This is a genomic window from Ruegeria sp. Ofav3-42, from assembly GCF_022347725.1.
GTDB lineage: Bacteria > Pseudomonadota > Alphaproteobacteria > Rhodobacterales > Rhodobacteraceae > Ruegeria.
In genome coordinates this window covers 56445-149656 of sequence record NZ_JAKRGB010000013.1, presented here as the reverse complement: position 1 = coordinate 149656, position 93212 = coordinate 56445, and the positions used below count along the sequence as shown (strand labels likewise).

General features: G+C 55.3%; 75 protein-coding genes, 1 tRNA gene, 3 pseudogenes and 1 riboswitch (1 of these 80 only partly in view). Of the genes and pseudogenes, 56 read left to right on the top strand and 23 right to left on the bottom strand.

The window, feature by feature from the left end; all coding sequences use genetic code 11:
• The 5 genes from MHN28_RS18385 to MHN28_RS18365 form a co-directional block, all read left to right on the top strand.
• On the top strand, positions 1–198 hold a 198-nt coding region (locus MHN28_RS18385; RefSeq protein ID WP_239344028.1), incomplete at its 5' end, for a hypothetical protein.
• Positions 199–252: 54 nt separating this feature from the next.
• The gene (locus tag MHN28_RS18380) at positions 253–615 is read left to right on the top strand and encodes a hypothetical protein (RefSeq protein WP_239344027.1); all 363 of its coding nucleotides are present in this window, start codon (positions 253–255) and stop codon (positions 613–615) included.
• On the top strand, positions 615–1160 hold the full coding sequence (locus MHN28_RS18375; protein WP_239344026.1) for a hypothetical protein: 546 nt from the start codon (positions 615–617) through the stop codon (positions 1158–1160). The genes MHN28_RS18380 and MHN28_RS18375 overlap by 1 nt, the downstream gene beginning before the upstream one ends.
• 56 nt (positions 1161–1216) lie before the next feature.
• A complete protein-coding gene (locus MHN28_RS18370; RefSeq protein ID WP_239344025.1) occupies positions 1217–2209 on the top strand; it encodes a DNA/RNA non-specific endonuclease in 993 nt (330 codons plus the stop codon).
• A 993-nt stretch (positions 2210–3202) separates the two neighbouring features.
• A complete protein-coding gene (locus MHN28_RS18365) occupies positions 3203–4303 on the top strand; it encodes a pentapeptide repeat-containing protein (RefSeq protein ID WP_239344024.1) in 1101 nt (366 codons plus the stop codon).
• A gap of 149 nt (positions 4304–4452) precedes the next feature.
• Here the strand turns inward: MHN28_RS18365 and MHN28_RS18360 are convergent, their stop codons facing one another.
• A complete protein-coding gene (locus MHN28_RS18360; RefSeq protein ID WP_239344023.1) occupies positions 4453–5472 on the bottom strand; it encodes a hypothetical protein in 1020 nt (339 codons plus the stop codon).
• Positions 5473–5744: 272 nt separating this feature from the next.
• On the opposite strand from MHN28_RS18360, the gene MHN28_RS18355 reads away from it, so the two are divergent.
• The 3 genes from MHN28_RS18355 to MHN28_RS18345 all read left to right on the top strand — a co-directional run bounded on the left by MHN28_RS18355 (position 5745) and on the right by MHN28_RS18345 (position 9807).
• Entirely contained in the window at positions 5745–7469 is a 1725-nt protein-coding gene (locus MHN28_RS18355; protein ID WP_239344022.1) for a caspase family protein, read from the top strand.
• Between the two features lie 303 nt (positions 7470–7772).
• A protein-coding gene (locus MHN28_RS18350) for an IS3 family transposase (protein ID WP_239344021.1) occupies positions 7773–8902 on the top strand; the annotation gives its coding sequence in 2 pieces (ribosomal slippage) (positions 7773–8013 and positions 8013–8902; 1131 coding nt in all).
• A 38-nt stretch (positions 8903–8940) separates the two neighbouring features.
• Positions 8941–9807, top strand: a complete 867-nt coding sequence (locus MHN28_RS18345) for a serine hydrolase (protein WP_239344020.1) — start codon at positions 8941–8943, stop codon at positions 9805–9807.
• 405 nt (positions 9808–10212) lie between these two features.
• Here the strand turns inward: MHN28_RS18345 and MHN28_RS18340 are convergent, their stop codons facing one another.
• Entirely contained in the window at positions 10213–11691 is a 1479-nt protein-coding gene (locus MHN28_RS18340) for a DUF6880 family protein (RefSeq protein WP_239344019.1), read from the bottom strand.
• A 1948-nt stretch (positions 11692–13639) separates the two neighbouring features.
• Between MHN28_RS18340 and MHN28_RS18335 the strand changes: the two genes are divergently transcribed.
• The 7 genes from MHN28_RS18335 to MHN28_RS18305 all read left to right on the top strand — a co-directional run bounded on the left by MHN28_RS18335 (position 13640) and on the right by MHN28_RS18305 (position 23764).
• Positions 13640–14452: a tetratricopeptide repeat protein gene (locus MHN28_RS18335; protein ID WP_239344018.1), complete on the top strand. Its 813-nt coding sequence runs from the start codon at positions 13640–13642 to the stop codon at positions 14450–14452.
• Between the two features lie 411 nt (positions 14453–14863).
• Complete coding sequence (locus MHN28_RS18330; protein ID WP_239344017.1) at positions 14864–15385, top strand: invasion associated locus B family protein; 522 nt, start codon at positions 14864–14866, stop codon at positions 15383–15385.
• Positions 15385–16173 carry a POTRA domain-containing protein gene (locus MHN28_RS18325; protein WP_239344016.1) on the top strand — a complete coding sequence of 263 codons (789 nt, stop codon included), beginning with the start codon at positions 15385–15387 and terminating at the stop codon, positions 16171–16173. The genes MHN28_RS18330 and MHN28_RS18325 overlap by 1 nt, the downstream gene beginning before the upstream one ends.
• Positions 16170–22094: a DUF637 domain-containing protein gene (locus MHN28_RS18320; protein ID WP_239344015.1), complete on the top strand. Its 5925-nt coding sequence runs from the start codon at positions 16170–16172 to the stop codon at positions 22092–22094. Before MHN28_RS18325 ends, MHN28_RS18320 begins: the two co-directional genes overlap by 4 nt.
• On the top strand, positions 22094–22564 hold the full coding sequence (locus tag MHN28_RS18315; RefSeq protein ID WP_239344014.1) for an SMI1/KNR4 family protein: 471 nt from the start codon (positions 22094–22096) through the stop codon (positions 22562–22564). The genes MHN28_RS18320 and MHN28_RS18315 overlap by 1 nt, the downstream gene beginning before the upstream one ends.
• Complete coding sequence (locus MHN28_RS18310; RefSeq protein ID WP_239344013.1) at positions 22561–23310, top strand: HNH endonuclease; 750 nt, start codon at positions 22561–22563, stop codon at positions 23308–23310. The genes MHN28_RS18315 and MHN28_RS18310 overlap by 4 nt, the downstream gene beginning before the upstream one ends.
• A gap of 4 nt (positions 23311–23314) precedes the next feature.
• Complete coding sequence (locus MHN28_RS18305) at positions 23315–23764, top strand: SMI1/KNR4 family protein (protein ID WP_239344012.1); 450 nt, start codon at positions 23315–23317, stop codon at positions 23762–23764.
• A 349-nt stretch (positions 23765–24113) separates the two neighbouring features.
• Here MHN28_RS18305 and MHN28_RS18300 read toward each other — a convergent pair whose 3' ends face one another.
• The 3 genes from MHN28_RS18300 to MHN28_RS18290 form a co-directional block, all read right to left on the bottom strand.
• The gene (locus MHN28_RS18300) at positions 24114–24764 is read right to left on the bottom strand and encodes a hypothetical protein (protein ID WP_239344011.1); all 651 of its coding nucleotides are present in this window, start codon (positions 24762–24764) and stop codon (positions 24114–24116) included.
• 455 nt (positions 24765–25219) lie between these two features.
• Complete coding sequence (locus MHN28_RS18295; protein WP_239344010.1) at positions 25220–25756, bottom strand: GNAT family N-acetyltransferase; 537 nt, start codon at positions 25754–25756, stop codon at positions 25220–25222.
• Between the two features lie 342 nt (positions 25757–26098).
• Positions 26099–27262, bottom strand: coding sequence for a TniQ family protein (locus MHN28_RS18290; RefSeq protein WP_239344009.1), 1164 nt, complete (start codon positions 27260–27262; stop codon positions 26099–26101).
• Here MHN28_RS18290 and MHN28_RS18285 point away from each other — a divergent pair.
• The 9 genes from MHN28_RS18285 (at position 27245) to MHN28_RS18245 (ending at position 35577) form a co-directional block, all read left to right on the top strand.
• Positions 27245–27547: a hypothetical protein gene (locus MHN28_RS18285; RefSeq protein ID WP_239344008.1), complete on the top strand. Its 303-nt coding sequence runs from the start codon at positions 27245–27247 to the stop codon at positions 27545–27547. The two genes, MHN28_RS18290 and MHN28_RS18285, sit on opposite strands and share 18 nt — an antisense overlap.
• Positions 27534–27980: a hypothetical protein gene (locus MHN28_RS18280; RefSeq protein ID WP_239344007.1), complete on the top strand. Its 447-nt coding sequence runs from the start codon at positions 27534–27536 to the stop codon at positions 27978–27980. Before MHN28_RS18285 ends, MHN28_RS18280 begins: the two co-directional genes overlap by 14 nt.
• Positions 27958–28335: a hypothetical protein gene (locus MHN28_RS18275; RefSeq protein WP_239344006.1), complete on the top strand. Its 378-nt coding sequence runs from the start codon at positions 27958–27960 to the stop codon at positions 28333–28335. Before MHN28_RS18280 ends, MHN28_RS18275 begins: the two co-directional genes overlap by 23 nt.
• Entirely contained in the window at positions 28328–28516 is a 189-nt protein-coding gene (locus MHN28_RS18270) for a hypothetical protein (RefSeq protein WP_239344005.1), read from the top strand. Before MHN28_RS18275 ends, MHN28_RS18270 begins: the two co-directional genes overlap by 8 nt.
• Positions 28513–29121, top strand: coding sequence for a hypothetical protein (locus MHN28_RS18265; protein ID WP_239344004.1), 609 nt, complete (start codon positions 28513–28515; stop codon positions 29119–29121). The genes MHN28_RS18270 and MHN28_RS18265 overlap by 4 nt, the downstream gene beginning before the upstream one ends.
• Positions 29122–29590: 469 nt before the next feature.
• Positions 29591–32137 carry a DEAD/DEAH box helicase family protein gene (locus MHN28_RS18260; RefSeq protein WP_239344003.1) on the top strand — a complete coding sequence of 849 codons (2547 nt, stop codon included), beginning with the start codon at positions 29591–29593 and terminating at the stop codon, positions 32135–32137.
• 12 nt (positions 32138–32149) lie between these two features.
• Positions 32150–34198: an N-6 DNA methylase gene (locus MHN28_RS18255; RefSeq protein WP_239344002.1), complete on the top strand. Its 2049-nt coding sequence runs from the start codon at positions 32150–32152 to the stop codon at positions 34196–34198.
• 286 nt (positions 34199–34484) lie between these two features.
• Positions 34485–34594: riboswitch (SAM-I-IV-variant riboswitch) on the top strand.
• A complete protein-coding gene (locus MHN28_RS18250) occupies positions 34592–34984 on the top strand; it encodes a hypothetical protein (protein WP_239344001.1) in 393 nt (130 codons plus the stop codon). (Overlaps the previous riboswitch by 3 nt.)
• On the top strand, positions 34981–35577 hold the full coding sequence (locus tag MHN28_RS18245; protein WP_239344000.1) for a hypothetical protein: 597 nt from the start codon (positions 34981–34983) through the stop codon (positions 35575–35577). The genes MHN28_RS18250 and MHN28_RS18245 overlap by 4 nt, the downstream gene beginning before the upstream one ends.
• A gap of 90 nt (positions 35578–35667) precedes the next feature.
• Here MHN28_RS18245 and MHN28_RS18240 read toward each other — a convergent pair.
• Together MHN28_RS18240 and MHN28_RS18235 are read right to left on the bottom strand one after the other, a co-directional pair.
• Positions 35668–35744, bottom strand: a tRNA-Pro gene (locus MHN28_RS18240).
• Positions 35745–35843: 99 nt separating this feature from the next.
• Positions 35844–36959 (bottom strand): class I SAM-dependent RNA methyltransferase, encoded by a 1116-nt coding sequence (locus MHN28_RS18235; RefSeq protein WP_239343999.1) that lies wholly within the window; start codon positions 36957–36959, stop codon positions 35844–35846.
• Between the two features lie 288 nt (positions 36960–37247).
• Here MHN28_RS18235 and MHN28_RS18230 point away from each other — a divergent pair, with 288 nt between their 5' ends.
• The 6 genes from MHN28_RS18230 to nqrF are packed head-to-tail and all read left to right on the top strand — an operon-like array spanning position 37248 to position 43108.
• Entirely contained in the window at positions 37248–38591 is a 1344-nt protein-coding gene (locus MHN28_RS18230) for a Na(+)-translocating NADH-quinone reductase subunit A (RefSeq protein ID WP_239344033.1), read from the top strand.
• 5 nt (positions 38592–38596) lie between these two features.
• Entirely contained in the window at positions 38597–39805 is a 1209-nt protein-coding gene (locus MHN28_RS18225; RefSeq protein ID WP_239343998.1) for an NADH:ubiquinone reductase (Na(+)-transporting) subunit B, read from the top strand.
• Positions 39798–40613, top strand: coding sequence for a Na(+)-translocating NADH-quinone reductase subunit C (locus MHN28_RS18220; protein ID WP_239343997.1), 816 nt, complete (start codon positions 39798–39800; stop codon positions 40611–40613). The genes MHN28_RS18225 and MHN28_RS18220 overlap by 8 nt, the downstream gene beginning before the upstream one ends.
• Positions 40613–41266: an NADH:ubiquinone reductase (Na(+)-transporting) subunit D gene (locus MHN28_RS18215; RefSeq protein ID WP_170614094.1), complete on the top strand. Its 654-nt coding sequence runs from the start codon at positions 40613–40615 to the stop codon at positions 41264–41266. The genes MHN28_RS18220 and MHN28_RS18215 overlap by 1 nt, the downstream gene beginning before the upstream one ends.
• Positions 41266–41874 carry an NADH:ubiquinone reductase (Na(+)-transporting) subunit E gene (nqrE, locus tag MHN28_RS18210; RefSeq protein WP_010441340.1) on the top strand — a complete coding sequence of 203 codons (609 nt, stop codon included), beginning with the start codon at positions 41266–41268 and terminating at the stop codon, positions 41872–41874. Before MHN28_RS18215 ends, nqrE begins: the two co-directional genes overlap by 1 nt.
• A gap of 10 nt (positions 41875–41884) precedes the next feature.
• The gene (gene nqrF, locus MHN28_RS18205; RefSeq protein ID WP_239343996.1) at positions 41885–43108 is read left to right on the top strand and encodes an NADH:ubiquinone reductase (Na(+)-transporting) subunit F; all 1224 of its coding nucleotides are present in this window, start codon (positions 41885–41887) and stop codon (positions 43106–43108) included.
• Between the two features lie 56 nt (positions 43109–43164).
• On the opposite strand, the pseudogene MHN28_RS18200 reads toward nqrF, so the two are convergent.
• The 3 genes and pseudogenes from MHN28_RS18200 to MHN28_RS18190 form a co-directional block, all read right to left on the bottom strand.
• Positions 43165–44447, bottom strand: a pseudogene (locus MHN28_RS18200) (nucleotide sugar dehydrogenase).
• Positions 44448–44460: 13 nt separating this feature from the next.
• Positions 44461–45459 (bottom strand): annotated as a pseudogene (locus tag MHN28_RS18195) (GDP-mannose 4,6-dehydratase).
• Positions 45460–45557: 98 nt separating this feature from the next.
• Positions 45558–46082, bottom strand: a complete 525-nt coding sequence (locus MHN28_RS18190; RefSeq protein ID WP_239343995.1) for a CBS domain-containing protein — start codon at positions 46080–46082, stop codon at positions 45558–45560.
• Positions 46083–46203: 121 nt separating this feature from the next.
• Here MHN28_RS18190 and MHN28_RS18185 point away from each other — a divergent pair, with 121 nt between their 5' ends.
• The 7 genes from MHN28_RS18185 to MHN28_RS18155 all read left to right on the top strand — a co-directional run bounded on the left by MHN28_RS18185 (position 46204) and on the right by MHN28_RS18155 (position 53580).
• On the top strand, positions 46204–46389 hold the full coding sequence (locus MHN28_RS18185) for a hypothetical protein (RefSeq protein WP_239343994.1): 186 nt from the start codon (positions 46204–46206) through the stop codon (positions 46387–46389).
• 67 nt (positions 46390–46456) lie between these two features.
• A complete protein-coding gene (locus MHN28_RS18180) occupies positions 46457–47482 on the top strand; it encodes an FAD:protein FMN transferase (protein WP_239343993.1) in 1026 nt (341 codons plus the stop codon).
• Positions 47483–47497: 15 nt separating this feature from the next.
• Positions 47498–47734 (top strand): (Na+)-NQR maturation NqrM, encoded by a 237-nt coding sequence (gene nqrM / locus MHN28_RS18175; RefSeq protein ID WP_239343992.1) that lies wholly within the window; start codon positions 47498–47500, stop codon positions 47732–47734.
• A gap of 73 nt (positions 47735–47807) precedes the next feature.
• Positions 47808–49481 carry a sulfatase-like hydrolase/transferase gene (locus MHN28_RS18170; protein ID WP_239343991.1) on the top strand — a complete coding sequence of 558 codons (1674 nt, stop codon included), beginning with the start codon at positions 47808–47810 and terminating at the stop codon, positions 49479–49481.
• A 104-nt stretch (positions 49482–49585) separates the two neighbouring features.
• Positions 49586–51103 carry a 2,3-bisphosphoglycerate-independent phosphoglycerate mutase gene (gene gpmI, locus MHN28_RS18165; protein WP_239343990.1) on the top strand — a complete coding sequence of 506 codons (1518 nt, stop codon included), beginning with the start codon at positions 49586–49588 and terminating at the stop codon, positions 51101–51103.
• The gene (locus MHN28_RS18160; RefSeq protein WP_239343989.1) at positions 51100–52230 is read left to right on the top strand and encodes a murein hydrolase activator EnvC; all 1131 of its coding nucleotides are present in this window, start codon (positions 51100–51102) and stop codon (positions 52228–52230) included. Before gpmI ends, MHN28_RS18160 begins: the two co-directional genes overlap by 4 nt.
• Positions 52231–52236: 6 nt before the next feature.
• Positions 52237–53580 (top strand): S41 family peptidase, encoded by a 1344-nt coding sequence (locus tag MHN28_RS18155; protein ID WP_239343988.1) that lies wholly within the window; start codon positions 52237–52239, stop codon positions 53578–53580.
• A gap of 51 nt (positions 53581–53631) precedes the next feature.
• On the opposite strand, the gene MHN28_RS18150 is transcribed toward MHN28_RS18155, so the two are convergent.
• The 3 genes from MHN28_RS18150 to MHN28_RS18140 form a co-directional block, all read right to left on the bottom strand.
• Entirely contained in the window at positions 53632–55158 is a 1527-nt protein-coding gene (locus MHN28_RS18150; protein WP_239343987.1) for an MFS transporter, read from the bottom strand.
• 90 nt (positions 55159–55248) lie between these two features.
• Entirely contained in the window at positions 55249–55608 is a 360-nt protein-coding gene (locus MHN28_RS18145; protein WP_239343986.1) for a hypothetical protein, read from the bottom strand.
• A gap of 11 nt (positions 55609–55619) precedes the next feature.
• Entirely contained in the window at positions 55620–56381 is a 762-nt protein-coding gene (locus MHN28_RS18140; protein ID WP_239343985.1) for a DUF6478 family protein, read from the bottom strand.
• A gap of 243 nt (positions 56382–56624) precedes the next feature.
• On the opposite strand from MHN28_RS18140, the gene MHN28_RS18135 reads away from it, so the two are divergent.
• The 4 genes from MHN28_RS18135 to MHN28_RS18120 are packed head-to-tail and all read left to right on the top strand — an operon-like array spanning position 56625 to position 62872.
• The gene (locus MHN28_RS18135; RefSeq protein WP_239343984.1) at positions 56625–59723 is read left to right on the top strand and encodes an ABC transporter transmembrane domain-containing protein; all 3099 of its coding nucleotides are present in this window, start codon (positions 56625–56627) and stop codon (positions 59721–59723) included.
• A complete protein-coding gene (locus MHN28_RS18130; RefSeq protein ID WP_239343983.1) occupies positions 59716–60612 on the top strand; it encodes a CPBP family intramembrane glutamic endopeptidase in 897 nt (298 codons plus the stop codon). The genes MHN28_RS18135 and MHN28_RS18130 overlap by 8 nt, the downstream gene beginning before the upstream one ends.
• Before the next feature lie 59 nt (positions 60613–60671).
• Complete coding sequence (gene accD / locus MHN28_RS18125; RefSeq protein WP_239343982.1) at positions 60672–61601, top strand: acetyl-CoA carboxylase, carboxyltransferase subunit beta; 930 nt, start codon at positions 60672–60674, stop codon at positions 61599–61601.
• A complete protein-coding gene (locus MHN28_RS18120; protein ID WP_239343981.1) occupies positions 61598–62872 on the top strand; it encodes a folylpolyglutamate synthase/dihydrofolate synthase family protein in 1275 nt (424 codons plus the stop codon). The genes accD and MHN28_RS18120 overlap by 4 nt, the downstream gene beginning before the upstream one ends.
• 9 nt (positions 62873–62881) lie before the next feature.
• On the opposite strand, the gene zapE is transcribed toward MHN28_RS18120, so the two are convergent.
• Positions 62882–63940, bottom strand: coding sequence for a cell division protein ZapE (gene zapE, locus MHN28_RS18115; RefSeq protein WP_239343980.1), 1059 nt, complete (start codon positions 63938–63940; stop codon positions 62882–62884).
• Positions 63941–64086: 146 nt separating this feature from the next.
• Between zapE and MHN28_RS18110 the strand changes: the two genes are divergently transcribed.
• Positions 64087–65325 carry an MFS transporter gene (locus MHN28_RS18110; RefSeq protein ID WP_239343979.1) on the top strand — a complete coding sequence of 413 codons (1239 nt, stop codon included), beginning with the start codon at positions 64087–64089 and terminating at the stop codon, positions 65323–65325.
• 1 nt (position 65326) lies between these two features.
• On the opposite strand, the gene MHN28_RS18105 is transcribed toward MHN28_RS18110, so the two are convergent.
• The 5 genes from MHN28_RS18105 to MHN28_RS18085 all read right to left on the bottom strand — a co-directional run bounded on the left by MHN28_RS18105 (position 65327) and on the right by MHN28_RS18085 (position 69869).
• Positions 65327–65947, bottom strand: a complete 621-nt coding sequence (locus tag MHN28_RS18105) for an HAD family phosphatase (protein WP_239344032.1) — start codon at positions 65945–65947, stop codon at positions 65327–65329.
• Between the two features lie 143 nt (positions 65948–66090).
• Positions 66091–66546 (bottom strand): YaiI/YqxD family protein, encoded by a 456-nt coding sequence (locus tag MHN28_RS18100; RefSeq protein WP_239343978.1) that lies wholly within the window; start codon positions 66544–66546, stop codon positions 66091–66093.
• A complete protein-coding gene (sthA, locus tag MHN28_RS18095) occupies positions 66543–68000 on the bottom strand; it encodes a Si-specific NAD(P)(+) transhydrogenase (RefSeq protein WP_239343977.1) in 1458 nt (485 codons plus the stop codon). The genes MHN28_RS18100 and sthA overlap by 4 nt, the downstream gene beginning before the upstream one ends.
• A gap of 3 nt (positions 68001–68003) precedes the next feature.
• The gene (gene fghA / locus MHN28_RS18090; RefSeq protein ID WP_239343976.1) at positions 68004–68837 is read right to left on the bottom strand and encodes an S-formylglutathione hydrolase; all 834 of its coding nucleotides are present in this window, start codon (positions 68835–68837) and stop codon (positions 68004–68006) included.
• 102 nt (positions 68838–68939) lie between these two features.
• A complete protein-coding gene (locus tag MHN28_RS18085) occupies positions 68940–69869 on the bottom strand; it encodes an AEC family transporter (RefSeq protein ID WP_239343975.1) in 930 nt (309 codons plus the stop codon).
• A gap of 207 nt (positions 69870–70076) precedes the next feature.
• On the opposite strand from MHN28_RS18085, the gene MHN28_RS18080 reads away from it, so the two are divergent.
• The gene (locus tag MHN28_RS18080; protein ID WP_239343974.1) at positions 70077–70694 is read left to right on the top strand and encodes a TetR/AcrR family transcriptional regulator; all 618 of its coding nucleotides are present in this window, start codon (positions 70077–70079) and stop codon (positions 70692–70694) included.
• Positions 70695–70775: 81 nt separating this feature from the next.
• Here the strand turns inward: MHN28_RS18080 and MHN28_RS18075 are convergent, their stop codons facing one another.
• The 3 genes from MHN28_RS18075 to MHN28_RS18065 are packed head-to-tail and all read right to left on the bottom strand — an operon-like array spanning position 70776 to position 77691.
• Entirely contained in the window at positions 70776–72146 is a 1371-nt protein-coding gene (locus tag MHN28_RS18075) for an HlyD family type I secretion periplasmic adaptor subunit (RefSeq protein ID WP_239343973.1), read from the bottom strand.
• A complete protein-coding gene (locus tag MHN28_RS18070; RefSeq protein ID WP_239343972.1) occupies positions 72143–73900 on the bottom strand; it encodes a type I secretion system permease/ATPase in 1758 nt (585 codons plus the stop codon). Before MHN28_RS18070 ends, MHN28_RS18075 begins: the two co-directional genes overlap by 4 nt.
• Positions 73901–73959: 59 nt before the next feature.
• A complete protein-coding gene (locus MHN28_RS18065; protein WP_239343971.1) occupies positions 73960–77691 on the bottom strand; it encodes a CHRD domain-containing protein in 3732 nt (1243 codons plus the stop codon).
• A gap of 305 nt (positions 77692–77996) precedes the next feature.
• On the opposite strand from MHN28_RS18065, the gene MHN28_RS18060 reads away from it, so the two are divergent.
• The 7 genes from MHN28_RS18060 to MHN28_RS18030 all read left to right on the top strand — a co-directional run bounded on the left by MHN28_RS18060 (position 77997) and on the right by MHN28_RS18030 (position 85775).
• Positions 77997–78956, top strand: coding sequence for a LysR family transcriptional regulator (locus MHN28_RS18060; protein WP_239343970.1), 960 nt, complete (start codon positions 77997–77999; stop codon positions 78954–78956).
• Positions 78957–79185: 229 nt separating this feature from the next.
• Positions 79186–80769 carry an ABC transporter substrate-binding protein gene (locus MHN28_RS18055; protein ID WP_239343969.1) on the top strand — a complete coding sequence of 528 codons (1584 nt, stop codon included), beginning with the start codon at positions 79186–79188 and terminating at the stop codon, positions 80767–80769.
• 67 nt (positions 80770–80836) lie between these two features.
• Complete coding sequence (locus tag MHN28_RS18050; protein WP_239343968.1) at positions 80837–81931, top strand: Xaa-Pro peptidase family protein; 1095 nt, start codon at positions 80837–80839, stop codon at positions 81929–81931.
• On the top strand, positions 81931–82938 hold the full coding sequence (locus MHN28_RS18045; protein ID WP_239343967.1) for an ABC transporter permease subunit: 1008 nt from the start codon (positions 81931–81933) through the stop codon (positions 82936–82938). The genes MHN28_RS18050 and MHN28_RS18045 overlap by 1 nt, the downstream gene beginning before the upstream one ends.
• Positions 82938–83840, top strand: coding sequence for an ABC transporter permease subunit (locus tag MHN28_RS18040; protein ID WP_239343966.1), 903 nt, complete (start codon positions 82938–82940; stop codon positions 83838–83840). The genes MHN28_RS18045 and MHN28_RS18040 overlap by 1 nt, the downstream gene beginning before the upstream one ends.
• Positions 83841–83844: 4 nt before the next feature.
• Complete coding sequence (locus MHN28_RS18035) at positions 83845–84822, top strand: ABC transporter ATP-binding protein (RefSeq protein WP_239343965.1); 978 nt, start codon at positions 83845–83847, stop codon at positions 84820–84822.
• Positions 84819–85775, top strand: coding sequence for an ABC transporter ATP-binding protein (locus MHN28_RS18030; RefSeq protein ID WP_239343964.1), 957 nt, complete (start codon positions 84819–84821; stop codon positions 85773–85775). The genes MHN28_RS18035 and MHN28_RS18030 overlap by 4 nt, the downstream gene beginning before the upstream one ends.
• 12 nt (positions 85776–85787) lie before the next feature.
• Here MHN28_RS18030 and MHN28_RS18025 read toward each other — a convergent pair whose 3' ends face one another.
• Positions 85788–86468 (bottom strand): GntR family transcriptional regulator, encoded by a 681-nt coding sequence (locus tag MHN28_RS18025; RefSeq protein ID WP_239343963.1) that lies wholly within the window; start codon positions 86466–86468, stop codon positions 85788–85790.
• 311 nt (positions 86469–86779) lie between these two features.
• Here MHN28_RS18025 and MHN28_RS18020 point away from each other — a divergent pair, with 311 nt between their 5' ends.
• The 6 genes and pseudogenes from MHN28_RS18020 to MHN28_RS18000 all read left to right on the top strand — a co-directional run.
• Complete coding sequence (locus MHN28_RS18020; protein WP_239343962.1) at positions 86780–87145, top strand: putative quinol monooxygenase; 366 nt, start codon at positions 86780–86782, stop codon at positions 87143–87145.
• Positions 87146–87335: 190 nt separating this feature from the next.
• Positions 87336–87527: pseudogene (locus tag MHN28_RS25095) on the top strand (zinc ribbon domain-containing protein); the annotation flags it as partial.
• Positions 87528–87545: 18 nt separating this feature from the next.
• Positions 87546–90752 carry an adenylate/guanylate cyclase domain-containing protein gene (locus MHN28_RS18015; RefSeq protein ID WP_239343961.1) on the top strand — a complete coding sequence of 1069 codons (3207 nt, stop codon included), beginning with the start codon at positions 87546–87548 and terminating at the stop codon, positions 90750–90752.
• 42 nt (positions 90753–90794) lie between these two features.
• Entirely contained in the window at positions 90795–91736 is a 942-nt protein-coding gene (locus tag MHN28_RS18010) for a hypothetical protein (protein ID WP_239343960.1), read from the top strand.
• Positions 91723–92199, top strand: coding sequence for a hypothetical protein (locus MHN28_RS18005; protein ID WP_239343959.1), 477 nt, complete (start codon positions 91723–91725; stop codon positions 92197–92199). Before MHN28_RS18010 ends, MHN28_RS18005 begins: the two co-directional genes overlap by 14 nt.
• A protein-coding gene (locus tag MHN28_RS18000) for a GMC family oxidoreductase (RefSeq protein WP_239343958.1) crosses the window boundary here: on the top strand, positions 92196–93212 show its 5' portion. It continues 888 nt past the right edge of the window; only the first 1017 of its 1905 coding nucleotides appear in the window; its start codon is at positions 92196–92198; its stop codon lies beyond the right edge, outside the window. The genes MHN28_RS18005 and MHN28_RS18000 overlap by 4 nt, the downstream gene beginning before the upstream one ends.

Genomic DNA, 93212 nt, shown 5'->3' with positions numbered 1-93212 from the left:
CTCGCCTGCTTCCTGTTCCTTGATCATCTGGATGATCTGTTCGTCGGTGAATCTCGTCTTCATTTGTCCGTCCTTAAGTTGGGCGGACTCTACACAAAACTGGAGGAGATTCAGGGGCTCAGGTCACCAACCATAAATGTGAAATGGCATCCTGCGTGTGAGCAATCTTGGAGGGATTTGATCGGGGTCTTGCAATGAGATAGGGGTTTTCTTAGAATCCTCACCATTCGTTGGCTAATCAATTGTACTCCCATGATCGGTTATGTGGTCCATTGGTTCGAATGGTTTTTGATCATCTGGCTTGGTTTATTGAGCTTTTTGGTCGCCAAAAGTTTGTTCAAACCAACCGCGCCTCGAAAGGGCCTGCTCTACTGCAATGGCGCTGATTTTATCAATGCTGAACGTGTCCCGCTATTTCTAGTGACAATTGGTTTTGCGTTTTACTACACAATTCAGACCTTAACTTTGCCCCTATCGGAACTGAAGCACCCAGACAACGGCTATTGGATGCCCGAGGTTCCGGAGGAATTTTTATATATTTTTTTTGGAGCCCAAGCCAGTTTCATAACGGGGAAGATCTTTCGCGTATTTCAACCAAATGGGGGACGACAGTAATGACTGGACTAAGAGGTATTATTGTAAGCGTTTTGGTCATGTTTGCCGTCTTTGCGCTCGCAGCTTATGCAGTTTTATCCGGCATAAGAGCGGTCGATATCGCTCTGATAGGATTTATCATTTTCGGCACCATCATTGTTTTGTTCGCCGCTGGCGTGCTCTACCAGATAGGCACCGGGCAAATCTCCCTCTCCGGGATCATTTCTGAGCCCAGAGAGGGGCCTTCAGATGCAGAAGGAAATCCCAAAGCATCTCTGTCGCGGTTTCAGTTTCTGGTGTTTACCTTCGTCGTTGCCGGTCTTTTCTTGATGCTTTCGATTGAGGCCGGACAATTCGTGAAAATTCCTGACAGTGTGCTTGTTTTGATTGGTTTAAGCGGCACGGGCTTCCTGGTGGGCAAGGCCACGAGCACCATCCGGGAACCTGAAACGCCGGAAGATGCATCCAAACGCAAAGTGGCCGAAGCAAAGGAACTCAGACGCAAAGCGGAAGAGTTGGAAGCTGAAGCCGAAGACCTAATTGAGCCAGTCAAAAACGGGGAATGATATTGCATCAGGTCGCACCCCATTCGTCTAAAGAGATGAGGTCTCGCAAGTGTTTGTTGGGAGCCTATCGCCCCCTAATCCTTGCCATCTGTACTTTACCATTTGCGCCACAATTGGCGGCTAAGACAGATAATAGCCCCTGCCCTCCGCAAGAAACATTCGACATAGCAGAGGAAATTGACCAAACAGTGGGTTTCCCCGATCTGTCTCACCTAGATCCGCCTTTTGATGAAGGCACGTTCGAGCGCGTGTGCTCAGACCGGTTGTGCCTGGACCATGACCCCAGGACCAAGTCCGCTATCTATGTCGCGGCCAAGTTGAACCGATCCGTCGTCTGCGGGGATAATAATCGACCGAAGAATTGGAAAGTTGAAAACCGAGTAAAAACGGATCGTGTGGCACAGAATGCAGAGTACACCAGCTCAGGATTTGCGCGTGGTCATCTGGCGGCATCAGCAGATTTTCAAGCAAAATTCGAACATATGGAAGACACTTTCTATTTCTCCAATGCGGTGCCGCAAATTCAGGACGGCTTTAATGGCAGCTACTGGCGATACCTAGAAGATTACATCCAAGATCTGGCGATGAATGGGCACGAGATGATCGTTATCACAGGCCCCGTTCCAATGCCGCCTGATGGCAAGGAGACGGTGGTCACCGAAAATCAGAACGCCTGCGGAATCGAAATTCGTCTGCCGGGCTTTCAGAAACATGGCAAGGCCAAAATCTGTGATGAAAATGACAGTGACAACAATGTCGCAAAAGAATGCATTCCACCGACCGGTGTCACGATCCCCGCAGGTATGTTCAAGATAGTCTACCAGATTGATCAAGATGAAGCGTTTGCATTCTTAATGGGAAACTACGACCATCGAGAGACGCACAAGGATAAGCCTCTGAAGGATCTGGACAATAACCAGTACCTTGAGCTACATAGGGTTTCTATTGATGTCATCGAAAAGCTTACAAACATCGACTTTCTGACCCGTCAGTATTCAAGACGCGAAGACATAATTGAAGAAAGTTGTATTGCGACACCTTGGCATTGAAGCACATTATCGCGGTGCGAACGATTAAGTGAGTCTTCATTTGTATCTGTAGTGCGATATCCCTCTTGGAAGGCGCAATTTATGCCAGCGCAATCACTCCGGAAAACTATGCCATTGCAATCCTACAGGCGGTCTGATCCGATAAAGTATCAAAAGTAATTTTGAGGCCCAATGTCTAATCTTTTGAGTACCGAGAGTGCGCTTTCGGCTGTCAACGAAGCAAGCTCACGTGCCAGGTCGGCGTGGCTCGTATTGTTGTCTCTAGGCACATTCCTTGCGGTTACCTTGGCTTCAATTACGCATCATGACTTGTTATTCGATAAAGCCATCGCGCTTCCGGTATTGGACGTTAGCCTACCGCTATTTTCTTTTTTCGTTATCGCACCAACCCTATTTCTGACACTGCATATTTATTTTCTCGTTGTATTGTACCTCCTTAGTAGGCGTGTGTCAGTTTTTAGAGATACTCTGACGAGAGAGTACCGAGTAGAAGCGGATCGCAGGCGGGTCCGAGCGAAACTCGATCCCTTTATTGTGCTTCAGCAGATCACCGGTGACGTAGCGAGTGTCGTGCCGCGATTTCTTCTAAGTGCGGCAGTTTTGGTAACGGTGATCGCGGCACCCGCTCTAATCCTGCTCATATTCCAGCTTAAATTCTTACCGTACCACAGCCAGTGGGTGACTTGGTGGCACCGCACCTTGATACTTGCTGACGTTGCCTTCCTTTGGTTGCTATGGCCAGCTACGCTGCATCCCAGCGGTAAGTTTTTTCCGGCATTTTTCTCTCCATTCGTAGAGGTTAAAAGGGTGTCATCAATGATGGTCACTGCACTCTACGGGCAATACTCCCGAGAGTTGCAGGCCCCCAAAAAGACGTTGTTAGAATTGCTTCGTTTGGTGTGGGCGGAGTATTCCCGACTACGTGATGTCGCGACACCGATACAGTCAATTGCCTAGGCCATAGTTTTTAGCTTAATTCTCGTTGGTTTCTCAATGTTCGTAGTAACAATCCCAAATGGTGTATTGGAAAACTGGATGAGGTCGACAGGCCGCTTCGACTTCCAGACCCAAGAGCGCGGTGATAGTGTTTGGACGGTAACGCAGAACTTTTTCAACAGCGACATTAATTCAAATACTGGTGCATTCTTATTCGCCCGGAATCTCAGAATTGAAGGGAGCGCGGCTTTTGCTTCCAAGCCCGCCACGGTGAGGCTTGTCGGCCGCGACCTGCGGAAGGCGGCATTTTGGAACGTGGAGCTCCAAAATGTGGACTTCTCAGGCGCGCAGCTCCAAGGGGCAGTTTTCTGGAGCGCAACACTGGACCAAAGTCAATTTAACTGCGTGGATAATGAGAATAAAAAACACTGCTCTAACCTTACCGGCGCCGAGTTTAGAGGAAGCTCGCTCAACAGGGCCAGTTTTAAGTCAGCACACTTGAATGATACCCGCTTTATCGACGTCACGGCAAATGGCGTGAACTTCGAAGGTGTCGAGATTCGTCAGGCGCATTTCGTAGGAACCCGTTTAGCTGGCTCGAACTTTCATGGATCAATGCTTGCTGAGACTTCCTTCTTGAGAAACGGCAGCTATCCAGAGGACATTACAGATATTCGAGGTGCCGACTTCACCAATGCACATCTTATACGAGTTGATTTCTCTGGAGCAGATCTGTCAGGCGTTGACATGCGTGGCGCGGAAATTGACCAAGTATTGCCCCCGGAGGAAAAGCCGAGAAATTTTGACCAGAGATACATCACAATCACAAATTCCGACAATCCAAACAGTTTCTGGAATGCGCGTGCTGACCAAAGACCAGACCCAGACGAATTGAGCAAGTTCCTTGCAGAGCTTGGGTGCTACAACGATCAGCACGGCGGTACCGCACTTGGCATCATTAGGCGAGCTTCCCGCAGAGATGTGATAGCATTCAATGGAGATTTGGGAAAACTGACGGAGATGCTGTTGGTGCAACCTTGCCGCGGCACCGCTGCGCTAAGCATCCAAACCAAAATAGAGATGTGTAGCTCAGCCAATCTATGGATAGAAGAGTTTGATCTTTCCGCATGCCCCGCCGAAGCGCTGTCTCAGCAATAGGGTTTAGCGGAGTTCAAATAATTTGGTTATGCAATTGATGCATCTCGCACCCTGGCACTGAACTTTATCCTAAGGAATATTCTGGGCGGCAGACCAACACCGGCGAAAGGGCTTCAGTCTGAGGACATGATCGGTAAAAAGAACGAGCTTCAATGCGTGAATGGTGTGATGCCACCGGCAAAGGACGCTAGTATTGGTGCCGCCAAAGCAATGCCTGCCCGCAGGACCTCGCCTGCGCCTTCCTTCAGACCGTGGGATTTCTTCCAGTCTTCGACGTCGAAGATGGCTTCGGTCGCCCCGCTCTGCCCGGCCAAGCGGGCCAGCCGTTTGATCCGGCTGTCTAGGATCAGAGCGACCGGAATGTAAAAACTGAGCATCAACAGACAAAAATAGGTTCCGGTGAACAGCGCCGAGGCGGTGATCAATGAGCTGTAGGTGGCCTTGGCGGAATCCAGAATCAGAGGCATAGGCCAGTACATCCAGCTTGTAGCGAAAAACATGCCGAAGGTCAGAATGACGCTGGACAGGTACAGTTGCTGTCGCATCTGGTGCATGTTCCGTGCCAGTTCCTCGGCATTTTCTTCGACGTCGTCACTGTCTTTGGAGGCCAGACACAGGATCATTCCCGCAATCAGCGCACCAACGGCAAGCCCGGCCAGCGCGTTGATGATGTCCAGAACCCGTCTGAACATCGAAAACACTGGAATATCCCCGCACCTGCCCAGCAGCCACAAGCCATCAGGTTCCAAACACCCCGGCAAGGAACCCCGTGACAAGGCCGTTTCAAACACAGCCTTGCCGACCTGATGGTAAATCCGGGGGTTGGTTGATGCCATAGCCTGCTGGATCGTGGGTGTCAGCGCTAGCATGAAGATGATCAGCGCGGTAAAGCAGGCGCCAATTCTGGTACCCCGCGCGGTGGGTTGCACCAAGTTGCGGATTAACAACGCCACCGGTAGCAAGGCAAGGGCGGCAAAGAACCAGGAGGCCGCAAGAAACCGGAAACGGCCAACCGCCTCAAGCCAGGTGTTGTCATCATTCAGTATCTCTAGCGGCACATCCAGGTCCGAAGCGATCAGATGGCCAAGGATCAGCTCATGAATTCCAAAAACGCCCACCGGCAGCAACGCGATGGCAAAATAACGCAGTTTTACTCGACGGTTAGACACGTCCGACCTCTTGCGTTGCCGAAATCTATACTAAAATTCGTAACACAATTCAGGGCGATCGGCACCGGTTTAGAAAGGCGTAAGCGAGGCTTAATATGGCGGTGGAAGTCTGCTACGGGCTTCAACTGCCCCAGTGGCATTGCCAACTTGTTTGCTGTGACGGGAATTTTGTACGCAGTCGCCATTTGGACACTTAACAAGATTTCTGCTATCGTTACTTTGTCTGTTACGGCAATCGTATTCAATTTTTTTGCTGTGTCGGGTAAGATATCATGGCTATTAGGTTGGATATTCAATCGTCTGATCTAGACGATGAAGCGCTGTCGACATTTGTAGCGCAGCTTGATCGTGAATTGAACAACGCGGCCGGGGTCAGGTCTGCTCGCGCAAAGCGCAAACCCGCACCTGGAGAGCGCGCCTTTGAGTTATTGCTTGATCCCCAGCTCTGGATTGAAGTTGGACAATCAGCCGCTGTGTCGTCGTTAATCCAAGTTTTGAAAGCTTACGTTATTCGAGAAAAATCCGTCAAATTCGCATTGCGTACAGAAGGCGGCGCAGAGATCGCATTTGACGCTAAAAACTTCAGTGAGGAGCAGGTATTCAACGTCCTATCAAAGCTTGCCCCGGATGCCTCGCAAACTTCGTCTCAATCTGTTGCTGAAACTGATCAATTAGACGTTACAATCGAGCTTTTCGATCCCCCTCAGAAGCAAACTGAACACAGTCAAACAAAGCGGAAGATTGCAATTGTCGTCGGAATGGACAATTTCGAAGACCCTGAATTGGACGATCTGAGCTATGCACGTAACGACGCTACAGCGCTTCACAACCTGCTGCAGGGTGAGACTGGCGAACAATTTGATCATGTCGAATTGATAACCCAAGGAAACCATTCCGATGCGCTGACAACGATTGAACGGATAACCACCGAGACACAGCGCAGCGATCTATTACTGATCTATTACGCGGGTCACGGTTTAGTGCGAAACCAGAAGTTACACTTGGCATTTACCAACACGCGCTCAGATCTCGTCCATTCAACAGCTTTGAAATACGGCAACCTGCTCGATGTTGTTGAGCAAGCAGCGGCGCGCTTCCGATTGGTCATACTCGATTGCTGCTACGCGGGTGCAGCTGGGGAGGATGCCTCTCGTTCGGCGCTGAGCGAGCAACTCAAAATGGAGCTTGGGGCGAACAGCCGCACGTTGGTGATGACTTCGGCCACCAGCACACAAGTCGCTCGGGAAGCAAAAAGCTATCGACACGGCGTGTTCACCAAGTACCTCTTGGATGGATTGAAGGGTGAGGCTGACAGAAATGGTGATGGTTCAGTCGATACTCGCGAGCTTTTTGATTACCTCGAAGAGATGATGCAGGTTGAACACCTTCAGCGCCCGCAAAAATTCAACTTTTCAGGCAGTGGTGCCGTCACCCTACGTAAAACCGGTTTGCAACCACATCGAGACCTCGCTCGGCGTTTACGAAAGCAGGTCAACGACTTGCAGCATGAGGGCCTCCTTTCGGAGAGTCAGTCGGACCGGATAACCGGATTGTTAAAACTGAATCTCGACCAAATGGACCCGGTGCAGCGTCGCCGTTTTCGACTTTTAGAAGCTCATTTAATTGACGATTTCAAACCAGGATTGTTTTTCGATGAATGGGAACGGTTGAGTGTAAGCAAAACTTCTACGCCGCGAAAGCAGTCGAAGCAGCCACCGCCTGAAACTTCAAATGCAGTGAAATTCGGCGAGAAATGGGCTCATCTAATGTCTGGTGCAAACGAGGCAATTACCTCGGCCAAGCAGCGCGCGCGTGAAACAAAGGACACCTTGCAAAACAAAATGTCTGATTCAGAAACTCAAACCTCCGCGACACCGAAAAAAAGGCCATGGAAGTCACTAACTGCGTGGGACAAGTTCATGCGTGTCTGCAGTTATATTGGTCTATTGTTTGTAGTTTTATTTGTGTTTTTGTTCATCGTAGCGTCAGGCATGTGAAGATACCAATTCGTATAGGTCGGAAAGTTCTGCGATTCAGTCACCTGACGAATCGAAATGCGTACACAGAATGAATGTCCGGTTCAGGAAAGCTGCAGTGCAGCGTTCTTGCCAGCGCTCAAGTTCCGGTATGGGCCGCCCGCGAAGACGGCCCGCTCTCTCAGATTTCAACAGCTTCAGAGATCGCCAATGCATCTTCAAGCTCAACGCCCAGATACCGGACGGTGCTGTCCATCTTGGTGGACCTGTCGCGGTTTGATGCCGCTCCTTTGATAGCATTTATTGCAGCAAAGGAGACGAACTATGGGACTGAAACGAACAGACGAATTCCGTGCTGATGCGGTGCGGATCGCGCTAAAGAGTGGACTTACACGCAAGCAGGTGGCATCTGATTTGGGCGTTGGCCTATCGACTTTGAATAAGTGGATTTTAGCGCATCGCGACACGGATGTTGTGTCCGATAAGGACCTTGATCTTGTCCGTGAGAATGAACGGCTTCGACTGGAGAACCGCATTCTCAAGGAGGAGAGGGAGATCTTAAAATAGGCAACACAGTTCTTCGCGAGCCAAAAGCCATGAGATTCAGGTTCATCGAAGAACATCGTGACGCTTTTTGCGCTCATCGGATGTGCGCAGTTTTGGATGTCAGTTCTCGCGGCCTGCGGGCCTATCGCAGCCGACCTGCCAGCCAAAGGCAGAGAAGCGATATGGTTGTTCTGGCCCATATCAAGGAACAATCCCGGCTCAGCCTGGGCAGCTATGGGCGGCCGAGAATGACGGAAGAGTTGAAAGAACTGGGCCTGAATGTTGGGCACCGCCGTGTCGGTCGGCTGATGCGAGAGAATGGCATCCGCGTCGAACGATCCAAGAGATACAAGGTGACGACCGACAGCAACCACGCTTTCAATATTGCGCCCAACCTGTTGAACCGGGACTTCCGCGCAGATCGCCCCAACCAGAAATGGGTCGGCGATATCAGCTATGTCTGGACCCGCGAAGGCTGGCTCTACCTCGCCGTGATCCTTGACCTACATTCACGCCGGGTGATCGGCTGGGCGGTCAGCAACAGGATGAAGCGTGATCTGGCAATCCGGGCATTGAAGATGGCCGTGGCACTGCGGCAACCGCCCAAAGGATGTATTCATCACACGGATCGCGGCAGCCAATACTGTTCTCACGATTATCAAAAGCTCCTGCGACAGCATGGGTTCCAGGTATCGATGAGCGGCAAAGGCAATTGTTATGACAACGCCGCAGTTGAAACATTCTTCAAAACCATCAAGGCTGAGCTGATCTGGCGGCAGTCCTGGCCAACGCGACGGGCCGCCGAGCTGGCCATCTTCGAATACATCAACGGGTTCTACAATCCGCGACGAAGGCATTCAGCATTGGGCTGGAAAAGCCCTGTCGCCTTCGAACGGAAAGTCGCTTAAACGAGCACAGGGGGCGGCACTAAAATGCGACAGGTCCAGTGACGAAATCCTTCGCCGGGATGTTCGGTCTGATGGCTGTTGCCAACGGGTACCTGAGCGAGGACGACCCGGTTACAAAGTTTGTGCCGGAATTGGAGAGTTCAGGTGCATTTGGAGACGCGACCTTTGGGCAGGTTGAGGATATGACGGCATCGCTTGACTTTTCTGAAGACTATGCTGACCCCAATTCCGGCATCACCCAGTACTCTAAAGTCCTTGGGTTGAGAGAAGCCCCAGCGGATGAGATTCCTGCTGACAGCGTCTACACTTACCTGGCCACACTTCCAAAAGACGAAGCCCATGAGCAGGGAGACATTTTCCACTATCAGACGCCAAAAACCGATGTTGTGAACTGGGTCACAAATCGAGCCACAGGACGGTCTTTCCAGGATGAATTAACGAACCTCTGGTCGAAAATCGGAGCGGAAGGCGAAACCTATGTTCTTCTGGACAAAAACGGCACGCTATTTGCTGGCGGCGGCCTGAACGCAACTCCACGCAATCTTGCCCGCTTCGCAATAATGATGCTCAACGACGGCATGGTTGGAGCCGAGCAAGTCGTACCAAAAGAGGTTATCCAGAAGCTTTCGAATGGTGCGGATACTGAGAAATTCTCGAATGGCCCAGACGCAGGCGGCGTGATGGGCGGTGGCGATTGGAACTACCGCGCTCAGTTTTGGGTTCGTCATACGCCCGGCAAAGAGTCTTTCAACGCAATTGGTGTAAACGGGCAGTGGATCTACATCGACATTGACCGAGACGTAGCAATTGTCAAACAGAGCTCTCAGCCGGAATCGTCAACAAACTACTATGACGAGTACAATATCAACGCTTATGACGCGATTATCGCTTACCTGACCCAATAACCGCTTCTCGGCGAAAGCTAAAGAAAGGGCGCGCTCAACTTGTCTGCGGTACAGGTCGCCGCCTAGGCAACGCAAAAAAACATATCAATCACTTTTTCACAGCAATTGAACTACCACTTGGTCCGCAAGTGAGACATAGAACGGAAGCGCAGCGAACGGCCGGATTGGGTTTTGGCCATTTTCACGATTTGAATGTCCGGTTTCGGGAAATCGTGCTGCGCCGCCGCCGGCATTGCCGAGCTACGGTCGAGCAATCAAGGTTATTTTCTCTGCGCCAGCATCAGGCGGGTTCGTCCGCGATGTGTGAGTTTGACGAAGCCCGGAGCTCGCACTTGCAGCGAATGGCCGCAAAGCGGGCTGCTGCCGCAGCAATGATGGGTGTCAGTCAACGGCAGGAAAGGGCCGTTACCCATCATCTTTGATCCACACAGGGCGACGGGCCCCACTTGCTTGTGTTTTTTTCGGTTCACCATCTCCGACACGTGCCCAGAATCCTGATTTGCGGGGATGTGCTGTTTTGAGCTTAGCAAGATAGATTGCATGGTTGACCATTCCGCTTGGGCGGATTGCGTCCGCTTCGCCCGCCAGCAGGCCGAGTTTTCCGAGGTATTTTGCGCCGTGCCCATAGGCCTTGGAGCGTGCGCGGTCGAGGATGTTGTCCAGAAGGGCACGGTAGAGGATCGTCGCCGCCAGCGGATGATCGTGTTCCAGAAGGCCCGCAACTTTAGGCAGGGTGTGCCAGTCACCTCCATCCCAGCGGTGTGGGTGCGTCGTGATCAGTTTTGCCGCCAACTCAAGTCGTGGCCAGTCCAGGAAGAATCGCAGTGCCACTTCGGGGTCTGCCTTTTCCAACGCGAAGGCATGGGCGCGTTCTTCGACCTCGATATCCTCGAAGTCCGGCAGCTGTTTGAGGTGTTCCCGAAGAATGTCGGCGGACAACCGCGCCTCGAAACAGCGCCAACGCAGGGCCTGTGCGGCCGACCTGTCGCCGGTGGCGTCCAAGATGCGCGCCTCCAGACTGACCCGTTCTGGCGACAGGCCATCATCAGCTTCCCCAAAGGTGCGCCGCCCGGGCTTGCGCGCCCACTCCAGCGCCTCGGCGCTGCGACCGATCTCCAGAAGCTGTGCAGCGATCCCCAGCGTATCCTGCATATGCGGCGGCTTCTTGAACTCCAGTGCGATGAGCAGATCGAGATCCCCCCGCGCCGAGGCGAGGGTCTGACGCATCGCAGCCCATTGCGAGGTCATGGAGTAGAACCAGCCATCCGAATTGCGCGCCGCGTCCTCTACTTGCCGCTCGGCGATGGTGTCTTTCAGATCGCCGTCCCATCGCGCCAAGCTGTCTTGCGGCAGATGCGCCGCCACAGCCTCGGTCACGTCAGAGAGATAGCCATGCGTGCTTTCGCCAAGGGCGATCATAATCTTCTCGGGCAGCAGATCCGCTTCGGGTGCAGTCAGGCAATGCGCCAGATCACCGGTCGCATGGATCGCTTGATAATAGACGTCCTGCACGCGGCCCGAGGAATCGTCGACGCGTTCGAACACCTGTTCATGGGTAGCGATGAAGCGCAGCAGCCGGTCTATGGCCAAAGCCGGGGCGGCAGGGCCAAGCTCAGACGTGATCGTATCGGTCAGGCTACGCAGATCCTCGGCAAAGGCGCGGGCCTTGTCCCATTCGATGAAGCTCTTTGCCCGCGCCAGCCCGGACAGCCGCCGGTCGATCAGCTTAGCGATGGCGTCGGGGCCGGATTTCCCGGCCAGCGCCGCCTTGACCTGCCGCCGGAATCCAGCGTTGCGCTCGGCTTCTTCCATAACCAGTTGCGCGAGCTTGTCGGCACCAAGGTCTTTCAGCTTGTCAGTGGTCAGGGCAAGTTTGCGCGCCATGAGCAGGTCTCGTTAGTGAACTCTTTCCCCAATAAGTGCCCCGACCAGATCCTGGGGGCAAGTATTGGGTGTCCGACTAGTGAAATGCGGCAAGAAGACCCAATGGCCGCAATGCGAAAGCTGCGATGCAGCATGCGAATGCCGGGACAACGTCCGGACGGGGCCGTTCGTTCAAAATTAAGACTTGAACTAGCGACACTTCAGGCAGCCGGAGGTAACTTTAGTTGGCGGAAAGGTAAGTTAGTTGGTCAAAAGGCAAAATATCTCTGCATTTGACACCTTGTGTCAGATGCAGAGATATTTTGCCTTTTCGGAGTGTTAACTCTTTGTAGTTACAACCAATTGTTTTGGCTGCCGCGGCAATCCTGCCTTCGCCGCCAAGAAAAGTTTCCTTTTTTGTGATTAGACACAGGGAACAGGCTCACCCTTCTTTGAAGTCGAACATCGAGTTCTGCGTTCAAACCGCTGGAAACTTGCCTTTACTTCGGCGTCAAACGGCTGCCGGATATCAAAAGCAATTAAGCAATGAGATCTCGCTGAGATCTGCCGTCAGAAGGCAGCGGTTTACCTTCTCAAATTGACTCAGCTGACAGCTTGGAAATACACATATTAAATGTTCGACAGGGGTTCGGGAGACGATACTGATGACGATATCCAAAGGTCCTTCAGACGCAGAGCTCTCCGTTATGGTTCGTAAAATCCTGGTTCAATCGATAGAGCAAGCGAAAGTACCCACCTGGCGTGTGGCGCTACTGCCAATGTTGCTGGGGTCAGTATCCACCTTGGCTGTTATGGCTTTTGTAAAATGGCTCGTAGATTTCGGCTTGCTATGATGGCTTCCACTGAATGAGTGGTCACTACAGATACGATATAGTCACCTGTTGCAGGCTATTTCGGTTTTTGTAGGTAGAACCATCGCAACGAGGAATGGTTGGATACCGCGGCAAACATCTTTGCCTGAGTCCTCGAGTGTGAACAAAGCCCTAGATAATCCTTGGATGTACTCTGGTGTCGCCAAGTTCGAGCGGGCGTAACTGTCCATATGATAAGCCAATACATACCGTCAAATGCACATTCCAGACATTCAGAACTAGATTGCAAAGAGCGGATGAGCGTGGTTCGCGACGTACCGCGCCTGCATAGGCGCGCGGCTTGATCGATGGTGGCTTAGGGCTCGAAAGCACCTGTTTGAACCCACTGCAGAGATTGTCCGCGATGAGCCCAAACTGCGCCTCCAAGAAGTGAGCTATTCAGACGCTGTGTGAATATAGACTTGCGCGTTGCTGCGTCCCTGTATCCTGTTGTAGGCACTCTGTCCGTCGTCAGGGATTTTGGGACATATGGCCGCCTGATCGAAGATAGGATCTGGCTCAACTGGTTGTTGTGATTATGCGGCGGACTTGCGGTGAAGCAAGCGCCTGGTTTCGATTGTTTTCCGTTTAATCCTTTCGCGTTGTTTCAAAATGGTCTACCTGTTGCGATTTGGGGCCATCGAATTAGGTTTTCCGTTTGGTACATCCGCAGGACCTATTGATTGGACTCTCATCATTTCCTTTTGCACAATGGCTTTGCTGCTACCTTTTCAGGTTATTGATGCCGCAAAATTCTACCTTTGGTATCGAAAAGAACATCGGTGAACAGACGCTCGCAGTTTTGGGCATCATGGTTTGAACTGGATACGAACAAGAAAGGATGATTCGAATTGAGCCTGAGATTTGCGCATAGCTTCGCAATCGGCTTAGTTGAATAGCTCAGACATTTTGTTTTCATGGCTGCAAATGTGGCGCCAAACAGGCCGGGCACCTCTCCAATCGACGCGAGTTGCCACATTGCGGCCACAGACTAAAGGTGCATAACTTTTTAGTGAAGTTTGATCTGATTTTCCCCCTTAACGTGTGCTGTGACCTTTGTTAGCGAGAAGCTAATAAAATAAACAAAAGGTTACGGAATGCGTATTTTGAAGACCGCTTTTGGCGGAGTAGTTTTTGCATCTATCGCGTGTGCTGCATTTGCTGACGTTCCCGCGGGCATTGCCGCCCTTGAAGCTGGTAATGTTTCGGGCGCAGTCGAGGAGTTTCAGGCTGGTTTTGACGGCGGTGACGCAGATGGTGCGTTCTTCATCGGGCGCTTGTTTGAGATGGGTCTGGGAACTGAGCGCGACATGCGCCGCGCTGTCGAACTCTATAGCGCGGCCGCTGATCAGGGTAGTGCGCTGGCGCAGAACCGGCTTGGTTTGATGTACCTGAATGGTGAGTTGGTCTTGCAGGATTATCGGCGCGCCGCAGATCTGATTTGTGCAGCTGCGGAGTCCGGCGATGCCAATAGCGCGTTCAATTGCGGATTACTATTCGCGGATGGGCAAGGTGTCGACCAGGACGCAGACAAGGCGGTGAGCTACTGGCGGCAAGCCGCAGAGCAGAACCACGTGGCCGCAATCAATTATCTGGGTCAGGCCTACCGCGATGGCACAGGTGCAACGCAGAATTATGAGACCGCTTTTGAGAATTTCTCGCGCACCGGAGGAGCTGGCAATCCTTTGGGGCTCTTTGAACTGGCCAAAGCCTATCAGTCAGGCAACGGCGTGGATCAGAATCTCATCAAAGCGCATGGCTATGCCAATTTGGCGTCTGCGCGTGGCATGGACGAGGCTCGCGCTCTCCGAGATACACTAAATGCACAGCTGGATCGTGATGATCTGGAGGCAGCACAGAGCTTTGCCCGCGAATGGGAAGCAACGCCGCTGGGTCAGGCTGCGCAGTAGCGCGCTTTCAGGCTTTGAGTTCTCGTTGGTTCAGATTGGTTTAGCTGTTATGAAAACCCCCCTTTTATTCACGATATCTGTTCTGTGTCTCCTGAGTGGGTGTTCCAGTACGTCGCCTGAGCGCCTGAAAGAGATCTACGCTGTCGCTCCGTCGAGCGACGGCGGTTATACGGCCTCCATAGAAGTGCGCGCAAACCATGCCGATCAGCAGGATATGTTCAGCCAGAACGCATTCAACGAGATTTGTGCGGGACAAGCGTCCATCACGTCCCGTTCCGTCTCCGCCCCGTTCGACAAACAAACCACATACACACAGAAGACGTGGAATGCCGCCGCCGGGCAACTGGTCCAGACGGCGAGCTTCCCTGTGAACACGTCTCATGTTCGCATGACATACAGGTTTAAGTGTTCATGAAGAACAATGCGCTTCGCCTGTTGTTCGCTTGTATTGGCCTCGCTCTTTTTCACGTAACGGCTTTGGCGCAAGTGGCTGAACCGCAGCCTAGGGAAGAGGTGTTTTCGGACTGGCGCGTGACGTGTCAGGCGAAAGAGCAAGGCTTCGTTTGCCAGATGCAGCAAAGTGTTTCTGCTGAAGAGGATGGCCCTCCAGTCTTTCTGCTGAGCGTTTCTGACAATGAAGACACGGGGCAAAGCTATGCAGTCATAACGGTTCCTGTTGGCGTCTATCTGGCTCCGGGCATCGAGTTGCACGTGGACAAGCGCCGTCCCTTCAAAGTCTTGTACGAGGTCTGCGATCAGCTTGGTTGCCACGCGGGGTTTCGTCTGAACGGCGATGTCCTGGCGGCATTCCGGAAGGGGCTGGAAGTCAGGGCGCGGGTTTGGACGGCGCGCGACAAGGCCATTGATTTCCCGGTGTCGCTGCGCGGGTTCACCGCTGCATACAATCAATTCAGAACGGCGGGGAACAACTGATGGGTTTGCGATCCCTCTTCCTGACCACAGCACTCGGTCTCAACGCGATCTTGCTGATGGCAGCAGCTGTTTCAGCGCAAGGCGTCTCACCCGGTGATTTGCAGCGCATCGGCAACGATATTCTTCAGCAGCAAACTCAGCAGACGGAAGAACAGGAACGTCGTCGCCGGGAATTCGAAGAACGTGAAGATGTGGTACAGGACGAAGCCGCCGGAGCGGAACTCTATGTTCCTCCTCCCGGCGGGCCTTGTTTTGATATCCGCAGTATTGATCTCGAAGGTTTTGAGGCTTTCAAACGTGAGCCAGAAGGCTATCTTGATCTGATCGGCACCTGTGCGACAGCGGCCGACATCGCGCAAACACTAAACCTGATCAATACATTCTATCAGGAGCTGGGGTTCATCACGACCCGCGCTTATGTGCCGGAACAGGACATTGCAGACGGGTCTCTGGCGATCACCATCGTGCCGGGCCGGATCGAAGGCTATGTCTACGGAACCGGCAAACCGGCGGATGCACGCCTGAATACGGCCTTCCCGACTGCACGTGGTGACCTTCTGAACCTGCGCGATCTGGAACAGGGTTTAGAGAATATTAACGCGCCCCGGTCGGCCAGCGGACAGTTCCAGTTGGTACCCGGAGAAACACCTGGCGGGTCCTTCATACAGGTTGACGTGCAGGACCGCCGCCCATGGTACTTGGATTTCCAATTCGACAATTCCGGTTTTGAATCCACCGGCCGGATCAAAGGCACCAGCACCTTTGGTCTCGACAACGGGTTGATTTGAGCGTAACCGCTGCGGATCAAGCCAAGATCAGCGGAGAGCTAGTCGCCGGGAAGGGGCTGACGCTCAAATCCACAGCAGCCGGGATAGCCGTTGAAACAAATGCCGAGATTCTGGCCGAATCCCTGAATGTTGAGGCGCAGACTCGTATTGATTTTGATGGCAAGGCCGCCGCTCATGAGACAGCTTCTGTGTCGGCGGGAACCGAGCTGGCCACAGGGGCGGATTCAGAGTTGCTGGCCGACAGCGTGGCGCTCACCGGGGAAACTGCGCAGCTATCTGGTGAACTTCGAGCCGTTGATAGGCTGACGATTGAGGCAACGGATGGCGCGGTTGAGCATAGCGGTGTGTCTCGTGGGCAGAACGTCTCGATAATTGGCGACACTGTTGAGACTGGCGATACGTCGCAGATCGCTGCGGTGGATGGCCTCACTGTGACGGCAACTGATCAGATCCTCCTCGATGGCGAACTCGCCTCGGAGGCAGAGCTTGCAATCACATCGACCGGGGCATCAGTCACCATTGAAGATGGGACTGAAATGGTGGCGGACGCGCTCAATGTAGACGCCCAGACCCACGTCGCGCTAAACGGACGTGTTGCGGTTCAGAACCGAGCCGAACTCAAGGCCGGAGCCTCACTCACAACCGGAGACGCATCCGAGATTGTGGCCGGATCCATTGCTTTCTCCGGGACCACGGCTCTGATCGCCGGACAAGCTGAAGCACAGGACAGTGTTTCCATCGAAGCTCGTGATGGCACTTTGGAGCATGCGGGCAGATCTCGTGGACGGTCAGTCACCCTGTCCGGTGATCGTGTGCAAACCGGAAATAGCTCGCAAATTGCGGCCATTGCAGATTTGCAGGTAACAGCAACGGATCGGGCGGTCATTGACGGCACCATGATCGCAGGTCAACGGGCCGATCTTTCCGTGAAAGCTGGAGACCTTGATCTTCAAGGGCAGATAAACGCCCGCAACACCAATATTACTGCCTCCGGACAGACCAACCTGGGTGCGGAGGCGCTGGCGGTGGGGCAGTCGGTACTGGAGCTGCAATCCGGGTCGCTGAATGGAGGGCTTAGAGCCTCGCATTTCGATCAGTTGCGCGCTGGCGATGGTCTTGCGGTCACGTTGGAAACCGGTGGACTTACTGTCGCCGCATCAGAACGGGTTGAGTTCGATGGGGATCTTTTGCTCGATCTCGATGGTGACCTGGAGAACCGGGGTACGATCAAAGCGAGCGGTGATCTTCAACTGCGCAGTGGGTCTGATCTGAACAACCGTGGTGGTTTGTTGAAATCCGGCGAGACAATGCAGCTGGTCGCACGTGATGGTACGGTGCTGAACCAGTCCGGCCGCATCGAAGCAGATGGCGGTCTGGCTATCGAGGCCGAAACTTTCATCAACAGGTTTGATAGCGTTTCGACCCAGACTGCCACGTCAGGCGTTGAGATATTTGCCGGCACACCTGATAACAAGACGCGAAGTCGCACAGTCTCTACCGATCCTGCTGATCTGAAACTTGCCAGTTGCAGCAAAGGCATCATCCCCAACTCCTATACATCAAACAATTGCGCCACGATCTATAATTTTGGGATTTCGGATCAGTCCAATATCGGGGGTGTGACCTGGAGTTCCGGCACCTCTGTTACGACAACCGGCGCACGTCCGGAAATCCTGTCCGGTGCCGGGATCGCAATTCAGGCCAAGACCGTCCGCAACGATGCCGGTTTGATCTCCTCTGCTGCCGGGACCACAATCCAGAGCAATCGCTTCGAAAACACCGCCTATGAAGATGACCGCGTCACCCATTCGGCCACCTACACACGGCGAACGGAAGTCATTGATCACGGTAACAGCGATGCCAGCATCAGGGCCTATGAGTACATCAACTATTCGGCGGTTGAACGCGTCGAATCCAGCGGTGCAAGCTCTGTGTTGGGAGAGATCCTCGCTGGCGGTGCAATTAGCATCAACGGTTCGACCGTTCACGCCGACGGCAATATCAAAGCCGGAACCGCAAGTGTTGTTCCTCCGCGGGAAAACTCCAACGTAACCCAGACGTCTCTGCCTGATCTGATCGTCCCGGCCGCATCCCTGGCACCAGTGCAACCGGATGTTCTGGACCTACCTGCATTGGCGCCGGTTCAACCGGATGTGGTGAACCTCCCGCCTCTTGACCCGGTTCAGCCCAAGCTTCAGACGCTTGCAAACCTGGATGCTTTGATTGGTGAAGGTCGCACCAATTTTGGTACAATGCGGGTTTCCTACGATGATCTGCTCTCCTCCGATCATTTTCTGGACCGTTTGCAGATTCAGGATGAGCTGTTCCAGAACATCAACCGACCCACCGAATGGAACGGATATCAAAGCGACGGCGTAAGCTTTGAGGGTGGCAGCGCTGTCCAGATCCCAAATTCAGAGTTCATCGGGTTTGGTGACCGGTTTGGCTTGTCCGAAAGCGGGGTGTTGGCATCGCTGGATAAAGCCAATAAATCGGAAAGTGGTGATTTGAAGATTACTGCCGGCAGCATCACCGGTTCGGGTGGATTGCTGATTGCCGAAGACGGCACGCTGTCGCTGACATCCTTCGGCAACATCTCTTTTGAAGACACCGGGCTCGGCGGGGACCTGATCAAAATCATTGCTGGCGGGGACTTCTCCGGTAAAGCACTGGTGATCAAATCACGTTCTGACACTTCGATATTTGCTGCTGGCAACGTCACTATCGAAGGTCTGGCGCAAACAGAAGAATATTACACCAACACAAGTGTCACCAAGATCACCGAGAACCTTGCCTCGCGCTTTGACGTGGGTGGTGACCTGTCGATCATCTCCTCTGCTGACATGACACTGGCCGGTGTTCAGGCCCAGGTCACAGGAGACACGCGGCTGACGGCAGGTGGTGGCCTCTACCTGCTCGCCGAGCAATCCGGCGTCCAATACAGCGAAGGCGATGCGAAGAACGGGACGGATCGCCTGACCCTGACCGCCCAGGTTACGCAACTGTCTACAGGTGGGGACTTCATCGCCAATGCGGGCGGGGACGCGGTACTGGTCGGAACACAGATTGATGCGGGCGGAAAGGTACATCTGGCAGCGGCTGGCGATATAGTTCTGGCTGCCGCGCAAGACATAGCTAAATCGGAAATCCGCAAAACCAGCAGAGGGTTCCTGTCGAAGAAGAAGGAGACGCGATCTACGCTTGCCGTCACCAACCGCGGCGTCGGGATCACAGCAGGTGATGACATCGATATTATCGCCGAGACAGGTGACCTGACCACTGCTGGGACAGAGCTCGCCAGCGCCTCCGGTGACATCAACCTCACTGCGACCGAGGGCAACATTCTCGTCGGAACCTACACCGATGTGTTTGAAGAGACGCATATCAAAGAGAAGAGTTACCTTGGTGGGCTGCTGAGCAAATCCAGCCAGTTGCACACGGTCGATCACATCAATACTGGCACAGATGCGTTGGCAGCGCTCGATCTCAGCATCGTGTCCGGCTCAGACACTACTTTGGTCGGTGCAACGCTGTCAGCTGGCCAGAACCTGAACATAACAACTGGGGGTGATTTCTCGGTACGGGCCGCAATCGACAGCCACCGCTCAGAGTTCTTCGAGACCGACATGGGTCTGGTCACCATGACCACGATCACTGAGACCAGCTTTACGGAAACGGCCGTGTTGACCGAATTGCTTGCCGGGCAAGGCATGAGTTTCGAGATAGGCGGAAACGCTGAGCTGGTGGTGTATCAAACCGCAGGTGTTGATGCGCCGAACCCGCAAGATCTCTACCCTGAAGAGCTTCTGGCCATCGATGGGCTGGAACTGATCAGTCAGGAACTGGCGGATGAGTATTTCTATGACAAGAAAACTCAACTCTCGCCCGCATTCAAGGCGTTGGTGGCAATTGTGGTGGCGGCTTATGTACCTGGGATTGTTGCAGGGCTCGGACAGACCGTAACGGCCACTACCGCAGCAGGCGCGACAACCACTACAACTTCAATCGCGGGGATTACAACCGCGACAACGACAGCGAGCGGTATTCATCTGACTGCAGTTGGTCAGGGACTGTCTGCGGCAATTTCCAGCGCAACAGTTTCGACACTGGACGGTGTTGTCTCCGGTAATCTCGACCTGGGTGAAATCCTCGAAACGGCGACATTTTCGGGCCTTACAGCAGGGCTGACCGCTGGGATCAATTTGGATGATATCGTTGGAAAAATTCCCGAAGGCAGCCCGCTCAATGATGCGCTGCTTGGGAATTTCGGCAATGGTAACTTGACAATAGCAGGCGTCCTTGAAGGAACAATTGACGGCGCAATTTCTTCTGGGCTCAGTTCTGCAGTCTACGGAACTGACTTTAGTGATAATTTCACTGCAGGTCTCGCCACCACGCTTGTGAATTTGGCCACTGCTGACGCGCAGAACGTAATCGGAGGAACGTTCGAAGCGGGCTCAGCTGGAAACCTCCTGGGCCACTCGCTCCTCGGCTGTCTGCAAGCAGAGGCAACTGGAGCAGATTGCGCCTCAGGTATTGCGGGTGCCTTGAGTGAACAGGCTTATGTGGCGGCTGTCGGTGGTACAATTCCGCAAATCGGTACCGACGAATATCAGGCGTGGAAAGATCAACATAGTCAGAGTATCGAACTTGTCGGTGCAGCCGTGGGATTTGTGTTCTCCGGCGGAGAAGCTGAAAATGTCAATTCGGCCTCAAGCTATGCTGTCTCAGCCTTCCAAAACAACTATCTTACCAGCGCTCAACGAGCGGAAGTAGAACGCTTGTTGGCTGAGAAAAACGAGCTTCTGGGCGGGGAATGTCAAATTGATGCGACGAGATGCGAGGCCATCGAAAAGCGCCTGGCAGAGCTGGAACTGGAATCTGCGCTTAACACATTGGATCTGGAACAGGCTTGCAAATCCTCGCTAACCTCGGCGGCCTGTACCGCGCACGTCAACGAAGCCAGAAATTATATTGCATGGGCCGACGCCAACGGTCACCGGTTCGATGTCAACATTGGGCAGTTCTACCACCCCGGATTGTTGGGGCAAGGCAAGGCTGGTCTCGATCAGAGCATCATTCAGGCAATCGAAGAAAAGCCCCAGGTTACGTCATTGGACGATTTGCGCGACACCGTGCACAAGCTCAATCAGGCTGGACGGTTCACTGGCCTTTTCGGGGAGGCTGATGACCTGAAGCGTCAAGGCCAGCTGATGGACGAATTTGGTCGTTTGAACGACAAAAATGATCCATTGGTTCAAGTACCTTGCGGGCGGTCTCCCGTACCATGTTACTCGAACCGACGCAGTAAAATTCGAGGTGAACTGTTAGCCTACGGCATCAAGGACTTCTTTGTTCCACGCACAATCGGGGGTGTTATCTTTGAAGTCGGAACCGCAGGCGCAGGCACGCTCGTCAAGTTCGGTGGCAAGACATTCCTCCGTGTCGGTGACAATCTCCTGGAAGCAACCGCAGATGGCGCGGGTGGGTATAAGGTTGCTACAAATAGGATAGTCCCAGACGAAATTCTTGATCAGGCGGATTTGGATCGATTTGCCAACTTGCGAAATGATCTTGGCTTGACGAGTAACAACCAATTGAGGCGGAATGTTGCAGTCGGTGAAGGCTATGTGGATGGTGTCAATATCGGTGAAATCATCGGTGTAAGTGGTAGACGCGGTCCAGGTGTTGAAATGCCTGAGAACCCAATTTTCACAACCACAACGGTTGGTCATCCGCGAAATCTGGACTCAGAGGTATTTGTTTTGGAAAATCTTGCGCAGCGTTTGACACCACAATCGACTGGTACGATCAGACTTCTTAGTGAAAGAACGGTTTGTGCATCTTGTCAGGGTGTGATCACACAATTCAGAGAAATGTTCCCTAACATCAATCTGATCGTTCGTTCGGGTAGCCAGTGATGCCAAGTATCGATTACCTAAATGAATGCCGCAATTTTTATGCGAGAGTGCTCCAGCCGCAATTTGACGTGCCATTGGGAATCAGTGAAGCTGCAGTGAAGGAGTTGGAGCGCGAACTTGGATTCGCTTTGCCTGAAAGCTATCGTCAATTTTTGCTTTGGATGGGGAACGACAAGCAAGGAGCGCTCAGGGGCAGTGAGTGGTTTGCCGATGAGATCGTGTTCAATAACGAATTCCTTGATGAGTTCTTATCAGACAATGGCATAGCTGAAACGACTTCAGATAGACGTGTTTGTTTCTTCGTTCATCAAGGTTACATGGCGGCTTGGTTTGATTGCCTCGATGGCTCGGACCCGATTTGCCGATTCTATTCTGAAGCCAACTCGGAGCCGTTCGCAATCGATGCAGGCCCGTTCACCTCATTTCTGTTGAAGGAATTGCAAGGGGTGGCGGACGCAGTGAAAACATGAAGCTTCTTCGTTATGTCCTGCACTTGATAACTGTGCTGCTGATCTCAGTATTGGGTAGCAGTTTGGCCTTCGTACTGCCTCAAGCTGCAGCTGACATCGATTTTCACCAAGCCGAAACTTTGCATCTTTCACAAGCGAATTATGTTGGCTTCGCAGCCCGCGCACCACCAATAACCACCATCAATGTTGCGAGTACAGGCACTGCTGTTGTTGCGCATGGCAACGGTGTCTTCACTCATGGGCACGAAACCGTTGTTGTACTCTTCGATTTTAGCGCTGATTTTTTTGCTACAAATAGGGCACCGTTGCCGGATCGATATGATCTTGATGCTGAAATCGACGGAATTCGGAACTTAGGTGATCCAAATGCTGGCGTTGTAAACACTGACAGAGTGCGCCCAGTTAATGGTCGTGTTCCTATCAATTCACAGCAGTATGCAGGTACCACTTTTGAGTTGTCAGGTGAATTGGGACAAAGATACCCACATGGCGTACCATTTTCAGGTGCTGGTTACCCTGATTTTTCTCGCTATTCACAGGCTAACGTAAGAATTGAATTGACAGGTAGCCGAAGTGCAGATTTTACCGCAGCTAATAGAGCGGCTGGCTTGGATAGCACGCCACCAAATATGACATGGCACCATCACCAAGATGCTGGCTATATGCAGCTAGTGCCAACTGATTTGCATGAAGCTGTGCGCCACACTGGTGGTGTCGCAACTTCCGGCATAACTCCATACAGGTGACAATATGGTTGAGATAAATCAAAACGCGGAACCTACCAATCAGCATGCCATCGAACTGTTTCAACGGTTTATTGGCAAGAAGTTACCCAAAGACTACGCGAAGTTTTTGCTGGACTATAATGGTGGTTCGCCGGTGCCGGATGCCTTTGAATTTGAAGATGGCTCTGGTGGTTCGAGTGTGCGCTACTTTCATGGACTTCGGAAAAATGCTGATGATGACGACCTGCTAAGAAATATAGACGTATATAAGGATCGTATGCCTACGGATTTTTTGCCGATTGCATCTGATTTTGGTGGAAACAAAATTGTTATGGCAGTCAGCGGCCAATACTATGGTCGGGTGTTCTTTTGGGATCACGAAAATGAAGTCGACGAAGGCTCTGTGGCGGGAATGCAAAATATGAGCCTGATAGCTAAGAATTTTTCTTCGTTTTTGAGTGGGCTACATGTGTAATCGCACTCACCTATCCAACTCTTTAGAGACGTTGCTGAGCTCCAGTTCGATTGTGATGCGTTCGAGCAAATCTTGGAGTTCTTCGTGGGCGTGGTTGAGATTGACGGCATAGCTTTTGCCGTAATGTGGATAAAAGGCCGCAATCTCTCAGCGATTGGATGCAACTCCTACCAAAGTTGGAAAACGATGCCGCGCAGTATTAGTAAGAACGCGCGGCAATGCTATTGAAAACACTGCGGCATTCCTATGAGAATATGCAGCAAGTCGTGAACCGCAGAAAGCAGACCTCCGTCGAGACCGCAGCCTCGGTCGTTCTAAGCCTTTCGCGTCATTTGATAGAGCTAGTTATTCAGCTATGTTCGGTTGTTTCATCCATTGCCGGGAAAAACTGGCAAGCTGCACCCGGGCGAATCTTAGAGAGCATAGCATCACCTTCAAACACACTTCGGGAGGCGAGCTTCTCTTCAAGTTCTTGAACGCGTGTACCAACAAAGCGCGAACGACCGTGTGCACCTGCTTTCAGAGGCGGAATACGCTCAAATTTTGCAACGCCCTCACTTGTCTTTTCGATCTTGAAAATCGATATGATCAAGCCGTGTTTTACCCCGATTAGGCAATCGACTAATCTGGATCGTGGTTCGCCAAGGTTCCAATCCCCCAGAGTCACATATGCCAATTGCTCCTCCGCGCCCGCCTTGACCAAAGCGTTAGTGTCTTGCTGATTCAAACTCACGAAAAGAATGTTCCCTCGGAGCAACTCAACGTCACTTCGCTCGATGGGCTTGTCATAAAGCTCTTCAACTTGGTTTTTCTTCAACCACATGAGTCGGTCACCATGACCCGCGACCGCGTTGGTGTCGCCGACCAGAGGGATGAGGGCAGCTTCCAGAGCGAAGGATTCATCGTCTGTCATGCCATGTGAAACAATGAAAACCTCAACTTCTTGCCCAGCATTTTGGATAGCTTGAATTGTGCTGAGCTTATGTTCTTGCTCATTCAAGGGCTGGTCCTGTCGTCCTCTCGCAGCTACCGCGTGATCGAAACAGCGACTTCCATTGCCCTTTCCCACATAAAAGATGCGCTCTTTTAGAGAGCCCTTCGTTCTGGGATCAGCTAAGGCGTACACATATGCCTGCAATTTGGCCGAAGTCATCGAGTTGAAATGCTGCATTATCTTCTTTCAAACACGCATGGATAAATCAGTCTTTCAACGAGTAACTTGCTACGTTGGCTGCCTAAAGCGGGTATCGCAACATCAAAGACTTAGCGCCCCGCATAGCGAATTTCACAAGCTCGTTCAATATACAGACTAGGCTCGACACCGCCATTCGATGCGATGTGCTCAATTTTGACGAGTAGTGGTCCGCGTGACATCGGTTACTTCCGAGCCCTTTGCGGACCTCCGCTAGCTCGACTGATTTTGCTAGCGCAGCACGACATGAACGCAGAACCCAACTATTGCCGAGATCTCTCCATAAACAGTGCTTCTTGATCTCCATAGCGGCCCAAAACTTCATTCGCGAAACCGACCTTTTTTGCAACATTGATTGAGGCCGAATATGCAGGATCGAACATCGCCGAGGTATGCGTGCAGGATAGAGTCGTATCAGCCCAATGCATCATCGCGGTAACCGCTTCGGTTGCGTAGCCTTTTCCATGAGCGCAGGTTCTGAGCACCCACCCAGCTTCTGGTCTTCCGTCCAATGTTGGCTCCGTATCACGATGATAGTCCGCAAGGCCAACCTCGCCCAGGAAATCACCGTCGGCTTTGGATTGAACGACCCAATACCCAAAGCCCAAGAGTTGCCAGTGACCGGCATAGCGCAGTAGCCGCGACCAAGATTGCTCATGTGTCGACGGCACTCCGGATATGTGAGCAACAACCTCTTTGTCAGCCCACATTGATGCGCTGTCATGAAAGTCACTTACTTGATGGCCACGAAGAAGAAGGCGCTCGGTTTCGATCGTCGGCACCAGCGATGCGTCATTCATTTAATCAAACCCTTCAAATAGAATTCAGCGAGAGTTCCGAGCGCTTAAAATGTTGCAGGCGGATTTCGCACTCCATGATTGAAACGCGGGAAAGGTCAACCCTTGCAGACATTGATTAAGAGTGCCGCATCAGCTCACTCGGACTCTCTGAAGGCCTTCTCTGCGGTAGGTATCTTCTGTTGGCAAGAGCCCACACCCGCCGTTTATCAAGCTTCGGTCTTTCGTTTGTGCGGCAGGTCGAAAACCGCACATTCCGGACGTTCAAGTTCCAGTGTTGTGTGGCAGGTGGGCGGACGAAGCTGCCGCTCGCTAAAAAAGGCGGCAGCTATCCTCAGTAGTTACTTAGTCTGCAATGCACCTCACGAAAGCCTCGGAGAACTGGCCTCCTTCACCGCTCGGACATTGGAAGGCACACAGCCTGACTTTTCTGGTGTCAATGTCTTCCACGCCAAACGTCGATGCAACAGAGGCACCCAATGCTTGGATTACAGACAGATGAAAGTCTCCATATTGCGGCGCCGAATGACCATTTGAGTTATGCTGGTTGCGGCTTGTGAACTGTTCCAACGCTTCGCGGATCCGCTCAGGGCCGTCGGCTAAAACTTGGAACCCGCGCAAAAACGCTCTGCGACGTTCGCTTTTGGAAAGAAAACGGCGTTCAGCATGGCGATCGTGCAAGAGCAAGGTGCCCAAAGCTTCGGATGCTCGATACAAAGCCGGGATCGGCAATGTATCACACCATAGCGAGCTGTTGTGGCCGTAAACACGTCGAGACAAATAGATATCGATTTCATCGGCTCTTTCTGCGGTTGAAGACTGTGAGGCCGCGTGCAAAATCTGATCAATGTTCTGGCGGATGAGGTAAGTCGCATCCAATCGGATGTTACCTTGCACCTCGGGTTTCAACTTCAAAAGGGAACAACCGTGCGACAGGCATCTTTGGATCTGGCGAACCTGCCAATGATGACGATGGATGACCTCCCAAATCTCACCGCCATTCGCCAACTTGTCTGCCACGCATCTGGGGCAAACCCTCACGTCCCCGCGTGCCAGAGTTTCCGTGTCCATGGATTCGCCGCCAACGCAGTACTTCATCGACGATGTTTTGATGATCACGGTGTGATCGAAAAAGCCGGACTGTAAACCAGTCAGTTGTGCCGCCTGGCTTAGCGATTCTGCGCTTCCGGTAGAGAGCAATGTCAGGTCCAGACCAACATCGAGACAAAGTTCCGTCATGCTGGAGCAGAAATTCCGGGCCGCAACTCGGGACAAATACGATGTAGGCGTTTTGTTCGCATCCGACAGCACGAGGCCGGGTGTGGAGCGCTTACCCCCTACGCGCACCTTGAGGGCGCATCTTACCGGGCGCTTGCTAAGCAATTCCCTGCAGGCACGACCGCTATCTTCGAGCACCTGACCAAATGTGAAGCTGCCAACATCGCGCGTCAAAAGCTGCACCGCCACCGTGCCGTTGATTGGGGTCCGATATTGGACGCGCTGAGCCAATCGGGCGATGGCCTTGCAGATATTGTCAGGGATGCTGCGGACGCTGGTGACGTGGCAGAGGTGATCGGAATGGTCGGAAAACTGACCGAGAACGTGCAAACCCGCACCGAACTGGCGGATCGTCTCCGGCGACAAGAGCACCGAGAACTGGCTGAAGTGGTGCGCGAACTCGCCTCTGCTTTCGTGCTACACTCGCCAACGAAAGCACCGGGCGTGGTGGCTGCAATCATCGAAGGCAGGGCATGTGCCACTGTTCTATTGGAGGATTTGGATGACCATGGCTGACGATACGAATTACACTCTGACCATGGCGGACGTGCAACGGCTTTTAGACGATGTGAAACTGCAGCGTCACGAAGATGAGCTGTACGAGACAGTTGTCGCTCAGAAAGTGCACGAGATGTCTGAGAGCCCTGACCTTGAGCCGGGGCACTACAAACTGGCTGATCTGGGCACTGCGTACGACAACGTAATCCAAGCGCTGCAGCGTTTTTACGACATTGGGCAGAACCTGCAGGCCAGTGGTGAAACGGGCACCATGGCGCTGGATGGTGGCGATGTGCTGGACGCCTGCAATGCGTGTTGTCAGGCAACCGACGCGATGACCAAGATGCAATGGCGTTGGGAAGAGCTTCACCCGATGTTTGCCAAGGGTGGATCGGAGTGGACCAAAGAACAGATGGGGAGGTTGAAAGATGGCGCAAGTCCAGAAGATTGAGGCGCTGAACACTGTTGTCGATGACCAGCCTGACCCGGCGCATGACATCAACGGTGTTTTGGACATGATCGGAGAGATGGCCCAGATCACTGCGTCCTTTGCTCGCGATCCTAATCAAGATGCGCAGACCCGTGTTGGTGCTGCTGTGGCAACGGCGACGATCATCAGCAAGGCTACGCCTGCCCTCCGAATACGCGATGAGTTGATCAGTAAGGAGCGAAATATTGCTGCCCGCCGATTGGGGTATCGAAGCGCGTCTGGTGGAGATGATCCGTTTGGTCCGATCAGGCGTGCCGAGGCGATCAACACCCTGAAGCGCCACCGCCAGCGAGTGATTGGGAAAGATGATGGCTGACGCATACAAGATGTTGAGGGCCTTCGAACCAAAGGCTACTCGGGTGCTGGCAAAGCTGGCCGCAAAGGGTGACAAGCGTGCGATCAATCGCCTGCGCCGGGCGTACCCTGACAGTGCGGATGACCTGATTGCAGAGGCAAAAGACAACGACAAAAACCTCACTCAAGGGGGGTCGGTGTGACGCAATACATCCGTGGCTGGACCTATCTGAACGATGAAAAGCAGCCCCGGTCGATCAACCGGCATCACCGAACAGGTGGCTACCACGAGGGTAAGAACCTGCACCGTCTGACCTACGCCGGGTACCCTACGTTCTGGCCAGAAAGCGCGTCGAATGCGGAGAAGGGCGGGTGTGGCTGGCAAAGTTTTATTGCGATGACACTGGGTGGTCCCGGCCCTTCGTTTGGGTTCGATCTATACCGTCCCGAGCCTGAGCGTTTCGACCCCACAGGCTATTGGCGCAGTAAGATATTCCAGCCGGGCGACGACCCGGCATCGCGGCAGCGGCGTCGATATTGGCGGATGCAGTTTGTTCGCAGGGTGCTCGCGACCCAGAAATCTTTCCCTCACATGCGGGACATTCCAATGGACGAGCGACCGTGTCGGTATTGCCTGCAACTCTTCCAGCCGACCCGTGAGGCGCATTTCTTCTGCTCTGACGGGTGTCGTGTGGGCAGTCACAGATTTCATAGGCGAGTGACAAAGAACGGGGATTGGGGAAGCTATCAGCAGCGCCTGAGTAAGATCAGGGAGCGGAGATGGGAGAAACGAAATGCCGAGACGTAGATCAACAGGTCCAGACTTTCTGTCAAAGACCAACGCGATCCGAAGGGCGAATGGTCAGTTGCCTCTGACACCCTTGAAGGGGTCCATGTCAGGCAGGAAGGGTCGTCCAGCCACTGGTATGAAATCGGGCGGCACCTCCCCCAAGTCCACGGATCACGGAACAAATCGCCAATGGGGGGCAACCCTTGTCGAAAAGGCAGCGCCGTGGATAGTGTGAGGTTCACGGCTCCGATGTAATCTCCCGGCATTGATGGTCGCATCCTGTTGGCCATCGTAGTTTGGCGTCGTTCTTACTTGCCAGAGGTGGGTCACATTATCCCATACCTAACCATCTGTATGTCAGGGCGATTGCACTTTGTTGATTGATGTGATCATTGTTGTCTCTCATGAAATCACTCTTTGGACGATCACATTAAATTTCGTCTAAAAGATTGAAATTAATAAATAAATATTAGAAGGGAGTGCTGGTTTGGCGAACAAGGAGGCCACTGCCAGGATAAAGATAAATAGGCTTTTAGAGAGCGCAGGTTGGCGGTTTTTTGATGACGAGAACGGCACGGCGAACATTGTTTTAGAGCCCAATATAAAAATCTCTCAGGATGATCTTGATCGCCTTGGTGATGATTTAGAGAAAACCACTAACGGATTTGTTGATTTTTTGCTCTTGGATGGTGATGGAAAGCCACTGTTAGTTCTTGAGGCAAAGTCCGAGGACAAAAACCCATTGGTCGGAAAGGAGCAAGCCAGACGTTACGCACGGTCACAAGATGCTCGATTTGTGATCCTCAGCAATGGGAACATCCACTACCTCTGGGACTTGAGGCAAGGAAACCCTACTGTAATTACAACATTTCCAGCGCTAAACGAAATCGGACATCACTATCAGTTTGAGCCTGATGCGGAGCGCTTGGCGAGCGAGCACGTTGCGGAAGACTACATCGCACTAACTCAAATGCCCGGTTATGCACAGGAGGCCGCGTGGCGAGCTGAAGCAGAGCGGGTGGGCTTTGTCGAAAAGAACAAGCTAAGATTTTTGAGAAATTACCAACTCGGGGCCGTCAGGAGCGTTCAGGAGGCGGCAAAAACCGGTGCAACGCGCTTCCTATTCGAGATGGCGACGGGGACTGGCAAGACCCTTACCTCTGCTGCGCTCATCAAAATGTTTTTGAAAACGAGAAACGCAAAGCGCGTTTTGTTCCTCGTTGACCGCCTTGAATTGGAAGTGCAGGCTGACAAGGCTTTCAAGGAATACTTGAAAAACGATTTCACTTCAGTGATCTACAAAGAGCAAAAGGACGATTGGCGAAAGGCTGACATCGTCGTCACAACGGTTCAATCATTATTGTTCAACGATAAGTTCAGGCACAAATTTGCTCCGACAGATTTTGATCTTGTCATTTCCGATGAAGCCCATCGATCAATCGGTGGCAACGCACGAGCAGTCTTCGAGTATTTCATTGGTTACAAGCTTGGGCTTACCGCCACTCCACGTGACTACCTAAAGGGCGGGAAGAAGGACGGTTCCACTCGAGACCCACGCGAAACTGAGCGTCGCATGATGCTCGACACTTACCGCACATTTGGTTGTGCTTCAGGTGATCCGACCTTCCGCTACTCGCTCATTGACGGGGTGCGAGATGGTTTTCTCATCAACCCCTATGTCGTTGATGCTCGCACCGGTGTTACTACTCAGCTCCTTTCGGATGAAGGATTTGTCATTGAGACAACCGACAAAGATGGGAACGAAGTCAAGGAAGCGTTCGCGGGGAGAGATTTCGAGAAGAAGTTCTTCGCCGAGGCAACCAATTTAGCTTTCTGCAAGACACTCTTGGAGTACGGGTTGCGTGATCCGATCTCAGGTGAATTTGGCAAGACCATCGCTTTCTCAGTTAGCCAAAACCACGCCGCCAAAATCACCCAAGTCCTCAATGAAATGGCCGATCAGCTTTGGCCGGGACGATACAACTCTGATTTTGCTATGCAGGTAACGAGCCACGTCACCGACGCCCAGCGCATGACCGTGAACTTTGCCAACAACAACCTTGGTGGCCATAGCGGGTTCTTGGAAAACTACCGCACCTGCAAGGCTCGGGTTTGCGTCACCGTAGGCATGATGACCACAGGATACGATTGCCCTGACTTGTTGAACCTCGCCCTGATGCGGCCAGTGTTTTCGCCTTCAGACTTCGTTCAAATCAAAGGACGGGGAACGCGTAAGCATAACTTTGTAGCGGAAATGTTCGACCCTGCCCAAAAAGCCGCCCTTGGCGATGCCCCAAAAGACACCTTCCGGCTCTTCGACTTCTTCGCGAATTGCGAGTACTTCGAGGAAAAATTCCAATACGATGAGGAATTGACGCTTCCACCGCCTCCCACTATGCCGCTGACGACAGGGTACGAAGGCGGTGAGAATAACACCACCCATAGCGGGATCGGCAGCTATGAGCACTTCGCACCAGATGATATTGTCTCACAGGTGGAAACGCAGATCGGCACGGAAGGGATGCGGATCGACCGGGAACTGTTCCGAAAGTTCGAAGAACATGCGCGTGGCGATGACGCGCTTTCGCAGCTTGTTGAAGCGCAGAATTGGGAGGCTGCGACCCGCCACGTAATTGAAGAAATCTTCGACAAACCGAACGAGTTCTACAACCTTGAAAAACTCCGCCGTGCTGCAGGTGTAGATCGCCGTATCTCTGTTCGCGAGTTGATCGAAAAGGCGTTCGGCTTCATTCCCAAGTTTAAGAGTAAATCTGAGCTGGTCGAGGATGAATTCCAAAACTTCCTAATCGATCAACAGCCTGAAGAAGGCGACCACATCCGCGAGATGCGCTATTTCTTCGAGGCATACATCCGAGATGCCCATGTTCGCGCCAAGATCGACGCTGGCCAGTTCGCGGACCTCAATGTAAATCCCACTTTCACGACGCGCGACCTCAAGGACGTCCCCAAAGAGTGGCGCAAACGCATACCCGAATACATCAAGGACTATGTGTCCTTGAACCCGTTCATGTGATGAAAGAACCCAATGCTCGACGCCGAAACAAAAAGAAGAATTGATACTTGCCGCGACATCCTCGTGGGCAAGGTCCCCGATCCGAAAAGCCAAGTAGAACAGATCACCGTCGCGCTAATCTACAAGTTTATGGACGATATGGACCTTGAGGCCGAGGAGATGGGCGGTAACCCGACCTTTTTCACAGGCGAGTATGAGAAGTTCCGCTGGTCCAAACTGGTCGCCCCCGGCGTGACCGGACAGGATATGCTCAACACCTATTCCGAAGCGCTGACCAAGATGGTCGAGAATGACGGTCTTCCTGCGCTATTCAGGCAAATTTTCCGCAACGCTTATCTGCCTTACCGCGATCCCGAAACGCTAAGGTCCTTCCTGCGCGAGATCAACGGCTTTATCTACGATCATAGTGAGCGTTTGGGCGACGCCTTTGAATACCTCCTTTCCGTCCTTGGAAGTCAGGGCGATGCGGGTCAGTTTCGCACTCCACGCCATATCATCGATTTCATGGTCGAGATCATTGACCCACAGAAAAACGAGGTGATCCTTGATCCAGCCTGCGGCACGGCGGGTTTCCTAATTTCGGCCTACAAGCACATCTTGAAAATGAACTCCTCGGATGCTGGGCCAGACGAACACATAGATGAGGTTAATGACGTCACTGAACTTGGTTTGGAGCATCCGCAAAGATTTAGTGGTGACCTTCTGTCTTCCGAGGATCGACGCGCGTTGGCCAACAACATTACGGGTTACGATATTTCCCCGGACATGGTTCGCTTAAGCTTAGTCAACTTGTACCTTCACGGTTTTGCCAGCCCTAAAGTGCAAGAATACGATACCCTCACCAATGATGCATTGTGGAACGACACTGCCGATGTGATCTTGGCTAATCCACCATTCATGACGCCAAAAGGTGGGATTAAGCCTCACACGCGTTTTCAGGTACAATCTAAACGTAGCGAAGTACTTTTTTTGGACTACATTATCGAGCATCTCAATCCGAATGGCCGTGCCGCAGTTGTGGTGCCTGAGGGGGTCAGCTTTGTTGGGCAAAGTGCCTATAAGCAGCTACGTACTAAACTCATTCAAGATTGCTACCTTGTGGCGGATGTAACTCTTCCTCACGGTGTTTTTAAGCCCTACGCAAGTGTTAAGACGCATATTTTGATCATCGATAGATCGCTCGCAAAGCATGCCTCCGATGTGTTGTTTGTGGAGATTGAGAACGATGGCTTCTCACAGACTGACACTAGAGAACGAGTTGATGGCTCCCAACTTCCAGCTGCAAAATCGGCGCTTAAAAGGTATTTTTCGAGTTTATTGAAGGGGACAGAGTGGCAGGATATTCGTGACGAAGTAACTGCGTACCGTGTACACAAAAAGGAGCTCCTTGGAGGGCGGAATTTCCACTTGCTCGGGCGCTGGCACGATTTGCCAAATCGTATCACCCACAAAGTCGGAATTGATCTCATGAAGTTAGGCGACTTTTGTTCAATCAAAAAAGGGTTGTCTCCTAACATGGCAACGCCTCCCGGCGAATATGTGCTTGTCGTACCGGCGGAAGCCCGAAAATCCTCAGACCACTGGGATTTTGAAGGCGAAGCCGTTTGTGTTCCGCTGGTCTCATCCGCCGGACATGGCAAGGCAGATATCAAAAGACTGCATTATGAAAATGGGAAGTTTGCTTTAGCCAACACGATGTGCGCGCTTTTTGTCGACCCTAAACACAAAGTGCGGCCTCGGTACATTCATCTTCTTTTGGAGGCGACGAAAGAACAAGCACTTGTGCCGCTTATGTGCGGTGCAACGAATGTGACTATGGATAGTGAACAATTGGCAGAACTGTTGCTGCCTATTCCTTCGATTGGCCTTCAGGATGAAATCATCGAAACTCATCTAATTCGCAGTAAAGCTGCCGATCTCGTTCGATCCGCTGAAACTATACTCGACAATTCGTTAGACAAGGGCGTTCATGAGGTCGCTAAGCGAATTTCGTCAGAGGCAGGTAATCTTCTGACCTCCGCTGAGAAACGGCGAGATATTTCTACAGTGCTTGGCATTTGAGGATGATTAGAGCTGAAAACGAGAATTCCTATCGAAACGGAAACATGCGAGAATGACCTCGCTCTACGCCATATCAGATGGAAAGCAGTGTCCTGCCGTACGTCGGGCACTCGGCAATGAAAATCTGATCGAAGGCTGTGTGGAGGCCGACCCGAGCCGCTTGGTCCTTGATGCGATAACGTGTTTCTAGGCTCAGTCTCGCCCTCGGCTGTGACAGTTAGGAATGCGCACTTTTTGTCATACTGAGTTTACAGAGGACCCTGATAGGGAACCCTGTTTCCATAACACAAAGCATGAAGAGTGCCGGGCAATCCCGTCTGGCCACCAACCGGTTCTCCGCCGGTGGTTTCCGCGCATTGCGGCATGCGCTTCAGTCGAAGAAGGAGATCAGCAATGGCTGATATCAACACCGTGCTTGGATGGTCCGATCCAACCCCGTGGGGCCAAGACCGTGACCCACATGCTAAACCCGAGAACATCAAACCCGAGACATGGGTTCGGTCTGACCTGATCGTTCGGCCTGAGAAGGTGGGTGCTGCCCAAGACATGGGCTATCCGGCATTCTACTCGGATCAAATCTGGCGCGTGCATGACGGCGAAAGCTTCGTTCTCGATTGTCCTGACGCAATCGCCACCCACACTGTCGCGTCTTACTATCGGCTCTGGGCAGGCGAACTGCCTGATGAGATCGAAGACGACACTGACGCCCCGATCTCGGACGAGCTTTCAGAGGAAGAACTGCTGCGTGCCCTGATGGACGCTCAAACTGAAGGAGACCGAGTATGAGCATTCACATGGCGGGCTCCGGAGAGGAGCAGATCATCGATCCAGCACAGGCTGAGCAGGACGACGCATTGGCGAAGGCTCTTACACAGTCAGACCTTCAGCGCCGCCGCACAGGCCTCAACACCATCCGTCAAACCCACCGGGTGGCCGAGGCCTACAACCGCGCGGTCTACGGTATAGGTGGTCATGATATCGACATTGATCCGCGTGCAGTGTCCGAGCGCCAGTGGCGTTGTGTTCTGAAGCTGGCTGCGACGTTTATCCGGAGCGGCGGCACCATGACCCCTGCTCAGGTGCGTCACGAGTGGGCGATCCACATGGCGCAGGAGGACACGCTGCAGTACCTCAACCACGACCTGCTTGTCCCGTTCGAGGAATTGGATGCGCGAGGCCAACTGATGGAGCGTGCAGGTACCGAGGCGATGCGTCGGGCGATGAACCCTCCACTGATCATCGAAGACTACACGGTGCTTGGCGAGGAAGAGTTGCGGCGGCAGATGCACGCGAATGACGATCAGGTTGCTGCAGGTGAGTTGGCTCGGCGTCGGGTGTTGTCATCGCTGGAGGCGCAAGCACGCCCATCTGATGCTTGAAACCGGTCAAAATAGGATGATGGTGTGGGGTTGGTGTGGGATTACACTGAACCCGCACACAGCAGAAATCATATAACTATATGGTTTAATTGGTCGGAGTGAGAGGATTCGAACCTCCGACCCCTGCCTCCCGAAGACAGTGCTCTACCAGGCTGAGCTACACTCCGACCGTGGCGCGTGATCTATACCCGAGGATTTGGATGTGCAAGAGGGATTTTTGGCCGCCAGCCTGAATTGCGCGTGACCGCTCTCACCTCGGTATCGTGTCAGGTCAGAACATCGGTCTGGTACAGTCGGATTTTTGTTCCTCCATGGTCCACAACTGGGCCGGGCGGCAGAAGTGGCAGGCGCGTTGAGCGGGCCAGGGATGCATTACTGGTCACGATGCCGACACGCCAGCCTTTGAACCGGGACTGCAAAGACTTTCCCAAGCTGCCGTAAACGGATCGCAGCCGCTTTTCATCTCCGATCCGTGTTCCATAGGGGGGATTGACGATGACGAGACCCGCGGCCTCCGACGGGGGTCTAATGTCGCTGACCGAACGCGTCTGAAACATTGTGACTTCTGCTACTACGGCGCGTTCCGCGTTTTTGGTAGATGCTTCGATCGCTCCGGTATTGCGGTCTGAGCCATGAAAGACAACGTCCGGTTTGATAAGAGACTGTTGCTGGCGCATTGACGACCAAAGGTCGGGGTCGAAACTGACCAAATCCTCGAAGGCAAAGCTGCGCGAGCGGCCAGGGCGCAGCCCCAACGCGATCTCGGCCGCTTCGATGACGAATGTGCCGGATCCACACATCGGGTCCAAAATCGGCTCGGACCCGTCAAATCCGCACTCGCGCAGAAACATCGCTGCCATGGTTTCGCGCATCGGGGCCTTGGCGACTGCGGGTTTGTGGCCGCGCTTGTGTAAAGGATCACCAGAGCTATCGACGGAAAAAGTGCACAGGTCCTTTTCAATGCGCAGAAGAACACGCACGCCTGCTTCATTTGAAATCGGTGCGCCGAGGGTTTCGGTGATCGCCTTTTCGACACGCTGCCGGGCAGCGCCGGCGTGGTAGATCCGGGACTTGCGACTCGTCGCTTCGACTTTGATCGGAACATCAGGCCGCAAAAACTCGGCCCAAGGAAATTTTCGCGCCCTCTTGTCCAGCTGCGCCAAATGAACTGCGGGAAAACCGCCCACCCGTACCAGAACCTTGTTCGCTCCACGCAGACAGAGGTTGGCCCGCCATACCTCGGGCCAGTTTCCCCGGCAGGTTACGCCGCCCGGTACAATTTTTGCGCCCGCGAATCCCTGTTCGGCCGCCTCGGCGCGCAATGGGCTTTCAAGGCCAGGCGTGGCCACCAGAAAGATTTCAAGATCGTCGTTTGGTTCCATATTTCGGTGCTTACACCGGAAGTGATGCGGGTGCGACATGCAATTTCAGCCGGGGAAAATGCCGGGCTTCCAAGGAAAGTGACATTTTATCGGTAATTTCGGCTGTAACGGGTTTGCGTTTGGCACCGTCCCCGCGTAAAGGGTCCCTGATCACAACGAAGCTTGGAACGAAAACAGGTGCTATGCGCCTTTTTTGCTCGCAGGCTCCCACATACAGATCGTTTTGTGCCACTATGCGGTGGTGGGAACGATGTGTTGCAGGAAAGAGGCTTGGAAGACCGTAGCGACATGCAAACTTTCAAACTGAAAAAAGGGTTGGAGTTGCCGGTGCAGGGTGCGCCTGAACAAACAATCCAACCGGGGCCTGAATTCAGTTCAGTCGGGGTTTTGGGGGCCGATTACCTGGGCCTGAAACCGCGCATGCTGGTTCAGGAAGGTGAAGTGGTTCAGCGGGGGACACCTCTGTTCTGCCACAAGGACGTGCCAGAGGCGATGATGGTCGCCCCGCTCAGCGGCAAGGTCGTGGCCATCAACCGTGGCGCACGCCGGGTTCTGCAGAGTGTCGTGATCGAGGTATCTGACGCCAATGACACGGGTCTGGACTTTTCGGGTGTGGGTGACGCCGACAGTGCCGAAGGTTTGACCGCGCGGCTTTGCGCAGCCGGGTTGTGGACTGCTTTCCGGACGCGGCCCTACTCGAAGATGCCCGAGCCGGGCACCAAGCCTGCAGCGATCTTCGTGACTGCGATGGACAGCGAGCCTTTGGCTGCTGACGCTGCGGTTATTATCAAGGATGCGGCCGACGCCTTTGCTGTTGGGTTAAGTGCCGTTGCCAAATTGACCGAGGGCAAGACCTACCTGTGCCAAAAAGACGGTGACACGCTTCCGGGCGCTGATGTAGCGAGTGTTGAGGCCGCGGCGTTCTCGGGACCTCATCCTGCAGGTCTGGCCGGAACGCACATTCACTTTCTTGAACCGCTGGCAGGTGAAAAGCAGGTTTGGACGATTGGCTATCAGGATGTCATCGCGATTGGCCGCCTGATGCAGACGGGTCACCTTGATCCAAACGTTGTGGTTGCCTTGTCCGGCCCCGGTGCGCGCCAGCCACGTCTGATCCGCACGGTTATGGGTGCGTCGACCGACGATCTGACGCGCGACGAGATCAATGTGGACGGCACGGCCCGCGTGATCTCGGGCTCGATCCTTTCGGGGCGCCATGCCGAAGGTCCGCAAGCCTATCTGGGTCGTTTCGCACGCCAGATCAGCATCATCCGCGAGGATCACGACCAGAATACGCTGGGTTGGATTCTTCCGATGCCGTCGAAATATGCTGTTCAACCCGTTCTGGGTTCGGCCTTTGCCAAGAAGCTGTTTGCCCTCACGTCCAACCTGAATGGCGGACGTCGTGCAATGGTGCCAACCGGCACGTTCGAAGAGCTGATGCCGCAGGACTACCTGCCAACACAGCTGCTGCGGGCTCTGTTGGTTATGGACACAGACTCTGCGCAGGCACTGGGTGCATTAGAGCTGGACGAAGAGGATCTGGGCCTTGTTGGCTTTGCCTGTCCGGCGAAATATGAATACGGGCTGGCGCTGCGCGACTGCCTGACCAAGATTGAAAAGGAGGGCTGATCCGAATGGGTTTGCGCAACTTCTTTGACCGGATCGAGCCGAACTTTACTAAGGGCGGCAAGTACGAGAAGTATTTCCCCATCTATGAGATGGTCGAAAGCTTCATCTACACTCCGAAAACTGTAACCACCGTCGCACCCCATGCGCGGTCTTATGTGGATATGAAGCGGATCATGACTTACGTCGTGATCGCGACAATCCCCTGTATCTTGTGGGGCATGTGGAACACCGGCTATCAGGCGAATTCCGCGATTGCGGCGCTGGGGCCGGACTCAGCCACGGGCTGGCGGATTGCCCTGTTGCAGATGTTTGGCATTTCTCTGGACCCTTCCAGCATCTTTGCCAACGTGATGCACGGGTTGCTTTACTTCCTGCCGATCTACATCGTGACGCTTGTGGCAGGGGGTATCTTCGAGGTTATCTTCGCCACCGTGCGCGGCCACGAAGTGAATGAGGGCTTCCTTGTAACCTCAATGCTCTACACGCTGATAATGCCTGCGAGCACGCCGCTCTGGCAGGTGGCTTTGGGCATCATCTTCGGTGTTGTGATCGGTAAAGAGGTGTTTGGCGGCACTGGTAAGAACTTTCTTAATCCAGCACTCGTGGGACGCGCGTTCCTGTACTTCGCTTATCCGGCTCAAATGTCGGGCGATTCAGTCTGGACACCGGTCGACGGGTTCTCGGGCGCAACCGCGCTGGGGGTTACCGCCGCTGAGGGCGTTCAGGCACTGGCGGCTGAGGGCATCACCTGGTCCAGCGCCTTCTTCGGATCCATTCAGGGCAGCTTTGGCGAGACATCGACATTGGCGTGCATAATTGGTCTGGCCTTCCTACTGATGACCAAGATCGCCAACTATCGCCTGATTGTGGGCTGTCTGGCCGGAACAATCGCGTTCACATGGCTGCTGAATTTGATCGGTTCGAATACCAACCCGATGTTCGCGATGCCGTGGTACTGGCACGTTGTGCTGGGCGGCTACGCGTTCGGTCTGGCCTTCATGGTGACTGAACCTGTTTCGGCAAGTCACACCAATCTGGGTCGCTACATCTACGGTGCGCTCATCGGTGTCATGGTTGTGTTGATCCGTGTGGTGAACCCCGCTTTCCCCGAAGGCATGATGCTGGCAATCCTGTTCGGTAACGTCTTTGCACCGCTGATCGACTACTTCGTCGTTCAGGCAAACATCAAACGGAGGGCGCGTCGCCATGTCTGATACGCAACCCCAAGAACCCAAGGGAGCGATTGCCCGGTTCCTGGCGGCTTCGCCGGACTCGGTTGGCAAGACGATCTTTGTTGCCGTCGCCGTCTGTCTGGTTGCTTCGATGGTCGTTTCGGCTGCAGCTGTCAGCCTGCGCCCGGTGCAGGAAGCAAACGCCCTGAAGGACAGGCAGGTCAACGTTTTGCAAGTGGCCGGTGTTTACGAGCCGGGCATCAACGTGAGCGAGGCTTTCGCTGCATTTGAACCCCACGTTCTTGAGCTGGCCACAGGCGAATTCGTTGATGACCGGTTTGATCCAGCGACCTTTGACGATAGTGCCGCCGCCAGCGACCCCGAGTTGAGTGTCGCACTGGATGACGACCCGGCGGGCATTGGGCGCAAGTCGAAGTACCGCGTGATCTATCTGCTGCGCGATGATGCGGGTGATTTGGACAAGGTGATCCTGCCGATTCATGGCTATGGCCTGTGGTCTACGCTCTTTGGCTTTATCGCCCTGGAGAATAACGGCAACGATATATTCGGCCTGCAGTTTTATCAGCACGGTGAAACACCTGGCCTTGGAGCTGAGGTGGACAACCCGCGTTGGAGAGCGTTGTGGAACGGTAAAAGGCTGCGCGATGACGCGGGCGATCTGCAGATCACCGTTGCCAAGTCGCAACCCGCCGCTGGTCCTGAGTTTTATGTCGACGCGCTGGCCGGTGCCACGCTGACCTCGGTTGGTGTCGATAACCTGGTGAAATTCTGGATGGGCGATGCGGGCTACGCTCCGTTCCTGGCCAAACTGCAAGCAGGAGAGTTCTGATGTCTCAGACCAAGAAAGAGATGCTGGTCGACCCGCTTGTCGACAACAACCCGATTACCTTGCAGGTGCTGGGCATTTGTTCGGCGCTGGCGGTGACCTCGTCATTGCAGGTTTCCTTCGTGATGGCGCTGGCGGTTACTTTCGTGACCTCGTTCTCGTCCTTCTTCATCTCGTGCCTGCGCAACCAGATCCCGGGTTCGATCCGGATCATCGTGCAGATGGTGATCATCGCTTCGCTGGTGATCCTGGTGGATCAGGTTCTCAAGGCCTATGCCTTCGAGATCTCAAAAACCCTGTCGGTTTTCGTTGGCCTGATCATCACCAACTGTATCGTGATGGGCCGCGCCGAGGCGTTTGCGATGAAGAACCCTCCGGTCGCGTCCTTCATCGACGGCATGGGCAATGGTATGGGATACGGTCTGATCCTGCTGCTGGTCGGCTTCATTCGTGAGCTGTTCGGAAATGGATCGCTGTTTGGCGTCACCATTCTGGAGACCGTCAACAATGGTGGCTGGTACGTGCCAAACGGCATGCTGCTGCTGCCGCCGTCCGCGTTCTTTATCATCGGTCTGATCATCTGGGCCTTCCGTACATGGAAGCCGAACCAGGTCGAAGAACGTGAATACAAAATTCAGCAGGTAGAGGCCCACTGATGGAAGGTCTGATTTCACTGGCCGTAAAGGCCATCTTTGTTGAAAATCTCGCGCTCAGCTTCTTCCTCGGCATGTGTACCTTCATCGCCGTTTCCAAGAAGATCTCGACGGCGCTGGGACTGGGTATCTCGGTGATGGTCGTTCAGGCGATCACCGTGCCGACGAACAACCTGCTGCTCAGCTATCTCTTGAAGCCGGGCGCGCTGGCTTGGGCCGGGTTCCCGGATGTGGACCTGACCTTCCTCGGCCTGATCTCGTATATCGGCGTGATCGCGGCGATGGTTCAGATCCTTGAGATGGTCTTGGATAAGTATTTCCCGCCTCTCTACAACGCGCTGGGGATCTTCCTGCCACTGATCACGGTGAACTGCGCCATCCTGGGTGGCTCACTGTTCATGGTTGAGCGTGACTATAACTTCGCCGAAGCCGCAACCTATGGTCTGTCTTCGGGCTTTGGCTGGGCGCTGGCGATCACCGCGATGGCGGGCGTTCGTGAAAAGCTGAAGTATTCGGATATTCCGGATGGTCTGCAGGGTCTTGGCATCACCTTCATCACCGCAGGACTGATGGCCATGGCCTTCATGTCCTTCTCGGGCGTAAAGCTGTAAGGAGGCGTCGATGGAAACTTTTGGCCTGGGCGTCGTCCTTTTTACCCTGATCGTTATTGCGTTGGTGGCTATCATCATGGCCGCGCGGTCGAAGCTGGTGTCGACCGGTGATGTGAACATAACCATCAACGGTGAGAAAACCATCTCCGTTCCTGCGGGCGGCAAACTGCTGCAGACGCTGGCGGCTGAAAAGCTGTTCGTCCCGTCAGCCTGCGGTGGCGGTGGTACTTGTGCGCAATGCCGTGTGCGTGTGCATTCGGGTGGTGGGTCTATCCTGCCGACCGAAGAGAGCCATATCACCAAGCGTGAAGCTGCCTGCGGCGATCGCCTGTCCTGTCAGGTTGCGGTCAAGCAGGACATGGACATTGAAGTCCCGGAAGAGGTCTTCGGTGTCAAAAAGTGGGAATGCACGGTGCGTTCGAACGAGAACGTAGCGACCTTCATCAAGGCGCTGACGCTGGACCTGCCCGAAGGTGAGGATGTGAATTTCCGCGCCGGTGGCTACATCCAGATCGAAGCCCCTGCGCACCAGTTGAAATACACTGATTTCGACGTTGAGGAAGAGTACCGCGAGGACTGGGACCGCTTCAATTTGTGGCAGTACGAGTCGGTTGTGAACGAGCCGATCGAACGTGCTTATTCGATGGCCAACTATCCGGACGAAAAGGGTATGATCATGCTGAACGTCCGTGTTGCCTCACCGCCTCCGGGGTCGGAAGGCATCCCTCCGGGTCAGATGTCGTCCTACATCTTCAACCTGAAGCCGGGTGACAAGGTCACGATCTCGGGTCCGTTTGGTGAGTTCTTTGCCCGCGAGACCGAGAAAGAGATGGTGTTCATCGGTGGCGGTGCTGGTATGGCGCCGATGCGTAGCCACATCTTTGACCAGCTCAAGCGTCTTGAGAACCGCAACCGCAAGATCAGCTTCTGGTACGGTGCGCGTTCAAAGAAAGAGATGTTCTTTGTCGAGGATTTCGACACGCTGGCCGAAGAATTCGAGAATTTCGAATGGCATGTTGCTCTGTCGGATGCGCAGCCTGAGGACGATTGGAAAGGCTATACCGGCTTCATCCACAACGTTCTGTTCGAGGAATACCTCAAGAACCACCCGGCACCCGAGGACTGCGAGTTCTACATGTGTGGTCCGCCAATCATGAACCAGTCGGTCATCAACATGCTGCTGGATCTGGGCGTGGACCGCGAAGACATCATGCTCGACGATTTCGGCGGGTAAGAAACAAAAAAGCCGGGGCATAAAGCGCCGGTTTCTTTTTTTTTGGGGGCAATGATTCAGAGGCGTATGTCGCTGACCTCAAGGGGCAGACATGATTTGACGTCAAAGAGCACACTTGTGCCCTTACCCAAAGCGCGAAATTGCGCGGGATCAGTTGCGAGAAACTCTTGATGCGCGACAGCTGGCACAAGACCGTCGTATGCGCCCTTTTCGGGGGGTGCGGTAAGTGAGATTCCATTTTCAGCTCGTGCCGCGTCTGGGTCAGCGTGCGGATCGTGCACGTCAACTCTTATTCCATCGTCCTCAAGCTCTTCGATGATATCGACAACCCTCGTGTTGCGAAGGTCCGGGCAGTTTACTTTGAACGTCAGGCCCATCACCAAAACACGTGCAGACCCCACATCGATACCGACGCGTGTCATCCGTTTGACAAGTCGTGAGACCACAAAGCTACCCATACTGTCATTCAAGCGACGGCCGGCCAGGATGATTTGCGGATAATGGCCAAAAGCCTCGGCCTTATGAATCAGATTATAGGGATCTACGCCGATGCAGTGCCCGCCGACAAGCCCGGGGCGGAAGGGCGGGAAATTCCACTTTGTTCCAGCGGCGCGTGGAACGGCGTCGGTATCGATGCCCAGACGCCCAAAGATCATGGCCAATTCGTTGACCAGTGCGATGTTCAGATCGCGTTGCGTGTTTTCGATGACCTTCGCGGCTTCGGCCACGCGGATGCTTTCAGGTTTATGGGTTCCAGCTGCGGTGATCCGGGCATAAAGCCCGTCCACCAGATCGGCTACTTCCGGGGTTGAGACAGCAGTCTCCTTACAGATATCCGAAATCGGTGTGTCTTGTCCCCAGGATTGATACGTTCGGGGCTGTAGCCGGCAAAGAAATCTGTGTTGAATAACAACCCGGAAACGCGTTCGAGTACTGGTACGCAGTCTTCCCCGGTTGCGCCCGGATAGATAGTAGCTTCGTAGATAGCCAAATTGCCCTTTTTCAGAGTTTGTCCGACGGTCTCGGACGCGCTTAGCAAGGGGGATAAATCCGGTTGTTTGCCCGCTGTGATGGGCGTCGGAACGGTGACAATAAGTGTATCACATGCGGCCAAGTCGGCAGGATTCGTCGCAAAGGTCAGACCTGTCGCCGCAGCCAGATCTTCAGGCTCGACTTCCTGTGTACTGTCCTGACCCGCGCGCAATGCCTCAATCCGTTCAGCATTAAGATCGAACCCGATGAATGGTCCGGTCTTACCAAAAGCCACGGCCAGAGGCAGGCCGACATAGCCCAACCCGATAGCGGCAATTTTGCGGGAACTGGGGTTAGTTTCGAACATTCGACTTCTCAGATTATTTTCCGTGGTAATCGCGGAGCCATTCCACGAAGCGTGGCGATCCCGTTTTAAAAACGGTCTGGGGACGATACCCCGTCAATCGTTGCAGCAGATCGGCGTTGGCCCAGGCCGCAGGAACATCCCCCATCTGTATTGGCATGTGGTTTCGGATTGCTTTCTTTCCGATGACGTCTTCGGTTGCCTCCACAAAATCCATCAGCCTGACTTTGTGGGCATTGCCGATATAGACCACGCACCACGGTGCCGCTGGCGAAAGGCTGTCACCTTCTGCGATTTCCTCTGCATTGGCGGGGCGAATATGCTGGACATTAATCAGCAGTCTGATCCCCCGGACCAAGTTATCCACATAGGTAAAATCCCGGTACATATCGCCGTGATTGTAGATATTGATCGGGCGTTCATTTAATATGGCATCTACGAATATATAGAGTGCCAGATCAGGGCATCCCCAGGTGCCGTGAACGGTAAAGAACCGAAACATCGTTGTCGGCACGCCCCAAAGATGCGCATAGGAGTGGCCCATGGCCTCATTCGCTTTTTTGGTGGCGGAGTAGATGGTCAGGGGCGTGTCGGCTTTTTCAACCTCGGTAAACGGCATCACTTCATTCGCGCCATAAACCGAGGACGTAGAGGCCATCAACAGGTGCTCGAACTTATGTCTGCACCTCCATCATGTTGAAGGTGCCGCCGATGTTCGAGTCGATATAGCTGCGAGGACTTTTAAGGACGATTCGCACACCGGCCTGACCGGCGAGGTGAACGATCACCTCTGGTTGACAATCCTCGGCAACCTGCAACAGCCTTTCGGCGTTTTCCAGCAAGTCCTCGGTTGCCGAGAACCCAGGGTTCTGCAGCAACATTTGGTGTCGGCGGTTCTTCAGTACGACGTAGTAATAGTCCGTCATCCCATCATAGCCGTGCACCCGAGATCCTTCGGGAAGCGCAGCAGCTTTGCCAGATGGAAGCCGATGAATCCCGCTGTTCCAGTAACCAAAACCCGCTTCTTTCCGCCCTCGACCTATGGCCAACTCAATTGCAGCAGCAAGGATACTGTCGGCCGCACAAGGTCAAAGGGAAACTCTGCCGGACCAGTCAGCCGACGATCATTTGCTTCATGCGCAGCGCTTCGTATTCCAGTTCCTTCAGTCGGAAATGAACCACGTCTCCGATTGTGATGATACCGCGCAGGTTGCCGTCACTCAGAACTGGCATGTGACGGAAACGCCCTTCGGTCATGGTCTTCAGGACATCATTCAGCAGATCATCCTGCGAGCATGTCTTAACCTCACGCGTCATCAGATCCTCAACGGATTGCGGCAAAGTCTGACCAGGTGTATCGGCCATGCGCCGCACGATGTCGCGTTCGGATAGAATGCCCTGCAGTGCACCGTTCTGGTCGGTCACGACAACGGCACCGATCCGTTTTTCCTTCAGAGTGTTCACGACCGAGTGGATCGTGTCATTCGGGCGCACCGAAAATACAGCATCCCCTTTGCCCTCAAGCAATTTGGCCACTGTCGTCTGGGTATGCGACAGGTTGGATTCAACCGACTGACTGTGGGTGCTTGTATCGGCCTTGTCGCCACGGGTGGGGGGCTGATATGAGGTTGGGGCCATTGGCAATCTCCTCTTATTTTTGAGATGGCTTTATCTACACCTTAACGCAGCCAACCGGTCTGTATAGGGTGCAAATGCCTCAACCGGGGAAAACTGCCGTAAAACAAGGATATCCGGCCCGTTGTCTGAGCTCTACCTAACCCCGCCCATCGCTGCGCTGATTTTCTTTGTAGTCGTGGTGTGCGGGCACAATTTTCGAATGGCCTGGAAACAGCAGACGTCGGGCTGGCAGAAAAAGGCCTGGTTGTTCGGTGTCCCGGCAGGCGTTGGATTGCTGGTGTTGGGGTTCCTGCCGCTAAAGCTCTGATGGCGGTTTGACTCTGCGGGGGGCCGCTGGCATATGCCGGGCACGGTTTTCCTCAGGAGGTCTCTCAATGCGCCTTTTGCCTGTTTTGGCTGTCGCAACACTTGTGTCCGGTTGTCTGTTCGACGAAGAACCCGAAGTGGTGCGCCTGTCAGGTGAAACTATGGGCACCACCTTCAACGTCACCGCCATCGGCACGGATGTGGATGAGGACGCGCTGGCCGTGGCCGTCGAAGGCACTCTGGCCGAAGTCAACGCCAAGATGTCCAACTGGGACCCCAATTCCGAAGTTTCGACGTTTTCCGCATCGACCAGCACCGCTCCGACCGAAGTGTCGGACGAATTCGCATTTGTCATCGCGGCGGCAAACGACGTACATGAAAAATCGGGCGGTACATTTGATGTCACCCTTGGCCCGCTGATCGAGCTTTGGGGCTTTGGTCCGCGCAAACCCGAAGATCCAGTACCATCGGATGCCGACATTCAAACAGCGCTCGACAGCGTCGGTCAGGCGCGTCTGCTGACGTTGAACAGCGAAAACGGTACTCTGGCCAAGTCGGATGCCGGAGTGGGTATCAATCTGTCCGCAATTGCCAAAGGGTATGGCATTGATGCTGTAGCCGGTGCCCTGCGCGACGCCGGGATCGAAAACTACATGGTCGAAATCGGCGGCGATCTGGTGACCATGGGTCAGAATGACAAGGGCGAGGCTTGGCGGATCGGGATCGAGAAACCCGAAGCAGGCGCTCAGAATATCCAACTGATCGTTGAATTGGACAACCTCGGTATGGCGACCTCGGGCGATTACAAGAACTTCTTCGAACAGGACGGTGTGCGCTATTCGCATATCATCGATCCGACGACGGGCCGCCCGATCACGCACCGCACGACTTCGGTGACTGTTCTGGCTGAAAATGCGATGATGGCAGATGCCTGGGCGACGGCGATGTTGGCCTTGGGTCAGGAAAAGGGCATGGAACTGGCCGAGGAACATAATCTTGCCGTGTATTTCATCTCGCGGGATGTGACAGGTGGCGAAGATGCCTATATCACGGTACACAGCACTGCGTTCAAAGACGCATTGGGCACCAACTGACGGGTAGGGACCGGAATGAGCACCTTTATCATAGCTTTCTTTCTGCTGCTGATCATCGTGGTTGGCATGTCCCTTGGTGTCATGCTGATGGGCAAGACCATCAAGGGCAGTTGCGGCGGTCTGAACGCGATTTCGGGCGCGGACAAATGCGTGGTCTGCAAGAAAGATGTCGACCCGAACAGCCCTTTGCGCGATCAGTTGCAGTGCAAACGCGCCAAGAAAATGCTGGACCAGATGGAACGCCAGGCCTGACGGCAGTTTCTGCTTCGCACTGAGGGTGAAACTGGCTAAGTAATCCCCGGAGAAATTCGGGGAGGACGCTGACTTGGCCAAAGCCAAAAACATCCTGTTCATCATGTTCGACCAGCTGCGCTGGGATTACCTGAGCTGTTATAGTCACCCGTATCTGGAAACCCCGAACATTGACAGGTTGGCCGCGAAAGGCGTGCGCTTTAATCGGGCATATATTCAATCTCCGATCTGCGGCAGCTCGCGCATGTCTACCTATACTGGGCGCTATGTGCATTCTCACGGTGCCTCGTGGAATGGCATTCCTCTGAAAGTTGGTGAGGTCACCATGGGTGATCATCTGCGCAAAGCCGGCATGGATTGCTGGTTGGTCGGCAAAACCCACATGCGGGCGGATGCCGAGGGGATGGCGCGGTTGGGTCTGGAACCCGACAGTCTGATCGGCGCGCGTGTGGCGGAATGCGGGTTCGACGTTTTTGAACGTGACGACGGAATGCTGCCGGAAGGACCGGACGGCTACTACGATCCGGATGGGGCGAAGGAATACAGCAAGTTCCTGACCGCCAAAGGGTATGAGAGTGATAATCCCTGGCACGACTTTGCCAATTCCGGGCTGGACGCGGATGGCAACGTCCTGTCGGGTTGGTTTCTGAAAAACTCGGCTGAGCCCGCGAATATTGCTGAAGAGGACAGCGAAACCCCCTATCTGACAGGTCGGGGCATCGATTTCATGGAAATGCATGATGGCCCGTGGTGCTGTCACCTGAGTTTTATCAAACCGCATTGGCCTTACATCGTGCCGGAACCCTACGCCTCGATGTTTGGTCCCGAGCATGTGTTGCCCGTGGTCCGGTCCGAGGCCGAGCGTCAGAATGCTCATCCGGTTTTGCGGGCGTTCATGGATACCAAGATAGGCCAAACATTCTCGCGCCAGGACGTGCGCGATGCGGTGATCCCGGCTTATATGGGGTTGATCAAGCAGGCTGACGATCAGATGGGCCGCCTGTTTGAATGGATGGAGAAAACGGGCCGGATGGAGGACACGATGATCGTGTTGACCTCGGACCACGGCGACTTTTTGGGCGATCATTGGATGGGAGAGAAAACGTTCTTCCACGACGCCTCAACCAAGGTGCCGTTGATCATCTACGACCCGTCGCCCGAAGCTGACGCGACCCGTGGCACAGTCAGCGATGCGCTGGTCGAATCCATCGATCTTGCCCCGACATTTGTGGATGTGGCGGGCGGAGATATTGCGGGTCATATCCTGGAAGGGCATTCCTTGTTGCCGATCCTGCATGGGCAACAGACCGAAACGCCCCGCGATGTGGTGATTTGCGAATACGACTACTCGGCGTCGCCGATTGCGGACGTTCTTAACGCCTCGGTAAGAGATGCGGTGATGTTCATGGCGGTCAACAAGAAGTGGAAGCTGATCCATTGTGAAGGCGGGCACCGGCCAATCCTCTTTGATCTCGAAAACGATCCGGAGGAACTCACCGATCTCGGAGACAGAGCGGACCATGCCGAAGCTATCGCCGAGATGTACGACCATCTGTTTGCCTGGACGCGCCGCCAATCGCAGCGCACAACCCGGTCGGAACAACAGTTGATCGAGATGCGGACCAAAAGCCGGGGTAGGGGGGTCGTCGTAGGGGTTTATGACGAAAACGATGCGCCGTTGGACCTGACCGTAAAGTATCGCGGCCGCAAAGCGCGCCCATATCAGGATATTACGAACAGGGAATGAGCCGTCGGGGCATTAATTCTGGCCGCCACCGCGTAAAACACGGTTCAATTGCCAAAGGCCAGAAGATACAAGACCGAGCAAGAGCAGAAATCCGGAGAGCCTCAATGACCGCCCCCAAACCCGTCGTCCTGTGCATCCTTGATGGTTGGGGCCTGTCCAATGACACGCAATCCAACGCGCCTTATCTGGCGAAAACTCCGACTTTCGATGCGATCATGGCCAATGGGCCACACGCCACGCTGATCACACATGGGCCGGATGTCGGATTGCCCAGCGGTCAGATGGGCAACTCTGAGGTGGGCCATACAAATATCGGCGCGGGGCGCGTTGTTGCGATGGACCTGGGGCAGATCGATCTGGCGATTGAGGATGGCAGTTTCTTTGAAAACGAAGCTTTGCAGGCATTCATTGCCAAGGTGAAGGCCGCGGGCGGGACGGCACACCTGATGGGCTTGGTATCGGACGGTGGCGTGCACGGTCACCTGAACCATATTGTCGCGGCGGCCAAAGCAATCACTGACGCGGGTGTTCCAGTGGCATTGCACGCTATCACGGATGGACGAGACGTTGCACCAAAATCCGCATTTACCTATCTGGCAGAGCTTGAAGATCAGCTGCCCGACGGCGCGTGTATCGTCACCGTCAGCGGGCGGTATTTTGCAATGGACCGGGACAATCGCTGGGAACGCGTCAGTGAAGCATATGATGCAATGATCAAAGGCCAGGGCCGTGCCGCGACGACTTCGCATGGGGCTGTGGATCACGCCTATAATCAGTCGGAAACGGATGAGTTCATCGTGCCCACAGTACTTGCAGGCTTTGACGGCATCAAAGATGGCGACGGTGTCTTCTGCCTGAATTTCCGGGCCGACCGCGCACGCGAAATCCTGCGGGCCATTGGCGAGCCAGACTTTGCCGAATTCGAAACCGGTCCGCGCCCGCAGTTATCTGCTTTGCTTGGCATGGTCGAGTATTCAGACGGTCACAATGCCTACATGACGACCGTGTTTCCCAAACGGGATATCGTGAATACCCTGGGTGAATGGGTTGCCAAGAAGGGTTTGCGGCAGTTCCGCTTGGCCGAGACCGAGAAATACCCTCATGTCACCTTCTTCCTCAATGGTGGGAAGGAAACACCTGAGGAAGGCGAAGACCGCTACATGCCGAAATCGCCTAAAGTTGCAACTTATGACATGCAGCCTGAAATGTCGGCTCCTGAAGTAACCGCCAAATTCGTTGAAGCGATCGAAGCGGGGTATGACCTGATCGTCACCAATTATGCCAACCCGGATATGGTCGGTCACACAGGTGATCTGCAGGCTGCCCTCAAGGCTTGCGAGGCTGTCGATCTGGGTTTGTCGCAGGTTGTTGCCACGTTGAACAAGGTCGGTGGCGCGATGATCGTCACCGCTGATCACGGCAACTGCGAAGTCATGGTCAATCCGAAAACGGGCGGCCCGCATACTGCACATACGCTGAACCTGGTGCCGGTGGCGCTGGTCGGTGGACCAGAGGGTGCGACTTTGCGCGATGGCCGTCTTTCCGACCTGGCTCCAACATTGCTGGATTTGATGGGGCTTGAGCAACCGCCAGAGATGACGGGTCAGAGCCTGCTTTCATGAGGGCGCGCGCGCTAATCCTGGCGTTGTTTTTGGCTTCGTCCGCCAGCGCTCAGAACGATCCGTCTACGGCGGCTCTGAATGCCGCCCGGATGCTGGAACGGGCGTCGATCAACCTGACCGAAGCGGACGGGGCTCGTGATCGCGTTCGTGCCCTTACCGAGACCATTCAAGCCTATGAGGCCGGGTTGTCGGCGATGCGTGACGGGTTGCGCATGGCCGCCACACGCGAGGCGCAATTGACGGCGGAACTACGTGCGCGGGAAAAGGATGTGGCGCAGCTGTTGGGCGTGTTGCAGACCATTGAAACAACCGCGCCCCCTGTTCTGATGCTGCATCCATCTGGCCCTCTTGGGTCAGCGCGGGCGGGTATGATGTTGTCCGAGGTCACGCCTGGTTTGAACGCCCGCGCGCAGGCTCTGGCCCGCGATCTGCAAGAAGTTCAAACCCTGCGCCAACTACAGCAAAACGCCTCGGAAACTCTGGTTGAAGGGCTGACTGGCGTTCAGAATGCGCGCACCAGGCTCAGTGAGGCCATAGCCGACCGCACCGACCTGCCGCGCCGTTTTGTCGAAGACCCGGTGCGCACTGCTATCCTGATCTCGTCGACCGAAACACTAGATGGTTTTGCCAGCGGTCTGTCCGAAATCTCGGAAGGTGAGATTGCCGAGACAAACGCGGATGTTTCGAACAGGAAGGGGCAGATCGCCTTACCAACCCAAGGGGTCGTTCTGCACCGCGCAAATGAGACCGATGCGGCGGGCGTGAATCGCCCCGGAGTGGTTTTGGCCACGCGACCACGTGCAATTGTTACATCACCGACAGCAGCGACAATCCGGTACCGGGGACCATTGCTGGAGCTTGGGAATGTGATGATCCTTGAGCCTCAACCGGGTTTGTTGTTCGTGTTTTCAGGCCTGCAGGAGGTTTATGGCGACACCGGTCAGGTGATTCCCGAAGGGACTCCGGTTGGGCTGATGCCCGGTGAAACGCCCGAAATCGGCGCTATTTTGTCAACAAGCAGTGATGGCACTGGAACTGACCGGTCAGAAACGCTCTATATAGAGGTAAGACAGAATAATACCCCCGTGGACCCGGAATCATGGTTTCGGACCGACAAGGATGGATAAACGAGTATGAAGAAATTTCTGATGGCCGGCCTGGCTGGAACCGTGGCAGGTGTAATCGCAACCACACAAATCGCTGGTCCGTTGCTGGCGCAAGAGGCCGACCGCAAGGCCAGCGTGTACGAACAACTTGATCTGTTCGGCGATATTTTCGAACGTATCCGCGCCCAGTATGTCGAAGAGGTTGAGCCCGAAGAACTGATTGAAGCAGCCATTGACGGCATGCTGACATCGCTTGACCCGCATTCCAGCTACCTTTCGCCCGATGATGCTGAACAAATGCGCGTGCAGACGCGAGGCGAGTTCGGCGGCCTAGGTATCGAAGTCACGCAGGAGGAAGGCTTTGTCAAAGTCGTATCTCCAATTGATGACACTCCGGCGGATGAGGCCGGAATCGAAGCGGGTGACTTCATCACTCATGTCGACGGCGAAAGCATTCTGGGTTTGACATTGGACAAAGCCGTTGATCTGATGCGCGGCCCTGTCGGATCGGAAATCGTCATCACAGTCGTTCGGGAAGGTGAGCAGGAGCCCTTCGATGTCACCATCATCCGCGACACCATCAAGCTGACGGCAGTTCGCGCCCGGACCGAAGGCACCAGCGTAGTTCTGCGCGTGACCACATTCAACGACCAGACGTTTCCGAACCTGCAAGAGGGTTTGAATGAGCAGATCGAAGAGGCCGGTGGTCTCGAAAAGGTCAACGGCGTCGTTCTGGACCTCAGAAACAATCCCGGCGGATTGCTGACGCAGGCCATCAAGGTCTCGGATGCGTTCCTGAACGAAGGTGAGATCGTTTCCACCCGCGGTCGCGACCCAAGCGATGGTGAACGGTTCAACGCGACGCCAGGCGATTTGGCGGAAGGCAAGCCAATCGTTGTTCTGATCAATGGCGGATCGGCCTCGGCTTCCGAGATCGTTGCCGGTGCGCTACAGGATCACCGTCGTGCGATTGTCGTCGGCACCAAAAGCTTTGGCAAAGGTTCGGTTCAAACGGTCATGCCGCTGCGTGGTGATGGTGCAATGCGCCTGACCACCTCGCGGTACTACACGCCGTCGGGCCGCTCGATTCAGGCGCTGGGTGTCAGCCCCGACATCATCGTCGAACAGCCACGCCCAACACCGGATGCCGAGGAAGACGAAGCAGACGCGCGCACACGGTCTGAAGCGGATCTGCGCGGCAGCCTGAACAACGACAGTCTGAGCGAAGACGAAGTCCGTCAGATCGAAGAAGACCGCGCCAAGGCTGAAGCTACGGCTGAGTTGCGGGAAGAGGATTATCAGCTGGCTTATGCCATCGATATCCTCAAAGGTCTGTCGGCGTTCAATCCTACTGGTGGTCCGTCCCAGTAAACCGATCATAGGGGCCGCCGATATCGGCGGCCCTTTTTGCAGGGGCAGGCGCTAGCTCTCGACCTTATGCAGTTTCTCTTCGTCAAGCATCATGGCCAAAATCACCCCCATCGAAACCGAAATGGCTGCGAACACAAACGCCGTGTTCATACCGGTGTCGAATGCGGAGGCGATGGCGGATTTGACTTTTTCAGCCTCGTCCGAGCTCAGTTTCTCCATGACCGCGCGGGCCGTGTCGGTCGTAAGCGTCCCACCGTTGATAGCCCTTTGATCGGCCTCTGACATGTCGATCCCATCCGCTGCCAGCTGCTTGCCAAGACTGGACAGGCTGGTGACATACATGATCGCCGTCGCGCAGGCGACGGATATCGCGCCATAAACCAGATGCGTCATGAAGCTTAGCCCGCCGACCAGACCCGCGCGCTCGGGTTTGACTGCACACACCGCGGCCGTGCCCGATGGCCCTACGGTCAGAGTGGCACCTAACCCGATCATCGCCATTCCCGGCAAAATCTGAAAGTACCCCCAATTGCTTGGCATCACGACGATGCTTAGCGCGCCGATTGTTGCGATCATATATCCCCAGAACAGCAAGCGTTTCGGGCCGAAATCGTTGTAAAGCGTACCTGAGACAATTGAACCGACAGCCAGAAGGATCGTCAGCGGAGCCAGCCCAATCGCCGATTCAAAAACAGACCAGCCCAGAACTTTCTGCATGTATTGCGGAAAGTACAGCAGTCCGACAAAGGCGGCAGAAACGTTGAACATATTCAGTCCCAGCGTGATGCGAAATTCGCGGTTCTGCATCATCTGTGGCAGCAACAGCGGCTCTTTCACGCGCTTTTCGACCTTTGGGAACAGGAAGAACAGAACCGCGCTGACAAAGAAAAGCATCATCAACGGGACCGAGGTCCAGCCCCAATCGGCACCCACGTCCAGCCCATAAAGCAGCAGAAGAACAGCGAAAGACAGTATGCCCATTCCGGCAAAGTCGATGTGTTCGCCCTGTTTGTGGTGGGTCTCGCGCTCCATGAGGACAAGGGCGGTAATCATCGAAATGGTCGAAAACACCACATTGGCAAGGAAGAACAGCCGCCAGTCGCCGAAGTTCACCGCTGCGCCGCTGATCAGGGGGCCAAAAACATTGCCACAGGTCACGCCTGCAAGGATCATCCCCATGATCATGGCGCGATGCTCGGGGCGAGAGACCTTGGTCGCGCCGAAGGCAAGGGTGCAGGGCCAGACACAGCCTGCTCCGATCCCCTGCAGGGCACGGGCACCGATCAGAAAGTCGAGGCTGGGGGAAACAAAGCACATGATGGAGGAAAACAGAAAAATCGACAAGCCGATGATCATCATCTTGCGATGCCCGAACATGTCGCCCATCCGGCCTCCGGCAACCATGGTCATGGCGAAGAACAACGCGTAGATGTTCAGAACCCACTGGGTGCTGGTGATATCTGCATTAAAACTGTTTTCGATGGCAGGGACCAGAATTAGCGCACCGGTAAAGTCGATGCCTATACCAAACCCTGTCACCATCAGGGCAATGACCTTGACGATACTGCTGCGGTCCATACGCGCACCCGGATTGCTTCGGATGACGTTAATGATGCACGGAAATCACAGGAAAGATAGGGAAAGTGCCCACACCGGCCGGCTCGACGGTCAGTCCGTCGAAGCCTGAGAACGTCGAAACGCCCGTTTCAGCATGTCCAACTCAGCGCGCAACAACGCCACTTCGGATCGCAAATCGTCGGCAGCGGGATCCCCGGCAATAATTGTGAAGTCCCCGAGCTTCTGCGACGTCGCTGTGTCCGCAATCACAAAGCAATGAACCCCTTCGGAAATCGCTGCAAGGGGCACAGGCACCGTGATTTCCCATCCTCCGTTGGTTGCGGACACACGGACATCGTCAAGCACCTGATCCAGGTAGCGGACTTCGATGCTCGGCTCTGTATCTGTTTGCAGAATTCCGCGCCAGATGCCGTTATCGAACAGGGTGGGTGTCAGGATCGGTTGTGTCATGGTCAAAGTTCTCACAAGTCGGCACGATGGTGGCGGCAAAAGGTCAGGTCTCGGATAACCACGCGGTTCATCGCCGGATAGCTCAGAACCAGATCCAGCCAGATCTTGTCGATACGCCGCTCATTCAGAGGCAGTTTGGCCAGATCGAAATCCAGTGAGTTTGAAGGGACAGACAAATCCAGCGCCCGCGGTACGGAATCGGTATTGGGGCCGTGCTGAATATTAAGTCGCGCGATAATCTCCAATGGGCGTTCGGTTTTAATCAGTGCATCGACCCGAATAAGGTGCTGCCGGGTCAGCCCCTGGGCGGCCTCGGGCGGCAAATCCAGGGACAAGGACAGAAAAGTGCCTGAGAAGCCAAAGACCTCGACGCTAAGCCCGAAAGCTGCCAGATCTTTTTCATCGGTGTTTCGCGACTGCCGAACGCCGATCTCGGACAGGGTACAGTCATGAAAGATCCCCACCTGCCGATCCAGCTCGGCCCTGCGCGGGATCGAGGCAGTGCCGAGTTGGGGCAGCGGATTGCGCCATAAATCCGGTCGCCAGCTCCAGTCAGTGCCCAGCGGTTTCGGGAATTGGGTCGATCCGATCACGGGGCGCGTCAGTCGAGTGTTTGCCTCATGTATCAACCGGTCCAACTGTACCCGCAATTTGCGCGCCTCGTCGCGCTGTTGGCGCAATTGCGGGGTTGTGGCCCCGACCGCGCCTTGCGCAACCTGCCGCCAACGCGCCAGTGTTTTGCGGTGTAAATAGCGATCCAGAAGTCTGCCCATGGTCCCATCGTCTGAACTTGACCCTCTTTAGTCAAAGACGGTGGCAAGGATAAGGCCCAATGCGCAAATTCCCGGATAATTCTGCCCATCTGTTGACGCGCTTGTGACTGGGCATCGCCGATCGCGTCTGCTAGGGGGACCGCCGTTCTTGCAATCAACCGGGACTGTGCGTACCGTCCGGAACCTGATTGCTGTGGATCATCCGAAAAAACCGCTTATCAATTTCTGAGGCAAGGCCGGGGCATGGAACCCACTCTTTTTGCATTCATTTGGAAGTACTCGAAAAAGCAACAGCTTGTGCTGTTGTCTCTGACAGTGCTGTCATTTCCGTTTCTTTACGCCTCGCTCGAACTGCCAAAGCAGATCATCAACGACGCAATTGGTGCGCCAAGTGATAGCGTCACGGTTCTGGGCATCACGTTTACGCAGGTCCAATACCTGCTGATCCTCTGTGTGGCCTTTTTGGCGACTGTAATTGCCAGCGGGTTGATGAAAATGCGCATCAACACGATGAAAGGTGTGTTGGCCGAACGTATGCTGCGCCGATTGCGGTTCACGCTGATTCACCGCACCATGCGTTTTCCAAAGTCCTACTTTGCCACCACTAGCCAGGGTGAGCTGGTTTCGATGATCACGTCGGAGGCCGAACCGATGGGAGGTCTGATGGGCGACGCAATTGCCCAGCCGGTGTTTCAGTTCGGCCAGATGATGACAATCGTCACCTTCCTGTTCATGCAAAGTGTGTGGTTTGGACTTGCGAGTATTGCACTGATCCCCTTACAGGCGTGGCTGATCCCAAAGCTGCAGCGCCAGATCAACCTGCTGAACAAAGAGCGAATCCAGGAGGTGCGACACCTCAGTTCGGAAATCGGTGAAAGCGCCGCGGGGATCAGCGACCTGCGCACCAATGGCGGTTGGCGGTACCGGCTGGCCCAGTTCAGCCATCGGTTGGGAACTTTGTTCGAGATCCGTTTCAAGATATACAACAAGAAGTTCTTTATGAAGTTCCTCAACAATCTGATCACTCAGATGACGCCGTTCCTGTTCTATTCGGTCGGTGGTTATCTGGCGATCAAGGGTGAGGTAACAGTAGGTGCCCTTGTTGCGGCGCTTGGGGCTTACAAAGATCTCAGTGGCCCGTGGAAGGACCTGCTGACCTATTACAATCAGGTTCAGGACATGTCGCTGCGATGGGAAGTCGTGACGGAGCGCTTTGCTCCGGACAACATGATCCCAGAAGAACTGTTTGTTGGTGAGCCCGACTCGATTCCCCACCTCATGGGCGATATCGAACTGCGCAATGTCACGGTGCGGGATGATGACGGTAAAACCATCCTCGAAGACATCGACCTGACCATCCCCAAGGGCGCACGTGTTGCCATCCAGTCGGCAAGCGCGGCCGAGCGCGGCGCTTTGGCACAATTGCTGACCCGAGAGCTTTTGCCGGTTCAGGGGGACGTCACAATCGCGGGTCATGATCTGCGAAAACTGCACCAGTCAATCATTGCTGCACGGATTGGGTACGCTTATTCACGGCCTTATCTTTTTGACGGAACGCTGGGTGACAACCTGTTGATGCCATTGCGGACGCATCCGCAACACGAAACAGATGCGAAAAAGGCACCAAGCCGCTGGCAGATTGAAGCTGTGCGTGCCGGGAACCCAGCGGATTCCTTGTCGGATGAATGGATTGATCCCGGGCTAGCCGGATTGGAAGACATCGAGGATATCCGCAACTGGTGGTTCCAACTGGTCGAAGCGATGGGCATCGACGAGTTCATGTTCCGCCGAACGCTGCGCACCCAGTTTGATCCGGAACAGCATCCTGCATTGGCCAAGGATATTGTGAACTTGCGCGAAACGGTTGCGCGCAGGCTGGAGGAAAAGGGACTGGCCCGGTATGTCTACCGGTTCGACCCGGAACGGTTTAATCCAGCGGTTCCATTGGGTGGTAATCTGCTTTACGCGGCTCCGTCACGAGATATTTCTCCGGATATTCTGGCCGGCGATGATCGGTTCATGTGGATGCTGCGCCACCATGATCTGGACGACGATGCCATGAGCATCTCAAGCGCAGTGCTTGAGACGCTGAACCAGACATTCGGCCGGGACGGGGCGGATCACCCGTTGTTCTTACGGCTGGGCATGGCCAAGGACATGTACCACCGTTTGCTAGACATTGAGGATCGCCGCAAAGCCAGAGGTGAGGCGGGTATCAATGATCGCGAAAGGGCCTTGTTACTGACTGTTCCGTTTCTGCTGACAGCTGAACAGATTGGTCCGGATTTCCCGGACGAGTACAAAGACAAGATTTTGGCCATTCGAAGCGGACAGGCTGAAAAGCTGCGCTCGTCCATGAACGGTATGTTTATCCCGGTCACGCCGGAAACCTATATCGAACGCATGACGGTTATGGAAAACGCTCTGTTTGGACGCATTTCCCTGATGGCCGGGGCGCATAAGGATGAGATTGAAGACGTTGTGGCCGACGCCATGAACGAAGCGGGCCTGCGTCGTCGGGCGGCCGCTACTATCTACGACCTGCCTTCGGGGTTGGGTGGAAACAACTTACCTACGGTGTTCCAGGAACGTGCGGCGTTCTCGCGCGCTGGCATCAAGCGTCCGGACGTGTTGATCCTGGACAAAGCTCTGGCCAGCCATGATTCCGAGAGCCGGTTGAGGACAAGGCTGAAACTGCGTGAATTGTTGCCGGAATCGATCATGCTCTTCATGGAAGATCACTTTGCCCACCCCGAGGCATATGATCTGTTTGTTGAGATCAAGGATGGTCGCATAGATGGCGTTTCGAGAACCCGGACCGAGGAAGAAGCCAGCACCACGGATGATCTGAGCCGCAAACTCAAGATCATCTCTTCGACCGAGCTTTTCTCTGGAATCGACGGGCGAAACCAACGGTTGTTGGCATTCTCTGCGCAATGGTACGAGGCCGCAGCAGGCCAGATCATCTTTTCCGAGGGGCAGACGCCAGATGCCGCCTATCTGTGCGTATCGGGTGAAGCCGATCTTATCTGGACTGAAGAGAATGGGACAGCACGAACAATTTCGGTCATCGAACCGGGGCGCCTGATTGGAGATCTGTCGATTATCACGGGTGAGATCCGGCAATTTGATCTGGTTGCCGTCAAGAACTGCTCGTTTCTGCGCATTGGGGCCGAAGAATTGCGCGCTGTTATCGAAAGTGACGCGGGCGTGGCATTGCAGCTTCTGCAAACGGTTGCCGGTTACCTGACCACGATTTCTCAGAGGTTGAATGCCGCCAATGCAACGTCACTGATCTTTGAGGACGACGAGCAGAGCAAGGAAACGGCCAGTAATGTCTGATCTCCGACCCGCCGCGTACGCGGCACATAAGCGTCTGGTCAATCCCGGACGTGCGCGACCCGAGCTGTGGCGCCTGCTGGTGGGGCTGGCCATTGTTGGTGTTGTCGTCACCTTGCTAAACCTAGTGTTGTTTGCTCTGGTTTCTGGTCTGGGGTCCTTCGAATGGGCCGAAAACCTGCTGACCGGTGCATCGCCCGTTTCGATGTTAGTGCTTTTGACCAGTTTCGCCTTCGTCACCTTTGGTGTTTCCATCGCAGCACGACGTCTGCAGCATCGGTCGCTGCGTTCGATCCTTGGGCCCCGACGCGAAGGTGTCTCGCAATTTTTGCGCGTTTTCAGGGCATTGGTTGTGGTCGGTCTCATCGTGGCTATCCTTCCCCCATACGACATGGGGGCGACACTGACGCAGAATCTGGCACTGTCGACCTGGCTCTTGTTTCTTCCTTTATCTCTGATGGCAGTACTGATTCAAACCAGCGCCGAGGAAGTGCTGTTTCGCGGGTACATGCAGCAAAGCCTGGCCGCACGGTTCCGGTCTCCGATCATCTGGATGGGGCTGCCGTCGTTCTTGTTTGCCGCTGGCCATTTCGCCCCCGGTTCTGCGGGAGACAACGCTTTTTTGGTGGCTGTGTGGTCCGGCATGTTCGGCCTTTTGGCAGCAGATCTGACGGCCAGATCGGGAACGCTGGGGCCAGCTATTGCATTGCATCTATTCAACAATATGGTGGCGCTGTTGTTCATTTCACTGCCTGATGGCCTGAGCGGTCTGGCACTATATCTGTTGCCAAACGACATGTCGGACACGGGCGCGCTGCGGCAATGGCTGTATGTGGATTTCGCTGTGATGATTGTCAGTTGGCTGACAGCGCGGGTTGCGCTCAGGCGTTGATTGCATTTCTTTCCGTAGCGTCTTATTTGACGTCAAAGCCGCACTAGCAAGGTTCCGACATGAACTGGATCACAAACTACGTCCGCCCCCGGATCAACTCGATCTTCTCGCGCCGCGAAGTGCCTGAAAACCTTTGGCACAAATGCGATGAATGCGGAACGATGCTGTTTCATCGCGAACTGGCGGAAAACCAGAATGTCTGCACCCAATGCGGGCACCACATGGCGATCACGCCGCGCGAACGGTTCCAACACCTGTTTGACGGTGGCATCTTCACGGAAGTGTCCGTGCCTGCACCCAAGGACGATCCTCTGCAGTTCCGTGATCAGAAGAAATATCCGGATCGAATGAAGGCAGCGCAGAAAAAGACCGGCGAGAAAGAGGCAATGCTTGTCGCCAAAGGTGAAATCGGGCGCACCCCGATCGTCGCTGCCGCTCAGGACTTTTCGTTCATGGGTGGATCGATGGGCATGTACGTTGGCAACGCCATCATCGCGGCCGCCCAAGAGGCGGTGAAGCTGAAACGCCCGCTGATCCTGTTCTCGGCGGCAGGTGGCGCGCGGATGCAGGAAGGTATCCTGAGCCTGATGCAGATGCCGCGCACGACCGTTGCGGTAGAAATGCTGAAAGAGGCAAACCTGCCTTACATCGTCGTGCTGACCCACCCGACCACAGGTGGTGTGACGGCCTCATATGCGATGTTGGGTGATGTCCATATCTCGGAACCCAACGCCCTGATCTGCTTTGCCGGTCCGCGCGTAATCGAGCAAACCATCCGAGAGAAACTGCCCGAAGGGTTCCAGCGCGCGGAATACCTGCTGGATCATGGTATGCTGGACCGGGTTACCAAGCGGACGGAAATGCGCGACGAACTGATCACCATCACGCGTATGCTGATGAACCAGCCTCCGGCCGTCAAAGGCGATCTGCCTGCCCCAGAGCACGAGGATGCAAAAGCCGAAGCTCCGGCAGACGCGGAAGAGAAATGACCGCCCAGACATCAGACGTCATCCTGGATCGGATGATGGCGCTGCACCCCAAGATCATTGACCTGACCTTGGACCGCGTTTGGCGTTTGCTGGCCGCCTTGGATAACCCGCAGGACAAGCTACCCCCGGTTATCCATATCGCCGGGACCAACGGCAAAGGCTCGACACAGGCGATGATCCGTGCGGGCCTGGAAGGGGCAGGGCTTTCCGCTCATGCCTATACCTCGCCGCATCTGGCGCGGTTTCATGAACGTATTCGCTTGGCGGGTGAGCTGATTTCTGAACCCGATCTGACGGCGGTGCTGGATGAATGCTACGCCGCCAATGGTGGTGAGAACATCACATATTTCGAGATTACGACCTGCGCCGCCTTGCTGGCATTCGCGCGGTCGAAGGCAGATTACACCTTACTTGAGGTCGGATTGGGCGGTCGGCTGGACGCAACCAATGTCATTCACGAACCGGCGGTAACGGTTATCACTCCGGTCTCCATCGACCACGAACAGTTCCTCGGCGATACGTTGGGCAAGATCGCAGCGGAAAAGGCCGGGATTATAAAACCCGGCGTACCATGCATCGTTGGGCCACAGCAGGACGAAGCGCTGGAGGTTATTGAATACACCGCAGCGCGTCTGGGTGCACCGTTGCTGGTACACGGCCAGCACTGGCACGTCACCGAGGAAAATGGCCGATTGGTCTATCAGGACGAAACCGGCCTGCGCGATCTGCCTCTGCCCAACCTTCTGGGCGCACATCAGATCCAGAACGCAGGGGCGGCGCTGGCTGTATTGCGCCACCTGAACCTTGGGGACGATGCCTATGAGGCAGCTGTGACCAAAGCTGAGTGGCCCGCCCGCATGCAGCGCCTGAAAACCGGACCCTTGGTCGAACAGGCCCCAACGGCCGAGCTGTGGCTGGATGGTGGGCATAATGCGGCCGCAGGAGAGGCTTTGGCTGACCTGTTGTCGAAGCTACCCGAGCGTCCGACCCATATGATCTGCGGGATGCTGAACACAAAAGATGTCACCGGGTATCTTGCGCCGTTGGCTTCGCAGGCGAAAAGCCTAACGGGGGTGTCGATTCCGGGCGAGGCGAACACACTGACAGCAGCAGATACAGCTGATGCAGCTGCTCAGGTCGGATTGACAGCGTCTACGGCTGGCAACGTTTCCGAGGCTTTGAAAATCATAACCGAAAATGATCCGCAGGCACGGGTTCTGATCTGTGGTTCATTGTATCTGGCCGGAAACATCCTGCGCGAAAACGGGTAGGGCGGGGCTTTACTGGCCCCAATCCTGATCCTGCATCTCGCGCAGACGCGAAGCTGTACGTTCGAATTCAAATGTCCCTTCGCCTTCGACGTACAGCATCTCGGGCTCAGCAGCGGCTGAACAGATCAACCGGACCTTCGCCTCATACAGTGCGTCGATCAGTGTGACGAAGCGTTTGGCTTCATTGAAGTTGTTGCGGGACAGGCGTGGGATATCCTCCAGCACCAATACTTTGACCTCTTCGGCGACGGCTAGGTAATCCGCCGGCCCCAGCATCCGCCCGCAGAGGTCGTAAAAGCTGGCACGGGCCACTCCGTTGCGGAAGGCTGGCAGCTCTACCGCGCGCCCGTTGACCTGCAGGATCAGCGGCTCGGCCTTGCCCCCTGCCAGATCGTTCCAAACGCTTCGGATGCTTTCCCGCGCTTCCGGTCCGATCGGCGTAAAATAAACGGGCGCGCCTTCCAGTCGGTTCTGTCGGTAATCGGTGGGGGAGATCAGTTCCCACACTTCCAACTGTTCTTTGATATGCGCGATGAACGGCAGGAAAAGCTGACGGTTCAGCCCGTCCTTATACAGATCGTCCGGGTGGCGATTTGAGGTCGTAACCACCACGACCCCGCCGTCATGCAACAGATCGAACAGACGACCAACGATCATCGCGTCGGTGATGTCGGTGATCTGCATCTCGTCAAACGCCAACACCCGGACCGACTTCACAACCGAGGCCGCAACGGGCGCCAAGGCATCTTCGACCCCATCCTTGCGCGCCTTGTGCATACCTGCGTGAATTTCTTGCATGAAGGCGTGAAAATGCACACGTCGCGACGGGATATCGCCCAGCGAGTCGACGAACAGATCCATCAACATGGATTTTCCACGTCCAACGCCACCCCATAGGTACAGGCCTTTGGGCGGTGGCGGCGCCTTGCGGAACAACCCGCGTTTCACAGGTTTCGCCAAAGCGGCCCGGATGCGTTCAAAATGGGGAAGAACGGCCTCTTGCGCGTCGTCTCTGGTCAGGATGCCTTCGGCGACCTGCGTATCATATAGCGAAATCAATCCCGTCATGTTTCGAGGCATAGCGTTCGGCTTGGCCGTTGAAAAGTGGCCATTTCCTGGACGCATCAATTTTGCTTATCCGTGACCGCAAAACTCCTGAATTGACGCACCCATGAAACGGGGTAGTTTTCAGTTTCCGAATACCCGAGGTCCCAATGCCGCAATACACACGTCTGCTTAACCCCATTCTGATCGTCGGGTGTATCATCATCACGGTCAGCTTTGCCGTGCGCGCCTCTTTTGGCGTATTCCAGATACCTATCGCGGATGAGTTTGGCTGGCTGCGCACGGATTTCTCGATGGCGATCGCGATTCAGAACCTTGCATGGGGGATAGGACAGCCGATTTTCGGGGCGATTGCCGAAAAAGCCGGCGACCGCCGTGCGATTGTTCTGGGGGCGCTGACCTATGCGGCTGGTATGGTGCTGTCGGCGTGGTCAGTCACCCCGTTCGAGCACCAGATGTATGCCTGGCTGGTTGGTTTCGGTATTGCCGGGACAGGGTTCGGTGTGGTCCTTGCCGTGGTGGGGCGGGCCTCGTCGGATGAGAACCGCTCCATGTCGTTGGCGATTGTCACGGCGGCTGGCAGTTTCGGTCAGGTCCTCGGCGCGCCAACCGCCGAGTGGATGCTGAGCTTCATGCCCTGGCAGCAGGTGTTCATCGTGTTCGCCATCGCAATTCTGGCATTGGTTCTGACGCTTCCGTTCATGCGTGCGCCGCAGGCGGCCAGCAAGGCGGAAATCGAAGAGAGTATGGGAGAAATCCTTACTAAGGCTTTCCGAGACCCTTCTTACACGCTGATCTTTCTGGGCTTTTTCAGCTGCGGCTATCAACTCGGCTTCATCACGGCCCATTTTCCTGCATTCGTAACCGAGATGTGCGGACCCATCGACCCCGGTGGCATGTTGCATTCGATTGGCATCACGACCACTTCGGCGCTGGGGGCTGTGTCGATCTCTTTGATCGGGATGGCAAACATAGCTGGAACACTGCTGGCAGGTTGGGCCGGGAACCACTTCCCGAAGAAGTACCTGTTGGCTACGGTTTACACATTGCGCACACTCGCAGCAGCGGCCTTCATCGTGTTCCCGATCACACCGCTCTCGGTGATTGTGTTTTCGCTGGTCATGGGCTCGCTCTGGCTGGCCACTGTGCCGTTAACATCGGGGCTGGTCGCGCATCTTTACGGATTACGCTACATGGGCACGCTATACGGGATCATCTTCCTTAGCCACCAAATTGGCAGTTTCCTTGGTGTCTGGCTGGGCGGGCGCATGTATGATCAGTACGGAGACTACACCATGGTCTGGTGGATCGGCGTTGCTATTGGGGCATTCAGCGCGATCGTTCATCTGCCCATTCGCGAGAACCGTACAGAGACAGTCGCAGCCTGAACTAGACAGCTTCTTCTGGTGCCAGAAGGCCTTCTTTCACCAAGCGTTCTGCCCATCCCTGAGGCCCGGTGAAGTGGTGCGTTTGCCAGCCACGCGCGCGGGCTGTTTCGATGTTGTCGATCCTGTCATCAGTAAACAAAAGGGCCTCGGGTGGCAGGCCGCAATCGGCCTCGACCATTTCATAGATCGGAACATGCGGTTTTACGGTTTGCATCCGGCCTGAGACGTATTGTTTGTCGAATTCGTTGAGGAAGGGATAAACCGTTGTTGCATAGTCGAAATTCTGCACCCCGAAATTGGTCAGCGCGAATACCGGCACGCCCTTGGTCCGCAACGCGCGTTGCAGTCGAACCGAATGCGGAATTTCGGGTGCGGCAAGTTCGATCCACTTGTCGTGCCACATACGGATTTCATCGCGCCAGTCGGGGTAGTTCTCGGCCCAGTTATAGATCGTATCGGTGAAGTGATGTCCCTGATCGACCAGGTCATTCATCCCGTGCAGATCAACTTCCCGGAACATGGCGCGGCGACGATCTTCCCCTATGACCCGGTCATAGTAACGCTCGGGCTGCCATTCGATCAGCACGTTCCCGATGTCAAAAATCACGGCCTCTACCGACATGTGCGCACCTGCTTCTTCAATCTCTGATTGACCGGACTGAACCAATCTCAACAGCATTAATCAAGGCCCGACCGCAGCGCGCAGCGCTGCTTGGCCCAACCGGAGAAGGCGCATCTTCGATGCGACTCTGACGGGCGGGAGCACTAACCGCGCTGCGCTGCCCTCAATTCCCGTTCCAACGCATCCAGAAATCGGGATCGATCCGCCTTGCCGAACGGTTTGCCGCCACCTCCGACGCCCAGCGGGTTTGCGGCGCGCAGATCAGCCATCAGGTCGCGCATCGCCAGCTGTTGCCCGATGTTTGCTGCCGTGAACGTTTCGCCATTTGGGCGCAGGACGCGCGCGCCGGCCTCAACACATTTTGCAGCCAGCGGGATGTCTGACGTGACTACAACGTCCCCGTGGCCGCAGCGTTCAGCGATCCATTTGTCCGCTTCATCCGCGCCCTCTGATACAATCACAACCTGCACCAGAGGGTTTGCTGATGGCCGAAGCCCTCCGTTCGAGACCAGAGCCATCGGGACCTTGTGCCGTGTGGCAGCACGTTCGGCCTCGGCCTTCACCGGGCAAGCATCACCATCGACGTAAAGGGTTGTCACGCTTTCTTCGCCTCTTTCTTGACGGGTTCGGAAGCCTTCTTTCGGACCTTGAACTCTTCAGGGATCGGCATCCGGTTGAACGCGTCCAGACCCGCGATTTTATAGGCTTCAGCCAAGGTCGGATAGTTGAACGTGTTCTGTACGAAGTAATCCACGGTGCCCTTCAGATTCAGAACTGCCTGCGCAATGTGGATCAACTCGGTCGCGCCTTCGCCGACAATCTGCACGCCCAGAACCCGGCGGGTTTTCAGCGAGAACAGCATCTTCAGCATACCGTGCTCCAACCCCATGATATGCCCACGCGAGGTTTCGCGAAACCGGGCTACGCCGACCTCGTAGGGAATGCCACGTTCCTGCAACTCCTCCTCGGACATGCCGCAGGTGGAAATCTCAGGGACCGAATAGATGCCATACGGATACCAGGGGCTTTCCGGCAGGGTTGGGGTTTCCAGTGCATGGCAGGCAGCAACTCGGCCCTGTTGCAGCGAGGTGGAAGCCAGAGATGGGTGTCCGATCACATCGCCGGTCGCATAGATGTGCGGTACGGCGGTTTGATAGGTCTTGCGATCGACGTTGATCCGGTTGCGATGGTCTGTTTCCAGTCCGACGGCTTCCAGATTCAATGCGGACGTCGCGCCCATGCGGCCGGCGGCGAACAGCAACATCTCGGCCCGGACATGGCGGCCATTATCCAGTGTCACCTCAACGTGGCTGCCTGCATCTTCGATCTTTTCCACGGCCGATCCAAGCCGCAGATCCACGCCGTTTTCGCGGATCTGATGGGTGAAATCGTGGATTAAGCGGCTATCGATAAAGTCGAGGAAGGTGTCCCGTGGTTCGATCAGCGTCACCCGCACATCCAGCGCCGAGAACATGGTGGCATATTCCACACCAATCACCCCGGCACCGATCACGACCAGCGAGCGTGGAATTTCCGCCATTTCCAGAAAATCATCCCCGTCCACAACAGTCTTGCCGTTGAACGGTACATAATCCGGGCGGTACGTCTTGGTGCCGGTGGCAATCAGGAACTTCGCAGCCGTCAGGCGTGTGGTTTCGCCTGCGTCGGTGGCAACTTCGACCTCGTGCGGACCTATGAACCTGGCCAGCCCGTTCAGAGTTTCCACGTGGTTGCGGTTGAACTGATGCTCCAGCACATCAACCTCGTGGTCCAGCGTCATGTGAAGACGGGCCTTCAGGTCCTCGGCCCGGATCTGATCCTTGACCCGGTAGGAACGGCCATAAAAGCTGCGCTCGCGCCAGCCCGACAGGTTCAGCACCGTTTCGCGCAGGGTCTTTGACGGAATGGTGCCGGTATGCACCGACACGCCGCCAAACCTGTCCTTGCGGTCGATCACCAAAACACGGCGTTTCAGTTTGCCTGCCTGAATCGCCGCCGAACGCCCCGAAGGGCCAGACCCGATGATGATCAGGTCGTAGTCGTACTTGCTCATGCCTCAGTCTCCGTACAGCGCCTCGGCGTGAAAGGTGATGTGGTCTTCCATGAAGGTCGACACGAAGAAGTATGAGTGATCATAGCCCGGCTGCAGACGGAATGTCGCTTGCTGGCGCCGTTCGGCGATCGCCTGTGCTAAAGTTTCAGGGCGCAGAAGGTCAATGAACTGATCATTGGCACCGGTGTCGATCAGAACCGGGCCATCAAAACCTTTTTCTCTCATCAGTACCGAAGCGTCATGATTGTCCCATACTGACTGATCATCGCCCAGATAGGCGCTCAATTGCTTGCGACCCCAATCCGCACCGGTTGGGTTGGAAATCGGTGCAAAGGCCGACACGGACCGGAACCGGCCCGGTAGGTTCATGGCCAGCGTCAACGCTCCGTGACCGCCCATGGAATGCCCGGTGATGGCCTGACGGTCGCCGTCGATGGCAAAGTTCTCGAGCAGTAGCGCAGGCAGCTCTTCGGCCACGTAGTCCCACATGTTGAAATGCGGCGCCCAGGGCTCTTGCGTCGCGTTCACATAGAACCCTGCTCCCTGACCCAGGTCGTAGTCTTCGTGATCAGCAACCCCTTCACCACGCGGCGACGTGTCAGGAAACACCACGGCAATGCCTTGTTCTGCCGCCCATGCCTGAGCACCTGCCTTGGTCATGGCGTTTTCATGGGTGCAGGTCAGGCCGGACAGGTACCACAGGACCGGCACCGGACCATCTGTGGCCTCGGCCGGTAGGAACAGGCCAAAGGTCATGTCGCACTTGCACGCGGTCGAGGCGTGGCGGTAGACGCCCTGAACGCCTCCAAAACATGCATTTTCCGAAAGGGTTTCCATTTGGTTTTGTCCTTACGTTGGGTTTGCGCCATGGCTATCCTTACACGGCCAATACGTAAAGACTGAGTGCCTTGCCCGTGGCTATTTTTCACAAGCTGGCGATCAGGGTGTGCCAACCCAGGCAATGACTAGAGGCACAGTCAGAATACTGGCCGCCGTGGACAAAAGGATGGCGGCAGATGCCCTGTGCGGAGCGACACCGTAGTGCGCCGCCAGCATGTAGACATTGCCCGCCACCGGCAATGCAGCGGCGGCGATGGCGACGGACGCTGGGAAGGTGGCCACCGGCAAAAGCCAGAGCAGAACCACAGCAACGCAGACGGGATGGACGACCAGTTTGCAAAAACTCAACCATCCGGCGATCTGAACGCGCTCGGCGGATTTGCTGGCCAGAGACGCTCCGATCGCGAACAGAGCACCCGGCGTGGCTGCGCCGCCCAAAATCGTAAGAAAATCGTTCAGGGGGGCCGGAACAGGGACCCGGAATGCAGACCAGAGCAGGCCTGCAGAAATCGACACGATCATTGGGTTTTTGAGCAGACCGATGCCGATCAGACGAAAGGTTGCGGGCGTCAACCGACCATCCCGCCCACCGTTGATCAGGATGACGATCAGGGATGAAAACACCACCAGATCGACAGTCAGAACCAACATCACCGGGCCAATGGCCGCTTCGGTAAACAGCAGCGCCAGCATGGGCAGACCCAGAAAGCCCACGTTGCCGATTGCGGCGCATTGCGCCTCGACCGCAGCAGTTGGAATGTCGAGCCGTCGTATCCAGGCGACAAGAGTGGCCAGCGCGTACACGGCAGCGGTGCCGATCAGATAGCCCACAACCAACCGGGCGTTGAAAATCTCGGCAAAGGGCAGGGTGGCCGAAAAGCGAAACAACATCGCCGACAGGGCAAAGTAGAAAACGAACTTGGTCAGATAGGCGGTGGCCTCTTCCGAGAAAAACCGACTGCGCCCGGCCCAGTATCCCAGGCCGATGATCGCGAAAAAGGGCAGTGTGCGCAGGAAGATATCGACCATGCCCAGAGTGGTAGCACGGATTTTGCGGGCCGCAAGTCTAGCCTGCCCGGTTGCTTGGCTTTGAAGTCTTGGTTTGAGATTTCGCGGGGTCTCTCAGAGGGGAACCTTGCGTCATTCAGGTTATCGCACACTCTGAACACGTGCGAATCGTTGTATCTGAACTGAACGGTTTATACATTTGTCACCCATACACCCCAAGGAGAGCACATGACCGAAGCAACCGCCATCCTGCGTACAGGCCGAAAATTTGATCAGGTACTGCGCGGAGCCCGAGAGGTTTTTATGGCGGACGGTTTCGAAGGTGCAAGTGTCGATGATATTGCCCGCGCCGCCGGGGTTTCGAAGGCCACGTTGTACAGCTACTTCCCTGACAAGCGCCTTTTGTTCATGGAGGTGGCACAGGTCGAGTGCAAACGGATGGCAGAAAACGTCGTGGCCATGGTCGACGACTGCAAACCAGCGCGCGAAGTCATGATGATCGCTGCAACAGAGCTGACCGCATTTCTGGTCTCGGATTTCTCGCAACAAATGTTCCGCATTTGCATTGCCGAGCGCAGCAGATTTCCTGAGCTTGGTCAGACTTTCTACGAAGCCGGTCCGCAAAATGGCCAGCGCAAGATGGTCGAGTATCTGGAGAAAGCGGTCAACAAGGGCGAACTGGCGATTGACGATCTTCAGTTGGCCGCCGAGCAGTTCAGCGAATTGTGTAAGGTCAGGATCTGGACCCGCGCTGCGATCGGCGTCCAAAAGAGCTTTTCCAAGGCGGAAATTGACGAAATTGCATTGCAGGCCGTCGATATGTTCATGGCCCGATACGGCGTCTGAACATTCAAACTTCGCAAGGCTTTGACGGAAACACGTCAGCAATTGAGCCCGTAACCAGCAACCGGCCACGGGCTCGACCGTTCACTCGATAAAGGTTTTGGCCAGCCGGTCGCGGATCGGTTGCGACAGGTAACTGATCACCGCCCGCTCACCGGTATTCACGAACAGATCGGCAGGCATTCCCGGCACCAGGTCCAGTGCGGCAACTTCGATGGGTTGATCGGCGTCCAGTTTCACCCGCGCCTTGAAGTAGGGCTCGCCGGTGCGATCATCCTCCAGCGCGTCGGCTGAAATGTCAAAGATACGGCCGCTGGCTTCGGGTACATCGGCTTGCGCGAAGGCTGACAGACGTACGCGTGTCGTCTGGCCAATCTGCAACTTGTCTATGTCTCCGGTATTAATCCGCGCCTCGACGATCAGCGCCTGATTGGCGGGCACAATATCCATGATCGGTTCGCCCGGCCGAATGACGCCGCCAGTCGTGGACACGGCCAGATTGACGACACGTCCACTGGTTGGGGCCAGAACCTGCGTCCGTTTCTGCCGCTCTGATACGCCCATGAACTGTGACCGGATCAGATCAAGTTGAGCATCGACCACGGCCAGCTCTCCGGCAATCACTTCATCGCGCAGCTTTTGCTGACTGATCAGAGACAGCTGCAACTCCTGCACCTGGTCCTCGGACTGAGCAATCTGGGTGCGCAGTGACGCGTCGACTCCACCCAGACGTTCCAGCTCAATCTGCCGCGCGCTGACCCGCGTGACGGCGACCAGCCCCTTGGCCAGTAAGGATTGAAGGTTGGAAAGTTCGACTTGGGTGATATCGATCTGGTTTTGAGTGGCACCGCGCTGTTCATTCAGCCCGGCGATCTGGTTGCGCAGGCCCTGAATGCGCTGCGCGTTGATTTGCGCTTCTGTCCTTCTGGCGCGGGCTTCGGCGTCGAACAGCTGTTTCTGGGTCACGTATGGGGACACCCAATGCAGGCGGTCCATGCCCTCCCGGAACCCTGCCAAAGCCGTAGGTTCGTCGAACAGTTCGTTCCCGCTCATCTGCGCCAACAGACGTGCGCGGCGTACGGACAATTCACCCAACTGACTGCCCAGAACGCTCAGCTCTACGTCAATTTCCGTGCTGTCAAGCCGCACGAGGGGCTGACCGGCTTTGATGAATTCACCATCTGCGACAAGGATCGAGTCTATGATGCCCCCGTCCAGATGCTCGACCGTTTTGCGGTCACCCTCGACGACGAACGAAGCGGGCGCGACTACGGCCCCATCCAGTTTTGAGGCGAAAGCCCAGTAGGCGCTGCCTCCGACAAAGGCCCCCAATGTAAGTAGCCCGAACAGGACATAGCGTTTGATCCCCGAGGAACCGTCCGCAAATTCCACGAATTCTGGGTCGTGCACGGCGACGGCGTTGAGGGGGTGAGAGCGTCGAGTCAAATGTGTCATTGGGCGGCTCCGGTGATCGGGGTTGCTTTGGTCGGGCGAAACGCTTGTTCTTGCGCATCAGTTTGCGCGGGATTGTTCAGAACATTTCGGCGATTGACCTTGAGAATATCGTCCTTTTCCCCGAACTGCGTCTGGGAACCGTTGCGCAGGACCATGACCTTGTTAGCGGCCTGCAAAGTTGCCGGACGGTGGGTCATGACAATTGTGATCGCGCCGCGTGCCTGAGCAGCAATAATCGCGTCACGCAGGGCCTGTTCACCTTCGGAATCCAAATCCGAGTTCGGTTCATCCAGGATCAGTACAAACGGATCACCGTAAAGTGCCCGAGCCAGCGCCAGCCGCTGACGTTGGCCACCGGACAAAAAGAAACCGCGACCGATACGGGTGTCGTACCCGTCCGGCAGGCTGCTGATCATCTCGTGCACCCCAGCTTCGCGTGCAGCGCGCAGGACTTCGGCGTCGTCGATCGCAATGGAAAACCGCCCGATGTTTTCACGAATTGTGCCGTCAAACAATTCGACATCTTGGGGCAGGTAGCCGATCTGCTTGCCCAGATCTTCTTGATTCCATTTGGACATTGGGGTGCCATCCAGCAAAATCTCACCCCTTTGCGGGTGCCAGACCCCGGCGAGCATCTTACCCAGCGTGGTCTTGCCCGAGCCGCTGTGTCCGATAATGGCCAGCACGTCCCCGGCCGCGAGACTAAAGTCGATCCCGCGGAGCGAGGCATTTACAGCGCTCGGTGGTCCAGCCTGTGCAATCCTGACGTCCAAAGACTTGAACGCCCGGGGCAGGTGCAGGTTGGGCGGTGTTTCAGCAAACTCTTCAGTCAGTTTTTTTAGCTTGGAATAAGATCCGCGCGCAGCCAGAAATGTGCGCCACTGGCCGATCAACTGGTCGATCGGTGCCAGGGCGCGGGCAAGAACAATGGTGGCGGCAATCATGACGCCTGCGGTGGTTTCACCGGTGATGGCAAGTGCTGCACCAAGGCCCAGAATGGCCGATTGCAAGCCCATCCGAACGGTTTTGGACAACACGGAAAAGCTGGCGACCCGATCGGCAGCTCGGGTTTTGTGCTGATGGGCGTCTGCCTGAAGCGAAGTCCAGCGTCGCCGCAGATCGGATTCCATGCCAAGCGCATGGACCAATTCGGCGTGTTTGTCACTTGTACTGAAAAGAGCGTCCGAACGTCCGCGCGCTTGTGACGCCAATTGCATGGGTGAGCGGGCGCGGGCGTTGTTGATCAGCGCCATAACTGTCAGCGTCAGCGCTCCGACCAATCCAAGGAGGCCCAGATAAGGATGCAGTACAAAAAGAACCAAAAGATATAGCGGAATCCACGGCGCATCGAAAAATGCTGTCAGAGTGGTGCCCGAAATGAACTCGCGAAAACCGTTCACATCTTCAACAAGGTTTTCTCCGGCTTCGCTCTCTCCTTGTACGCGGCGACGCATGGCGGCGCCAAGGACCGGAGCACCGACACCGAGTTCAAAGCGGGCGGCCAGACGGCCAAGGATGCGCATGCGTGTCAGGTCGAGGCATGCGACCACGATGAACACCCCGGCCAGCAATAAGGACAAGGCGATCAGCGTATCGAAATTCTGGCTGGTTAGAACACGGTCATAGACCTGCAGCATGTAGAGCGGTCCGGCCAGCATCAGAAGGTTCAGAAACAGGCTGAAAAAGGCCACCGCAACAAATCCTTTGCGCAGCGAGCCCCAGGCGGTTTTGACGGGATTGGCTTTCTGGAACATCGGGGAACCCTTTCCGGTTGGGCAAACGGGGCGACCTGGGCCGCCCCGCCATTGGTCGGTTAAACGATGAAGTCGTTTTCGTTCAGGTCGGCGACATCGACGCCGGCAAGGCGGATAGACCCGGCGTCGCCGAAGCTGATCACCGTGTCCTCACCATCCTGAACGGTGTTCGGACCGCCGTCGAAGTCAGGACCCAGATCGCCGATCTGAATTCTGTCCGAACCTGTTTCGAAGTCTGTGACAGTGTCGTCACCGAAGGTGCCCTGGAATAGGAAGGTATCTGCACCTGCGCCACCGATCAGGACGTCATTGCCACCCTCACCGTTCAACAGATCGTCGCCATCCGCTCCATTCAGGACATTCTGCTGATCGCTGCCGACAATCACGTCACCATCGTTTGAGCCGATGACGTTTTCGATCGAAAACAGAACGTCAGTTTCGACTTGGTTCTCGATCACGTCCTGCCCGATGACACCGGTTCCGCCGGTCGCGTCGACATCCAGCGTGGCGCCAGCATCCAGCAGCGTGTCCTGAACAACAGGGCCATTCACACCGGACTGTGCATTGTGCAGATGGATGGCCGATACAACACCGGGGGTCGGCGTGTTCAGATCGGCTTCGTTCAGGCCTACGACGCTCAGCTCGCTGGAATAGGCGACTTCGCCTGTTGCAAGGTTTTGGGTGATGACAACGGTTGCGTTGCCGGTGGCCTCGCTGTCCGATGTCGGCCCAGGCTCTTGCGCTGCGTCCAGACCGCCGCTCAGCGAAACTGTGCGGATGCCATTCTGGGTCACATCGCTGTCGACCAGCAATTGCCCGCGAATTTCCCCGGCGGGGAAGTCGGTGGTGTGGATGTTGTAGTACAGGTTGCCCTGAACTGCCTCTTCCACAAACCAGCCGCCGTCCGGGATGTTCGCGCCAAACTGATCGGGTGCGTCAACAGCCGCATTCTCGATCGAGACGTTGAAACCGGTATCGCGCGTGGCGGTGCCGTTGCCGTTGGCGTCAAGACGAACCTCAACCGCGACATCCAGATCCGAGAAGTCGGCCGTGTCGGTGCCTTCGCCTCCGTCGATGAAGTCGTTGCCCAGACCGCCGGTCAGGACGTTATTTGCATTGCCTGCGATCAGTACGTCATCGCCAGCGCCCCCGTTGATGTCACCATTGGTGGTGCCCAGATCGACAAAGATGTCATTGCCTTCGCCCAGCAGGACATTGCCGTTGATCACGCCTTCGTCGTCGTTGACGATGGTCACGTCACCGGCATCTGATGCATCGATCGCATTGACCGTGCCGCGGATTTCGCCCTCGTTCAGGATCGCTCCCAACAGGTTCAACCCACCGTCCACGCGGATACCTGCCGCGGCGCCCGAACCTTCGGACCCGGCGATCAGGCCTTCGTTGACGACAACGCCAGCAAAGGACGCATCATCCTGGCTGGTGAACAGGCGCAGACCGTCGCCGACCTGATTGCCTTCAACCGCGTCGCCACGGCCCTGCAGGACGCCATCATTCAGGATCGCAGCTGAAACAATGTCGCCAGACAGATCACCGGTTTGCAGCGAGATAGCGGAACCATTGTTACCTTCGCCTGCATCGACCAGACCGGTGTTGGTAAAGGTATAGTTATCGGCAGTGCCATCAGCATAGACGGTGCCATTGCGCTGGTTACCCGTGCCAAAAATCGTTCCCGAGTTTTCAACTTCGAGGCCATCGCCATCGATGTTCAGCGCGCGGCTATCCGAAGACACGAGACCTTCGTTCACGAAAGAACCACCTGCGTGATCACCAGTGCCGAAGTAGACACCGTTTTGGACGCCCGAAATGATACCCGCGTTGGTGAGTGTGCCCTGGAAGTTCACACCATTGACCACGCGTACCCCGGCCACGGTTCCGTTGGCACCTTCCGACGCGATTTCACCAGTGTTGGTGATTGTTGCATCGGTCGTGCCCACATTGCCGACATTGCCAATACGCACACCATCTCCAGCCAGTGACGTTGCTGCACCCGCGTTGCCGCGGCCCTGGATGATGCCCGTGTTGTCGAGCGTGAAGGTGTTCGCCCCGTCCGCTGCCCCGCCGATTTCAGCGCCAAAGCCCGAGCCCTGGTTCCAGTCGCCAGCATCGATCCGGCCAGAATTGGAGACCGCAAAGTCATCCGCCGTGCCGTCGGCATAGGCCGTTCCATTGCGCTGATCGCCAGTCCCCAAAATGGAACCTTCGTTTTCAACCTGCAAGCCGGTGCCGTCGATGTTCAGTGCGCGGCTGTCTGACGACACCGTGCCTCGGTTTACAAACGATCCGCCGGTATGGTCACCGTTGCCGAAGTAAACGCCGTTCTGAACACCTGCGAAAACGCCGGTCGCTTCGTTGATCAACTCTCCCTGGAAATTGACGTTGTTTACTGCGCGGAATGCGCCAACGGTTCCATTTGCACCTTCCGACGTGACCGAGCCGCTATTCGTGATCGTGCCGTCGAACAGGGCAGAGCCAAATCCTCCGCCTTCCAGCCGTGCGCCTTCCAGACGGATACCATCACTGGCAGTGCCCAGACCGGCGCCTGCGTTACCGCGCCCCGAAATGGTGCCGGCGTTCTGGACCTCGACCTCGCCATTGCCATCTTCGGCCAGCGACAGCGAGATACCCGCACCGTCATTGTGCTCACCCGCGTCGATCAAGCCTGTCGCAAGGTTGCTGATCGAGAAATCACGTGCGGTGTCATCGGCATAAACGGTGCCGTTGCGCTGATCACCGGTGCCCAGAATGTCGCCACCGTTGATCAGATCAACGCCCGAACCGTCGATGTTTACCGCGCGGCTGCCGGACTGGATGGTTCCAAAGTTCAAAACGTCCAGATCATGTTCGCCATTGCCGACGTACAGGCCATTGCGTGGACCTTCGATCACACCGGTCGAGGTGTTCAGGATCTCACCTTCAGTGTTTGCACCATCAGCGATGCGGATGCCCGCGGCGGTGCCCTGATTGCTTTCGGTTGAGATCAGGCCACTGTTGACGATCTCGGTTTCCAGAATGGTGCCTTCCGCGCCATCGTCGATGCGGATACCGTCACCAGCCAGACCGGTATTCGCCGCCGCTTGGCCACGACCCTGGATTGTCGCGCCAAAACCGTTGAAAACGTCTGTTTCAACACGGTCACCAATCTCATCACCGATTTGCAGAGAGATGCCAGCACCCTGATTGCCTTCGCCCGCATCAATCGTGCCGCCCGAGAAGTTCGAAATCGAAACGTCCTCGGCTGTGCTGTTGGTGTAGATCGTACCGTTGCGCTGATCCCCGGTACCAACGATGTCGCCGAAGTTGCGTACATCGATACCCTGACCTTGAATGTCCACCGCTCGGCTGTCCGAACTGATTACGCCGCCACGGAAATTATCCAGACTGCCCGAGCTGCCGCCCCCGGCAAACTGAACACCGTTGAATTCGCCTACGATCTCACCAAAGTTGCGCACGCTCGCACTGCCGGTGACCTGAACGCCGGTTGCCAGCGCATCGGGTCCGTTGTTGGCCTCGATCCGGCCCGAGCGGAAGTTAAAGACATCGACATCCTCGCCCTGCGCCTGAACGGCTGCAACGGCGTTGTTGGTAACGATCTCTCCAAAGTTCAGCAGGCGGGAAAAATCGTTTGCCAGAACAAAGGCCGGGGTGTCATCAACCACCGTACTTTGAAAGAAGTTGTTAAATAGGGTTTGGCCATCGCGGGTTGTCTCTTGTGCCAGGGTAGACGTGGTCAAGAGACGGGCGCGCAGGCTTGCCAGAAGTTGGGACAGCATGGGGTACTCCGTCAGTAATTGTTACGTTTGGCAGCCCGCCCGATTGTCTGGGCGTTCCACGTAGCAAAGGGGTAGACGGCACCCGGGGTCTGCTGAAATTCATCCTGCAAATCGGTGTTATAACCAACGCGAATACTCACGATCTTCGTGAGAACTGACATGTTTACATGCCCAAAAATCATCGCGTTACGGCGTTATGGCCTTTCGCGAAATTCTATTCGCATGCGCCGGTTGACAGTTTTGTCAGTGGAATTGATCGGGATTTCCTGCAGCAGCGGCTGCTTTGCGGTATGAAGAGAGCGGCTTTGAGCCGACTTTTGCACGACCGCAGAGAGATTGAGCGGATGAATTTCAGGGATTTGGAATACGTGCTCGCCATAGCAAAGCATGGCCAGTTCAGTCAGGCGGCGGTGGCTTGCAACGTTTCGCAGCCCGCGTTGTCGAACCAGATCAAGAAGCTTGAGCAGGAATTGGGTGTAGAACTGTTTCTGCGCCTCAACAACGAAGTGCGGCCGACCGCATTTGGTCAGCGTATTCTTAGGATCGCTGACAGCATACTTTCCGATGCTCAGAAAATTCGCGATACAGCGACCGAGTTTCGCGATCCCGAGGCGGTTCCTTTCCGGATCGGCATGACCCCAACCCTGGCGCCATATCTGACGCAGTATTTCGCTGAACTGTTCAGCGATCTCTTCCCGCGGATGCGTGTGACGATGATCGAGGACCTTCCACAGAACATGCTGGAAATGATCGAGGACCACCGGCTGGATCTGGCCTTAGTGGCTAAGGTCAACCACAATGCGGCGCTGGACTTCACGTCGATCTGGACTGAGCCGCTGTTTCTGGCCCTGCGCGAAGGACACCCGTTGTGCACTCTGCCGTCCATCGCGCCCGAGGACGTGCCACCGCATGACTTCATCCGGCTGCCGCACAGCTTTGGCTATGAGCTTGAAGACCGCCTGCCCAAATCCGATCCGGCGATCCGGGTCCGCAAGCGGTTTGATCTGAGCGCACTGAGATTTGAGACGATCTGCCGGCATATTTGCCACTCGGACGATTGTACTATCGTTTCGGCATTGGCAGCAGAACAGTTCAAACGGGACAAGTGGCCGATATGCTTCATCCCTTTTGATGCCCCCGGTCACCTGCGCAACCTTGGTGCAGCCACCCGCCCCGGATGCCCGAGGCGACCCTTGCTGAACCGTATAGGCGCGTATATTCAGGACAACCCTCCGGTCGGTGTGACGCCAACCTTCTCCCAGTGACCCGTCAGCCTCGGCTTCGTTCGCCCGTCGCTCCCGCATTGGACATGCGAAAGGCCGCATCGCGCGTCGTTGATTCCGCGAATTGTTCAGGCTCTCAAAGTGAGTTGACAATGGATTTTGTATTTTGGATACATTGAGCACAGATTTCGCGGCGATGAGAGTCGTCTTTGATTGCTTGGCAAAAAAAAGCAACGCGAAGGCCGAACGAAAATATTTCTGGGAGACAATCATGAAACTTAGACTATTGGCTGCAACAGCGGCAATTGCCCTGTCCAGCGCGGCCGCGCAGGCAAACACGCTGGTTTATTGTTCAGAAGGTTCACCTGAAGGGTTCGATCCGGCGCTGTTTACGGCCGGAACCACTTTTGATGCGTCATCGCACCCGATCTATAATCGCCTGCTTGAATTTGAAACAGGTACGACCAACGTGATCCCGGGTCTGGCAGAGAGTGTCGAAGCTAGCGATGACGGTCTGGAATACACGTTCAAGCTGCGTCAGGGCGTCAAGTTCCATTCGAATGACGAATTTACGCCGACCCGTGATTTCAACGCCGACGACGTGATCTTTTCGTTCATGCGTCAGAAGGATGACGGCCATCCCTATAACCAAGTTTCCGGCGGAACCTGGGAATACTTCAAAGGTATGGGTATGCCCGATCTGGTCGAGTCCATCGAAAAGATCGACGACTACACCGTGAAGTTCACTCTGGCCAAGCCCGAGGCTCCGTTTGTCGCCAACATGGCGATGGATTTCGCATCAATCCTGTCCGCAGAGTATGCGGATGCGATGATGGAAGCGGGAACACCGGAAAAACTGAACACCGCGCCGATCGGCACCGGCCCGTTCTCGTTCGTGGCTTATCAAAAAGACGCTGTGATCCGCTATGCCCAGAATGCCGACTACTGGAAAGACCCGGCGGATGTCGAAAACCTGATCTTCGCGATCACTCCGGATGCCTCGGTTCGCTATCAGAAGCTGAAGGCTGGCGAATGCCACATCATGCCCTATCCGAACCCCGCCGACATACAGGCGATGCAGGATGACGCTGACATCAACATGATGGAGCAGGAAGGTCTGAACGTCGGATATCTGGCCTACAACACCACCATGGCGCCGTTCGACAACCCGAACGTTCGTAAGGCGCTGAACATGGCAATCGACAAGAACGCCATCATCGACGTTGTGTTCCAGGGCTCGGGTCAGGTTGCCAAGAACCCGATTCCGCCGACCATGTGGAGCTACAACGAGGCTATAACCGACGACGCCTACGATCCTGAAGCGGCCAAAGCGATGCTGGAGGCCGAGGGTGTTTCTGACCTGTCGATGAAGGTCTGGGCAATGCCGGTGCAGCGTCCGTACAACCCAAACGCACGTCGTATGGCCGAACTGATCCAGGAAGATTTTTCCAAGGTCGGCGTAGACGTTGAAATCGTGTCCTATGAATGGGGCGAGTATCTGTCGCGTTCGAAAGAACTGAACCGGGATGGTGCGGTTCTGTTGGGCTGGACAGGTGACAACGGCGACCCAGACAACTTCCTGGCGGTTCTGCTCGGCTGCGACGGCCGCGAAGCGTCGAACCGTGCACAGTGGTGCCACGAGCCGTTCGAAGATCTGATCTTGAAGGCTAAGCAGTCCACCGATCAGGCTGAGCGTACCAAACTGTACGAAGAGGCGCAGGTTATCTTCAAAGAGCAGGCCCCGTGGGCGACCATCGCGCACTCGGTTGTTTACATGCCGATGAGCAACAAGGTTCAGGGCTACAAGGTGCACCCGCTGGGCGGCCACATCTTCTATGGTGTGAGCGTCGAATAAATCACCACTCACTGGCCGGAGCCGCCGAACCGGTGGCTCCGGCTTCTTTTATGGGAGGTCGGCCTGAATGCCGGATTTGTCCGAGTACCGTCAACTGGCAAAGGACATGTCAGTAGATGCCGTGGCACTGGTGCCCGGCCCGAATTTTACCCGCGCTTTGGGAAAACCCTTCATGAGTCACGAACGGCCCTTTGTGGTCATGATCCCGGCCGAAGGGACACCGGCAGCAGTTGTGCCCAATCTGGAATTGGGGTCATGGGAATTGGTCGGTTTCGAAGGCGCAGTCTTTGATTGGCGCGATCAGACCGGATATGACGACGCCTTTTCTGCACTTGCCGAGTTTATGCCGTTGCGATCACTGGCCGTCGAAGGTCAGGTCATGCGGGTTTTCGTATCAAAGGCGTTCACCCGAGCGCTGCCAGACCTGCGTATCGTCGACGCCGAACGAGAGATTTCCGGCCTGCGGATCATCAAAACCGATGAAGATATCGCGGCGCTGCAAGCCGCCATCGATATCTCAGAACGCGCGCTTGATCGTGTGATCGCGGACGTTCGCGTCGGTCAGACCGAGAAGCAAATCGAACAGGCACTCATCCAGGCCTTATTTGCCGAAGGCGCGGCCTCGCTGGCCTTCTCACCGATTGTCGCCGCCGGGGATAACTCGGCTCGCCCGCATGGCAAGGCGCGGGCGGATTATCAAATCAAACCGGGCGATGCGCTATTGTTCGATTTCGGTGCCCGCAAGCACGGATTTGCCGCCGATATCACGCGCACATTCTTTGTCGAAGAGGTCTCGGATGAGGGTAGGGCGGTCTACGACACCGTTCTACGCGCAAATCTTGCAGGATTCGAGGCCTGTCGTCCGGGCGTAGCTGCTCATGACATCGACGATGCAGTAATCAGCGTGCTTGAGGCCTCGCCCTACGCTGATCGTATTCGTACCAAAACGGGTCACGGGCTGGGTCGCGACGTACACGAGGCGCCATACATCATGCGCGGCAATGATCAGGAAATCCTTGCAGGGATGGTCTGGACGAACGAGCCGGGCCTTTATGATCTGGACAATTTCGGCGTTCGCATCGAAGATGATGTATTGGTAACCGAAAATGGCTGCCGGTCGCTGACCAGCTTTCCCAAAGATCTAACAATCATAGGTCGCTGATGTTTGGCTACTTACTTACCCGCCTCGGTATGTTCATACCGACATTCTTGGGCGTGACCCTGATCTCTTTCATGTTCATCCGGGTTTTGCCGGGCGATCCCATTATCGTCATGGCCGGTGAACGGGGCATGACCGAAGAACGCTATCAGGAGATGGTCGAAAAACTGGGCTTCGATAAACCGGTTCTGCAGCAGTATTGGGACTACCTAGTGGGCGTTCTGCGCGGCGATCTGGGCGAGAGCTTTGTCACCAAGAAACCCGTTTGGGATGAATTCTTTGCCTTGTTCCCTGCCACACTGGAGCTGTCGCTTTGCGCGATGATCTTTGCTGTGGCGCTTGGGCTGCCCGCCGGCGTGATCGCGGCGGTAAACCGGGGCAAGTTCTTTGACCGGGCGCTGATGTCGTCCGCGCTGGTTGGATATTCCATGCCGATCTTCTGGTGGGCGCTGCTACTGATTATCGTGTTCTCCGGCAATCTGGGCTGGACGCCTGTTTCGGGCCGGATAGACCTGTTGTATTACTTTCCCAGCGTTACCGGCTTTATGCTGATCGACAGCCTGCTTTCGGGCCAGCCGGGGGCGTTCGGCTCGGCCGTGCGGCACCTGATCCTGCCAACGATCGTGCTGGGGACCATCCCGCTTGCCGTGATCGCACGTCAAACCCGGTCGGCCATGTTGGAAGTTCTGGGCGAAGATTATATTCGAACCGCCCGCGCCAAGGGCCTGTCGCCGACACGGATCAATGGGCTACACGCACTGCGCAATGCGCTGATCCCGGTTGTTACGGTAATTGGTCTGTCGGTCGGCACTCTGCTGGCGGGCGCAATCCTGACCGAGACGATCTTTAGCTGGCCCGGTATCGGAAAATGGATGGTCGACAGTATTTTCCGCCGTGACTACCCGGTTGTACAGGGTGGCCTGCTGATGATTGCCGTGATCGTGATGCTGGTGAATCTGCTGGTCGATGTCCTCTACGGCGTCATCAATCCCAAAATCCGGAGGCGGTGATGGCTGAACTGTCCGCAACCCAACCCAAAACCGAGGACCGCCCCAGCGCGCTGCGTGAGTTCTGGTTCTACTTCAGCGAAAACCGCGGCGCCGTCATGGGGCTGTGGGTGTTCTCCGCCTTCGTGTTCTGCGCGGCCTTTGCACCTTTGCTGGCGCCTTACGATCCGACCGAGCAATTTCGCGACCACATTCTGCAGCCACCCGCCTGGCAGGAGGGCGGTAGCTGGACCTTTCCTCTGGGTACCGACCCGCTGGGCCGGGATATGCTGTCGCGCCTTATCATGGGCTCTCGCTACTCGTTCTTCGTCGGCATCGTCGTGGTCTGTGTCGCGGTAACTGGCGGTGTGATTATTGGGCTACTGTCCGGATTTGCGCCCAAATGGGTCGACACGCTAATCATGCGGATAATGGACATTATTCTGTCCTTCCCCTCGCTGTTGCTGGCACTGGTTCTGGTCGCAATCCTCGGCCCGTCGCTGACCAATGCGATGATCGCGATCGCCATCGTGTTTCAGCCACATTACGTACGCCTGACCCGGGCATCTGTTCTGGCGGAACGGCAAAAGGACTATGTCACCTCGGCCCGGGTGGCCGGTGCGGGTAAAGCGCGGCTGATGTTCAAGACCGTGCTGCCGAATTGTCTGGCCCCTATCATCGTGCAGGCGGCGTTGTCGTTCTCGACCGCCATTCTGGACGCCGCCGCCCTTGGTTTTCTGGGCATGGGGGCTCAACCACCCACGCCCGAATGGGGCACCATGCTGGCCGAAGCGCGCGAGTTCATTCTGCGTGCCTGGTGGGTGGTGACCTTCCCGGGGCTGGCCATCCTCGTGACAGTGCTGGCGATCAATCTTATGGGCGACGGTCTGCGCGATGCGCTGGACCCGAAACTGAAGCGGAGCTGACGATATGAGCCTTTTGGATATCCGAAACCTCACCGTCGAATTCGCCACCGCTTCGGGCAAGTTCCGCGCCGTGGATGGCGTTGACCTTTCGGTCAACAAAGGCGAGTTGATGGCCATTGTCGGCGAAAGCGGGTCTGGCAAATCGGTGTCGATGCTGGCTCTGATGGGCCTGCTGCCGTGGACCGCGACGATTACAGCCGACGAGTTGCGCTTTGAAGGCATCGATCTGACCCAGATTTCGGCGCGGGATCGTCGCGACATTATCGGCAAGGACATCGCGATGATCTTTCAGGAGCCGATGTCCTCGCTGAACCCCTGTTTCACTGTCGGTTTCCAGATCAAGGAAGCGCTGCGCATTCATCTGGGCCTGAACCGGAAAGAGCGGCACCAGCGCGCGATTGAACTGTTCGATCAGGTCGGCATTCCCGCGCCCGAAAGCCGACTGAACACCTTTCCGCACCAGATGTCTGGCGGCATGAACCAGCGCGTGATGATCGCGATGGCGATCGCCTGCAAACCCAAGCTGTTGATTGCAGATGAACCAACAACGGCCCTGGACGTGACGATCCAGGCGCAGATTTTGGACCTGCTGATGCGGCTACGGGATGAGCAGGGCATGGGGCTGGTCCTGATCACGCATGACATGGGCGTCGTCGCCGAAACGGCTGAACGCGTTCAGGTGCAATATGCAGGCCAAAAGGTTGAGGAGCAGCCTGTCCGTGATTTGTTCCGAACTCCGCGCCACCCCTATACATCTGCACTGCTAAGTGCGCTGCCCGAACGAGCTACCTCAAAAATGTTGCCGACCATTCCCGGCGTTGTTCCGGGCCAGTTCGACCGTCCCAAAGGGTGCCTGTTCAGCCCAAGATGCAAATACGCGGACGAGTTGTGTCGGAGCACCCCGCCAATCCCACACAGCGTTGAGTTCGGTAAAGCCCGCTGCCACCATGTCGAGAAGATAACCGCCGGAGAACTGGTATGACCGCACCTATCGTTCAGGCGAACGCCTTGGCCCGGCATTACATTGTAAAAGGCGGGTTGCTGTCGAAATCGGCAACGGTCAAGGCGCTATCCGGTGTGGATTTTGACCTGAAGCCGGGAAAAACGCTGGCAATCGTGGGGGAATCCGGCTGCGGGAAATCGACACTGGCACGTGTGGTGACAATGATCGAGGAACCAACGTCGGGTACTCTGACCATCGACGGTATCGACATTACCCCGTCGAAATGGGCTGAGATGCGCGAAACTGTGCAGATCGTGTTTCAGGACCCTTATGGCTCACTCAATCCGCGGCAGCGGATCGGGCAGATCCTGCAGGAACCGCTGATTATCAACCGTCCTGAAATGTCGGCTGCGGACCGTGAAAACCGCGCTCGCGAAATGATCGACCTCGTGGGTTTGCGCCCCGAGCATTACGACCGCTATCCGCATATGTTCTCGGGCGGTCAGCGTCAGCGCATCGCCATCGCGCGCGCCCTGATGCTCAATCCCAAGGTTCTGGTATTGGACGAGCCCGTTTCAGCGCTGGACGTTTCAATCCAGTCACAAATCCTGAATCTTCTGGTCGAACTGCAGGAAAGACTGAATCTGGCGTATCTGTTCATCTCGCATGACCTGTCCGTGGTGAAGCACTTCGCCGATGATGTGATTGTCATGTATCTGGGGCGCGCGGTTGAGAAGGCCCCGAAGGAACAGTTGTTCGCAGCACCGCGGCACCCGTATTCAAAGGCATTGTTGTCGACGACACCACGGGCAGACCCAGACGCGCGGAAAGATCGCATCAAGCTGGAAGGTGAGCTTCCGTCCCCCATGAACATCCCAAAAGGCTGTGCATTTGCACAACGCTGCTGGCTTGCGACCGAAGAATGCCGGGTAGCTCCGCCAGAGCTAAGCGGGACCACGCATCAGGTGGCGTGCCTGCATCCTTTGGAATAACAAGAGCGACTGTCAGCCAGTCTCGGCTTTCCGCGTCGTGATGACCATCGCAAGCAGTTGATCCTTGGTTCGTTGAATGTGCTGGGTCAGCAGGTCGCAAGCGGCCTCGACCTGCCCCTTGCGCGCCAGTGATAGTAGCTGGCGGTGGTCTTTCTTGGCTGGCTCACGCTGTTCCATAACGCTCAGATGCATTCGGACATAGCGATCCGATTGCAGATTGACCCTTTGGAGAATTTCATTGGTCAATCCCCGGTCAGCTGCCGAATAAAGGGCCTTGTGGTATTCATAGTTCAGGCTGCCCCAACGACCAACATCGTAAGCCTCGTAGGACCTCTCCATATCGTCGAGCAGCTGTTCGCATGCGGCGAAATCAGCTTCAATCATTTGAGGTATAGCACGTTTGAACAGATCGACTTCCAACAGGACGCGCAAATCGAAAATCTCTCCGATTTCGGAAAGCGAATGCGAGGTGACCGATGCACCACGGTTGTTCGTCAACTGGACAAGGCCCTCGGCGTCAAGCCGCTTGAGCGCTTCGCGAATAGGCATTCGCGAGACATCGTAATCCTCGGCCAATGCCTCTTGACGAATGGTTTCGCCTTCGGCCATCTCGCCGCTCAAAATACGCTCGCGCAGATCGTTCGTAATGACATCTGGAAGGCTTTGGCGTGCAATCGCGCGGGTTCTGGGCATGTGAGCGGTCTCAGTCGGTGTATTCTTGTATCCAAAATACAAAATCAAAGTTCGATTTCCAAGGGTGTTACACCTATAGAAAACAATAAGGTGATGTCTGGCTGTTACAGGCAGATCTGACTGTGAAACAGCGCAGCCAGAAACAAGACCTGCAAAAGCGCTGGTTCAACCGACGTAGATGTTTGCAGGAAAAATGTGTATGATCCCAAACACAAAATTGTTTCATTCATGAGACTGCCGCCCTGATTTGGCAGTACAACCGCTGGGCTCAGAATTACCTTTCCGGCGTGACCCTCGAAAGGAGAGTCGAAATGTTCAGTACGATCGCAACCTGGTATCTGAAACCAGAGAGCCAGTCTGAGGGAATTGCGGCGCTCCGGCAGTTGGCCATTGATGTCGAAGCAAACGAGCCGGACACATGGGGATACCTCATTCACTCGGGTGCTGCGGGTTCTGCTCCGCCGTGTAGCGATGATACTATCGTCTTCGTGGAAATCTACAGGGACGAACAGGCTTTCATCGGCCATGTACACGGCCCGGTCTTTACGAAATTCATGAAAGACCATGGCGATCTTTTCCAAGCCGGACCTGGAGGTGACAGCCCTTTTGTGCAGGTGCAGAATGTCGATCGCATTCAAGGCTTCCTGCGGCCCGAGGCCGGTTCCGGGAAAGGCTGACGTGCCCAGAGCCCGACCCGGAAAGGTTGAAACCCAACGCGGATCATACTTCAACCCAAGCGTTAGCGGGGTTTTTACTTGCGCAGGCGGCCGCTTCAGATCGGCCAGTTTGGGCGTATAAGGACATAAGCCAGAATTGTTGGCGACGAGTTGTCAATAATATGATAAAGACGACATTGAATTTAGTTTTTTGTTTCAGAAGAAATACGTTCTTGCTTACTCGCGTATAAAGGCGGTCAGATTGGTTGGTCCCAATGTCAATTGCCCGGAATGTGGTTCGGCCAATCCAGCCGGATCAAAATTCTGCCATAGCTGCGGAAGTCCTCAGACCATTGCCTGTCAGTCCTGCGGAGAACCAGCCCTGGCGAACGCACGGTTCTGTACGGCCTGTGGCTCACCCGTGTCCGTCGTAACGCCACAGGCTCCGCAAATCCAAAAACAAGAGCCACAGGACCAAACACCCGAAAACGTAGCTGAACGGCGCCAGTTGACCGTGTTGTTTTGCGATCTGGTCGGGTCCACCGCCTTGTCCGAGAAGTTCGATCCTGAAGATTACCGTGAACTTATTACTCAATACCGGGAATTGGTTGGGCGTACTGTCGCCAAGTATGGTGGCGAGATTGCAAATTACGCCGGTGACGGGGTGGTTGCGATCTTTGGCTATCCGACTGCGCAAGAGGGGAGCCACTACTCTGCGGCGCTGAGCGCGCTAGAAATAGCCGACACAGCGCGAGACATTGAGGTCGGATTTTCGAGCCAAACGGTTTCAACAAACGTCCGTATCGGGCTCCACACGGGGCCGGTTGTTGTTGGCACCGCCACGAGTGCGTCGATGGACGAAAAAGTATGGTTGTTCGGGGATACGCCGAACGTGGCTGCGCGCATTCAGTCCGTCGCGGATGTGGGCGCGGTGGTTGTGTCCGAAGTGACGCGCCGGTTGATTGGAGAGCGACTGGAATTTGCCTCGATCGGTAGTCCGCCACTGGCCGGAGTCAGCACGCCGATGCAACTCTACCGGGTTCGGCGCAGAGTTTCGGGGTTCGAACCCGCCCGCAAAGACTTTTCGCATGATTTGACGCCAACGATTGGGCGCGCTGCCGAAATCGCACTGGTCCGGTCACGATGGGAAGGCGCGCAGGAAGGGGAAGGGCAGGTTCTGCTTCTGACCGGCGACGCAGGTGTCGGAAAGTCGAAGATCGCCTTCGGTCTCAGGGACGAGCTAACCGACGAAGATTCCACTCAGGTCATTATGTTCGGGTCGCCGTTGCATCAAAGCAGCGTCTTTTTCCCGGTCAAAAACGCACTGGCTACGCTGACTGGTTTGTCACCAAACGCGACGCCCGAGGCCAACAGGGCGAAGGTCACCGGTTTTTTGACGGATCTGGGTTTGGACGTCGCGCATTGCGTCGCGCCAATTTTGCGTTTGATGGGCTTTGAGGACGGTACGTCTCTGGTCGAGCCGATGGCCCCCGAACGTGAAAAGGGTGCCTTGATCGAGGCGTTGCTGAAGCTATGCGCCGGATTGGAACAAAGGCGGCCTCTGCTTTTGTTGCTTGACGATGTGCATTGGTTCGATGCTTCGACGCTGGAGTTTGTCAACACATGGGTTGAGCAGTTGTCGAACCGGCGATGCTTGATCCTGATGACGGCGCGCAGTGAGTTCCAGTCGCCCTGGCGGAGCCAGTCGCATGTCACCAGCCTGGAATTGAACCGCCTGGTGCGCCGCGACATCTTTAAGTTGGTTGAAAGCATTTCGGGCGTCCGGCCCTCCGAGGAAGTCCTGAACCAGCTTGCCGAACGCACCGATGGCGTACCGCTATTTGTCGAAGAACTGACCAAGATGGCTATGGAGTCCGGTTTGCTGGCCAGCCGGGATCAAAGTGAGGCCGAATTGTCCATGGCGATCCCTGAATCCCTGCAGGATTCGCTGATGGCCCGGCTGGATCGGTTGTCCGCCAGCCGTGAGATCGTGCAGGTCGCTGCCGCAATCGGACGGAATTTTGAACGGGAGTTACTGTCACAGGTTCTGAACTGGAGCGAAAAGGACATAACCAACGCGCTGGAGCAGTTGCTGGAGACCGAGCTGATTGTTCCGGCTGGGCAGCGAGGTGTCGAAGACGCGTACAGGTTCCGCCACGCACTGGTGCAGGACGCGGCCTATCAGTCCATGTTGCGGTCCACGGCGTCCAGATGGCATGGCCAGATCGCGGACGTTCTTGAAAGGAACTACAAGGAAACGGTTGAACGTGAACCGGAAATTCTTGGCCACCACTATTGGCGCGCCGGCAACTTTTCGGCTGCTGAGCAAAAGCTGATGAACGCTGCACGTCAGGCACTGGACCATTCAGCCAATGTCGAAGCGATCACTCATTTGAAACATGCGCTGGAATGCCTGCACGAGTTACCGCCCTCGCAAGAAAGGGATCGGCGTGAGATCGATTTGCAAATCATGATAGCCGTGCCGCTGGCCTTTGTGCGGGGCTATGCGCACAAATCGGTTCTGTCGGCTTATTCCCGAGCGCAGGCTTTGTGCCGTGAGTATGGTGAAACGGAACGCCTGTTCAAGGTCGTGTACGGCCAATTCCGGTCAACGATGCTGGGTGGCAAATATACCATTTCCAAACAGAATGCGGACAGGCTGGTTACACTGCGTCAGGACCTGGCCAGCCCGTTGGCCCTGGTATCAGCAGAACGGTCGCTTGGGGCACTTCATACCTATTTGGGCCATCCTGTGGACGCGTTGAAACATCTGGATGAGGGCATAAAGGCCAACCTGTCGATTGAACACCGGTTCATGGGGCTGGATTACGATGTCGTTGACCTGTCCGTCGCGCTTCAGGGCTATCGGGCTTTGTCGAGCTGGCTGTCAGGAGACGAAGCCAGCGCGATGGAAGCGATCAAAACCGCGCTCATCCACGCCGAAGAGACAGCGCATCCTTTCAGCCAATCCTTCGCCAATGCATTTTTGGGATGGATTTCCCAGTTCCGCGGCGACGAGGCGTCGGTACAGGACAGTTCGGCCACTTTGATTGCGTTGTCCGAGGAATACTCGTTTCAATTCTGGCGCGGATGGGCGCAGATCATGAACGGATGGGCGCGCCGGAACACGGATGGCGAAAAGTCTCTGGAGGATATCGACTTGGGCCTGCGCGAATGGCGGGGGACGGGGTGTCGGCTGGGTCTGAGTTACTTCCTGTGCCTTTATGCAGATGCCGCGATCCTGCATAGCCGTCTCGAGTTGGCCGAAGAAGTTCTGGGCGAGGCTGACCAGTTCGCCGCTGATAGTGGGGAAAGCTTCTGGATCGTCGGGCTGACGTGCCTGCGGGGCAGGCTGGCGCTTGCTCATGGCGAAGAAGATGTCGCTGTCGGGCATTTCCATAAGGCCGTCATGTTGGCGCTGGATCTTGGGCACTATGGGCCGTTGCTGCACGCCATCAGAGAACTGGCCGAAGCCAATTCATCATCGGATTGTCTTTTCGAGGTGGCTAAGGCCGTAAAAACCGCATCCGGGGCAGCCAGAGAAGACGTTCCCGCTCTGGTCCAGGCGGACGCTATTTTGAAGAAATTTATGACTGCAAAAACGGAGACTTCATCTGACGAAATTTGAGATCTGAACATTGTCAAAGCCAGTGGGGAGGACACAGCCATTATGACAAAGGAAACAGCCAACACTGATCGGTGCCATCAAACGGATGTCACCGGTGTGATGCCCAAACTGCCAAAGCAATTTGATACCTTCCCTTTCTACTATGCCTCACTGCAATGCCAATGGATGTACTGGTACACGTCCGTCGAAGCGGCCAGACCGTTTGTCAAAGGAACCGGTCTGTGCGTGGCCGAATTTCCCGATGAAAAAGGCAAGAGCAAAGCCGTCATTCTGCTGAATTTTCAGCGCTACACGGCGCATTACGACAATTCGTTGGGATTTGTGAACGAGGTGGAGTTCAATCTGCTGGCCTACCCCTCGAACCGGGTGCCGGGTGTGCCGAAAATGCCCTTGGCCGAGTTTCTGTATGGGCGGGATCAGACAAAGACGATTGGCCACTTGCGAGTTCATGTTGCTGCTGACAACGCGGTTGCGGTCAAAGCCGGACGGCAGGCCTTTGGTGAGCCCAAGTTTTTGGGTCATTTCAACTACAAGGTCCCATCTTTGAACGCCAAGATGAAGGGCGACCCGCCGATTTCGCCCAAAAAGTGGTGGATTCAACTGGTTAATCCCGATGATCCGCAGACGATCGTCTACGATCTGAAGTCTGATCTTGGAAAATTGAAAGGCGATCATTGGACCCAGACGAATTGTACGCCGATCCCTGAATTTGCAACCGGGCTGGGCCGGACCGTCTGGACCAGGTGGACCATCTCGGGTCTTTTCGAAACGGCGATGCTGACGACCAAGGAGGGTAAACGTGTTGCCAAAACCTTTGAGCTGAAGCTAGGCGAGAACGACTTTCCGATGACTCGCGACATGCGCAAGTTGTTCACGGATATGACGCCCGTCGCCGTGCAGGTCTTCGAAAGCCCGCCAGCCTGTTTCGAACCTCGTGGGTTCTATGTGGACGCCATTGATGGGGACCGTCATGACAATACATGATGAAACCCACGATTTTCAGGGATTTTTGATCGTAAGCGCTGCTCTGACCGGTTACGACAGTGCCGAGCTTCAAGGGACCGGTTGTGCAAAAGAATACTGGCATCAGTTCCGACAGGTCCTGCCCAAAGAAATTCTGACAGAGTTCCTGTCCTTCGCGCCAGCGCTGGGTAAGAAGCACGAGGATAAGATCATTCGACAGTCCTATCTGTCGGACAGATGCCTGGGCCCGGTTTCCCGTTCGCTGATTCAGCTTTGGTACACAGGTCAGTGGGTGCCGTTTCCGCAGGAATGGCGCGAAAATTACGGGGCCTCACGGTTCGATGTGGTCAAGATCATATCGACCCGCGCGTATAAAGAAGGGTTGGTTTGGGACGCCATCGGCGCCCATCCGCAAGGGGCCAAACAACAGGGTTTCGGCGCCTGGAGTTTGGAGCCTCCCAAACAACGGGGGGCAGGTGAATGATCGCGGTTACCGACGACGACAGAACCTATGATGTCGTGATCGTAGGTGCCGGGTTTGCCGGCGGGATTCTGGCGAAAGAGCTTGTGTCAGACGGCCATTCCGTTCTGATCCTCGAAGCGGGCGAAGATCACGGCAAGACATGGGAAACCTACCGGTCCTATCTGGATCAGTATTACCTGTCTCTGACCAAGACGCCGAATTCTCCTTATCCCAATCTTCCGACTCTGCCATCGCCTTCGGTTTTGGACATCACGGCTGTTCATGGGACCGAACCTGACACGAACGGCTATTTCGTCCAACGTGGCCCGCTGCCGTTCGGCAGCAACTACCTTATGGCTTACGGTGGAACGTCCCTGCATTGGCTGGGCACCAGTCTTCGGATGTTGCCTGCGGATTTCGAGATGCAAAGCCGGTTTGGCCTTGGGGTCGACTGGCCCTTTAAATATGAGGACCTGAAATCCGATTACGAGCGTGCCGAGTGGGAGATCGGAGTTTCCGCGGATGCCGAAGAGCAAACCCCCAAAGCGTTGGGGATCAAGACGTCTGGCCCAAATGACAACAGAGGGTACTTTGCAAGGGATTACGATTACCCGATGCACTCGATCCCTTCGTCTTATGTGGACAATTTCTTTGCTCGCGCGGATGGGATGCCGATCGAAATTGGCGAGGATGCAGGCGACACCGTGCATCTGAAAGTCTCGCACACGCCGCAGGGCCGCAATTCAACGCCGCGCAGGCCCAAAGCTGCCAGAAAAATCCTTGTCGGCGGTGAGCCGCAGGAGCAGTTTCGCCCGCGCGGTTCCACCGGGCCGTTTGCCTTTATGGGTCAGCGTTGTGAAGGCAATTCAAGCTGCATCCCCATCTGCCCGATTCAGGCCAAATACAACGCAATGAAGACGCTGGAAGATGCCAAGTACACCGGCAAGCATCGAATGAAGACAATCACGCAGGCCGTGGCGTCGAAAGTCGAGCTTGGTGCCAATGGGCGTGTTTCTGGCATTGTCTACAAAAAG

Bases quoted from the DNA above. Each gene is read 5' to 3' on its own strand.
- MHN28_RS18380 (WP_239344027.1), top strand. From the start codon at position 253: ATGATCGGTTATGTGGTCCATTGGTTCGAATGGTTTTTGATCATCTGG.
- MHN28_RS18375 (WP_239344026.1), top strand. From the start codon at position 615: ATGACTGGACTAAGAGGTATTATTGTAAGCGTTTTGGTCATGTTTGCC.
- MHN28_RS18365 (WP_239344024.1), top strand. From the start codon at position 3,203: ATGTTCGTAGTAACAATCCCAAATGGTGTATTGGAAAACTGGATGAGG.
- MHN28_RS18355 (WP_239344022.1), top strand. From the start codon at position 5,745: ATGGCTATTAGGTTGGATATTCAATCGTCTGATCTAGACGATGAAGCG.
- MHN28_RS18340 (WP_239344019.1), bottom strand. From the start codon at position 11,691: ATGGCGCGCAAACTTGCCCTGACCACTGACAAGCTGAAAGACCTTGGT.
- MHN28_RS18335 (WP_239344018.1), top strand. From the start codon at position 13,640: ATGCGTATTTTGAAGACCGCTTTTGGCGGAGTAGTTTTTGCATCTATC.
- MHN28_RS18330 (WP_239344017.1), top strand. From the start codon at position 14,864: ATGAAGAACAATGCGCTTCGCCTGTTGTTCGCTTGTATTGGCCTCGCT.
- MHN28_RS18325 (WP_239344016.1), top strand. From the start codon at position 15,385: ATGGGTTTGCGATCCCTCTTCCTGACCACAGCACTCGGTCTCAACGCG.
- MHN28_RS18315 (WP_239344014.1), top strand. From the start codon at position 22,094: ATGCCAAGTATCGATTACCTAAATGAATGCCGCAATTTTTATGCGAGA.
- MHN28_RS18310 (WP_239344013.1), top strand. From the start codon at position 22,561: ATGAAGCTTCTTCGTTATGTCCTGCACTTGATAACTGTGCTGCTGATC.
- MHN28_RS18305 (WP_239344012.1), top strand. From the start codon at position 23,315: ATGGTTGAGATAAATCAAAACGCGGAACCTACCAATCAGCATGCCATC.
- MHN28_RS18295 (WP_239344010.1), bottom strand. From the start codon at position 25,756: ATGAATGACGCATCGCTGGTGCCGACGATCGAAACCGAGCGCCTTCTT.
- MHN28_RS18280 (WP_239344007.1), top strand. From the start codon at position 27,534: ATGACCATGGCTGACGATACGAATTACACTCTGACCATGGCGGACGTG.
- MHN28_RS18275 (WP_239344006.1), top strand. From the start codon at position 27,958: ATGGCGCAAGTCCAGAAGATTGAGGCGCTGAACACTGTTGTCGATGAC.
- MHN28_RS18270 (WP_239344005.1), top strand. From the start codon at position 28,328: ATGGCTGACGCATACAAGATGTTGAGGGCCTTCGAACCAAAGGCTACT.
- MHN28_RS18255 (WP_239344002.1), top strand. From the start codon at position 32,150: ATGCTCGACGCCGAAACAAAAAGAAGAATTGATACTTGCCGCGACATC.
- MHN28_RS18250 (WP_239344001.1), top strand. From the start codon at position 34,592: ATGGCTGATATCAACACCGTGCTTGGATGGTCCGATCCAACCCCGTGG.
- MHN28_RS18245 (WP_239344000.1), top strand. From the start codon at position 34,981: ATGAGCATTCACATGGCGGGCTCCGGAGAGGAGCAGATCATCGATCCA.
- MHN28_RS18235 (WP_239343999.1), bottom strand. From the start codon at position 36,959: ATGGAACCAAACGACGATCTTGAAATCTTTCTGGTGGCCACGCCTGGC.
- MHN28_RS18230 (WP_239344033.1), top strand. From the start codon at position 37,248: ATGCAAACTTTCAAACTGAAAAAAGGGTTGGAGTTGCCGGTGCAGGGT.
- MHN28_RS18225 (WP_239343998.1), top strand. From the start codon at position 38,597: ATGGGTTTGCGCAACTTCTTTGACCGGATCGAGCCGAACTTTACTAAG.
- MHN28_RS18220 (WP_239343997.1), top strand. From the start codon at position 39,798: ATGTCTGATACGCAACCCCAAGAACCCAAGGGAGCGATTGCCCGGTTC.
- MHN28_RS18215 (WP_170614094.1), top strand. From the start codon at position 40,613: ATGTCTCAGACCAAGAAAGAGATGCTGGTCGACCCGCTTGTCGACAAC.
- nqrE (WP_010441340.1), top strand. From the start codon at position 41,266: ATGGAAGGTCTGATTTCACTGGCCGTAAAGGCCATCTTTGTTGAAAAT.
- nqrF (WP_239343996.1), top strand. From the start codon at position 41,885: ATGGAAACTTTTGGCCTGGGCGTCGTCCTTTTTACCCTGATCGTTATT.
- MHN28_RS18190 (WP_239343995.1), bottom strand. From the start codon at position 46,082: ATGGCCCCAACCTCATATCAGCCCCCCACCCGTGGCGACAAGGCCGAT.
- MHN28_RS18180 (WP_239343993.1), top strand. From the start codon at position 46,457: ATGCGCCTTTTGCCTGTTTTGGCTGTCGCAACACTTGTGTCCGGTTGT.
- nqrM (WP_239343992.1), top strand. From the start codon at position 47,498: ATGAGCACCTTTATCATAGCTTTCTTTCTGCTGCTGATCATCGTGGTT.
- gpmI (WP_239343990.1), top strand. From the start codon at position 49,586: ATGACCGCCCCCAAACCCGTCGTCCTGTGCATCCTTGATGGTTGGGGC.
- MHN28_RS18160 (WP_239343989.1), top strand. From the start codon at position 51,100: ATGAGGGCGCGCGCGCTAATCCTGGCGTTGTTTTTGGCTTCGTCCGCC.
- MHN28_RS18155 (WP_239343988.1), top strand. From the start codon at position 52,237: ATGAAGAAATTTCTGATGGCCGGCCTGGCTGGAACCGTGGCAGGTGTA.
- MHN28_RS18150 (WP_239343987.1), bottom strand. From the start codon at position 55,158: ATGGACCGCAGCAGTATCGTCAAGGTCATTGCCCTGATGGTGACAGGG.
- MHN28_RS18145 (WP_239343986.1), bottom strand. From the start codon at position 55,608: ATGACACAACCGATCCTGACACCCACCCTGTTCGATAACGGCATCTGG.
- MHN28_RS18140 (WP_239343985.1), bottom strand. From the start codon at position 56,381: ATGGGCAGACTTCTGGATCGCTATTTACACCGCAAAACACTGGCGCGT.
- MHN28_RS18135 (WP_239343984.1), top strand. From the start codon at position 56,625: ATGGAACCCACTCTTTTTGCATTCATTTGGAAGTACTCGAAAAAGCAA.
- MHN28_RS18130 (WP_239343983.1), top strand. From the start codon at position 59,716: ATGTCTGATCTCCGACCCGCCGCGTACGCGGCACATAAGCGTCTGGTC.
- accD (WP_239343982.1), top strand. From the start codon at position 60,672: ATGAACTGGATCACAAACTACGTCCGCCCCCGGATCAACTCGATCTTC.
- MHN28_RS18120 (WP_239343981.1), top strand. From the start codon at position 61,598: ATGACCGCCCAGACATCAGACGTCATCCTGGATCGGATGATGGCGCTG.
- zapE (WP_239343980.1), bottom strand. From the start codon at position 63,940: ATGACGGGATTGATTTCGCTATATGATACGCAGGTCGCCGAAGGCATC.
- MHN28_RS18110 (WP_239343979.1), top strand. From the start codon at position 64,087: ATGCCGCAATACACACGTCTGCTTAACCCCATTCTGATCGTCGGGTGT.
- MHN28_RS18105 (WP_239344032.1), bottom strand. From the start codon at position 65,947: ATGTCGGTAGAGGCCGTGATTTTTGACATCGGGAACGTGCTGATCGAA.
- sthA (WP_239343977.1), bottom strand. From the start codon at position 68,000: ATGAGCAAGTACGACTACGACCTGATCATCATCGGGTCTGGCCCTTCG.
- fghA (WP_239343976.1), bottom strand. From the start codon at position 68,837: ATGGAAACCCTTTCGGAAAATGCATGTTTTGGAGGCGTTCAGGGCGTC.
- MHN28_RS18085 (WP_239343975.1), bottom strand. From the start codon at position 69,869: ATGGTCGATATCTTCCTGCGCACACTGCCCTTTTTCGCGATCATCGGC.
- MHN28_RS18080 (WP_239343974.1), top strand. From the start codon at position 70,077: ATGACCGAAGCAACCGCCATCCTGCGTACAGGCCGAAAATTTGATCAG.
- MHN28_RS18075 (WP_239343973.1), bottom strand. From the start codon at position 72,146: ATGACACATTTGACTCGACGCTCTCACCCCCTCAACGCCGTCGCCGTG.
- MHN28_RS18070 (WP_239343972.1), bottom strand. From the start codon at position 73,900: ATGTTCCAGAAAGCCAATCCCGTCAAAACCGCCTGGGGCTCGCTGCGC.
- MHN28_RS18065 (WP_239343971.1), bottom strand. From the start codon at position 77,691: ATGCTGTCCCAACTTCTGGCAAGCCTGCGCGCCCGTCTCTTGACCACG.
- MHN28_RS18055 (WP_239343969.1), top strand. From the start codon at position 79,186: ATGAAACTTAGACTATTGGCTGCAACAGCGGCAATTGCCCTGTCCAGC.
- MHN28_RS18050 (WP_239343968.1), top strand. From the start codon at position 80,837: ATGCCGGATTTGTCCGAGTACCGTCAACTGGCAAAGGACATGTCAGTA.
- MHN28_RS18045 (WP_239343967.1), top strand. From the start codon at position 81,931: ATGTTTGGCTACTTACTTACCCGCCTCGGTATGTTCATACCGACATTC.
- MHN28_RS18040 (WP_239343966.1), top strand. From the start codon at position 82,938: ATGGCTGAACTGTCCGCAACCCAACCCAAAACCGAGGACCGCCCCAGC.
- MHN28_RS18035 (WP_239343965.1), top strand. From the start codon at position 83,845: ATGAGCCTTTTGGATATCCGAAACCTCACCGTCGAATTCGCCACCGCT.
- MHN28_RS18030 (WP_239343964.1), top strand. From the start codon at position 84,819: ATGACCGCACCTATCGTTCAGGCGAACGCCTTGGCCCGGCATTACATT.
- MHN28_RS18025 (WP_239343963.1), bottom strand. From the start codon at position 86,468: ATGCCCAGAACCCGCGCGATTGCACGCCAAAGCCTTCCAGATGTCATT.
- MHN28_RS18020 (WP_239343962.1), top strand. From the start codon at position 86,780: ATGTTCAGTACGATCGCAACCTGGTATCTGAAACCAGAGAGCCAGTCT.
- MHN28_RS18010 (WP_239343960.1), top strand. From the start codon at position 90,795: ATGACAAAGGAAACAGCCAACACTGATCGGTGCCATCAAACGGATGTC.
- MHN28_RS18005 (WP_239343959.1), top strand. From the start codon at position 91,723: ATGACAATACATGATGAAACCCACGATTTTCAGGGATTTTTGATCGTA.